At 53.4% G+C, this 81,593-nt stretch carries 68 protein-coding genes, 3 tRNA genes and 1 pseudogene; 49 read left to right on the top strand and 23 right to left on the bottom strand.

Features of this window, described 5'->3' with window-relative positions; genetic code table 11:
• Nucleotides 1–72: 72 nt before the first annotated feature.
• From OGV65_RS12075 to OGV65_RS12045, 7 genes and pseudogenes are all read left to right on the top strand, one after another.
• The gene (locus tag OGV65_RS12075) at nt 73–1,053 is read left to right on the top strand and encodes an IS5-like element ISKpn26 family transposase (RefSeq protein ID WP_000019445.1); all 981 of its coding nucleotides are present in this window, start codon (nt 73–75) and stop codon (nt 1,051–1,053) included.
• Nucleotides 1,054–1,200: 147 nt separating this feature from the next.
• Nucleotides 1,201–3,495: pseudogene (pgaA, locus tag OGV65_RS12070) on the top strand (poly-beta-1,6 N-acetyl-D-glucosamine export porin PgaA); the annotation flags it as partial.
• A 9-nt stretch (nt 3,496–3,504) separates the two neighbouring features.
• Nucleotides 3,505–5,526 (top strand): poly-beta-1,6-N-acetyl-D-glucosamine N-deacetylase PgaB, encoded by a 2,022-nt coding sequence (gene pgaB, locus OGV65_RS12065; RefSeq protein WP_103766705.1) that lies wholly within the window; start codon nt 3,505–3,507, stop codon nt 5,524–5,526.
• On the top strand, nt 5,523–6,857 hold the full coding sequence (pgaC, locus tag OGV65_RS12060; RefSeq protein WP_016154305.1) for a poly-beta-1,6-N-acetyl-D-glucosamine synthase: 1,335 nt from the start codon (nt 5,523–5,525) through the stop codon (nt 6,855–6,857). The genes pgaB and pgaC overlap by 4 nt, the downstream gene beginning before the upstream one ends.
• Nucleotides 6,854–7,360 carry a poly-beta-1,6-N-acetyl-D-glucosamine biosynthesis protein PgaD gene (pgaD, locus tag OGV65_RS12055; RefSeq protein ID WP_286454995.1) on the top strand — a complete coding sequence of 169 codons (507 nt, stop codon included), beginning with the start codon at nt 6,854–6,856 and terminating at the stop codon, nt 7,358–7,360. The genes pgaC and pgaD overlap by 4 nt, the downstream gene beginning before the upstream one ends.
• Before the next feature lie 82 nt (nt 7,361–7,442).
• Nucleotides 7,443–7,673, top strand: coding sequence for a 4Fe-4S mono-cluster protein YjdI (gene yjdI / locus OGV65_RS12050; RefSeq protein WP_103766810.1), 231 nt, complete (start codon nt 7,443–7,445; stop codon nt 7,671–7,673).
• An 11-nt stretch (nt 7,674–7,684) separates the two neighbouring features.
• Entirely contained in the window at nt 7,685–7,957 is a 273-nt protein-coding gene (locus OGV65_RS12045) for a GNAT family N-acetyltransferase (protein WP_103766706.1), read from the top strand.
• A 42-nt stretch (nt 7,958–7,999) separates the two neighbouring features.
• Here the strand turns inward: OGV65_RS12045 and OGV65_RS12040 are convergent, their stop codons facing one another.
• Nucleotides 8,000–8,929: a LysR substrate-binding domain-containing protein gene (locus OGV65_RS12040; protein WP_046276120.1), complete on the bottom strand. Its 930-nt coding sequence runs from the start codon at nt 8,927–8,929 to the stop codon at nt 8,000–8,002.
• A gap of 391 nt (nt 8,930–9,320) precedes the next feature.
• On the opposite strand from OGV65_RS12040, the gene OGV65_RS12035 reads away from it, so the two are divergent.
• From OGV65_RS12035 to OGV65_RS12005, 7 genes are all read left to right on the top strand, one after another.
• On the top strand, nt 9,321–9,926 hold the full coding sequence (locus OGV65_RS12035; protein ID WP_016157395.1) for an ankyrin repeat domain-containing protein: 606 nt from the start codon (nt 9,321–9,323) through the stop codon (nt 9,924–9,926).
• A gap of 15 nt (nt 9,927–9,941) precedes the next feature.
• Nucleotides 9,942–10,841, top strand: a complete 900-nt coding sequence (locus tag OGV65_RS12030) for an oxamate carbamoyltransferase subunit AllH family protein (RefSeq protein ID WP_080762976.1) — start codon at nt 9,942–9,944, stop codon at nt 10,839–10,841.
• Nucleotides 10,819–12,366: an acyl-CoA synthetase FdrA gene (gene fdrA, locus OGV65_RS12025; protein WP_181220813.1), complete on the top strand. Its 1,548-nt coding sequence runs from the start codon at nt 10,819–10,821 to the stop codon at nt 12,364–12,366. Before OGV65_RS12030 ends, fdrA begins: the two co-directional genes overlap by 23 nt.
• Nucleotides 12,366–13,784, top strand: coding sequence for a YlbE family protein (locus OGV65_RS12020; protein WP_016154297.1), 1,419 nt, complete (start codon nt 12,366–12,368; stop codon nt 13,782–13,784). Before fdrA ends, OGV65_RS12020 begins: the two co-directional genes overlap by 1 nt.
• Nucleotides 13,785–13,901: 117 nt before the next feature.
• A complete protein-coding gene (locus OGV65_RS12015; RefSeq protein WP_286454993.1) occupies nt 13,902–15,452 on the top strand; it encodes a permease family protein in 1,551 nt (516 codons plus the stop codon).
• A 26-nt stretch (nt 15,453–15,478) separates the two neighbouring features.
• A complete protein-coding gene (locus OGV65_RS12010) occupies nt 15,479–16,429 on the top strand; it encodes a carbamate kinase family protein (RefSeq protein WP_047499340.1) in 951 nt (316 codons plus the stop codon).
• A gap of 12 nt (nt 16,430–16,441) precedes the next feature.
• Nucleotides 16,442–17,824, top strand: coding sequence for an amidohydrolase family protein (locus OGV65_RS12005; RefSeq protein WP_286454992.1), 1,383 nt, complete (start codon nt 16,442–16,444; stop codon nt 17,822–17,824).
• 45 nt (nt 17,825–17,869) lie between these two features.
• Here the strand turns inward: OGV65_RS12005 and OGV65_RS12000 are convergent, their stop codons facing one another.
• Nucleotides 17,870–18,745: a nickel/cobalt efflux protein RcnA gene (locus OGV65_RS12000; protein ID WP_141875606.1), complete on the bottom strand. Its 876-nt coding sequence runs from the start codon at nt 18,743–18,745 to the stop codon at nt 17,870–17,872.
• Nucleotides 18,746–18,865: 120 nt separating this feature from the next.
• On the opposite strand from OGV65_RS12000, the gene rcnR reads away from it, so the two are divergent.
• On the top strand, nt 18,866–19,138 hold the full coding sequence (gene rcnR / locus OGV65_RS11995) for a Ni(II)/Co(II)-binding transcriptional repressor RcnR (RefSeq protein ID WP_016154292.1): 273 nt from the start codon (nt 18,866–18,868) through the stop codon (nt 19,136–19,138).
• A 53-nt stretch (nt 19,139–19,191) separates the two neighbouring features.
• Here rcnR and OGV65_RS11990 read toward each other — a convergent pair whose 3' ends face one another.
• Together OGV65_RS11990 and OGV65_RS11985 are read right to left on the bottom strand one after the other, a co-directional pair.
• On the bottom strand, nt 19,192–20,421 hold the full coding sequence (locus tag OGV65_RS11990) for an amino acid permease (RefSeq protein WP_029139645.1): 1,230 nt from the start codon (nt 20,419–20,421) through the stop codon (nt 19,192–19,194).
• Between the two features lie 142 nt (nt 20,422–20,563).
• Nucleotides 20,564–21,019: a multidrug/biocide efflux PACE transporter gene (locus OGV65_RS11985; RefSeq protein WP_016154290.1), complete on the bottom strand. Its 456-nt coding sequence runs from the start codon at nt 21,017–21,019 to the stop codon at nt 20,564–20,566.
• A gap of 101 nt (nt 21,020–21,120) precedes the next feature.
• Between OGV65_RS11985 and OGV65_RS11980 the strand changes: the two genes are divergently transcribed.
• The 4 genes from OGV65_RS11980 (at nt 21,121) to kduD (ending at nt 25,426) form a co-directional block, all read left to right on the top strand.
• Entirely contained in the window at nt 21,121–22,005 is an 885-nt protein-coding gene (locus tag OGV65_RS11980) for a LysR family transcriptional regulator (RefSeq protein WP_016154289.1), read from the top strand.
• 102 nt (nt 22,006–22,107) lie between these two features.
• Nucleotides 22,108–23,286 carry an acetyl-CoA C-acetyltransferase gene (locus OGV65_RS11975; protein ID WP_016154288.1) on the top strand — a complete coding sequence of 393 codons (1,179 nt, stop codon included), beginning with the start codon at nt 22,108–22,110 and terminating at the stop codon, nt 23,284–23,286.
• Between the two features lie 484 nt (nt 23,287–23,770).
• The gene (kduI, locus tag OGV65_RS11970; protein ID WP_052138002.1) at nt 23,771–24,607 is read left to right on the top strand and encodes a 5-dehydro-4-deoxy-D-glucuronate isomerase; all 837 of its coding nucleotides are present in this window, start codon (nt 23,771–23,773) and stop codon (nt 24,605–24,607) included.
• Nucleotides 24,608–24,664: 57 nt separating this feature from the next.
• Nucleotides 24,665–25,426: a 2-dehydro-3-deoxy-D-gluconate 5-dehydrogenase KduD gene (gene kduD / locus OGV65_RS11965; RefSeq protein ID WP_046276126.1), complete on the top strand. Its 762-nt coding sequence runs from the start codon at nt 24,665–24,667 to the stop codon at nt 25,424–25,426.
• Nucleotides 25,427–25,570: 144 nt separating this feature from the next.
• Here the strand turns inward: kduD and OGV65_RS11960 are convergent, their stop codons facing one another.
• Nucleotides 25,571–25,897, bottom strand: coding sequence for a cupin domain-containing protein (locus OGV65_RS11960; RefSeq protein WP_065554331.1), 327 nt, complete (start codon nt 25,895–25,897; stop codon nt 25,571–25,573).
• A 137-nt stretch (nt 25,898–26,034) separates the two neighbouring features.
• Between OGV65_RS11960 and OGV65_RS11955 the strand changes: the two genes are divergently transcribed.
• On the top strand, nt 26,035–26,742 hold the full coding sequence (locus tag OGV65_RS11955; RefSeq protein WP_103766708.1) for an aspartate/glutamate racemase: 708 nt from the start codon (nt 26,035–26,037) through the stop codon (nt 26,740–26,742).
• Here OGV65_RS11955 and OGV65_RS11950 read toward each other — a convergent pair.
• Nucleotides 26,714–27,649: a LysR family transcriptional regulator gene (locus tag OGV65_RS11950; RefSeq protein WP_286454991.1), complete on the bottom strand. Its 936-nt coding sequence runs from the start codon at nt 27,647–27,649 to the stop codon at nt 26,714–26,716. The genes OGV65_RS11955 and OGV65_RS11950 overlap by 29 nt on opposite strands.
• A 118-nt stretch (nt 27,650–27,767) precedes the next feature.
• Here OGV65_RS11950 and lysA point away from each other — a divergent pair, with 118 nt between their 5' ends.
• Complete coding sequence (gene lysA / locus OGV65_RS11945; protein WP_016154282.1) at nt 27,768–29,024, top strand: diaminopimelate decarboxylase; 1,257 nt, start codon at nt 27,768–27,770, stop codon at nt 29,022–29,024.
• A gap of 51 nt (nt 29,025–29,075) precedes the next feature.
• Here the strand turns inward: lysA and OGV65_RS11940 are convergent, their stop codons facing one another.
• Both OGV65_RS11940 and galR read right to left on the bottom strand, forming a co-directional pair.
• Nucleotides 29,076–30,086, bottom strand: coding sequence for a LacI family DNA-binding transcriptional regulator (locus tag OGV65_RS11940; protein WP_008785715.1), 1,011 nt, complete (start codon nt 30,084–30,086; stop codon nt 29,076–29,078).
• A 13-nt stretch (nt 30,087–30,099) separates the two neighbouring features.
• The gene (gene galR / locus OGV65_RS11935; protein ID WP_016157382.1) at nt 30,100–31,128 is read right to left on the bottom strand and encodes an HTH-type transcriptional regulator GalR; all 1,029 of its coding nucleotides are present in this window, start codon (nt 31,126–31,128) and stop codon (nt 30,100–30,102) included.
• A 598-nt stretch (nt 31,129–31,726) separates the two neighbouring features.
• On the opposite strand from galR, the gene aas reads away from it, so the two are divergent.
• A complete protein-coding gene (gene aas / locus OGV65_RS11930; RefSeq protein WP_016154280.1) occupies nt 31,727–33,886 on the top strand; it encodes a bifunctional acyl-ACP--phospholipid O-acyltransferase/long-chain-fatty-acid--ACP ligase in 2,160 nt (719 codons plus the stop codon).
• Complete coding sequence (lplT, locus tag OGV65_RS11925) at nt 33,879–35,084, top strand: lysophospholipid transporter LplT (protein WP_016154279.1); 1,206 nt, start codon at nt 33,879–33,881, stop codon at nt 35,082–35,084. The genes aas and lplT overlap by 8 nt, the downstream gene beginning before the upstream one ends.
• 100 nt (nt 35,085–35,184) lie before the next feature.
• On the opposite strand, the gene OGV65_RS11920 is transcribed toward lplT, so the two are convergent.
• From OGV65_RS11920 to mutH, 4 genes are all read right to left on the bottom strand, one after another.
• Complete coding sequence (locus OGV65_RS11920) at nt 35,185–36,225, bottom strand: NADP(H)-dependent aldo-keto reductase (protein ID WP_016154278.1); 1,041 nt, start codon at nt 36,223–36,225, stop codon at nt 35,185–35,187.
• Between the two features lie 106 nt (nt 36,226–36,331).
• A complete protein-coding gene (gene ygdR, locus OGV65_RS11915) occupies nt 36,332–36,550 on the bottom strand; it encodes a lipoprotein YgdR (protein WP_000758660.1) in 219 nt (72 codons plus the stop codon).
• Nucleotides 36,551–36,694: 144 nt separating this feature from the next.
• Complete coding sequence (locus OGV65_RS11910) at nt 36,695–37,408, bottom strand: TerC family protein (RefSeq protein ID WP_286454990.1); 714 nt, start codon at nt 37,406–37,408, stop codon at nt 36,695–36,697.
• Nucleotides 37,409–37,483: 75 nt separating this feature from the next.
• Entirely contained in the window at nt 37,484–38,179 is a 696-nt protein-coding gene (mutH, locus tag OGV65_RS11905) for a DNA mismatch repair endonuclease MutH (RefSeq protein ID WP_286454989.1), read from the bottom strand.
• 684 nt (nt 38,180–38,863) lie between these two features.
• On the opposite strand from mutH, the gene rppH reads away from it, so the two are divergent.
• The 12 genes from rppH (at nt 38,864) to recD (ending at nt 57,218) form a co-directional block, all read left to right on the top strand.
• A complete protein-coding gene (gene rppH / locus OGV65_RS11900) occupies nt 38,864–39,394 on the top strand; it encodes an RNA pyrophosphohydrolase (protein ID WP_003825602.1) in 531 nt (176 codons plus the stop codon).
• 12 nt (nt 39,395–39,406) lie between these two features.
• Nucleotides 39,407–41,653 (top strand): phosphoenolpyruvate--protein phosphotransferase, encoded by a 2,247-nt coding sequence (gene ptsP, locus OGV65_RS11895; protein WP_016157379.1) that lies wholly within the window; start codon nt 39,407–39,409, stop codon nt 41,651–41,653.
• A gap of 164 nt (nt 41,654–41,817) precedes the next feature.
• Nucleotides 41,818–42,693 (top strand): prolipoprotein diacylglyceryl transferase, encoded by an 876-nt coding sequence (gene lgt / locus OGV65_RS11890; RefSeq protein WP_003825606.1) that lies wholly within the window; start codon nt 41,818–41,820, stop codon nt 42,691–42,693.
• Between the two features lie 6 nt (nt 42,694–42,699).
• Nucleotides 42,700–43,494 (top strand): thymidylate synthase, encoded by a 795-nt coding sequence (gene thyA, locus OGV65_RS11885; RefSeq protein WP_003033990.1) that lies wholly within the window; start codon nt 42,700–42,702, stop codon nt 43,492–43,494.
• A gap of 183 nt (nt 43,495–43,677) precedes the next feature.
• Nucleotides 43,678–44,148 (top strand): prepilin peptidase-dependent protein, encoded by a 471-nt coding sequence (locus OGV65_RS11880; RefSeq protein ID WP_016157377.1) that lies wholly within the window; start codon nt 43,678–43,680, stop codon nt 44,146–44,148.
• A complete protein-coding gene (locus tag OGV65_RS11875; RefSeq protein ID WP_216403672.1) occupies nt 44,139–44,702 on the top strand; it encodes a prepilin peptidase-dependent protein in 564 nt (187 codons plus the stop codon). The genes OGV65_RS11880 and OGV65_RS11875 overlap by 10 nt, the downstream gene beginning before the upstream one ends.
• A complete protein-coding gene (locus OGV65_RS11870; RefSeq protein ID WP_216403673.1) occupies nt 44,699–45,106 on the top strand; it encodes a DUF2509 family protein in 408 nt (135 codons plus the stop codon). Before OGV65_RS11875 ends, OGV65_RS11870 begins: the two co-directional genes overlap by 4 nt.
• Nucleotides 45,091–45,414: a prepilin-type N-terminal cleavage/methylation domain-containing protein gene (locus OGV65_RS11865; RefSeq protein WP_047359086.1), complete on the top strand. Its 324-nt coding sequence runs from the start codon at nt 45,091–45,093 to the stop codon at nt 45,412–45,414. Before OGV65_RS11870 ends, OGV65_RS11865 begins: the two co-directional genes overlap by 16 nt.
• Nucleotides 45,415–45,426: 12 nt before the next feature.
• Nucleotides 45,427–48,795: an exodeoxyribonuclease V subunit gamma gene (recC, locus tag OGV65_RS11860; protein ID WP_286454988.1), complete on the top strand. Its 3,369-nt coding sequence runs from the start codon at nt 45,427–45,429 to the stop codon at nt 48,793–48,795.
• Between the two features lie 179 nt (nt 48,796–48,974).
• Nucleotides 48,975–51,863, top strand: a complete 2,889-nt coding sequence (ptrA, locus tag OGV65_RS11855; RefSeq protein WP_047499367.1) for a pitrilysin — start codon at nt 48,975–48,977, stop codon at nt 51,861–51,863.
• Complete coding sequence (recB, locus tag OGV65_RS11850) at nt 51,856–55,401, top strand: exodeoxyribonuclease V subunit beta (protein WP_286454987.1); 3,546 nt, start codon at nt 51,856–51,858, stop codon at nt 55,399–55,401. Before ptrA ends, recB begins: the two co-directional genes overlap by 8 nt.
• On the top strand, nt 55,398–57,218 hold the full coding sequence (gene recD, locus OGV65_RS11845; protein ID WP_286454986.1) for an exodeoxyribonuclease V subunit alpha: 1,821 nt from the start codon (nt 55,398–55,400) through the stop codon (nt 57,216–57,218). Before recB ends, recD begins: the two co-directional genes overlap by 4 nt.
• A gap of 46 nt (nt 57,219–57,264) precedes the next feature.
• Here the strand turns inward: recD and argA are convergent, their stop codons facing one another.
• The gene (gene argA / locus OGV65_RS11840) at nt 57,265–58,596 is read right to left on the bottom strand and encodes an amino-acid N-acetyltransferase (RefSeq protein ID WP_286454985.1); all 1,332 of its coding nucleotides are present in this window, start codon (nt 58,594–58,596) and stop codon (nt 57,265–57,267) included.
• Between the two features lie 235 nt (nt 58,597–58,831).
• On the opposite strand from argA, the gene amiC reads away from it, so the two are divergent.
• The gene (gene amiC / locus OGV65_RS11835) at nt 58,832–60,085 is read left to right on the top strand and encodes an N-acetylmuramoyl-L-alanine amidase AmiC (protein ID WP_016154266.1); all 1,254 of its coding nucleotides are present in this window, start codon (nt 58,832–58,834) and stop codon (nt 60,083–60,085) included.
• A 74-nt stretch (nt 60,086–60,159) separates the two neighbouring features.
• Here amiC and OGV65_RS11830 read toward each other — a convergent pair.
• The 3 genes from OGV65_RS11830 to OGV65_RS11820 all read right to left on the bottom strand — a co-directional run bounded on the left by OGV65_RS11830 (nt 60,160) and on the right by OGV65_RS11820 (nt 60,458).
• Nucleotides 60,160–60,236, bottom strand: a tRNA-Met gene (locus tag OGV65_RS11830).
• Nucleotides 60,237–60,270: 34 nt separating this feature from the next.
• Nucleotides 60,271–60,347: transfer RNA gene (locus tag OGV65_RS11825), tRNA-Met, on the bottom strand.
• Nucleotides 60,348–60,381: 34 nt separating this feature from the next.
• Nucleotides 60,382–60,458: transfer RNA gene (locus OGV65_RS11820), tRNA-Met, on the bottom strand.
• Between the two features lie 205 nt (nt 60,459–60,663).
• On the opposite strand from OGV65_RS11820, the gene mltA reads away from it, so the two are divergent.
• Both mltA and tcdA read left to right on the top strand, forming a co-directional pair.
• The gene (gene mltA / locus OGV65_RS11815) at nt 60,664–61,761 is read left to right on the top strand and encodes a murein transglycosylase A (protein ID WP_019077597.1); all 1,098 of its coding nucleotides are present in this window, start codon (nt 60,664–60,666) and stop codon (nt 61,759–61,761) included.
• Between the two features lie 39 nt (nt 61,762–61,800).
• Nucleotides 61,801–62,607, top strand: a complete 807-nt coding sequence (tcdA, locus tag OGV65_RS11810) for a tRNA cyclic N6-threonylcarbamoyladenosine(37) synthase TcdA (RefSeq protein ID WP_103766717.1) — start codon at nt 61,801–61,803, stop codon at nt 62,605–62,607.
• Nucleotides 62,608–62,654: 47 nt separating this feature from the next.
• On the opposite strand, the gene csdE is transcribed toward tcdA, so the two are convergent.
• Together csdE and csdA are read right to left on the bottom strand one after the other, a co-directional pair.
• Nucleotides 62,655–63,098: a cysteine desulfurase sulfur acceptor subunit CsdE gene (gene csdE, locus OGV65_RS11805; RefSeq protein WP_016154263.1), complete on the bottom strand. Its 444-nt coding sequence runs from the start codon at nt 63,096–63,098 to the stop codon at nt 62,655–62,657.
• On the bottom strand, nt 63,098–64,303 hold the full coding sequence (gene csdA / locus OGV65_RS11800) for a cysteine desulfurase CsdA (protein ID WP_153690054.1): 1,206 nt from the start codon (nt 64,301–64,303) through the stop codon (nt 63,098–63,100). The genes csdE and csdA overlap by 1 nt, the downstream gene beginning before the upstream one ends.
• Nucleotides 64,304–64,495: 192 nt before the next feature.
• Here csdA and OGV65_RS11795 point away from each other — a divergent pair, with 192 nt between their 5' ends.
• The 4 genes from OGV65_RS11795 (at nt 64,496) to rlmM (ending at nt 67,511) form a co-directional block, all read left to right on the top strand.
• Nucleotides 64,496–64,723 carry a YgdI/YgdR family lipoprotein gene (locus tag OGV65_RS11795; protein ID WP_016154261.1) on the top strand — a complete coding sequence of 76 codons (228 nt, stop codon included), beginning with the start codon at nt 64,496–64,498 and terminating at the stop codon, nt 64,721–64,723.
• Nucleotides 64,724–65,086: 363 nt separating this feature from the next.
• Nucleotides 65,087–66,004: a glycine cleavage system transcriptional regulator GcvA gene (gene gcvA / locus OGV65_RS11790; protein WP_016154260.1), complete on the top strand. Its 918-nt coding sequence runs from the start codon at nt 65,087–65,089 to the stop codon at nt 66,002–66,004.
• Between the two features lie 18 nt (nt 66,005–66,022).
• Nucleotides 66,023–66,418, top strand: coding sequence for a DUF423 domain-containing protein (locus OGV65_RS11785; RefSeq protein WP_003034037.1), 396 nt, complete (start codon nt 66,023–66,025; stop codon nt 66,416–66,418).
• Complete coding sequence (gene rlmM, locus OGV65_RS11780) at nt 66,411–67,511, top strand: 23S rRNA (cytidine(2498)-2'-O)-methyltransferase RlmM (RefSeq protein ID WP_003034040.1); 1,101 nt, start codon at nt 66,411–66,413, stop codon at nt 67,509–67,511. The genes OGV65_RS11785 and rlmM overlap by 8 nt, the downstream gene beginning before the upstream one ends.
• A 35-nt stretch (nt 67,512–67,546) precedes the next feature.
• Here the strand turns inward: rlmM and fucR are convergent, their stop codons facing one another.
• From fucR to fucI, 4 genes are all read right to left on the bottom strand, one after another.
• Nucleotides 67,547–68,275, bottom strand: coding sequence for an L-fucose operon activator (gene fucR / locus OGV65_RS11775; RefSeq protein ID WP_200102760.1), 729 nt, complete (start codon nt 68,273–68,275; stop codon nt 67,547–67,549).
• Between the two features lie 57 nt (nt 68,276–68,332).
• Complete coding sequence (gene fucU / locus OGV65_RS11770; RefSeq protein ID WP_286454983.1) at nt 68,333–68,755, bottom strand: L-fucose mutarotase; 423 nt, start codon at nt 68,753–68,755, stop codon at nt 68,333–68,335.
• A 1-nt stretch (nt 68,756) separates the two neighbouring features.
• Nucleotides 68,757–70,175 (bottom strand): L-fuculokinase, encoded by a 1,419-nt coding sequence (gene fucK, locus OGV65_RS11765; RefSeq protein WP_286454982.1) that lies wholly within the window; start codon nt 70,173–70,175, stop codon nt 68,757–68,759.
• Between the two features lie 99 nt (nt 70,176–70,274).
• Nucleotides 70,275–72,050 carry an L-fucose isomerase gene (fucI, locus tag OGV65_RS11760; protein ID WP_047357907.1) on the bottom strand — a complete coding sequence of 592 codons (1,776 nt, stop codon included), beginning with the start codon at nt 72,048–72,050 and terminating at the stop codon, nt 70,275–70,277.
• A gap of 463 nt (nt 72,051–72,513) precedes the next feature.
• On the opposite strand from fucI, the gene OGV65_RS11755 reads away from it, so the two are divergent.
• The 7 genes from OGV65_RS11755 to fucO all read left to right on the top strand — a co-directional run bounded on the left by OGV65_RS11755 (nt 72,514) and on the right by fucO (nt 80,688).
• Complete coding sequence (locus tag OGV65_RS11755) at nt 72,514–74,013, top strand: sugar ABC transporter ATP-binding protein (protein ID WP_286454981.1); 1,500 nt, start codon at nt 72,514–72,516, stop codon at nt 74,011–74,013.
• A 3-nt stretch (nt 74,014–74,016) separates the two neighbouring features.
• Nucleotides 74,017–75,000 carry an ABC transporter permease gene (locus OGV65_RS11750; protein WP_003034055.1) on the top strand — a complete coding sequence of 328 codons (984 nt, stop codon included), beginning with the start codon at nt 74,017–74,019 and terminating at the stop codon, nt 74,998–75,000.
• Nucleotides 75,001–75,073: 73 nt separating this feature from the next.
• Entirely contained in the window at nt 75,074–76,024 is a 951-nt protein-coding gene (locus OGV65_RS11745) for an ABC transporter substrate-binding protein (RefSeq protein WP_016157361.1), read from the top strand.
• A 53-nt stretch (nt 76,025–76,077) separates the two neighbouring features.
• A complete protein-coding gene (locus OGV65_RS11740) occupies nt 76,078–77,658 on the top strand; it encodes an FGGY-family carbohydrate kinase (protein WP_286454980.1) in 1,581 nt (526 codons plus the stop codon).
• 66 nt (nt 77,659–77,724) lie between these two features.
• Nucleotides 77,725–78,723: a LacI family DNA-binding transcriptional regulator gene (locus OGV65_RS11735; RefSeq protein WP_016154251.1), complete on the top strand. Its 999-nt coding sequence runs from the start codon at nt 77,725–77,727 to the stop codon at nt 78,721–78,723.
• Nucleotides 78,724–78,864: 141 nt separating this feature from the next.
• Nucleotides 78,865–79,512 (top strand): L-fuculose-phosphate aldolase, encoded by a 648-nt coding sequence (fucA, locus tag OGV65_RS11730; protein WP_003034062.1) that lies wholly within the window; start codon nt 78,865–78,867, stop codon nt 79,510–79,512.
• A 27-nt stretch (nt 79,513–79,539) separates the two neighbouring features.
• A complete protein-coding gene (gene fucO / locus OGV65_RS11725; RefSeq protein WP_016154250.1) occupies nt 79,540–80,688 on the top strand; it encodes a lactaldehyde reductase in 1,149 nt (382 codons plus the stop codon).
• A 91-nt stretch (nt 80,689–80,779) separates the two neighbouring features.
• On the opposite strand, the gene xni is transcribed toward fucO, so the two are convergent.
• Nucleotides 80,780–81,535 (bottom strand): flap endonuclease Xni, encoded by a 756-nt coding sequence (gene xni, locus OGV65_RS11720; protein WP_016154249.1) that lies wholly within the window; start codon nt 81,533–81,535, stop codon nt 80,780–80,782.
• Nucleotides 81,536–81,593 lie beyond the last annotated feature (58 nt).

The following is an 81,593-nucleotide window of genomic DNA, read 5'->3' as shown; positions in this document are numbered from 1 at the left end:
CTAGGGAAGGTGCGAACAAGTTCCTGATATGAGATCATCATATTCATCCGGAGCGCATCCCAGAGGGACATCATGAGCCATCAACTCACCTTCGCCGATAGTGAATTCAGCACTAAGCGCCGTCAGACCCGAAAAGAGATTTTCCTCTCCCGCATGGAGCAGATTCTGCCATGGCAGAATATGACCGCTGTCATCGAGCCGTTTTATCCCAAGGCGGGCAATGGCCGACGGCCCTATCCGCTGGAGACCATGCTGCGTATTCACTGCATGCAGCATTGGTACAACCTGAGCGACGGTGCCATGGAAGATGCCCTGTACGAAATCGCCTCCATGCGCCTGTTTGCCCGATTATCCCTGGATAGCGCCCTGCCGGATCGCACCACCATCATGAATTTCCGCCACCTGCTCGAGCAGCATCAACTGGCACGTCAATTGTTCAAGACCATCAATCGCTGGCTGGCCGAAGCAGGCGTCATGATGACCCAAGGCACTTTGGTGGATGCCACCATCATTGAGGCCCCCAGCTCTACCAAGAACAAAGAGCAGCAACGCGATCCGGAGATGCATCAGACCAAGAAAGGCAATCAGTGGCACTTTGGCATGAAGGCCCACATTGGTGTCGATGCCAAGAGTGGCCTGACCCACAGCCTAGTCACCACCGCGGCCAACGAGCATGACCTCAATCAGCTGGGTAATCTGCTTCATGGAGAGGAGCAATTTGTCTCAGCCGATGCCGGCTACCAAGGAGCGCCACAGCGCGAGGAGCTGGCCGAGGTGGATGTGGACTGGCTGATCGCCGAGCGTCCCGGCAAGGTAAAAACCTTGAAGCAGCATCCGCGCAAGAACAAAACGGCCATCAACATCGAATACATGAAAGCCAGCATCCGTGCCAGGGTGGAGCACCCGTTTCGCATCATCAAGCGGCAGTTCGGCTTCGTGAAAGCCAGATACAAAGGGCTGCTGAAAAACGATAACCAACTGGCGATGTTATTCACCCTGGCCAACCTGTTTCGGGTGGACCAAATGATACGTCAGTGGGAGAGATCTCAGTAAAAACCGGAAATAACGCCAGAAATGGTGGAAAAAATAGCCTAAATAGGCTGATTCGATGTGTTTGCGGGAAAAAAATCGGCCCAGATCCGCGAAATTTTAATCAGCGAGTCAGCTTGGGAAGAAATGACCTGCTTATTCGCACCTTCCCTAGAGGATCAGGGAAAGCAAAGCGCGCTAACGCCAAATCAGGTTGCCGACTGGCTGCAAGTTTCCAGTTGGGTTGATAACAACGATAAAGCCACTATTGAAATCTGGCAGCGCTATCGTGGGCAGATGGATGTGCCTGCGCGCGGCAAAGTTGCCGCTGCACGTGCGTACCGTAACCAGAAAAACTGGAATGATTCATTGGCGGTATGGGAAAGCGTTTTACAGGAAGAGCCTGACAACGTTGACGTACGCACCGGCTGGATAATGACGTTGGCAGATGCTCGCTACAATCAGCAAGCCCTTACTGAAGCGAATAAATGGGCACAGGCACATCCGGGGGCTGACTCCGATGCGCTACTTGCCTACGTATATCATTCTCAGGGAAAAAACTGGGACGCGCTGTTGGTTGCCAGCCAGGCGGATGACGTTGATCCTGGCAACAAAAATGCAAAATCCACGCTGCTGTCTGCTCTGTCAGCAAACCGTGTTTCCGGGCCCGCCTTAAATATGGCGGAGGTAGTGCCTACGGCAGATCCTGTGAAGCGCCGCCTTGAGCTTGATGCGACCGCCGAAATGGTACGTTCCTCCTATACGTCTGCACGTAATGAAGAAGAGCGGTTTATCGTGGCGGATAAAGCGCTGGCCCGTTATGACCAGTTGCTGGCTGCCTGGAAGGATGAGCCATCCGCGCAGAATGATGTCCGTCGGGCGAGAATTGACCGCATGGGCGCTTTGCTGGTTCGTAAGCGAACGTCTGAAGTGATTAAGGAATACGAATCGCTTTCTGCGAGCGGCGAAGTGCCAAACTACGCGAAACGCTGGGTAGCATCGGCATGGTTAAGCGAACGCCAGCCAGAAAAAACCGAAGCGATGCTGATGAGCATCTACTACCCGAATGGACCGATTCCCGTTACGCCGCTTGGTCCTGAGGATCAACAGGATCTGTTCTACGCGCATATCGATAATGAAAACTTTGATGCCGCTAAAAAACAGGCCGAAAACTTAATCAAAGAGAGTCCGTACCTGCGACGCATCTATGGTTCGCCAACGCCGCAGCCTAACGATAACTGGCTGCTCGGACAGTCGATGCTGACGCAATATTATATTGCTGCCAATGAACTACCTGAGGCTGAAAAGCTCGCAGAGCATCTGGCGCGAACAGGTTCAGGTAACCAGGGGCTGCGCATATCTTATGCCTCCGTTCTTGAGGCGCGTGCCTTGCCGCATGCGGCGGAGAAAGAGCTGAAGCTGGCGGAAGTGATTGAGCCAAGCAACCTGGAACTGGAACGTCAGCAGGCTTATGTTGCGTTGGATCTCCAGGAATGGAGGCAGGCCGATGAACTGACGGATGATGTCATCGCTCGTAGCCCGGATGATGAAGCGACGCTGCGCCTCGCGCGTATTCGTGATGTCCACAAAATGTCGGAAGTGCGCATTAGCGGCACACAAGGGATCTCGTCCGATAGCCCGGTCAGCGGTAAGAATGACTTCAATATCAATACTGCCATTTACAGTCCGCCAATTAACGACAACTGGCGCTTGTTTACTGGATTCAACTTTGCTACCGGTGAATTTGAGGAAGGTAAAGGCATCAGCCGCGATCTGGCTGCGGGGGCGGAATGGACTTCCCGCGACTACTGGGCAGAAATGGAAGTCTCTGGCCGAAATTATGGCGATGGTCAGAAAATTGGCGGTCGTCTTTCCGGCTGGCATGACTTCAATGACAACTGGCGCGTAGGCGGTTCGGCCGAGCGCTTGTCGCGTAATACGCCACTGCGCGCGCTGCGTAGCGGCGTGTATGCCAACGGCGGCGATATGTTTGTTCGCTGGTATCAAAACGAACGACGTGAATATCAACTGTCGTTTGCCGCATCACATTTCTCAGATGGTAACGATCGCATCGAATACGGACTCAGCGGAAAAGAGCGCATGTGGACAACGCCGCGCTTCACCCTGGACTTTACCCCGGGCATCGGCGGGAGCACCAACACCAAAGAGAATGTGCCGTATTACAACCCGAAGAGTGATTTTTCCGTGGTACCGGGTCTGAGCGCGGAGCAGGTTCTTTACCGCCATTATGACACCGTGTGGACGCAGCAAGGTCTGGCTGGTGTAGGTGGCTATTGGCAGCAAGGCCAGGACGCTGGTGCCATCGTTCAGGTGGGATACGGACAACGGCTCAAATGGAACAACGTCGTAGATGGCGGGGTGATGCTGATTTGGGATAAACGCCCCTACGACGGTAAACGTGAGCGGAATATCTCCCTCGCTTTCGATTTAAATGTCAGGTTTTAAGGATTGTTCATGCTGAAAAGATGCCTGTGGCTTAGCGCATTAATCGCTGGCTGGTTGATGATTACCGCGTGCAGTAGCGCGCACAATACAACGCCTCGCTACGTTCCTCCCGCAGAGAGAACGCCGCTGACGGCGGATCATCCGTGGCCGAAAAATAGCTTCCTGGTGCTCGGCTACCACGATGTCGAGGATGGTGCCGCCGACCAACGCTATCTTTCTGTGCGCACCAGCGCGTTGAGCGACCAAATGGCCTGGCTGCGTGATAATGGTTATAACCCGATCAGCGTGCAGCAAATCCTGGACGCCCATGACGGTAAAATCGTGTTGCCGGAAAAAGCGGTATTACTCACCTTTGATGACGGATATAGCAGTTTTTATACCCGCGTCTGGCCGCTGCTGAAAGCCTATAACTGGCCTGCGCTCTGGGCGCCGGTAGGGAGTTGGGTTGATGCTCCCGCCAACAAAAAAGTCGATTTTGGCGGCTTAATGACGGCGCGAGATAAATTCGCCACCTGGAAAATGGTCGAAGAGATGGGTAAATCACCGTTGGTGGAAGTCGGTGCACACACCTGGAATTCGCATTTCGGTGCACAAGCCAACCCGCAGGGAAGTAAAGAACCGGCAGTGGCGAACCGCCTGTATGATAAGAAAACCGGCACTTACGAAACGGATGAACAGTACACGCGCCGTATAAACGCGGATATCTCTCTCATCACCAACAAGATCAAATCGGTGACCGGGAAATCACCGCGCGCGTGGGTCTGGCCTTACGGGGCAGCCAATGGCACAACGTTAAACCTGGCTAAAGAGCATGGCTATAAGATGGCCTTCACGCTCAACGAAGGGTTGGCGAATGCCGAGTTTCTTGATGACATCCCGCGCGTGCTAATCTCTGATAACCCCTCTCTTAAGCGCTTTGCCAGCCAGGTCGCTCAGGTACGTGAACCGCAGACGATGCGCGTGATGCATGTCGATCTGGATTACGTGTATGACAAGGACCCGGCTCAGCAGAAGCGAAACATCGACAAGCTTATCCAGCGCGTTTATGACATGCGTATTTCTCATGTCTTCCTGCAGGCCTACGCCGATCCGCAGGGCGACGGAAATATTCGCGAGCTCTATTTCCCTAACCGCTGGCTGCCGATGCGTGCCGACCTCTTTAACTATATCTCCTGGCAGTTACAAACGCGGGCAGGGGTGACGGTGTATGCCTGGATGCCGGTTCTGGCTTTCGATCTCGACGCTTCCATCCCACGCGTAACCGCCTGGGATCCGAAAACGGGACGTACAGCGATCAACCGCGAGAACTATGTCCGTCTGTCTCCCTGGAGCAGCGAAGCGCGTCAGCGCATCACTGAAATCTATGAAGACCTGGCCAAACACGCCAGCTTCAAAGGGATTTTGTTCCATGACGATGCTTTCCTGACGGACTTTGAAGACGCGTCACCGGAGGCGTTGGCTGCCTACCGCGCCGCAGGGCTTCCCGGAAGCATTGAGCAAATCCGTAGCAATCCACAGGCGTTCGAGCGCTGGACGCGACTGAAAAGTAAGGTGCTGATCGACTTCACCAAACAACTGACCCAGGCGGTGCGTAATATTCGCGGTCCGCAGGTGCAAACGGCGCGCAATATTTACGCGATGCCGGTACTGGAGCCGGAGAGTGAAGCCTGGTTTGCGCAGAACCTGAATGATTTCCTCAATACCTATGACTGGACGGCACCAATGGCGATGCCTTTCATGGAGCAGATCCCGGCTAATGATGCCAACGCCTGGCTCGACAGATTAGTGAATGCCGTTGCACAAACGCCCGGCGCGCTGGACAAAACCGTGTTTGAACTACAGGCACGAGACTGGCGTAAATCCGGGGACGAGGCTGAAATCAGCGGAAAACAAATAGCCGAATGGATGCGCCAGCTGAAATTAAGCGGTGCAGGTAACTACGGCTATTACCCGGATGATTTCATCAGCGACAAACCTGAGATGTCAGAGATTCGCTCGACGTTCTCCTCATACTGGTACCCGCAAAAATGACCGATCGCATAATTGCTTTCCTGATACTTTGCCTGATGTTCAGCCTGCCGTTTGGCGTGGCGGTCATCTTTACAGGTGAAGTGATGTTGAACTTCGTCTTCTTCTGGCCTTTGTTTATGTCTGCTTTGTGGATAAGCGGCGGGGTCTATTTCTGGTTCTACCGTGAGCGTCACTGGAAATGGGGAGATGACACACCGCCACCGACGCTGGAGGGGAATCCGCTGGTTTCCATTCTGATCCCCTGTTTTAACGAAGGGATTAATGCGCGCGAAACCATTGAGGCCGCGCTGGCGCAGCGATATAAAAATATTGAAGTGATTGCCATCAACGATGGTTCAACGGATGACACCCACGACGTGCTGGAACAACTGGCGGTGGAATACCCCAGTCTGCGGGTGATTCATCTGGCTGAAAACCAGGGCAAAGCGCTGGCGCTCAAGACCGGGGCAGCAGCGGCGCGCAGTGATTACCTGGTGTGTATTGATGGCGATGCGTTACTGGACCGTGATGCCGTTGCCTATATTGTGGCGCCGCTGATCCAGTTCCCGCGCGTCGGTGCGGTGACCGGGAACCCACGTATTCGAACCCGCTCCACCTTAATCGGTCGGGTGCAGGTCGGGGAGTTTTCTTCCATTATCGGCTTGATTAAGCGCACTCAGCGAGTTTATGGGCAGATCTTTACCGTTTCCGGCGTGGTTGCTGCGTTTCGTCGTCGCGCGCTGGCCGAGGTCGGTTACTGGAGCCCGGACATGATCACCGAAGACATCGATATCAGTTGGAAGCTGCAATTGCGCCACTGGTCGATATTCTTTGAGCCGCGCGCACTGTGCTGGATCCTGATGCCTGAAACGTTAAGAGGGTTATGGAAACAACGACTGCGCTGGGCGCAAGGCGGTGCGGAGGTGTTTATCGTGAACATGCGCCGCCTGTGGTCATGGGAATATCGCCGTATGTGGCCGCTGTTTTTTGAGTTCTGTTTTTCTACCACCTGGGCGTTTGCCTATGCGATCAGTATCGTGCTGTTCCTGTTAGGGCTGATGATCCCGATGCCGGACTCGCTGTATGTACAACATCTGTTCCCGCCGGCCTTTACTGGGCTAATCCTCGGCGTGGTGTGCTTGCTGCAGTTTGCGGTGAGTCTGATGATTGAGCGGCGCTATGAAAAAGGCATTGGCGCGTCGTTGTTCTGGATTATCTGGTTCCCGGTGGTGTACTGGATGTTAAGCCTGTTCACCACGCTGGTCGCTTTCCCGAAAGTAATGCTTAAACGCAAACGCGGCAGGGCGCGTTGGGTGAGTCCCGATCGTGGAATTGGGAGGATCGAATCATGAGTCAGCCGCTGATCTTTACGGAGCAGCGTTTGCTGCCGCGCATCATTGACGTGTTGTTAACGCTTTTTGCCTGGGTTGGCTTTTTATATTTGATCTATAAAGGGCTGATCACCGCTCTGGCGCACTCACCTTATATAGGCGTGCGACCCTTTTTCACCACGCTGGATACGGTCACGTTTTACATCCTTGTCGCGCTGGTCAACGGACTGGTGCTGATTGGTTGGGCGAAGTACAACCAGTTTCGTTTTCGGGTGGAACGTCGCAGTCGCAGACCCGGACTGGAAGATCATGAGCTGGCGGAAAGTTTGCGTATTACCCGGGAACTGGTGACAGAGCTGAACAAAGCACGGGTGCTGACGGTTCACCATCATGAAAGTGGTGAAATCAATCATATCGATGTGGACAGGGATATCGCCGATAACCGTCTACCGCCGCCGACGCCTGCGATGCTGGAGTATTTGCCGCCAGAGCCGCAGCCATCGTTGCAGAAAAGGCCTGAGTGATATTTCTACTTTCAGCTGCTTCCTTCAGCCTCGCACAGGTCTATGATTAGACCCAGACAATAAAAAAATGCGAGGCAATGTCGTGGATAAGGAACTACTGGATGCCGGTTACCGGGCCTATACCGGCGAGAAGATTGACGTCTACTTCAATACGGCGATATGTCAACATTCGGGCAACTGCGTGCGGGGAAGCGCAGCGCTTTTTGACCTGAAGCGTAAACCGTGGATCATTCCGGATGAAGTGGAAGTCGCGACGGTCATTAAAGTGATTGATACCTGTCCGAGCGGTGCGCTGAAATATCGCCAGAAATGAGTGAGGGGACCATGGAAATTCTTGCAGGCCACAACAAATATTATGTTAACGATGCCGAAGGCAATCAGGTTGCCGAGATTGTCTTCGTGCCGACGGGTGAGCATCTGAGCATCATTGAACATACCGATGTCGACCCCAGCCTGAAAGGCCAGGGGGTCGGTAAACTGCTGGTGGCGAAGGTGGTGGAGAAAATGCGCGCCGAAAACCGCAAAGTTATTCCGCTGTGCCCGTTTGCCAAACATGAGTTTGATAAAACCCGCGAGTACGACGATATTCGCGCCTGATAATCTTACGTGCGCCGGAAGGCATGACCGCCGTCCGGCGCATCACTCCCGATGCAGCAAATCCTGATAAATTCCCGTCAACACCCCTTGTGGGCCAAACTCTTTTTTAATCCATTGGGTTACACGACCGGTGGCCGAATGCTGGGTCGCCAGCAGCATCCGTGAATCCTGACGCGGGTTGTGGATCTGCCGCGTGACCAGCAACGACTTTTCCATCGCCTCGCGCACCATATAGTCCGGCAGAAAACCGATGCCCTCACCCAGGATCTGGCACTGGCATTTGGTATTAAAATCAGGAACCAGAATCGACTCCTGTCCGTGTAACAGCCAGCCGACCTTCTTGTTGATGGTGTGGGCGGTGTCTTCCACCATGATGTTCGGGTACAGGCGCAACTGGCTCTCAGAAATCGGTTCAGGCATAAAAGCCAGCGGATGATCCGGGGCAATCGCAAACGACCAACGGATCGCGCCGATCTCGGTGTAATCAATCCCCCCGCCGTCCAGTAACGTATCCGGCGCGCCGATAGCGATGTTGGCGAGGTTGTTAATGATCGAATCCCAGACGCCGTTATACACCTCAGTGGTGACGGTTATCTGGCAGGTTGGAAACTGTTTCTTGAGTACCTGCAGCAGTCGTGCCGTATGTTGAGGGGTATACAACAGTTGATTAATACAGATGCGTACCCGGGCTTCAATGCCCTGAGCAATGGTATCAATACTGCGCTTGATGGCGTGGAAATCGTTGAGCAGGTCGGTCGCCTTGCGAAACAGATAGCGTCCGGACTCGGTCAGCTCAATGCTGCGGGTACTGCGGGTAAACAGCACCACGTCGAGCCCCACCTCCATGCGCTTAATGGTGTAACTAATTGCTGATGTGGTTAAGCCAAGTTCCTCAGCCGCCTTGCTGAAGCTGCTGTAGCGGGCTGCCATCGTAAATGCCAGCAGGTTTTCCTCGGTAAAAATTGAATTCATCTTCCTCCCCTCCGGCGACAAACGCGCATCTGCGACGCGATGATTGTTGAATGTATTTGTAATCCTTATGCAGAGCAATCAGTTTTGAACAGAATTTAACACTAGTTTTACAATTGATTTGAAGGCAATCACACTTCTGTATATTAATTGCAGGCCGCTATCCGTGTAGCATCACGCCTGATTTTCCTGACAACTGATTAATGGCTAAAAGCGGCTCTGTCATAAGGAAAAGATTGCACTACAGCACGTTTTGTTCTCATTGTTAAATTTGATTCAATAATCAACACGCTTACGATGAATGAAATTTAAGCGGATATTATTCTCTGCACTCTGTTGCTATTCTCAACTTATCGGATATTTAAAAAGTCTAAAAAACTGCAGGAGAGCGATTATGTCAGAGAAAGAACTCATTACTGAATTTCTGCTGGCGGCAGAGCAGGGTGATGCCGATGGGTTAAAATCCTGCCTGGCAAAAAATGTGGATATTAATGCCACTAACCGCCAGGGGCGCACTGCCATAATTATTGCCAGCCTGAATAAACATTATGACTGTGTTTCTTTATTGATTGCTGCCGGTGCCGATATTAATAAACAGGATCAAACCTGTTTTAATCCATTCCTGATTAGCTGTCTGACTAACGATTTAACGCTGCTGCGTACCGTATTACCGGCCAATCCCGATCTTAATTGCCTGAGCCGTTTTGGCGGCGTCGGTATTACGCCAGCCAGCGAAAAAGGTCATGTAGAGATCGTGCGCGAACTGCTGCTGCGTACCGATATCAATGTTAATCATACCAACTTTGTCGGCTGGACGCCGTTACTGGAAGCCATCGTGCTTAATGACGGCGGCGCGAAACAGCAGGAAATCGTCAAGCTGCTGCTCGACCATGGCGCAAACCCGCACATGACGGATAAATACGGTAAAACCCCGCTGGAGCTGGCGCGGGAGAAAGGATACCACGAAATTGCCGAGCTGCTGATTGCGGCCGGAGCCTGACAGAGGAGCGCCACTATCGCCACGCCATCACGGCGATGCGTACGGGCGCTAACCGCAGACGGCGCGTTTCTCGCTTTCCGGGGAACAGGACGGGTTGAACAGGTTTTTTCCCGCGCGGTAAACCTGTTGATACCTGAACAGCAGCGGTTGCTGACGTTACTGAGTGAAGGTTGTGATAACGCGCCTAACAGCTGTCGGCTGGCGCTGACGCATTGTGAAGAACTGTTTCACCCCGGTGAGAGAGTCAGTTTTACCGAATCGGGGATAGCCGTTGGCAACGATAAATGGATAGAAACTTCCGGTTGTCTGCCGTGGCGCATACCACGGTGGAGGCTTGATGCAATAAGCCTTGCTGCAATCCGCTGGCTGCGCTGGGAAGAGGTTATCCGCCAACAGCTAAGAAGCGCTGACACATTATTTCTGTACCAGGGGGATAACCCGTTTTATCTGGAAATCACCCGCCAATTACTTAATCGCCGGCAAACATTACTGGCGGCGTTGCATACAGGAGAAAATATCTCTACAGCGGTCAGCCATTTAATTGGTCTGGGGATTGGTCTGACGCCCTCATCTGATGACTATTTAGTGGGTTTAAGCACTATTTTATTTATTCCTGGACATCCGCTGGGGAAATATCGTGATGATTTTTTAGCAGCCTTACAACGTGCCGGAAATAATACCACGCTACTCAGCAAAATAACGCTAGAGGAAGCCTTTCATCAACGTTATCGGGAAAGCGTCGGACGGCTGCTGAACCATATTATTACAGAGCAACAACCCGTTTCTACGCAATATATTACTGACATTAAAAATATCGGCTCAAGTTCTGGCTGCGACATGCTGTATGGCATGGCGGATGCCTGCGCCCTGAGCCACAGGTCCGGAGGGAATTATGTCGATCAGGATAGTTGTTAAAAAGAACACGTATTTTGATTCTGTCTCACTGATGTCTATCTCCACACGCGCAAATAAGCTCGATGGCGTTGAGCAGGCGTTCGTGGCTATGGCGACAGAAATGAATAAGGGCGTACTGAAGAATCTCGGTCTGCTCACGCCTGAACTTGAAGAGGCGAAAAGTGGCGACCTGATGATTGTCATTAAAGGTGCCAGCGAGGCGGCGAACGATCAGACGCTGGTGGCGATTGAAGACTTGTTTACGCATAAAGAGCAGGGGGGGCAGCATGAAGCGCGCTATGCCACGCTCGCCAGTGCGAAGAAGCATGTTCCTGACAGCAACCTGGCGGTGATCTCGGTCAATGGTCTGTTTGCCGCGCGTGAAGCGCGTCAGGCGCTGCAAAATAACCTCAACGTGATGCTGTTCTCTGACAACGTCTCTCTTGAAGACGAACTGGCGCTCAAGCAGTTGGCGCATGAAAAAGGGCTGCTGATGATGGGGCCCGATTGCGGAACCGCCATTATTAACGGCGCGGCGCTGTGTTTTGGCAATGCGGTGCGTCGCGGCAACATCGGAATTGTTGGTGCCTCCGGTACCGGTAGCCAGGAGCTGAGCGTACGCATTCACGAGTTTGGTGGCGGGATTTCCCAACTGATTGGCACCGGTGGACGCGATCTGAGCGAAAAGATTGGCGGCCTGATGATGCTTGACGCGATTGGTATGCTGGAGGTCGATCCGCAAACCGAGATCATCGCGCTTATCTCCAAACCTCCTGCGCCAACAGTGGCGCGCAAGGTGCTGGAACGTGCGCGCGCCTGCCATAAGCCCGTCGTGGTGTGTTTCCTCGGACGTGAAGCCGCGCCTGCGGATGAAAACGGTCTGCTGTTTGCACGCGGCACTAAAGAGGCGGCGCTGAAAGCGGTACTGCTGACTGGCGTGAAAAAAGAGAGCCTCGATCTGCATCCGCTCAACTGGCCGCTGATTGAAGAGGTCCGCGCCCGCCTGACCCCGCAGCAAAAGTACATTCGCGGCTTATTCTGCGGCGGCACGCTGTGCGATGAGGCGATGTTTGCTGCCATGGAAAAACATGCGGAGGTTTACAGCAACATTCATCCGGATCCGGCTTTTCGCCTGACAGATCTCAACCGCAGCGTGGGACATACCTTCCTTGATTTCGGAGATGACGATTTTACCAACGGTAAACCGCATCCGATGATCGATCCAACCAACCGCATTAGTCGTCTGTTGCAGGAAGCACGCGATCCTGAAGTCGGCGTGATCGTTATGGACTTCGTTCTTGGATATGGATCACATGAAGATCCGGTTGGCGTGATGATCGAGGCGATCGTCGAAGCCAAAGCGATCGCCGCCGCAGAGGGGCGTCCGCTTGAGATCCTCGGCTACGTGCTGGGAACCGATCTCGATACGCCGTCGCTGGAAAAACAGTGCCAGATGCTGACCGATGCAGGCGTGATCTGGGCGAGCAGTAGCACCAATACCGGATTGCTGGCGCGTGAATTTATCTGTAAAGGGGAGGAAGCCTGATGAGCCAGACACTGTTTAACCAGCCGCTGAACGTGATTAACGTCGGCATCGCGATGTTCAGCGATGACCTCAAAAAGCAGAATGTTCCCGTGACCCAGCTCGACTGGACGCCGCCGGGCCAGGGCAATATGCAGGTCGTGGCCGCACTGGACGAAATTGCCGATTCGCCGCTGGCTGACAAAATCGCTGCCGCTAACCAGCAGGCGCTGGAACGCATTATCCAGTCGCATCCGGTGCTGATTGGCTATGACCAGGCGATCAACGTCGTGCCGGGCATGACCCGCAACACCATCCTGCACGCCGGACCGCCAATCTGCTGGGAAAAAATGTGCGGCGCAATGAAGGGCGCGGTCACCGGGGCTTTGGTGTTTGAAGGGCTGGCGAAAGATCTGGATGAAGCCGCCGACCTGGCCGCCTCGGGTGAAATCATCTTCTCACCGTGCCACGAGCATGACTGTGTCGGTTCGATGGCGGGTGTGACGTCGGCGTCGATGTTTATGCACATCGTCGAGAACAAAACCTACGGCAACCGCGCATACACCAATATGAGCGAGCAGATGGCGAAGATCCTGCGCATGGGCGCGAACGATCAGAGCGTTATCGATCGCCTGAACTGGATGCGCGATGTGATGGGACCGATGCTGCGCGACGCCATGAAGCTGGCGGGCGAAATCGATCTGCGCCTGATGCTGGCGCAGGCGCTGCACATGGGCGATGAGTGTCATAACCGCAATAACGCCGGGACGGCGCTACTGATACAGGCACTGACGCCGTGGATTATTCAGACCGGCTATCCGGTTGAGCAGCAGCGTGAGGTATTCGAGTTCGTCCTCAGCAGCGATTACTTCTCCGGACCGACCTGGATGGCGATGTGTAAAGCCGCAATGGACGCCGCACACGGGATCGAATACAGCACCGTAGTCACGACGATGGCGCGTAACGGCGTTGAATTCGGTCTGCGCATCAGCGGCTTACCGGGTCAGTGGTTTACCGGTCCGGCGCAGCAGGTGATTGGCCCGATGTTTGCGGGCTATAAGCCCGAAGATTCCGGACGTGATATCGGTGATAGCGCAATTACCGAAACCTACGGCATCGGCGGTTTTGCCATGGCCACGGCACCGGCCATCGTGGCGCTGGTGGGCGGTACGGTTGAAGAGGCGGTCGATTTCTCTCGCCAGATGCGCGAAATCACTCTCGGCGAAAACCCCAACGTTACCATTCCGTTACTTGGTTTTATGGGCGTACCGACAGCTATCGACATTACGCGCGTGGGTAGCACCGGCATTCTGCCGGTGATTAACACCGCAATTGCGCACAAAGATGCGGGGATCGGCATGATCGGCGCCGGAATAGTCCATCCGCCGTTCGCCTGTTTTGAAAAGGCGATCCTCAACTGGCGCGACCGCTACTGCCAATAACAACAATCGGGGCTAACGCTGTTAGCCCCACAGTAGCGAAGCAAAAAACGTTGCTTACCTGCAGGGCTGGGCGATCCCCGGGATCGCAAACGATGCTTAACCTGTTAAGGATATTCCATGAACAGCATAAAACTAGAATGGAAACGTGGTGACTGGGCTGCTTACTTTGGGCTGATGACCAACAACCTGACTAACCTGCTGACAATGATGGGGCTGCTCATTTTTGTCGTCGGGATCCCTACCGAAATTGTCTATGGTCGCATTGCGCCTGCCTTTGGTCTGGCGGTGCTGGTGGCCAGCGTCTGCTACGCCTGGTTTGGCCTGCAGATGGCAAAGCACACCGGGCGTAAAGACGTGACGGCGCTGCCGTCCGGGCCGAGCGCACCGTCAATTTTTACCGTGACCTTCCTGGTGCTAATGCCGGTATATCAGCAAACCAAAGATGCCAACTTTGCTATCCAGATAGCCCTGGTGTGGTGCTTTGTAGAAGCGTTGATCCTGGTCGGCGGCTCCTTCCTGGGCGAGACCATCCGCAAGATGATCCCGCGTACGGTATTACTTTCTTGTCTGTCCGGTCTGGGACTGTTGCTGCTGGCGATGAACCCGATGCTGCAGGCATTTGAAGCGCCGACCGTCTCTTTCATCGTCCTGTTGTTAATCTTCATTAACTGGTTCGGTAAGAAGCCGATTTTTGCCCGCATCCCCACCGGTTTGCTGCTGCTGATTGCCGGTACAGCGTTGGCGTGGATCTCCGGTTTGCAAAGCCCGGAAGCCATAAAATCTTCTATGTCTTCCTTTGGCTTCAACCCGCCGGAAATCCATGTCGACAGCTTCCTGCAGGGTTTGCCGCACGCGCTGCCGTACCTGGCTTCTGCGGTTCCTCTGGGTCTGGCGAACTACATTTTTGACCTTGAGAATATTGAAAGTGCGCATGCGGCGGGTGATGAGTACAACACCCGTAAGGTCATGATGGCGAACGGTTTTGCCTCCATGCTCGGCTGCATGCTGGGCAACCCATTCCCGGTGACCGTATATGTTGGGCATGCGGGCTGGAAAGCGATGGGGGCCAGCATCGGTTATACCCTCGCTTCAGGCATCACCATGTTCCTGGTACCGCTGTTTGGGCTGGGGGCGTTTATGCTCGCGATTATTCCGATGACTGCGATAGTGCCGATTCTGGTGTTTATCGGCGTGGTGACCGCCAACCAGGTGGTGCGAGAGACGCCCAAAGTCGAGGTTCCCGTTATCTTTATCTGCTTGTTCCCGTGGATCGCTAACTGGGCGTTGACCATCGTCAACAGCGTGATGGGCGCCGCCGGAACATCCGCGGGGAAACTGGGCAGCGACCTGCTGCACAGCAAAGGTGTCTATTACGATGGGCTGGTGCATCTGGGAAGCGGTGCGCCGCTGGCCAGTATGCTGTGGGGCTGCGTCGCTATCTTCGCCATTATGAATAAGCCGCTGCGTGGGGCGATTGCCGCAGCTTTTGGCGCGCTGTTATCGCTGTTTGGTGTGATTCACTCTCCGGCGGTTGGCTTTGCAGAAGGCAGTTCGATGATGTTTGTTGTGTCCTACCTGATGATGAGCGGCATGTTTGTCCTCAAGCATGTTCTTGATAGCCGTGAAGCGGTGACTGCGCCTGAGCAGGAACCGACGAAAACGACCTGAATCGCCTGTAAGCGGAAGATAACACTATGAAAGAACTTGTGGTCGTTGCCATTGGCGGCAACAGCATTATCAAAGATAACGCCAGCCAGTCGATTGAGCACCAGGCTGAAGCGGTGAAAGCGGTGGCGGACACGGTGCTGGAGATGTTGGCATCGGACTACAACATTGTGCTGACGCACGGAAACGGGCCGCAGGTGGGGCTGGATCTACGGCGTGCGGAAATCGCGCATGAGCGTGAAGGGTTGCCGCTCACCCCGCTGGCAAACTGCGTCGCCGATACGCAGGGCGGGATCGGCTATCTGATCCAACAGGCGCTGAACAACCGCCTGGCGCGGCGCGGTGAGCAGAAGGCGGTTACGGTGGTCACGCAGGTGGAGGTCGACAAAAACGATCCGGGCTTCGCTAACCCGACCAAGCCTATCGGCGCGTTCTTTAGCGAAGCGCAGCGCGATGAACTGCAGCGGGTCAATCCGGGCTGGCGCTTTGTTGAAGATTCGGGACGCGGCTACCGCCGGGTCGTCGCCTCTCCGGAACCGAAGCGTATTGTCGAGGCTGAGGCGATCAAAACGCTGACCCAGCAAGGTTTTGTGGTGATTGGCGCGGGGGGCGGCGGGATCCCGGTGGTGCGTAGCGATCAGGGGGATTATCAGAGCGTGGATGCGGTGATTGATAAAGATCTCTCCACGGCTCTGTTGGCGCAGGAGATCCGCGCTGACATTCTGGTGATCACCACCGGCGTCGAGCAGGTCTGTATTCATTTTGGCAAACCCAACCAGCAGGCGCTGGATACGGTGGATGTCGCAACGATGACCCGTTACATGCAGGAGGGACATTTCCCGCCGGGGAGCATGTTACCCAAAATCGTTGCCAGTCTGGCGTTCCTGGCGCGTGGCGGTAAGCGAGTGATCATCACCACGCCGGAATGCCTGCCGGCCGCACTGCGCGGCGAAACGGGCACCCATATTGTCCATTCCTGAGAGGAAATGTGAATGAAGGAAAGTAACAGCCGCCGTGAATTTTTAAGTCAGAGCGGAAAAATGGTGACCGCTGCCGCGCTGTTTGGCGCAGTGGCTCCGGTCGCGTATGCTGCTAATCCTGTCGGGAACACCTGCGGGGCGAAGAGCACAATGACGATTAACGATAAGCACTATTACCTGGATAACGTCCTGCTGGAAGCGGGGTTTGATTACGAAAACTCGGTGGTGGTGCATACCCGTACCGCGCTGCAAACCGTTGAAATTCAAGACGGGAAAATTGTTGCCCTGCGTGAGAATAAGCAGCATCCGGATGCGACGCTGCCGCACTACGATGCGGGTGGAAAGCTGATGCTGCCCGCCATGCGCGACATGCACATCCATCTGGATAAAACCTTTTACGGCGGTCCCTGGCGTTCGCTGAATCGCCCGGCTGGCACCTCCATTCAGGATATGATCCGCCTTGAGCAAAAGCTGCTGCCTGAACTCCAGCCTTACACGCAGGAGCGCGCGGAAAAGCTCATCGATCTGCTGCAATCAAAGGGCACCTCGATCGCCCGCAGCCATTGCAATATCGAACCGGTTTCCGGGCTGAAAAACCTGGAAAATCTGCAGGCGGTGCTGGCGCGTCGCCAGCCGGGTTTTGCCTGTGAAATCGTGGCGTTTCCGCAGCATGGCCTGCTGTTATCGAAGTCTGAACCGTTGATGCGTGAAGCAATGCAGGCAGGGGCGCATTACGTCGGCGGTCTGGACCCAACCAGCGTGGACGGGGCGATGGAAAAATCCCTCGACACCATGTTCCAGATTGCGCTGGATTACGATAAAGGCGTGGATATCCATCTGCATGAAACCAGCCCGGCGGGCGTTGCGGCAGTGAATTACATGGTGGAAACGGTGGAGAAAACGCCGCAGTTGAAGGGAAAACTGACCATCAGTCACGCATTTGCGCTGGCAACGCTGAACGAACAGCAGGTGGATGCGCTGGCGAGCCGGATGGTGGCGCAGCAGATTACCATTGCCTCGACGGTGCCGATCGGTACCTTGCATATGCCGCTTAAGCAGCTGCGTGACAAAGGCGTGGAAGTGATTACCGGGACCGACAGTGTGATTGACCATTGGTCGCCGTACGGGCTTGGAGACATGCTGGAGAAGGCGAACCTGTACGCGCAGCTGTATATTCGTCCCAATGAACTCAACCTGTCGCGGGCGCTGTTCCTCGCCACCGGCGATGTGCTGCCGCTTAACGATAAAGGTGAGCGCGTCTGGCCGAAGGCGCAGGATGAAGCCAGCTTTGTACTGGTGGATGCCTCCTGCTCAGCGGAAGCGGTCGCGCGAATCTCCCCACGCACCGCGACCTTCCATAAAGGCCAACTGGTGTGGGGGAACGTCGCAAGCTAGCCTGGTTTGATGCGCAGCGGCAATCGCTGCTGCGCTCTCTGCTCGTTAACCGACGATCCCCATATAGCCGTGAATCCCCATATATAAGCCGACCATCGCGATGAGCGCGCTGGAAAAATAGGGCGCTTTGCGTGCCAGTGTGTTAAATCCGCTCCAGCGTTTGGCCGCCTGCTGCACGCTGATTGCCGCTCCCACTCCCACCGTTACCAGCGTTAGCGCCAGCCCGAGGCTGAAGCACAGCACCATGGTGGCACCCAGCGTGAAGGCTTTGAGCTGGATGCAAATCAGCAGTACCGTAATGGCAGCAGGGCAGGGGATCAACCCGCCGGTCAGACCAAACAATAATATTTGGCCGTTGGTGACCTCTTTGCCTGCAAAGCGGCGCTGAATATCGGTAGCATGTGCCCGCTCGTGGGCGTCCTGATACGCTTTTGAATCTTCGCTCAGCCCTGCTAACGCAGCATGGTTATGATCGTGGTCGTGGTCATGTTCGTGATGATGGTGGTGAGCTTCACCGTGGTTATGATGGTGGTGATGGTCATCATGATCGTGGTCATGATGCGTCTGGGTCAGCCAGTTCTGTTCTCCCTGCCAGGTTCGCCAGAACATCCAGAATGCGGTCCCGAGAATAATAATCGCCGAGACAAACTGCAGCCAGGGCTCAACGGCCTGGGCAGTAAAAGCTTTGCTGATATACATCCCACCGAGCGCAATCAGCCATACCACTGCGGTATGCGACAACGTTGCCGCCAGCCCCAGCATCACCGCCTGTTTGATGGTCCCCTTAATGGCAATAATAAAGGCCGCCATCATCGTCTTGGAATGCCCCGGTTCCAGACCGTGTAACACTCCTAATAGAATCGCGCTGGGAATGAAAAACCAGGCGTTGCCTTGCTGAAGAAGCGTAGAAAACTCACCCATGAGAATGATTCTTAGTTGTTTAATTTTGCCAGATTCTACTCCCCCCCAGTATTAAATACTACCCCCCAGTAGAATGACGATGGTATTGTCGCTCCAGCCAGACGTTGAAAAGGTATTGCTATGTCACACACGATCCGCGACAAACAAAAGCTGAAAGCCCGAGCCAGTAAGATTCAGGGGCAAGTAGCGGCGTTGAAAACCATGCTGGATGAACCGCATGAATGCGCGGCGGTATTGCAGCAAATAGCGGCGATCCGCGGTGCGGTAAACGGGTTAATGCGCGAGGTGATTAAAGGTCATCTGACCGAGCACATTGTGCATCAGGGCGATGAAATTAAGCGCGAAGAAGATTTGGATGTGGTTTTGAAGGTACTCGATTCGTACATCAAATAAGTCAGTTTAACGGCTCATCCACATACTGATGAATGAGCCGTTAAAAACACGTTCTAGCCAAAAAACATCACAGATACGCACAGCAGACCGACAATCAGGGTGATCAGATTTCCCACTGAACGGTACGGCTTTAGCGCCGGGATCAGATAGGTAGATAATGTCGGCATGATAAACAGAATCATGGCAATCAGCGGCCCGCTAATCGCGTAAATCATTGAAATTGCATTAGGGTTAATGCAGCAAATGATAAACGTAATGGTCGAAACCAGCATAATGGACAGGGCGCGGTTAAAGGCCCGGCTTTTCTTCACTCCCACCTGATGCAACGATGTTTTTACCACCTCGGTTGCCCCTTCAATCACGCCAAAGTAGGTGCCGAGGAACGATTTTGACATCGCCACGACGGCGACAATGATCCCAGAAATTGACAGCCATGCTGGTGCGTTTGGCATCATCGATAGCGCTGACAGAATGGTCACCCCTTCATTCTTCGCGTCCTCGATATAGTTTGTCGGAATCGAAAGCAAACAGCTGAAGACGAAAAACAGCACGCTCAGGCAGATGATGACGTAGGCTACCTTCATGATTTTTTTGCATTTACCCATGGCCTGCTCGCCGTATTTCTCACGTCGGTCGATGGCGAACGTCGAGATAATTGGCGTATGGCTAAAAGCGAAAACCATCACGGGAATAGATATCCAAACCTGATGAAGCGTGTGCTGATCGAAAGACATCTGGCCGGTGAGTAGCGTTGGCTGCCAGCTTCCGGTCAGGTAGAGCGAAAGGAACAAAAAGTACGCGATGAGCGGGAACACCAGAAAGCCCATTACCCGAATGGTTGCTTGTCGGCCCATCAGAAAAATCAGGTTCAGCACCAGCACCACGCCAAGACTGACCAGCATGCGAACACGCAGATCGATGGCGATATGTTTTGCCAGTTGTTCAGTGAGTGAATTGGTTATCGCCACGGCGTAGATCAGTACCACCACAAAGAAGGCAATAAAATAGAGGGTCGTGATCAGGCTGCCTATCTTTTTGCCGTAGTAGTGCGTAACTGCACCAGTGATCCCTTCACCTGCCGAGGTTTTTGAGGACAGGATAAACTGGCACAGCGCCTTGTGCGGCCAGTAGGTTAAAGGCCAGGCGACGAGTGCGGTGATAAACAGTACCACTGCGCCTGCAGAACCCAGCTGTATGGGGAGGAAGAGGGTTCCTGCGCCGACGGCAGTCCCATATAGTGCGAAGCTCCAGAGAGTCTCTTCTTTTGACCAAAATTTCGACATTATTTGAACGTATCAACTATAAAATAAACAAAAAGAAGCGCAATTTACCACAAATGGCAGGGGCTGGGGGAGGTGTCAACAAGCGGGCGAGTGAATGGATCAAAAGCCGGAACCGAGAAGATTCCGGCTATTGTTTGAATTATCAGGCAGTAACGCGCTGCTGGCGACGCTTCATAACGCGCTCGCGTAAAGTGTCATAAGCCCAGTTATAGAACATGGTGTATGGCAGGAAGAACAGGAAGAAACCTATTTCCAGTGTGAATGCCTGGAGCAGGCTGACGTTCAGCACATACGCCACGATGCTCACCCCGATGACAATAAAACCGCTCTCGAAGCCTAAGGCGTGGAATGCCCGCACTTTAGCCGTACGTTTTACCAGGTGCGACGGCCACAGTCGGTCAAACAGGGCGTTATAAATGATATTCCAGATCATCGCCGTGGTGGCGAGAAGGATGGTCAGTCCGCCCATTTCCAGCACCGAGCGCTGCATCAACCATGCGGTGGTTGGTGCGAGGATCGCGGTGGCAATGCCTTCAAAGCAGACGGCATGAAAAATTCGCTCCAGTAACGAGCGGCGTTGGACTGTATCGTGTTGCATAATCTAAAACCTTCTTTGATGCCCGGATAACGGAATGGTGGCAATTTTATCGTTTTATGTGATATCTAAAAGATAGTATCCATCGATAAAGTAGATAGTTCATGCGTTACTCCCCTGAAGCGTTAACGGCATTTGTGGAGACCGTTTCCTGCGGCTCATTTTCTGCTGCGGCCCGGCGGCTGCGTAAAAGTCAGTCCACCATCAGCACGGCCATTGCGCATCTGGAAGCCGATCTCGGTTTTGCGCTGTTTGACCGCTCATCACGTCAGCCGACGCTAACTGAAGAAGGTAAGCGGGTGCTGGGCTATGTGCAGGCAATTTTGACGGCCAGCGAACGTCTTGATGAGGCAGCGATTTCGCTGTCGGGTGAAACGGAAGCGCGTCTGACCTTCGTTTTGTCTGACACGCTGCATCCGGATGTGCTGGAAGAATTGATGGTGCAGTTTGACCACAAGTTTCCCCATACCGAGTTTGAATGTCTGATTGGCGAAGATGAAGACGTGATCGATCTGCTGCAAAAAGGACGTGCTCAGGTTGGGTTGATCGAAGCGCGGGAGGATTACCCGACCGACATGGGCGTCACGCGTCTGCCGATGCAAACCTGGATGGGATTATACGTTGCGGCATCGCATCCACTGGCGACTCAAGAAAAACTGCAGTGGGAACAGCTACATACTTGGCGAGAGCTGCGGCTGAATACCTATCTGGAGAGCGGCACCAACGTGGCGCGCGGCCCCGTCTGGTCGGCGCCTAACTATTTGTTGCTGCTGAGTATGGCGGTGCAGGGATTCGGCTGGTGCGCGCTCCCTTGTGCGCTGGTGGAGGAGTTTGCGGCAGAAAAACCGCTGGTTCAATTGATGCTGCCCGGCTGGCCAAAGGCTATCTCTATCGATCTGCTGTGGAATAAGAAATCACCGCCTGGCGTGGCGGGAAGTTGGCTGCGCGACCATTTACAGCAGAGTGGCGTTCAGATGACCAATAAATGATACGAATTTCCTTTGTGATAAAAATCACCGTTTTTAAACAACCTTGATAACTCTTTTTAACAATCATCTACTATTGCGGTGTTATTTTGCGCTGAGGTGGTGATGAAAGAGGTTGTGATAGTCGGGGCGTTACGGACACCGATCGGCTGCTTCCAGGGGACGCTGGCGCGCCACTCTGCCGTTGAATTAGGTAGCATGGTAGTCAGGGCGTTACTGGATCGCACGGGCGTGGACGTTCACGCTGTGGATGAAGTGATCCTCGGACAGGTGCTTACCGCTGGTGCCGGGCAAAACCCGGCGCGTCAGTCCGCCATCAATGGTGGGCTACCCAATACCGTCTCCGCCATCACCATTAACGATGTCTGCGGCTCGGGTCTGAAAGCGCTGCATCTGGCGACCCAGGCTATCCAGTGCGGCGAAGCCGACATTGTGATTGCGGGCGGACAAGAGAATATGAGCCGTGCGCCGCATGTCCTTACTGATAGCCGTACCGGCGCACAGTTGGGCAACAGTCAACTGGTCGACAGCCTGGTGCATGACGGCCTGTGGGACGCTTTCAACGATTACCATATGGGCGTGACTGCGGAAAATCTGGCGCGGGAATATGGCATCAGCCGTGAACTGCAGGATGCCTACGCACTGCATTCGCAGCACAAGGCGCGGATGGCAATTGACGCCGGGCGCTTTAAAGATGAAATCGTGCCGGTGGTAACGCAGCGTAATGGGCAATCGTTCGTGGTGGATACCGACGAACAGCCGCGCACCGATGCCAGCGCAGAAGGGCTGGCGCGTCTGGATCCGACCTTTGACAGGCTCGGTTCAGTAACCGCGGGCAACGCGTCATCCATCAATGATGGCGCCGCTGCGGTGATGATGATGAGCGAGGCCAAGGCCCAGGAGCTGAATTTGCCGGTGCTGGCCCGCATTCGTGCCTTTGCCAGCGTCGGGGTCGATCCCGCGCTCATGGGAATTGCGCCGGTGTACGCGACGCGCCGTTGCCTTGAGCGTGTGGGCTGGCAACTGGCTGATGTTGATCTTATCGAGGCCAACGAAGCCTTTGCCGCACAGGCATTGTCCGTTGGAAAAATGCTGGAGTGGGATGAACGGCGAGTGAATGTGAACGGCGGAGCCATTGCGCTTGGTCATCCGATTGGCGCATCTGGCTGCCGTATTCTGGTTTCACTGGTGCATGAAATGGTGAAGCGTCGGGCGCACAAGGGCCTGGCAACGTTATGTATCGGCGGTGGTCAGGGCGTGGCGCTCGCTATCGAGCGAGATTAACCCCCCGAAGTTTTCTCTGCTTAAACGCCTTTCCCGCTGTATATCCCCTGCATCTATAAAAAAGCCCTCCAACAGGAGGGCAAGGCCAGTTACAGAAACATACACTCTAAACTCCGCCAACGTATCAAAACGGTGTTTCATTTCATGTGATTAACAGCGCACTTTGCTATAAAAGGTGTGTGAACGGCGTGTGAGGCTGGCTGTATTTTCAATGTCTTATCCCTACCCCTCATGAACTACTCTTGTTTATTTTTATCTATCTAATTGTTTTAAATAATTTTATTTAAATCATTCCCGCGATTTATATGCGCTAGCGTGATCGCAATTACACTTTTGATAATAAGATGCAGAAAAAGTGAAACGTTGTTTTATTTGTAATTGAAAACCCATTCCGGGAGGGATATCATGAGCGCATAAGATAAAACGGAACAGCGTTTTGCTATTCGTTTAAGCATTCACGGTCAATTTATCACTGGAGGTAAATGTGGACGTAAGACAAAGCATCCATAGTGCGCATGCGAAAACCTTGGATACTCAGGAGCTGCGTAATGAGTTTTTGGTCGAAGAAGTGTTTGTCCCAGATGAATACACCATGGTCTACAGCCACATTGACCGCATCATTGTTGGCGGCATTATGCCAGTGGCCAAAACCGTCTCTGTGGGTGGCGAAGTCGGCAAACAGCTGGGCGTAACCTACTTCCTCGAGCGTCGTGAGCTGGGTGTGATTAACATCGGTGGCCCGGGCACGATTACCGTTGACGGCCAGTGCTATGAAATTGGTCATCGTGACGCGCTGTACGTCGGGAAAGGGGCCAAAGAAGTGGTATTCGCCAGCATCGATACGGCGAAACCAGCGAAGTTTTACTATAACTGCGCGCCGGCCCACACGACTTATCCAACCAAAAAAGTCACGCCAGCAGACGTTGCGCCAGTAACGCTGGGCGATGACCTCACCAGTAACCGTCGTACCATCAACAAATATTTTGTGCCGGATGTGCTGGAAACCTGCCAGTTGAGCATGGGTCTGACCGAACTGGCGCCGGGTAACCTGTGGAACACCATGCCGTGTCATACCCATGAACGTCGTATGGAAGTCTATTTCTATTTCAATATGGAAGAAGATACCTGCGTCTTCCACATGATGGGGCAGCCTCAGGAAACGCGTCATATTGTGATGCACAACGAGCAGGCGGTGATTTCGCCGAGCTGGTCAATTCACTCCGGCGTTGGCACAAAAGCTTATACGTTCATTTGGGGCATGGTCGGCGAAAACCAGGTCTTTGATGATATGGACCATGTAGCGGTCAAAGATCTGCGCTAGTTGCGGGCGATAGCCGTGCCTGCTGCGGCGGGCATTATAAAAAATTAAGGATTTACAATGATTTTGAATGCATTCTCTCTTGAAGGTAAGGTCGCCGTTGTGACCGGTTGTGACACTGGCCTGGGTCAGGGTATGGCGTTGGGTTTGGCTGAAGCGGGCTGCGATATCGTGGGGATCAACATCGTTGAACCGACGGAAACTATCGAACGCGTGACCGCGCTGGGGCGCCGTTTTTTAAGTCTGACCGCCGACCTGCGTCAAATTGACGGCATTCCGGCGCTGCTGGAGCGCGCAGTGGCAGAATTCGGTCATATCGATATTCTGGTCAACAACGCAGGTCTTATCCGTCGTGACGATGCGATCGACTTCAGCGAAAAAGACTGGGACGACGTGATGAACCTGAACATTAAGAGCGTGTTCTTTATGTCTCAGGCCGCGGCGAAGCACTTTATCGCTCAGGGTAACGGCGGCAAAATTATCAACATCGCCTCTATGCTTTCTTTCCAGGGCGGGATCCGCGTGCCGTCTTACACCGCGTCTAAAAGCGGCGTAATGGGCATCACCCGCCTGATGGCGAACGAGTGGGCCAAACATAACATTAACGTCAACGCAATTGCGCCGGGTTACATGGCGACGAACAACACTCAACAGCTGCGCGCTGATGAGCAGCGTAGCGCAGAAATTCTCGATCGTATCCCGGCGGGTCGTTGGGGTCTGCCGAGTGACCTGATGGGGCCGATTGTGTTCCTGGCATCCAGCGCATCTGACTATATCAACGGCTATACCGTTGCGGTAGACGGCGGCTGGCTGGCGCGTTAATCTGCTTTCCAGAACTGACAAACCCTGCCCTTTGGCAGGGTTTGTCGGTTAAACATAAGGTGAATGTAGCAATACACAGGAGGCGACATATTCATTCCCTCTGGAACAACATTATGCCGCCAGGCAGATTACGAACAGATAAAATTACGCAGGCAGAAAATCTTCGCGCATGGGCGTAAAGGTATCCAGTAGCGTTCCCGGTTTTAAACAGACGCAGCCATGCATAATGTTGGGCTGTTTATATAGGGTATCGCCTGCCCTAACGACATGCATTTCTTCGCCGATGGTAAATTCAAACTCCCCAGACAAAACGTAAGTCAGCTGCTCATGCGGATGATTGTGCATCGGACCAATCGCGCCTTGCTCGAAGTTCACCTCAACTGCCATCATTTTACCGTCGTGAGCAAGAATGCGTCGGGTAACGCCATTGCCCAGATCTTCAAGGGTGGTCTCTTTATGAAAAATAAACATTCGGCCTTCCTGTAATTAAAACAATGTTTCATTAAACCTATATCAGAAAATTAAAAAAAGAAATGCACGCCAACAGATGTGGAAAGTTGATCACATCTTTGGTTCACTGGAGAGATAACAACAAATCAGGGGAAATGATGAAAACGATCGGTCTGTTAGGCGGTATGAGCTGGGAATCCACCATTCCTTATTATCGACTCATTAATGAAGGGGTAAAACAGCGTCTGGGTGGCCTGCATTCGGCACAGATTCTGTTGCACAGCGTAGATTTTCACGAGATTGAAGCCTGTCAGTCTGGCGGTGACTGGCAGCGGGCTGGGGAGATCCTCGCGCAGGCCGCCGCAGGGCTTCAGCAAGCCGGAGCGGAGGGGATTGTGTTGTGTACCAACACCATGCACAAAGTTGCTGAGGCGATTGAAACCGCCTGTGACGTGCCGTTCCTGCATATTGCCGATGCGACGGGTCGGGCCATACAAAAACAGCAGATGAGCAACGTGGCGCTACTGGGTACGCGCTACACCATGGAGCAGGATTTTTACCGCGGACGTCTACAGACTGAATTTGGTATTAGCACGCTTATTCCTGAGGCTGATGACCGTCAGAAAATAAACCAGATTATTTTCGACGAGCTGTGCCTCGGTGAGTTCAGCAACGCCTCCCGCGACTACTACCTGAGCGTAATTGATCAGTTGGCTAAACAGGGCGCTCAAGGGGTTATCTTTGGCTGTACCGAGATTGGTTTGCTGGTTCCAGCCGAGCTAAGTCCATTACCGGTTTTCGACACCGCGGCAATCCATGCGCAAGATGCGGTGGCGTTTATGCTTTCGTCTGTGGAGACAAAATAGCCTCCAGCGGATCGATAAGCCTCGGGAGATGGGCTTGCAGATGCGCTGTAAAAGCATCGACCAGCGCCGAGGCAGGGCGATGAAGTGGGTGGATCAGGCTGACCGTAAAGGGTACCGAAATGCTGAAGCGGCGGATAACCACTCCGCTGCTGGCATAATCCAGCGCGGTCAGTGGGTTTACCACCGAGATCCCCACGCCCGCCCGCACCATTGCACAAATTGAAGCGGCGCTGTGGGTTTCAATCACCATGCGGCGCTTCACCTGATGTTCGTTAAACATGGTGTCCAGTAGCTGACGGTAACTGTCGGTCCGCGACAGGCTGATATAGTTCTCTCCCTGAAAATCCTGCGGCGTTAATACCGCTTTCTCGGTCAGCGGATGCCCCTGCGGCAGTACACACACTTCATCCAGCGCCAGCAATTCGGTGCGTTTCGTTCCGGCTGGCGTATGCAGCGTTTCCGTTAACCCCAGATCGTGGCGCTGCGCCGACAGCCACTCTTCCAACAGTGGTGACTCCTGCGGCACGATCTGAATGTTGACCTGCGGATAGCGCGCGAGAAATGGCTGTAGCAGCGGCGGTAAAAAGGACTGCGAAAATACCGGCAGGCAAACAATCGACAATTCACCTTGACGAAATTCGCGCAGGCTTTCGGCGGCGCTCACAATTCTGTCCAGGCCGTACCACGAACGTTGTACCTCTTCAAACAGACGTAAGCCTTGCACGGTTGGATGCAGTCGGCCACGCGTGCGTTCAAACAGCGTTAATCCCAGGACTTTTTCGAATCGGGCCAGTTCCCGGCTGACGGTGGGCTGCGAGGTATGTAGCATGCGCGCGGCTTCCGTCAGATTGCCTGCGGTCATGATGGCGTGAAAAATTTCAATGTGACGCAGGTTAACCGCGGGCATAAGCAATCCTCAAATGAGCTAATCCATATCATTTTTGCATAGACTCAAGATAAAACGATATTTTTTATTCTTTTTGAGCTGTGGCGTAATCATAAAAAAGCCAATACCGGAGCACGCCATGCCACGCCCACTCAACAACACAGACACTGACCTGACCGCCGACAACCTGTTGCGCCTGCCTGCCGAATTCGGCTGCCCGGTGTGGGTCTATGATGCGCAGATTATTCGCGCGCAGATTGCCAAACTGAGTCAGTTTGACGTGGTGCGTTTTGCCCAGAAGGCATGTTCGAATATTCATATTTTGCGCCTGATGCGCGAGCAGGGCGTGAAGGTCGATTCCGTCTCGCTTGGCGAAATTGAACGCGCGCTGGCGGCAGGTTTTGTACCGGGCAAAGATGAGATTGTCTTTACCGCCGATATGATTGATGAAGCGACGCTCGCCCGGGTGCATGAATTGAGCATTCCGGTAAATGCCGGGTCGGTCGATATGCTGGAACAACTGGGCCAGCTCTCGCCGGGCCATCGCGTGTGGCTCCGCGTAAACCCTGGCTTTGGGCATGGACACAGTCAGAAAACCAATACCGGGGGTGAGAACAGCAAGCACGGCATCTGGTACAGCGATCTTCCGGCGGCGCTGGAGGTAATTCAGCGCTATAAGCTGAAGCTGGTAGGTATTCATATGCATATCGGCTCTGGCGTGGACTACGCGCATCTGGAGCAGGTGTGCGGCGCGATGGTGCGTCAGGTAGTGGAATTTGGTCAGGATCTGGAAGCGATCTCCGCAGGCGGCGGTTTATCAATCCCGTATCGCGAAGGTGAAGAGGCGATCGACACCGATCACTATTTTGGATTGTGGAACGCTGCGCGCGATAGTATTGCGCGTCATCTGGGTCATGCCGTCAAACTGGAGATCGAACCAGGGCGTTTCCTGGTCGCGGAAGCCGGTGTGTTAGTGGCGCAGGTGCGCAGCGTAAAAGAGATGGGCAGCCGTCACTTTGTGCTGATCGATGCGGGCTTCAACGATCTGATGCGCCCGGCCATGTACGGTAGCTATCACCATATCTCCGCGCTGGCGGGAGATGGTCGTTCTCTGCAACAAACTCCTCAACGAGAGACCGTGGTGGCCGGACCGCTGTGCGAATCAGGCGACGTGTTTACCCAGCAGGAAGGCGGAAATGTGGAAACCCGTCTGTTGCCTGCGGTGGTGCCGGGTGATTATCTGGTTTTGCATGATACCGGGGCGTACGGAGCGTCAATGTCGTCAAACTACAATAGCCGCCCGCTGCTGCCGGAGGTCTTGTTTGATAACGGCGTGGCGCGACTGATTCGTCGTCGCCAGACCATTGATGAGCTGTTAGCGCTGGAATTAATCTGAGTAAAGCTGGCCGGATAAGGTGCTTGCGTCGCCATCCGGCTCTTTTTCATATTACTTAAAGTACGGTCCGAGCGTTACTGAGTCACGTAATACCAGTTTGCCGGTAAACGGAGGGATCGGCTCCACGCTCTCACCGTTGGCCAGACGTATAGCCTGGTCGATTGCCGTGGTTATCATGGTATCAATCGGCAGATAAACGGTAGATAACCCCGGTTCCAGCCATTTGGCGCTGGGCGCATCATCAAAACCAAACAGCGAGACGTCCGTCGGGATCCTCAGTCCGGCCTGATGTAACGCTTTTGATGCACCTAATGCCATGTCATCGTTACAGGCGAACAGGGCGCTGAATTTCACCCCTTCCTCCAGCAGTTCTCGACAGGCTTCATAGCCTCGCGTCATCGTGGAGTCGCCGTATTTAACCTTATCAGGATCCCAGGGAATACCGTTTTTTTCCAGAGCCTTACGATACCCCATCAGGCGGGATTTACCGGTAGGCGTATGGCCTGGCACGGTGATGCAAGCAATATCGCTGTGCCCCTGCGAGATCAGATAATTGACCGCCTGATACGCCGCGTCTTCCTGCTCAAAGAAAATCGCGCGATCGCGGGCCTGACTGACATCACGGTTGATGACCAGCAAGGGCATCGCAATGCTGTTCATGAGCGACATAATCGCCTTTTCACTCATATAGCGGGTATAAAGAATAATGGCGTCGCACTGCCTGTCGGCCAGCATTTGCACGGCTTCCTGCTCACGCTCCGGCGTGTCGTGACCATCGGTGACGATCAACTGCTTGCCGTGAGACTCCGTCTGGCGCGAGGCCTGTTGCAGCAGGCGGCCAAAGTAGAATCCATCAAATGTGGAAACCACCAGGCCAATGCTGTTGCTGGTGCGATTCGCTAAAGAGCGCGCTAAAAAGTTGGGTCGATAATCGAGTGCCTGCATGGCCTTGAACACTTTCTGGCGCGTGCTCTCTTTTACCTGACCCGTTCCATTTAGTACGCGCGAAACGGTCGCTTTTGAGACGCCTGCGTGTCGTGAAACGTCCAACATCGTAGTCATGACGCAATCCTGGTTAATCGTTTGACGATGAGTTCCCCGGCTCTGTTAGCGCCGAAACGGAATGGCGACGCACCAGAGTTGGGTTAAAGACGTGGGTAATTTCAGGTGCGGGTCGCTTCTCCGCCAGCGCGAGCGCCAGTTCAGCGGCCTGGGTTGCCATCGTTACGATGGGATAGCGTACCGTGGTCAGACGTGGGCGCACATAGCGGGAAATCAGCACATCATCAAAGCCAATCAGCGAGATTTCTCCCGGCACATCAATGCCGTTATCATTCAATACGCCCATGGCGCCAGCCGCCATTGAGTCGTTGTAGCAGGCTACCGCAGTGAAGTTTTTGCCACGACCAAGTAACTCGGTCATGGCCTGTTCACCGCCGCTTTCATCCGGTTCGCCGAACGTCACCAGTCGATCGCTTACCGGTATATTGCTCTCCGCCAGCGCGTCGTAATAGCCTTGCAGACGATCTTCCGCATCAGAAATACTGTGATTGGAACACAGGTAGCCAATGCGCGTATGGCCCTGTTGAATAAGGTGTCGGGTAGCGAGCCACGCGCCGAAACGGTCATCGAGGGCAACGCAGCGTTGTTCGAATCCCGGCAGAATTCGGTTAATCAATACCATGCCGGGGATTTGCTTCATTAATGAAGCCAAATCCGCATCCGGGATGATTTTGGCATGGACAACAAGGGCCGCGCAGCGGTGGCGAATGAGCTGTTCAATCGCCTGACGTTCCTTCTGTTCATTATGGTAGCCGTTGCCAATCAGCAAAAAATTCCCGGTGTTATAGGCCACCTGCTCGACAGCTTTAACCATTGCCCCAAAGAATGGATCGGACACATCACCAACGACCAGTCCGATGGTTTCAGTGGATTGTTGCGCCAGTGCACGCGCATTCGCATTGGGGTGGTAGCTGAGTGATTCCATTGCACTCGTTACGGCCAGACGCGATGCTTCGCTGGCTTTGGGGGAATCATTGATCACTCGAGAAACGGTGGCGACTGATACACCAGCTAGTCGGGCTACATCCTTTATGGTCGCCATGATAGTACCTGTTGTGGGTAAACGCTTACATTCCGTCAGTGTTACGGAAAATGGCTGGCTGTTCAAGCAGATTGCCCGTCAGGACCTCGCAAATGTGAGCGCGCGCGAGCGAAGTAAGACAGAAAATAGAAAATGCTAATTTTTGCTTACACTTTGCGATGTGCTGTTGCGATTGTTCGCTGGTGGGAGAACTGAGCGGATTGCTAAAGTTGGGATCCCAGAGGTATTGATAGGTGAAATCAACTTTCGGGTTGATCACTAGAATTACACCAGCCTGCGCAGATGCGCAGGTTTTTTTTTGCCTTCAGCCTATCTGTAACAGTAACCGATAATTTACACAACTCGTTGCATTTGGGTTCATTCCTTTGCGTTTTCGTACTGGCGTATCTGGCTGCTGACGACCACAATCAAGATCCCAGAGGTATTGATTGGTGAGATTATTCGGTACGCACTTCGTACCTGTCTCTTGCACCGACCTGCGCGGATGCGCAGGTTTTTTTTCGGACTGTATTTACCTGTTTACCTGTCGCGCCCATTCCCCAACTCGTATACTCTCCCACCATTAATGTTTCTATAATTAATGGCACAGGGAGTTGAGATGCTATTTGGCTTTTTTCGTAATCTGTTTCGCGTGCTTTTCCGCGTTCGCGTCACGGGCAATGTCAGCGCGCTACAGGGAGAACGCGTTCTAATCACTCCCAACCATGTCTCATTTATAGACGGCATCCTGCTGGCGCTATTTTTACCGATTCGTCCCGTCTTCGCCGTTTACACCTCGATCAGCCAGCAATGGTATATGCGCTGGCTAACCCCGCTGATTGACTTTGTGCCGTTAGACCCAACCAAACCGATGTCGATTAAGCATCTGGTCCGTCTGGTCGAGCAGGGCCGTCCGGTGGTGATTTTTCCCGAAGGACGCATTTCGACCACCGGTTCGTTGATGAAAATATATGACGGTGCCGGGTTTGTCGCCGCGAAGTCGGGAGCGACGGTCGTTCCTGTCCGCATTGAGGGGGCAGAGCTTTCCCACTTCAGCCGCCTGAAAGGTCTGGTTAAACAGCGATTCTTCCCGCGTATCCAACTGCACATTTTACCGCCGACCCAAATGCCAATGCCGGAAGCCCCGCGAGCGCGCGATCGCCGCAAAATCGCCGGTGAAATGCTACATCAAATTATGATGGAAGCTCGCATGGCGGTACGCCCGCGTGAAACGCTATACGAGTCGCTGCTGGCGGCAAAATACCGTTTTGGCGCGGGCAAAAACTGCATTGAAGATGTTAACTTTACGCCGGACAGCTACCGCAAACTGCTGACTAAGACGCTCTTTGTGGCCCGTATTCTGGAAAAATACAGCGCCGAAGGTGAAAAAATCGGCCTGATGCTGCCAAATGCGGGGATCAGCGCGGCGGTCATTTTTGGAGCCATTGCGCGTCGACGCATTCCGGCCATGATGAACTACACGGCGGGCGTGAAAGGGTTAACCAGCGCCATTACTGCGTCTGAAATCAAAACGATCTTCACTTCCCGACAGTTTCTCGATAAAGGCAAACTCTGGCATCTACCGGAACAGCTCACCCAGGTACGCTGGGTTTATCTGGAAGATTTAAAAGCCGATGTGACGTTGAGCGATAAGCTGTGGATTTTCTCACATCTGCTGGCACCGCATCTGGCGCAGGTGAAACAGCAGCCGGAAGAGGCTGCGGTGATCCTCTTTACGTCTGGTTCGGAAGGCCATCCGAAAGGCGTGGTCCACAGCCACAAGAGTATTCTGGCGAACGTTGAGCAGATTAAAACGATTGCCGATTTCACCGCCGATGACCGCTTTATGTCGGCACTGCCGCTGTTCCACTCCTTTGGCCTGACGGTGGGATTATTCACGCCGCTACTGACCGGTGCGGAAGTGTTTCTTTATCCCAGCCCGCTTCATTACCGTATTGTGCCGGAGCTGGTATACGACCGGAACTGCACCGTGTTGTTTGGTACTTCAACGTTCCTCGGTAACTATGCGCGTTTCGCGCATCCGTACGATTTCCACCGCCTGCGCTATGTGGTGGCTGGCGCGGAAAAACTGCAAGACAGCACAAAGCAGCTATGGCAGGAGAAATTTGGTCTGCGCGTCCTTGAAGGCTATGGCGTGACGGAATGTGCGCCGGTTGTGTCGATCAATGTACCGATGGCGGCAAAATCAGGAACGGTAGGGCGCATTTTGCCTGGCATGGATGCCCGACTGCTGGCTGTTCCGGGTATTGAGGACGGTGGGCGTTTACAACTGAAAGGCCCGAATATTATGAGCGGCTATTTGCGCGTCGAAAAACCTGGCGTGCTGGAAGTGCCGACGGCAGAAAATGCGCAGGGTGAGATTGAGCGCGGCTGGTATGACACCGGAGACATCGTCCGCTTTGATGAAAACGGCTTTGTACAGATCCAGGGGCGCGCCAAGCGTTTTGCTAAAATTGCCGGAGAGATGGTCTCGCTGGAAATGGTTGAGCAACTGGCATTGGCGGTATCTGCAGACAAAATGCACGCCACGGCGATCAAGAGCGATGCCAGCAAAGGTGAGGCGCTGGTGCTGTTCACTACCGACAGCGAACTCACGCGTGAAAAACTACAGCAGTATGCGCGAGCGCATGGCGTGCCTGAACTTGCCGTACCGCGTGATATTCGCCACCTGAAGCAACTCCCATTACTCGGCAGCGGTAAGCCGGATTTTGTTACGCTGAAAAGCTGGGTCGATGAGCCGGAAAAACAACATGATTGAGTCAGCGCACACTAACACTTCAATCTGGTCCAAAGGGATGATGTCCGTCATCGCCGCGCAGTTTCTGTCGGCGTTTGGCGATAACGCACTGCTGTTCGCTACGCTGGCGCTGCTGAAGGAACAATTTTATCCGGACTGGAGCCAGCCAATCCTGCAAATGGTGTTTGTGGGCGCTTACATCCTGTTTGCACCATTTGTTGGACAGGTGGCGGATAGCTTTGCCAAAGGCAGAGTGATGATGTTCGCGAACGCCCTGAAACTGCTGGGCGCGGCGAGTATTTGCTTCGGCATTAATCCGTTTCTCGGTTATACGCTGGTGGGGATTGGCGCGGCCGCGTATTCACCGGCCAAGTATGGCATTCTCGGTGAACTGACCACCGGTGACAAACTGGTGAAAGCCAACGGTCTGATGGAAGCCTCCACCATCGCCGCGATTTTGCTCGGTTCTGTCGCTGGTGGCGTTCTGGCCGACTGGCATGTGATTGCTGCGCTTTCTGCCTGTGCGCTGGCCTATGCTGGCGCCGTGGTGGCTAACCTGTACATCCCGAAACTGGCCGCGGCTCGTCCTGGCCAATCCTGGCATCTGGGGAAAATGACGCGCAGTTTCTTCTGCGCCGCTTCTTCGCTGTGGCGCAACGGTGAAACACGTTTTTCGTTGGTCGGAACCAGCCTTTTTTGGGGCGCGGGCGTCACGCTGCGTTTTCTGCTGGTGCTGTGGGTTCCGGTGGCGCTCGGCATCACCGATAACGCTACGCCGACCTACCTCAATGCTATGGTAGCGATTGGGATTGTCGTAGGCGCGGGGGCGGCAGCGAAGCTGGTGACGCTGGAAACCGTGTCGCGCTGTATGCCAGCGGGGATCCTGATTGGCGTCGTGGTGCTGATTTTCTCACTTCAGCATGCGCTGCTTCCGGCTTACGCGTTGCTGATGCTTATCGGCGTGTCAGGTGGCTTCTTTGTGGTACCGCTGAATGCGTTGCTGCAGGAGCGGGGCAAGAAAAGCGTCGGTGCGGGTAATGCGATCGCGGTGCAAAACCTGGGCGAAAACAGCGCGATGCTGCTGATGCTTGGGATTTACTCACTGGCAGTGCTGGTGGGGATCCCGGCGGTAGCGATTGGTATTGGATTCGGTGCGCTGTTTGCGCTGGCGATTGCGGCGCTGTGGATTTGGCAGCGCCGCCAGCCTGGTACGAGATGAATGAACAATGAATGTGCCGGATGGCAGCGTCGCCTTATCTGGCCTACAGAGAGCAGCAATTTGTAGGTCTGATAAGCGTAGCGCCATCAGGCACTAACCGTCACGGTGCAGGATAGGTATACACCTGATGCACCGCTTCAATCTCTGCCAGTACTTCTTCGCTCAACTCCAGATGCAGGCTTTCAACGTTGGTTTTTAGCTGCTCCATCGTCGTGGCTCCCAGCAGGGTGCTGGCGACAAACGGCTGACGACGCACGAATGCCAGCGCCATTTGCGCAGGATCCAGATTATGGCGTTTCGCGATATCCACATAGGCCGCAACGGCTTTTTGCGTTTGCTCGCCGCTGTAACGCGTGAAACGGCTAAACAGCGTATTGCGCGCACCGGCAGGCTTCGCGCCGTTCAGGTATTTACCGGTTAATGTACCGAAGCCAAGGCAAGAGTAGGCCAGCAGTTCAACGCCTTCATACTGGCTCACTTCCGCCAGTCCAACCTCAAAGCTGCGATTCAGCAGGCTGTAGGGGTTCTGGATGGTGGCGATGCGCGGCAGATCGTGTTTGTCCGCCAGGTGCAGGTAGCGCATCACGCCAAACGCAGTTTCATTGGACACGCCGATGTAGCGAATTTTCCCCGCGCGCTGAAACTCTGCCAGCGCGTCCAGCGTATCCAGCAGCGAAACGACCGGCGCAGAGTCCGTCCAGCTGTAGCCTAACTTACCAAAGCAGTTGGTCGGGCGCTGCGGCCAGTGAACCTGATACAGATCCAGGTAATCGGTTTGCAGTCTTTTCAGGCTGTCGTGCAGCGCTTCACGGATATTTTTACGGTCCAGCGCCTGATTCGGTCGAATACCGCTGTCGTTGTTACGTGAAGGTCCACTGACCTTAGAAGCAACGATTAGCTTTTCACGGCTGCCGTGTTTGGCGAGCCAGTTACCTACGTAGGTTTCGGTGAGACCCTGGGTTTCAGGACGCGGCGGTACCGGATACATCTCGGCAACGTCGATCAAATTTATGCCTTGTTCTACGGCATAATCGAGCTGTGCATGTGCGTCGGCTTCGCTGTTTTGTTCACCAAACGTCATTGTGCCCAGCCCCAGTGTACTGACTTCAAGCGAGCTGTGGGGTATACGGTGATATTGCATAGCCGTTTCCTTTTTATAATCACGACATAAGGATTATAAAAATGGCTGAGGGAAGAGAAAAAGGGAAGTAAAATTGTTAAGGCCAGCGCGCTGCTGACCTCAACCATCAGCGTTCAATGATTTGAGACACATCATCGCGATTAATCTGCATCGCATTGCCTTGCTGGTCGTGATAGCTCACCAGACCGGTATCATCGTCAATTTCTGGTTTTCCATCGGTCAGGATCATTCGACCATCTTTTGTCGCCATAACATAATCACTGCTGCATCCGGAAACGGCAAAAGCCAGTCCTACGGCGGAAATCAAAACTGCCCATTTTTTCATCTGCTTATCCTCACATGGCCTGCATCTGACAATAGTTTAGTAATAACGCGAAGTTGTGCATGGCGAAAGCAGTAAAATCTTAAACTGTGAGAAGAGGTAGGTGTGGCGCGCATTCGCTCCCCGTGCGGGGAGCGATGGATTTCATCAGAGCGGATTTTTTTTATTACGCCACAGGTTCAGGGTCTCTACCGCAATAGAGAAGAACATGGCGAAATAGATATATCCTTTCGGAATGTGGACGTCGAAACTTTCCAGAATTAGCGTGAAACCGACCAGAATCAGGAACGAGAGTGCCAGCATTTTTACCGAAGGATGGCGATCGACAAAATCGCCAATCGGGCGTGCAGCAAACATCATCACACCCACGGCAATCACCACTGCAGCCATCATGATAAACAGATGATCGGACAAGCCTACCGCAGTAATCACGGAATCCAGGCTGAAGATAATGTCTAACAACATGATCTGCACAATCGCGCCCAGAAAAGAGGAAACGCGGGTTTTCAGCCCCTCTTCCTCACCTTCAATGGATTCGTGGATCTCCTTACTGGCTTTCCAGATCAGGAACAATCCCCCGAGTAGAAGGATCAGGTCGCGCGCTGATATTGCCTCGCCAAACACTTCGAATAGCGGGTTTGTCAGACGCGTTACCCAGGCGATAGAGGCCAGCAGTGCCAGACGCATGATCATCGCCGCCGCAAGCCCAATACGTCGGGCATGATTGCGTTGCGCTGTCGGGAGTTTGGCTACAACCAGAGAGAGGAAAATAATATTGTCGATCCCAAGAACGATCTCCAGCAGCGTCAGCGTACCGAGCGCAAGCCAGGCGTTAGGATCGGTTATCCATGCAAATAACATCGAACAAAGTCCTGCCAAAAAAAAGAAGCGGTAATTATAGGCCCGTAACGCGGCGGGTGAAAGACCGGACGGTGCCTATTGCGCCTGGAACAAGAAATGTCGCTCAAGCAATGCGCGCGTGAAGTTCTTTTTCAAGTAAAAACCGCGTGGTAGGGTCAGGATGGGTTCGCCATGGGCGCCAATTGCCTCGGTAAGCGCTCGGGCGTTGGCGGCTTTAGGACGCAGCTGTAGCACTTCCCCATGGCGGGCAGTGATGCGTTCGACGTGGCCTAACACTATCATGTCCATCAACTCTTCCCAGTCCAGACGCAATTGCCGGTCTTCTTCTTCATTCGGGCTCCACAGCAGGGGAGAACCGACGCGGCGCTCAGCCAGCGGGATGCTGCGTTCGCCTTCTACCGGGATCCACAGAACGCGTTTAAGTTTGTGCCGCACATGGCTGGTTTCCCAGGTAACACCGGTATTGCCGGTTAACGGTGCCACGCACACAAAGGTGGTTTCCAGCGGTCTGCCAAGGCTATCCACTGGGATTGTTTTCAGCTCCACGCCCAGCGCCGCAAAATCCTGCTCCGGTTTGCTGCCCGCACTGGCGCCGAGCCAGATTTCCAGTAGCACGCCAATCCAGCCTTTATCGCGCTTGAGATCCTTGGGGGCGACGAGTCCCGCCATTGTCGCCAACTCTCCCAGCGCGTAGCCCGAAAGCAGCCGTGCCTGGCTCAACAACTGGGCTTCAGATTCAGGGGGAGAAAGCAACGGATGGAGTTCTGACATCGGGTTAACCCTTAGGTGAAAAAATGAGCAAAGATTTTATACCGTGTGGACAGAGTTTATCTTTTTCCACATGCTTTATTCAATTCTATGATTTATATTGATTTTTAGATTCACATACGCAAAGTTGCGCAACAGCGAAGCGGGTTTTCCAATTCTGGTCACTGACAATGAACAGGATCTTACACCATGTTATCCACAGAAAGATGGGATAACTGTGAAAAACCCCCACTACTGTTTCAATTTACAGCCTTGACGTGCGATGAAAATCGAATTTTCACACAAATTGTGCCTAACTTATTGGCATAATCTGTGGATAAAACCAACGCTGGTCGATCTTTCATCAGCCTGAAGATCGTGTGCGTGATACACGTCACATTTCTATGGGTTTATTTGCGCTGAACGGTTTTAACTTTATGAATATAGAAGATTATTTTTGATATGTGACGAATGTCTTATTCGGACTGTTCTGGGTTTTCCCATAGTAATTCCGTACTTCTTCACAACTATATCCACAGAAAAGGTGAATAAAATCGCCTTGCTTGCCCTTCTTCTGTTTATAACTCCGCCTTTAGCTGTGAGTTATTCAATTGTTATTAGAGTATCGCGCCCTTAACAGAGTGGTTTACCGCCTCTCTGGAGTGTGAAACAATCGTTTGTATATAAGGTTTATATTGAGGTAGTCCGGTGATTGATGACGATGGCTACCGCCCGAATGTAGGGATAGTAATTTGTAACCGCCAGGGGCAGGTCATGTGGGCCCGGCGATTTGGTCAGCACTCCTGGCAATTCCCGCAAGGTGGGATAAATGCAGGAGAGACAGCAGAGCAGGCGATGTACCGGGAACTCTTTGAAGAAGTGGGTCTCAGTCGTAAAGATGTACGGATCCTTGCTTCTACTCGTAACTGGTTGCGTTACAAGTTACCGAAACGTTTGGTGCGTTGGGACACGAAGCCGGTTTGTATCGGCCAGAAACAAAAATGGTTTCTTCTGCAATTGGTCAGCAGCGATGCTGAAATCAATATGCAAACCAGCAGTACACCTGAGTTCGACGGCTGGCGCTGGGTGAGTTACTGGTATCCGGTTCGACAGGTGGTGTCATTTAAACGCGATGTCTATCGCAGGGTGATGAAAGAATTCGCAAGTGTTGTCATGGCGCTTCAGGAGAGCACTCCTAAGCCGCAAAGCGCACCTGCGTACAGACGTAAAAGAGGTTAAGCTACGCAAATTATGCTCACCCGCCTGCGCGAAATAGTCGAAAAGGTGGCCAGTGCTCCGCGTCTGAATGAAGCGCTGAATATTCTGGTTACCGACATCTGTCTTGCGATGGATACAGAGGTCTGTTCGGTTTATTTGGCCGATCACGATCGACGTTGTTATTACCTCATGGCGACCCGGGGACTGAAGAAACCGCGTGGTCGTACTGTCGCACTCGCGTTTGATGAAGGTATCGTTGGCCTGGTTGGCAGGCTGGCGGAACCTATCAACCTCGCCGATGCGCAAAAACATCCCAGCTTTAAATACATCCCTTCGGTAAAAGAAGAGCGTTTTCGTGCGTTCTTAGGCGTACCGATTATTCAGCGCCGTCAGCTGTTAGGTGTGCTGGTGGTCCAGCAGCGCGAATTGCGCCAGTACGATGAAAGTGAAGAGTCTTTCCTCGTCACGCTCGCCACGCAAATGGCGGCTATTCTTTCGCAGTCGCAGCTAAACGCGCTGTTCGGCCAATACCGGCAAACGCGCATCCGCGCATTGCCCGCCGCGCCTGGCGTGGCAATAGCCGAAGGCTGGCAGGATGCGACGCTGCCGCTGATGGAGCAGGTCTATCAGGCTTCAACGCTGGATCCGGTGCTTGAGCGCGAGCGGCTCACCGGTGCGCTGGAAGAGGCGGCGAATGAATTCCGCCGCTACAGCAAACGCTTTACCGCCGGGGCGCAGAAAGAAACGGCGGCGATTTTTGATCTCTATTCACACTTGCTTTCCGATACTCGTCTGCGCCGTGAGCTGTTTGCGGAAGTGGATAACGGTTCGGTGGCCGAGTGGGCCGTTAAAACGATCATTGAAAAGTTTGCCGAACAGTTTGCCGCGCTGAGTGATAACTACCTCAAAGAGCGGGCCGGAGATTTACGCGCGCTGGGCCAGCGTCTGCTGTTCCATCTTGACGACTCGATCCAGGGGCCGAATACCTGGCCGGAACGCTTTGTGCTGGTGGCGGATGAGCTTTCCGCCACCACGCTGGCGGAACTTCCTCAGGACCGCTTAGTCGGTGTGGTTGTCCGGGACGGCGCGGCCAACTCTCATGCGGCTATTATGGTTCGTGCGCTGGGTATCCCTACCGTCATGGGGGCCGATATCCAGCCATCGGTGTTACACCGCCGTACGCTGGTAGTAGACGGTTATCGCGGTGAACTGCTGGTCGATCCAGAACCGGTATTGATCCAGGAATACCAGCGTCTTATCAGTGAAGAAATTGAGCTGAGCCGCCTGGCGGAAGACGACGTCAACCAGCCAGCACAGTTGAAAAGCGGCGAGCGTGTGAAGGTGATGCTCAATGCGGGCCTCAGCCCGGAGCATGAAGAGAAGCTGGGGAGCCGGATCGATGGCATAGGCCTGTATCGCACCGAAATCCCGTTCATGCTGCAAAGCGGTTTTCCTTCGGAAGAAGAACAGGTTGCGCAGTATCAGGGCATGCTGCAAATGTTTAACGACAAGCCGGTGACTCTGCGTACGCTGGATGTCGGCGCCGATAAACAACTGCCCTACATGCCGATCAGTGAAGAGAACCCGTGCCTTGGCTGGCGTGGGATCCGCATAACGCTCGATCAGCCGGAGATCTTTTTGATCCAGGTTCGGGCCATGCTGCGTGCCAACGCGGCAACCGGCAACCTGAGCATTTTGCTGCCGATGGTCACCAGCATTGATGAAGTGGACGAAGCGCGACGTTTGATTGAACGCGCCGGACGCGAAGTGGAAGAGATGATCGGCTACGCGATCCCAAAACCGCGCATTGGCATCATGCTGGAAGTTCCGTCGATGGTGTTTATGCTGCCGCATCTGATAAACCGGATAGACTTTATCTCGGTCGGAACCAACGATCTCACCCAGTACATTTTGGCTGTCGATCGTAACAATACGCGGGTGGCCAGCATTTATGACAGCCTGCATCCGGGTATGTTACGTGTGCTGGCGATGATTGCGCAGGAAGCCGAAAGAAGCGGTATCGATTTGCGATTGTGCGGTGAAATGGCGGGCGACCCGATGTGCGTGGCCATTCTGATCGGCCTGGGTTTTCGCCATTTGTCGATGAACGGTCGTTCCGTGGCTCGCGTTAAATATCTGCTGCGCCATATCGATTTTGATGAGGCGCAAACTCTGGCGCAACGCAGTCTGGAAGCGCAGATGGCGACAGAAGTACGCCATCAGGTGGCGGCTTTTATGGAACGCCGTGGCATGGGGGGACTGATTCGCGGGGGATTGTGAATCGAGGGCTGGTAACAGTAGGTATACATATCTTTTAACTGTAATCGGCATCCGCTGCGATCCCCATGTGCTATCATTCGCACCTTTGGAGCGCCTGCATTATGCAGGCGCGCTTATCAATTGCTGTCTGACTTCAGCGAAATAACAAGAACTTGTGGTGACAGATGACCAGTAGCTATCTGCATTTTCCGGATTTCGATCCGGTCATTTTCTCAATCGGACCCGTCGCGCTTCACTGGTACGGCTTAATGTATTTGGTGGGGTTTATTTTTGCGATGTGGCTGGCGACGCGCCGTGCTAATCGTCCGGGCAGTGGCTGGACCAAAAATGAAGTAGAAAATCTACTGTATGCGGGCTTCCTCGGGGTTTTCCTTGGAGGGCGTATTGGTTACGTACTGTTCTATAACTTCCCGTTATTCCTCGATAACCCGCTGTATCTGTTCCGCGTTTGGGACGGCGGGATGTCCTTCCACGGTGGGCTGATTGGTGTGATCCTGGTGATGATTATCTTCGCCAAACGCACCAAGCGTTCGTTCTTCCAGGTTTCTGATTTCATTGCCCCGCTGATTCCGTTTGGTCTGGGCGCAGGGCGTCTGGGCAACTTTATCAACGGTGAGCTGTGGGGACGCGTTGATCCGAACTTCAAGTACGCCATGCTGTTCCCGGGCTCCCGTACCGAAGACATTTTACTGCTGCAAACTAACCCGCAATGGCAGTCTATTTTTGATACCTACGGCTCGCTGCCGCGCCATGCCTCACAGCTTTATGAGATGGCGCTGGAAGGCGTTGTGCTGTTTATCATTCTTAATCTGTACATTCGTAAACCGCGCCCGATGGGCTCGGTATCCGGTCTGTTCCTGATTGGTTATGGCGCGTTTCGTATTATCGTTGAATTCTTCCGCCAGCCGGATGCGCAGTTTACCGGCACCTGGGTACAGTACATCAGCATGGGACAGATCCTCTCAATCCCGATGATTGTCGCAGGCATTATTATGATGGTTTGGGCGTACCGCCGCAGCCCACAGCAACACGTTTCCTGAGGAACCATGAAACAGTATTTAGAACTGATGCAAAAAGTGCTGGATGAAGGCACACAGAAAAACGACCGTACCGGAACCGGAACGCTTTCCATTTTTGGTCATCAGATGCGTTTTAATCTGCAGGAAGGGTTCCCGCTGGTTACGACTAAACGCTGTCATTTACGCTCGATCATTCATGAACTGCTGTGGTTTTTGCAGGGCGACACCAACGTTGCCTACCTGCATGAAAACAACGTCTCAATCTGGGACGAATGGGCGGATGAAAACGGTAATCTGGGCCCGGTTTATGGCAAACAGTGGCGTGCGTGGCCTACGCCAGACGGTCGTCATATTGACCAGATCACCACGGTGTTAAACCAGCTCAAAAATGACCCGGACTCTCGCCGAATTATCGTTTCTGCATGGAACGTCGGTGAGCTGGATAAAATGGCGCTGGCGCCGTGCCACGCGTTCTTCCAGTTTTACGTGGCGGATGGCAAGCTCTCCTGCCAGCTGTATCAGCGTTCGTGCGATGTGTTCCTCGGTTTGCCGTTTAACATTGCCAGCTACGCCTTGCTGGTACACATGATGGCGCAGCAGTGCGATCTGGAAGTGGGTGATTTTGTCTGGACCGGTGGCGACACGCACCTGTACAGCAATCATATGGATCAAACGCATCTGCAGCTTAGCCGCGAACCGCGCGCGCTGCCGAAGCTGGTCATCAAACGTAAGCCTGAATCTATCTTTGACTATCGCTTCGAAGATTTCGAAATTGAAGGCTACGATCCGCATCCTGGTATTAAAGCGCCAGTGGCTATCTAACCGGCTTCATGCTGTCACAACCGACGCCCGTGTGCGTCGGTTTTTTTTGTCTCAAATCGCGTTCTTCGGCGTGGGTTCCTGAAATATTGCAACGACCTGCAACGCGACAAATATTCCTCGTAGCTCGCCGTAGAAACCGAATTTCCCGCTCGTTATTCATTTTCCTCACGCCATACTGGCGACATGAAAAAACAACACGGCTACACGCTTCTCGAAACCCTGATTGCGATGCTGATCGTCGCGGCGCTTGGCGCCTCGGGGCTGTATGGTTGGCAGCGCTGGCAGCAGCAACAGCGGCTATGGCAAACCGCCATTCAGGTGCGAGATTACCTGCTGCAACTACGTGAAGATGCTAACTGGCGTAACCGCGATCACGTCATCAGCGTGATTCGGGATGGCACATCCTGGTGTTTTGTCAGCTCTGCTGCTGTGCAAACCACGTGTCTACCCGTTTCGCCCTTGGTTTTTACACCGCCCTGGGACGATGTCGAAATGGCAGAGATAACGCCTTCACTGGCCTTTTTTGGTCTGCGCAATACGGCATGGGCTGGACATATTCGCCTGAAAAATACGACAGGGGAATGGCGCGTGGTGGTGTCTGGCTGGGGGCGAATCAGGCTTTGCGAGAAAGATGAGGCCAGGTTATGTCAGTAAATGAACGGGGCTTTTCACTCCTGGAGGTGCTGATTGCTATGGCGATTAGCAGCGTTTTATTGCTTAGCTCAGCGCGATTTTTACCCGCGCTGCAGCGAGAGATCCTGCGCAACACGCGCCAGTTAGCGCTTGAAGATGAAATATGGCAGCGGGTATACACCGTGGCGAAGCATCTTCAGCGGGCAGGGTATTGCCGCGGAAACTGTGTCGGAGAAGGGCTGGAGATATCGGCTAAGGGCGACTGTGTCATTGCGCGCTGGGATGCCAATAGCAACGGCATTTGGGAGAGCAGTCCCGCGAAAGAGGCCGATACGATTGGATTTCGTTTACAGGACAAGGTACTGGAGACCCTGCGGGGAGTAACGGACTGCAATGGAAAAGGGTGGGAGAAAATGACCGATCCAGCCACGATACAGATTGAGACATTTCAGGTCGAACGTCTGAATATCAGCGGATATTCCCCGCTCCTTACGTTGCGTTTGCGCGGAGTGAACAATGTCGAGCCACAAAAGGTTATTGAAGCAGTCTACAGCGTGACAGGATTCAACTTGTGAACCGTGAGCGGGGCGTTTCATCTTTAGCGATGGTCCTGTTACTGCTGGTGCTCGGTAGCCTTCTGCTGCAAGGCGTTAGCAGGCAGGAGTCCCGTTTTGCTTCGCGAGTGGTCACGCAAAGTCAGGCTCTGCAGCGCCAGGCGGTGGTGCAATCTGCGATGGAATGGGGGCGTATGCAGCCCTGGCGCTTACAACTCGCCGCACAGTGTCGGCGTTATACCACGCAGGATGCCGCGGTTTGCCTGCGACTGCTTACTAATAATTTCGTGCTGCTTATAGTCCATTATGAAGGGGTATCGTTATGGCGGCAGGGGGCGATTATTGATGACAGTATCGAATATTCGGTGCATGGCTGGAGCGATTTTTGTCCGCTAAAGGAGCAGGCGCTATGTCAGATCCCCTGAACAGACAGCGTGGCTTTAGCCTGCCGGAAGTGATGCTGGCAATGGTGCTGATGATCATGATTGTGACCGCGCTGTCAGGATACCAGCGGGCGCTGATGAACAGCTTTATCATCAGAAACCAGTATCAGCAACTCTGGCGTCACGCCTGGCAGCAAACCCAGCTGTATCAGTTTTCATCGCCTTTGAACTGGCAGGTTAACCGAATGCAGACAACGAGCGCGGGATGTGTCAGCATCAACGTTAAAATTTCTTCACCCTTGGGCAGGCAGGGTCAGATGACGCGTCTGCATTGCCCGAATCGTCAGTAGTCAGGAGTCGCTATGTTAAGGGTCTACCACTCCAATCGTCTGGATGTGCTGGAAGCGTTAATGGAATTTATCGTTGAGCGCGAGCGGCTGGACGACCCCTTTGAACCTGAGATGATCCTGGTTCAAAGTACCGGTATGGCGCAGTGGCTACAAATGACCCTTGCACAGAAGTTTAGTATTGCCGCCAACATCGATTTTCCGCTGCCCGCGAGTTTTATCTGGGATATGTTTGTGCGCGTGCTGCCGGATATCCCGAAAGAGAGCGCGTTTAGCAAACAGAGCATGAGCTGGAAGTTGATGACGCTGTTGCCGCAATTGTTGGATGGCGATGACTTCGCATTGCTGCGCCACTATCTGACGGACGACACCGATAAACGTAAGCTGTTTCAGCTTTCCTCGCGCGCGGCTGACCTCTTCGACCAGTATTTAGTCTATCGCCCTGAGTGGTTGACCCAGTGGGAAGCCGGGCGACTGGTTGAGGGACTCGGCGAATCTCAGGCCTGGCAGGCGCCGTTGTGGAAAGCGCTGGTGGAACACACCGAGGAATTGGGCCAGCCGCGCTGGCATCGCGCCAATTTATACCAACGATTTATTCAGACTCTGGAAAGTGCGTCCGAGTGCCCGCAGGGACTGCCTTCTCGCGTCTTTATTTGCGGCATTTCAGCGCTGCCGCCGGTTTATTTGCAGGCATTGCAGGCGCTGGGCAAGCACATTGATATTCATCTGCTGTTTACCAACCCTTGCCGCTACTACTGGGGAGATATAAAAGATCCCGCCTGGCTGGCGAAGCTGATGGCGCGTCAGCGTCGGCACAGCTTTGAAGAACGCCATCTGCCGCTGTTTCGCGATAGTCAGAAAGCCGAAGGATTGTTTAACAGCGATGGTGAACAGGATGTGGGCAACCCGATGCTGGCCTCGTGGGGCAAACTGGGGCGCGATTACATTTATCTGCTTTCAGAACTGGAAAATAGTCAGGAGCTGGATGCGTTTGTCGATATTACGCCTGACAATCTTTTGCATAATATTCAATCGGATATTCTTGAACTTGAAAGCCATGCCGTGGCGGGTGTTACGCTGGAAGAGTATTCGCGTAGCGACAATAAACGACGGCTTGAGCTGAACGACACCAGCGTGACTTTCCATGTTTGTCATAGCCCACAGCGCGAGGTAGAAATTCTTCATGACCGCCTGCTGGCAATGCTGGAAGCGGATCCCACGCTGACGCCGCGCGATATTATTGTGATGGTGGCGGATATCGACAGCTACAGCCCATTTATTCAGTCGGTCTTTGGCAGCGCACCAACTGAGCGTTACTTACCTTATGCGATTTCCGACCGTCGGGCGCGCCAGTCTCATCCCGTCTTACAGGCCTTTATTAGCCTGCTGTCGCTGCCGGATAGCCGTTTTGTCTCAGAGGATGTGCTGGCATTACTGGATGTGCCCGTGCTGGCGGCGCGTTTCAATATCGATGAAGAAGGGCTGCGCTATCTTCGGTTATGGGTCAATGAATCCGGGATTCGCTGGGGAATTGACGACGATAACGTGCGTGAACTGGAACTTCCGCCTACAGGTCAGCATACCTGGCAATTTGGTTTAACGCGCATGCTGCTCGGCTACGCGATGGAAAGCGCGCAGGGCGAGTGGCAATCGGTATTGCCATACGATGAGTCCAACGGTTTGATTGCCGAGTTGGTAGGGCATCTGGCCTCGTTGCTGATGCAGCTCAATCTCTGGCGTAGAGGGTTAGCGCAGGAACGGCCGCTGGAAGAGTGGCTGCCCGTTTGTCGGGACATGCTTAATGATTTCTTCCTGCCGGATGCAGATACCGAAGCGGCGATGACGCTGATTGAACAGCAGTGGCAGGCCATTATCACTGAAGGTCTGGGGGCTGAGTATGGTGATGCCATACCGCTCTCTCTATTGCGTGATGAGCTGGCCCAGCGTCTTGACCAGGAGCGCATTAGCCAGCGCTTCCTGGCGGGGCCAGTTAACATTTGTACGCTGATGCCGATGCGCTCTATTCCTTTCAAGGTGGTGTGCCTGCTGGGTATGAACGATGGCGTTTATCCGCGTCAGCTTGCACCGTTGGGCTTTGATTTGATGAGTCAAAAACCGATGAGGGGCGATCGCAGCCGTCGCGATGATGACCGCTACCTGTTTCTTGAAGCATTGATTTCAGCACAGCAAACGCTCTACATCAGCTACATTGGCCGCTCCATTCAGGACAACAGCGAGCGCTTCCCGTCGGTACTGGTGCAGGAACTGATGGACTACATCGGGCAAAGCCACTATCTGCCGGGCGATGAATCGTTGACCTGCGATCAAAGCGAGGCCCGGGTAAAAGCACACATTACTCGTTTGCATACCCGTATGCCCTTTGATGCACAAAACTATCTGCCGGGCGAACAGCAAAGCTATGCCCGGGAATGGCTGCCTGCGGCGAGCCTGTCAGGAAAAGCGCACACGGATTTTGTCCAGACGCTTCCCTTTGAGATGCCTGAAACGCTGACGCTGGAAACGCTGCAGCGATTTTGGGCTCATCCGGTAAGGGCTTTTTTCCAGATGCGGCTGAGGGTCAACTTCCGCTCTGAAGAAAGTGAGATCCCGGAAACGGAACCGTTCACTCTTGAAGGATTAACCCGCTATCAGCTTAATCAGCAATTGCTTAACACGCTGGTTGAAGAGAAGGATGCTGAACAACTGTTTCGCCGTTTTCGTGCGGCGGGCACGCTTCCCTATGGGCCATTTGGCGAAATTCTGTGGGATACGCAGCGTCAGGAGATGCAGTCGCTGGCTGAACGCATTATCGCCTGTCGTCAGCCCTTTCAGAGTATGGAAATCGATCTTAACTGTAACGGCGTGCAAATCACCGGTTGGCTGCCACAGGTGCAAGAGGACGGTTTGTTGCGCTGGCGCCCATCTTTAATAAGCATTGCGCAGGGGGTGCAACTTTGGCTGGAACATCTTGTCTATTGTGCCAGTGGCGGTACGGGAGAGAGCCGGTTGTTCCTGCGTAAAGACGGGGAATGGCGTTTTCCGCCACTGGATGCAGAGCAGGCGCTGCTGTACCTGTCGCAGCTCATTGACGGGTATCGGGAAGGCATGTCGTCACCATTGCTGGTATTGCCCGAAAGCGGCGGCGCCTGGATAAAAACCTGTTATGACGCCGTAAATGATGCCATGTTAGATGACGATGCAACGTTGCAAAAAGCGCGCAGTAAGTTTCTGCAGGCCTATGAAGGCAACATGATGGTACGGGGTGAAGGTGATGATATCTGGTATCAGCGTCTTTGGCGTCAGCTGGATGCGGCTACGCTGGAGACCATTGTTTTACAGTCTCAGCGCTACCTGTTACCGATTTTTCGCTTTAATCAGTCATGATGATTGTATAAAAATTGCGCAGTTCGATGGCTTCCACTATGATGCGCATTCTGTCACGGACTGATTCTTACAAAGAGAGGATGCTGGCTCGTTCAGCACATAGTCTTGCCCTGTTCAGACCACGTATTTATGCGTGCTTTGCTGTGAACAGGTGAATACGTTAATGATGAGGTTTGTGAATGCCCCGCAGCACCTGGTTCAGCGCATTACTGTTGTTCGTCGCCCTTTGGGTTCCCGTAAGTCAGGCAGATACCGGTTGGCAGCCTTTAGCTGAAACCATCCGTAAAAGCGATAAAGACACCCGCCAGTATCAGGCCGTGCGCCTTGATAACGGCATGGTCGTGTTGCTGGTATCCGATCCTCAGGCCGTGAAATCCCTTTCTGCACTGGTGGTTCCCGTGGGCTCGCTGGAAGATCCGGACGAGCATCAGGGGCTGGCGCATTATCTCGAACACATGTGTCTGATGGGCTCGAAAAAATACCCACAGCCGGACAGTCTGGCTGAATTCCTGAAAATGCACGGCGGCAGCCACAATGCCAGCACCGCGCCTTACCGTACGGCCTTCTATCTTGAAGTCGAAAACGACGCGTTGGTGGGGGCGGTGGATCGCCTGGCGGACGCTATTGCCGATCCGTTGCTGGATAAAAAATATGCCGATCGTGAGCGTAACGCGGTTAACTCCGAGCTGACGCTGGCGCGTACCCGAGACGGGATGCGTATGGCGCAGGTGAGTGCTGAGACCATCAACCCGGCGCACCCTGGCTCGCGTTTCTCCGGCGGAAATCTCGAGACATTAAGCGATAAACCGGGAAACCCGGTGGTGCAGGCATTACAAAAATTTCATGAAAAGTACTACTCCGCGAACCTGATGAAGGCGGTGATTTATAGCAATAAGCCGCTGCCAGAGCTGGCGCGGATAGCTGCTGACACCTTTGGACGCGTACCGAACAGAAATATCGTAAAGCCTGAAATTACCGTACCGGTAGTCACCGACGCGCAAAAGGGCGTCATCATCCACTATGTTCCGGCAATGCCGCGTAAAGTACTGCGCGTCGAGTTTCGTATCGATAACAACAGCGCGCAGTTCCGCAGTAAAACCGATGAGCTGGTGACCTATCTGATTGGTAATCGTAGCCCTGGCACGTTGTCTGACTGGCTGCAAAAGCAGGGACTGGTTGAAGGTATTCGTGCGGATTCCGATCCGGTGGTCAATGGGAACAGCGGCGTGTTAGCCATTTCCGCGACGTTAACCGACAAAGGGCTGGCGAATCGCGATGAAGTTGTTGCGGCAATTTTCAGTTATCTCAATCTGTTACGCGATAAAGGCGTCGATAAACGCTATTTTGACGAACTGGCGCACGTACTGGATCTCGATTTCCGTTATCCCTCCATCACCCGTGATATGGACTACGTGGAATGGCTGGCTGATACCATGATCCGCGTTCCTGTCGAACATACGCTGGATGCGGTGAATATTGCCGACCAGTACGATGTGAAAGCCGTTGAGCAACGCCTGGCAATGATGACGCCACAGAATGCGCGTATCTGGTATATCAGTGCGAAAGAACCGCATAATAAAACCGCTTATTTTGTCGATGCGCCTTACCAGGTGGATAAAATCAGCGACAAAACCTTTGCCGACTGGCAGCAAAAAGCGCAGGGCATTGCGCTGTCGTTACCGGAGTTGAACCCCTACATTCCGGATGATTTCACGCTGATTAAAACGGATAAAAAATACGCGCACCCGGAACTGATCGTTGATGAGCCGGATCTACGCGTGGTGTATGCGCCGAGCCAGTATTTTGCCAGTGAGCCGAAGGCTGACGTCAGCGTGATCCTGCGTAACCCGAAGGCCATGGACAGCGCTCGCAACCAGGTATTATTCGCACTTAACGATTACCTGGCGGGGATTGCGCTCGATCAGTTAAGCAACCAGGCGTCGGTAGGTGGAATTGGTTTCTCTACCAACGCTAACAATGGGTTGATGCTTAACGCCAACGGCTACACCCAACGTCTGCCGCAGCTTTTTCAGGCTCTGCTGAGCGGCTATTTCAGCTACACCTCAACGGATGAACAGCTGGAACAGGCGAAATCCTGGTATGCCCAGATGATGGATTCTGCAGAGAAGGGTAAAGCCTACGATCAGGCAATTATGCCAGTGCAAATGCTTTCTCAGGTGCCGTACTTCTCACGCGATGAGCGCCGTAAGCTACTGCCTTCCATCACCCTGAAAGAGGTGATGACGTACCGCGACGCCTTAAAAACCGGTGCGCGGCCTGAATTCCTGGTAATTGGTAATATGAGCGCCGCTCAGGCGACGACCATGGCGCGGGATATCCAACAACAGCTTGGCGCTAACGGGTCACAGTGGTGTCGCAATAAAGATGTGGTTGTGGACAAGAAGCAGTCCGTCATCTTTGAAAAAGCAGGCAGTAGCACGGACTCCGCGCTGGCGGCGGTATTTGTGCCAACCGGATACGATGAATACGCCAGTTCAGCCTACAGCGCCATGTTAGGGCAGATTGTTCAGCCGTGGTTCTACAATCAACTGCGTACTGAAGAGCAGTTAGGCTACGCTGTATTTGCTTTCCCGATGAGTATCGGCCGTCAGTGGGGAATGGGGTTCCTGCTGCAAAGCAATGATAAGCAGCCGTCTTATCTTTGGGAGCGTTATAAAGCGTTTTTCCCGACGGCGGAAGCGAAGCTGCGGGCGATGAAACCTGAAGAGTTTGCGCAAATTCAGCAGGCGATTATTGCGCAAATGCTGCAGGCGCCGCAAACGCTGGGGGAAGAAGCCTCACAGTTAAGCAAAGATTTTGATCGCGGCAATATGCGCTTCGATTCACGTGATAAAATAGTGGCTCAGATTAAACTGCTGACGCCGCAAAAACTTGCCGACTTCTTCCATCAGGCGGTGGTTGAGCCGCAAGGCATGGCGATACTGTCACAGGTTTCCGGCAGTCAGAACGGGAAAGCAGAATACGTGCACCCGGAAGGCTGGAAAGTGTGGCAGACCGTCAGCGCGTTGCAGCAAACCTTACCCCTGATGAGTGATAAGAATGAATGATGCCGCTGAGTCCCTTGATCCACTGCGCTTGCCCCTGACGGGCGAGCGCCTGATTGAAGCCTCTGCGGGCACCGGTAAAACCTTTACCATCGCCGCCCTGTATTTACGTTTACTGCTTGGACTGGGCGGCTCTGCCGCCTTTCCTCGTCCTCTGACCGTTGAAGAACTGCTCGTGGTCACCTTCACCGAGGCAGCCACCGAAGAGTTGCGCGGTCGAATTCGTAGCAACATTCATGAACTGCGAATTGCCTGCCTGCGTGAAAAGACCGACAACCCGCTATATGCCCGTTTGTTAGATGAAATCGCCGATAAAAAACAGGCCGCTCACTGGCTGCTATTGGCTGAAAGACAGATGGATGAAGCGGCGGTGTTTACCATCCACGGCTTTTGTCAGCGTATGCTCAGTCTCAACGCCTTTGAATCAGGCATGCTGTTCGAACAGCAACTGATAGAAGATGAATCGCTGCTGCGCTATCAGGCCTGTGCGGACTTCTGGCGTCGACACTGCTATCCGCTACCCCGCGACATTGCGCAGGTGATTTTTGAAACGTGGAAAGGACCGCAGGCTCTGCTGAGAGACATCGATCGCTATCTGCAGGGGGAAGCGCCGGTCATCAAGGCTCCGCCGTCTGATGACGAAACGCTGGCTTCCCGGCACGAACAAATTCTCACGCGCATTAACCAGATCAAGCAGCAATGGCGTGATTCCGTTGATGAGCTGGATGGCCTGCTGGAAGCCTCCGGGATCGACCGGCGTAAATTTAACCGTGGTAACCAGGGTAAGTGGATCGAAAAGATCAGCGCATGGGCGCAAGAAGAAACCCAAAGTTATCAGCTTCCTGACGCACTGGAGAAATTCTCACAGCGTTTTCTGGAAGAGCGCACTAAAGCGGGCGGAATAACCCCTCAGCACCCGCTGTTTGTCGCTATTGATGAACTGCTTAGCGAACCGTTAACTCTCCGAGATCTGGTGATCACCCGCGCACTGGCGGAGATCCGTTCAGCGGTTGCCGAGGAGAAACGACGCCGCGGTGAGCTAGGCTTTGACGATATGCTCAGCCGTCTGGATGCGGCGTTGCGCAGTGAAAGCGGCGATGCGCTGGCGACGGCTATCCGTACCCGTTTTCCGGTCGCGATGATCGATGAATTTCAGGATACCGATCCGCAGCAGTACCGTATTTTTCGCCGGATCTGGCAGCATCAGCCGGATACCGCACTGCTGCTGATTGGCGACCCAAAACAGGCGATTTACGCGTTTCGCGGCGCGGATATCTTCACCTATATGAAGGCGCGCAGCGAGGTCAGCGCACACTATACGCTCGATACCAACTGGCGTTCGGCCCCCGGCATGGTCAATAGCGTAAATACGCTTTTCAGCCAGATGGATGACGCCTTTATGTTCCGCGAAATCCCCTTTAGCCCGGTAAAATTTGCAGAAAAAAACCAGTCGTTTCGGTTTGTTTTACATGGTGAGACACAGCCAGCCATGAGCATGTGGCTGATGGAAGTGGAAAGCTGCGGCGTAGGCGATTATCAGAACTACATGGCCCAGGTGTGCGCCACGCAAATTCGCGACTGGCTTAAGGCCGGGCAGTCTGGCGCTGCGCAACTGGTCAGTGGTAAAACATCCAGTCCGGTACGCGCGTCGGATATCAGCGTACTGGTTCGTAGCCGCCAGGAGGCGGCACTGGTCCGTGATGCGCTGACGCAGCTGGCAATTCCCTCCGTCTACCTTTCCAACCGTGACAGCGTATTTGAAACGCTGGAAGCGCGGGAGTTGCTGTGGGTGCTGCAGGCGGTGATGACGCCGGAACGTGAGAACACGCTGCGTAGCGCGCTGGCGACCTCAATGATGGGTCTGAATGCGCAGGATCTTGAAGCGTTAAATAACGACGAAAATGCCTGGGATGCGGTGGTCGAAGAGTTTGATGGCTATCGTCAGATCTGGCATAAACGCGGCGTGATGCCGATGCTGCGCGCGCTGATGACAACCCGCCAGATTGCGGAAAACCTGCTGGCGACGGCGGGGGGCGAACGCCGCCTGACCGATATTTTACATATCAGCGAACTGTTGCAGGAAGCAGGCTCGCAGCTGGAAAGCGAGCATGCGCTGGTGCGCTGGCTGTCCCAGCATATTCTTGAACCCGACAGCAACGCGTCCAGCCAGCAGCTCAGGCTGGAAAGCGACAAGCATCTGGTCAAAATCGTCACTATCCATAAATCTAAAGGGCTGGAGTATCCGCTGGTCTGGCTGCCGTTTATCACGAATTTCCGCGTCCAGGATCAGGCTTTCTACCATGATCGCAGCTCTTTTGAAGCCGTGCTGGATCTCAGCGATGCCGAGGAGAGCGTTGAGCTGGCTGAAGCGGAGCGTCTGGCGGAAGACCTGCGTTTGCTCTATGTCGCGCTAACCCGTTCGGTATGGCACTGCAGCCTTGGCGTTGCGCCGTTGGTGCGACGTCGGGGCGATAAAAAAGGGGATACCGATGTGCATCACAGCGCCCTTGGTCGCCTGTTGCAAAAAGGTGAGCCGATGGATGCCGCGGGTCTGCGTAGTGCGATTGAAGCGTTGTGCAGTGATGATATTGCCTGCCAGACGCCTGCGCAGCCTGACGGTGAACGCTGGCAAGTTGCGCAGGCTGTTAGCTGCGAACTGAGTGCGAAAATACTGCAGCGTACGCCCGGCGATAGCTGGCGCGTGACCAGTTATTCCGGTCTGCAACAGCGTGGGCATGGAATCGCGCAGGATCTGATCCCGCGACTGGATATTGATGCCGCAGGCGTTGGTGAGGTTATTGAAGAGTCAGGGCTTACACCGCATCAGTTCCCGCGCGGCGCTTCGCCAGGTACATTCTTGCATAGCCTGTTTGAAGATCTCGACTTTACTCAACCGGTAGATCCGAGTTGGATCGAGGAAAAACTGGCGTTGGGCGGTTATGACGCGCACTGGACGCCGGTTTTGACCGAATGGCTGGACGCCATTTTGCAGGCGCCTCTCAACGAGACGGGCGTGAGTTTGAGCCATCTTTCCGCGCGTGAAAAACAGGTGGAGATGGAGTTTTACCTGCCGATTTCGCAGCCGCTGATGGCCAGCCAACTTGATGCGTTAATTCGCCAATACGATCCGCTCTCCGCGGGGTGCCCTGCGTTGGAATTTATGCAGGTACGCGGCATGCTGAAAGGATTTATTGACCTGGTTTTCCGCCACCAGGGGCGTTATTACCTTCTCGATTACAAATCGAACTGGCTGGGGGAAGACAGCTCAGCGTATACGCAGCAGGCGATGGCCTCTGCCATGCAGGCGCATCGCTACGACCTGCAGTATCAACTTTATACCCTGGCGCTGCATCGCTACTTGCGCCATCGCATTGCTGATTACGATTATGAATGCCATTTTGGCGGCGTTATCTATCTCTTCTTGCGTGGCATTGACAGTGAAAATCCGCAACAGGGAATTTACGCGACCCGACCTGACGGGGAGTTAATCGCCTTGATGGACGAGATGTTTGTCGGTGCGCCACTGGAGGAGATGTCATGACAATCCAGAAACGATTAATGGAAGCTGTGGAGCAAAAACAGCTCCGGCCTCTGGATGCCCAGTTTGCGCTGGTGGTTGCCGGAAATGACAACCCTGCCGTTGCGCTGGCGGCGGCGTTGCTCAGTCGTGAAGCAGGAGAAGGGCACGTCTGCTTACCACTTTCACGGTTATCCCTGAGCGAGGATGCCCATCCCCTTTTAAGCGCCTGGCTCGCTGAAGTGGGGGAGCCAGAAGACTGGACGGAATGTCTGCTGGCCTCCGGGGCGGTAAGCCGTGGTGAGCAACCCACGCCGCTGGTGCTGCACGGCGATCGCTTGTATCTGAACCGGATGTGGCATAACGAACGGGCGGTGGCTCGCTTTTTCAGTGAAGTTAACCACGCCATTGAGGTGGATGAACAACGGCTGACCCACACGCTGGCGGCGTTGTTTCCACCAGCGGAAGGTGTTAACTGGCAAAAAGTGGCCGCTGCGGTGGCGTTGACCCGTCGTATATCGGTGATCTCCGGCGGGCCGGGGACCGGAAAAACGACAACAGTTGCGAGGCTTCTGGCGGCGTTGATTCAGATGGCGGAGGGAGAACGCTGCCGTATTCGCCTGGCGGCTCCTACTGGAAAGGCGGCAGCGCGCCTGACTGCCTCGCTGGGCGCAGCGCTACGAGAACTGCCGTTAACCGAAGAGCAAAAGAAACGCATTCCCGATGACGCCAGTACGTTGCATCGATTATTAGGCGCTCAGCCAGGCAGTCAGCGCCTGCGCCATCATGCGCGAAACCCGCTGCATCTGGATGTGCTGGTGGTGGATGAAGCCTCGATGATTGATTTGCCGATGATGTCGCGCCTTATCGATGCGCTGCCGCCGCACGGGCGGGTGATTTTTCTTGGCGATCGTGACCAGCTCGCTTCCGTCGAAGCGGGGGCGGTGCTGGGGGATATCTGTGCTTTCGTCGGTGACGGGTTTACCCCGGAACGCGCCCGCCAGCTCAGTCGTCTGACCGGAAGCGCTATTCCGGCAGGTCTGGGAACTCAGGCCGCCGCTTTGCGCGACAGTTTGTGTCTGCTGCAAAAGAGTTACCGTTTCGGTAGCGATTCCGGAATCGGTCAGTTGGCTGCTGCGATTAATCGTGGTGACAAAGCCGCGCTCAAAACGGTCTTCCAGCAGGGGTTTAGCGACATTGAAAAACGCACGCTACATAGCAGCGAAGATTACGCCGCGATGTTGGATGAGGCGCTGGCGGGTTATGGGCACTATCTGGATTTACTGCGCGAGGGCGCTGAGCCGGATGCCGTCATTCAGGCCTTCAATGAGTATCAGCTGTTGTGTGCCCTGCGTGAAGGTCCGTTTGGCGTGGGTGGTTTGAATGAACGCCTTGAGCAGGTGATGGCGCAAAAACGTAAAATTCATCGTTCAACGCATAGCCGCTGGTATGAGGGAAGACCGGTGATGATCGCGCGCAATGACAGTTCGCTGGGATTATTTAACGGTGATATCGGCATTGCCCTCGATCGTGGACAGGGCCTGAGGGTGTGGTTTGCGCTGCCGGACGGTTCTATCAAATCAGTCCAGCCCAGTCGCTTACCTGAACATGAAACCACCTGGGCAATGACCGTGCACAAATCACAGGGATCTGAGTTTGACCATGCGGCATTGATTTTACCCAGTCAGCATTCACCCGTGGTTACCCGCGAGCTGGTCTATACCGCTGTCACCCGCGCGCGCCGGCGTCTGTCACTGTATGCCGATGAGCGGATATTAAGTAACGCCATTGCCACCCGCACCGAACGTCGCAGCGGATTGTCGGCGTTGTTTAATCAATAAAATTCGTTGCCGGATAAGGCATTCATACCCCATCCGGCAACGACCACTACCCCAAATCCGCCATCAGCACCTTTGACCGCCGCTGATAGTTGTACATCTCTTTCTTGCTTTCCGGCAGCAGGTCGATATCCACCGGCGTGAAACCACGTTCCTGGAACCAGTGAATGCTGCGCGTGGTCAGCACGAACAGCTTGCTCAGTCCCATTTGCCGGGCCTGTGTGGCGATCCGCTCCAGCAATACTTCCCCGCGCGATGAGCTACGGTAGTCCGGATGCACCGCCACGCACGCCATTTCGCCAATTCTCTCCTCCGGGAACGGGTACAGAGCGGCGCAGGCGATGGTTAGGTTATCGCGCTGAATAATCGTGAATTTGTCGATCTCCATTTCCAGTTGTTCGCGGGAGCGACGTACCAGAATGCCTTGCTGCTCCAGCGGGCGGATCAGCTCCAGAATCCCGCCGATATCGTTAATGGTAGCGCGGCGGATCTGCTCGGCGCTTTCCATTACGATCTGCGTACCGATCCCGTCACGGGAGAACAGTTCCTGCAGCAATGCGCCATCTTCCTGATAGCTGATCAGATGGCAGCGCCGTACCCCACTGCGACAGGCTTTCACTGCCCCACGCAGGAAGCGCACTGTGCCGGAGCTGTAATCGCCTTTCTCTTCCTGCAACTCAACGCGCGCCTGGGCTTCGTTAGGAAACAGCTCGGAAATAATATCGCCATCATCGTTGGTGACGCCCTGAGAGGAGCAAAAGCCGATCATTTTCTCTGCCTTCAGTTTGATAGCCAACTGTGTGGCGACCTCTTCTGAAGTCAGGTTAAAGCTCTCACCGGTGACGGAAACGGCGACCGGACCCATCAGCACAATCGCGCCACTGTCTAACTGACGGTGAATGGCATCTTCATCAATACGACGAATACGTCCGCTATGGCAGTAATCCACGCCGTCATCAACGCCCAGCGGCTGGGAGATAATAAAATTACCGCTGACCACATTGATGTGCGCCCCCTGCAATGGCGTATTATTCAGGCTCATTGACAGGCGGGCGGTAATATCAAGCTGAAGTAACCCCGCCGCCTGCTTGACCAGCTCCAGGGTTTTAGCGTCGGTAACGCGCGTATTCTTGTGGTACACCGGTTCATGATGATGCGCCGCAAGATTGGCATCAATCTGCGGCCGTGCGCCATAGACCACGACAAGGCGGATGCCGAGACTATGAAGAAGGCCAATGTCATTGACGATACTGGAAAAGTTTTCATGCTCGATGGCTTCGCCGCCCAGCATAATGACAAACGTCTTTCCCCGATGGGTATTGATATAGGGAACAGAATGGCGGAATCCCTGTACCAGTTCGGTTCTACGCTCCTTCACCACGGCACACCCTCATTGCATGATTATTCGTAATTTGTGTATTTTTATTCTGTTTTGGCGCTGTGCGCAAGCGTAATTTTTACCCATGCCGAAGATTTTTCTCAGTAATGCCGTGAATATAAAAAGAATGTTTACCCTTTTATAGATGACAGATTATGCGTCATTCGCTAAAGTTTCCGGTCAATTCAGACGTTTTACGTATTACCTCAATAAAGATTTCTTTTTGCTCGGGAGAAGCATGTCGGGATCCAATTCAGCAATCAGTCGCCGCCGTTTACTGAAAGGTGCGGGTGCTATGTGGCTTTTGAGCGTCAGCCAGGTTGGTCTGGCTGCCATGAGTCAGGTCGTTGCCGTACGTGTCTGGCCAGCGTCCAGCTACACCCGCGTCACGGTAGAATCAAACCGTCTGCTGAAATACAAACAGTTTGCCCTGAGTAATCCTGAGCGTGTGGTTGTGGATATTGAAGGCGTTAATTTGAACTCGGTGCTCAAGGGCATGGGTGCGCAGATCCGTCCTGACGATCCGTATATTAAATCGGCGCGCGTCGGGCAGTTTGACCCACAGACCGTGCGGATGGTGTTCGAGCTGAAACAGAATGTGAAGCCGCAACTTTTTGCGCTGGCTCCGGTGGCGGGCTTTAAAGAACGTCTGGTGATGGATCTCTATCCTGCGAATGCCCAGGATGTTCAGGATCCGCTGCTGGCGTTGCTGGAAGAATACAACAAGGGCGATCTGGACAAACAGGTGCCGCCTGCGCAAAGTGGCCCGCAGCCGGGTAAAGCGGGGCGCGATCGTCCCATTGTCATTATGCTCGACCCAGGGCATGGCGGAGAGGACTCCGGTGCGGTGGGGAAATACAAGACGCGTGAAAAAGATGTGGTGCTGCAGATTGCCCGACGTCTGCGAGCCCTCATAGAGAAAGAGGGCAACATGAAGGTCTTTATGACGCGAAATGAAGATATCTTCATTCCGCTTAAAGTCCGCGTGGCGAAAGCGCAGAAGCAGCGTGCAGACCTGTTTGTCTCTATTCACGCCGATGCATTTACCAGTCGACAGCCCAGAGGTTCGTCGGTATTTGCGCTCTCGACTAAAGGGGCGACCAGCACCGCCGCGAAATATCTGGCGCAAACTCAGAACGCCTCGGATTTGATTGGCGGCGTCAGCAAGAGCGGCGATCGCTACGTCGACCATACCATGTTCGACATGGTGCAATCGCTGACCATCGCCGACAGCCTGAAGTTTGGTAAAGCGGTATTGAATAAGCTCGGTAAAGTTAACAATCTGCATAAGAACCAGGTTGAACAAGCCGGGTTTGCGGTACTTAAAGCGCCGGATATTCCGTCTATTCTGGTGGAAACCGCATTTATCAGTAACGTTGAGGAAGAGCGCAAGCTCAAAACTGCGACCTTCCAGCAGGAAGTTGCCGAGTCGATTCTGGCGGGGATCAAAGCCTACTTTGCCGATGGTGCGACGCTGGCGAGAAGGGGATAACAAAAAAGCGCTGAAAAGCGCTTTTTTTATGGACCGCAGATACAAAAAAACACCCTTTAGGGTGTTTATAATGTTGGTTGCGGGGGCCGGATTTGAACCGACGACCTTCGGGTTATGAGCCCGACGAGCTACCAGGCTGCTCCACCCCGCGTCACCGTACTGCTTTATATTTTATCAAATTTGATTGGTTGCGGGGGCCGGATTTGAACCGACGACCTTCGGGTTATGAGCCCGACGAGCTACCAGGCTGCTCCACCCCGCGTCACCGTACTGCTTTTATTTCATCAAATTTTAATTGGTTGCGGGGGCCAGATTTGAACTGACGACCTTCGGGTTATGAGCCCGACGAGCTACCAAGCTGCTCCACCCCGCGTCCGTGGATGCGCACTATACTCTGCTCGCATTTTCATGCAACCCTTTTTTCACCTTGATCACGTTTTTAAGGTGAAAATGAACAAAAACAACGCATTCTGGATTGTTTTTTGCTCAAAATTTGCGTTCGGGTATGTATACGCATTTCATTAGGTTCGGGGGTTTGTTATCTTCGTCTCGCATTCAGGCAACATAAGACGAGAACAATGAAAGGACGTTGGGCAAAATATCTTCTGGCGGGAGCAGTCGTCGCGATGCTCGCCGCGTGTTCCTCAAAACCCACCGATCGTGGGCAGCAGTATAAAGACGGGAAATTTACCCAGCCTTTCTCACTGGTGAACCAGCCTGATGCGGTTGGCGCACCAATCAATGCCGGTGATTTCGCCGAGCAGGTTAATCAAATTCGCAGCGCTTCGCCACGTTTGTACGGCAACCAGAGCAACGTTTACAACGCTATCCAGCAGTGGTTACGTGCGGGTGGTGATACGCGCAGTATGCGCCAGTTTGGTATTGATGCCTGGCAAATGGAAGGGGCGGACAACTACGGTAACGTCCAGTTTACCGGTTACTACACGCCGGTTATTCAGGCGCGCCATACGCGCCAGGGCGAGTTTCAGTATCCTATCTATCGCATGCCGCCAAAACGTGGGCGCTTACCAAGCCGTGCCGAGATTTACGCGGGTGCGCTGAGCGACAACTACATTCTGGCATACAGCAACTCCCTGATGGATAACTTCATTATGGATGTGCAGGGCAGTGGTTACATCGATTTTGGCGATGGCAGTCCGCTTAACTTCTTTAGCTATTCCGGGAAAAACGGCCACGCCTATCGCAGCATCGGTAAGGTGCTTATCGATCGTGGCGAAGTGAAAAAAGAAGATATGTCGATGCAGGCTATTCGCCATTGGGGTGAAACGCACAGCGAAGCCGAAGTGCGTGAGCTGTTGGAGCAGAACCCATCGTTTGTCTTCTTTAAACCGCAATCTTTTGCACCGGTCAAAGGGGCCAGCGCGGTACCGTTGATTGGCCGCGCATCTGTGGCTTCTGACCGCAGTATCATTCCGGCGGGCACAACATTGCTGGCGGAAGTCCCGTTACTGGACAATAACGGCAAGTTTACCGGCCAGTACGAACTGCGCCTGATGGTGGCGTTAGATGTGGGTGGCGCTATTAAAGGGCAACACTTCGATATCTATCAGGGCATTGGTGCTGACGCCGGACACCGTGCGGGGTGGTATAATCACTACGGTCGCGTCTGGGTACTGAAAACAGCGCCGGGTACGGGTAACGTGTTCAGCGGTTAATAGCCGGATGGCGCTCGATATTAATGAATTTGAGGTGTTATGTCTGTGGTTATCAGTGATGCCTGGCGCCAGCGTTTTGGCGGTACGGCGCGTCTGTATGGCGAAAATGCGCTGCAGTTGTTTGCCCAATCGCACGTTTGCGTGGTCGGGATTGGCGGGGTAGGGTCGTGGGCGGCGGAAGCGCTGGCGCGTACCGGTATTGGCGCCATCACGCTCATCGATATGGATGATGTGTGCGTCACCAATACTAACCGCCAGATCCATGCTCTGCGCGATAACGTCGGCCTGGCAAAAGCTGAAGTGATGGCTGAACGTATCCGCCAGATTAACCCGGAGTGCCGGGTGAACGTGGTCGATGATTTTGTCACGCCGGATAATGTTGCTGAGTATATGAGTGCGGGTTATTCGTATGTCATCGATGCGATTGATAGCGTGCGCCCAAAAGCGGCACTGATCGCCTGGTGTCGGCGTAACAAAATTCCGCTGGTGACCACCGGTGGTGCGGGAGGGCAGATCGACCCGACGCAGATACAGGTCGTTGATTTGGCAAAAACTATCCAGGATCCGCTGGCAGCCAAGCTACGCGAGCGACTGAAAAGCGATTTTGGCGTGGTGAAAAACAGCAAAGGCAAGTTGGGCGTGGACTGTGTGTTCTCGACCGAAGCGCTGGTTTACCCGCAGGCAGATGGCTCGGTATGTGCGATGAAAGCGACGGCGGAAGGGCCGAAGCGAATGGATTGCGCATCCGGTTTTGGCGCGGCCACTATGGTGACCGCCACCTTTGGCTTTGTTGCAGTCTCACACGCGCTGAAGAAGATGATGGCGAAAGCGTCGCGCCAGAGTTGAGTGTGTTGTGCCGGATAAGGCGCGTTCGCGTCGCCATCCGGCAACCATCAAACCTGTCGGGCAGCCTCAAGAATCGCCTCGTTCAGAGCATGCAGCCCCTGGGTACGCGAGGCGCTGAGCTGCGCGCGTAAACCTAGCTCGTCAAATAATGCCATTGGCGAATGCGCCAGTAACTCGGCTGCAGTTTTACCTTCGACCGCCGTGAGTAATACCGCCAGCAGCCCGCGAACAATGCGACCTTCGCTGTCGCCGAAGAAATGCAAAGTACCATTCTCATGAAGGGTATGCCCCAGCCAAACGCGGTTTTCGCAGCCCGCGATCTCTTTGGCCTGTGCCTTTAGCGAATCAGGAAGCGCTGGCAACTGCTTACCCAGCAGAATCAGCTGGCGATATTTATCTTCCCACTGGGTGAGCGGGGTAAAGGTATTGCGTAACGTCTCTTCCGTTACGGTTGTGCCAAACGGGTGTCCGGCGAACAGAGGGCTTGTCATTAATCCACCAATATTTCCAGCGCGCGGTCAACGGCTGCGACCAACGCATCTACATCACTTTGCGTATTATAAGGTGCAAATGAGGCGCGTAGCGTCCCGGACACGCCCAGTTCTGCCAGCAGCGGTTGCGCACAGTGTTGTCCTGCACGCAGTGCAATGCCATATTCGGCCAGCAACGTCACCATGTCGCTGTGATGAACGCCTGCGAAATCAAAGGCTAACAGACTGGAGTCCTGGCAGCGGAAGGAGCGAAAGCCGGGGCGTTTCGCCAGCGCATCTTCTGCCAACGTCGCCAGACCCCGGCTCCAGTTTTCGGCCTGCACCACGTCAACGTCCGCCAGCCATTCGAGCGCCGCGCTTAGCCCGATAACGCCAGCAACGTTAGGCGTACCGGCCTCCAGCTTCCATGGAGCAGCCTGGGTGGTGAAACCGTCAAAACTGACTTCGCTAATCATTTTACCGCCACCGAGCCAGGGAGACATGGCATCCAGCAGTTCCGGTTTACCGTACAGCACGCCAATGCCGGTGGGGCCATACAGCTTGTGGCCCGAGAACGCATAGAAATCAATGTCTAATTGCTGTACGTCGGCGGGGAAATGGACAATCCCCTGGGCACCATCCACCATCACCACCATTCCAGCCGCATGGGCGAGCGTAATGGCGCGGGCCAGATCCGGGCAACCGCCGGTAACGTTCGACATCTGCCCAAGCGCCAGAATGCGGCTGCGTGGAGTGATGAGTTGCGTGAGGCATTCAACGTCTGGCAATAAATGGGCGTTAAGCGGCAGCCTGACGACCTTCGCCCCCGTTTGCTCCGCCACCATCAGCCAGGGCACGAGGTTGGCATGATGCTCTGCTGCGCTAACGATAATCTCATCACCCGGTTGTAAGCGCGGTCGCGCATAGCTTTGGGCAACCATGTTGATCGCTTCCGTCGTACCGCGGGTCCAGACGATTGTTTTGTCATCCGGCGCATTAATCAGGCTTGCGACTTTTTCCCGCGCGGCTTCATAGCGTGCGGTCAGGCGCTGTGCTTCGGCAAACTGGCTGCGGTGGACGTTCCCGGCGCTCAGGCTATAAAACTGATGGGTGGCCTCAATCACTGCCTGCGGCTTCAGTGCTGTAGCAGCGCTGTCGAGATAGACGCCAGCATCGTTGAGTGCGGGAAATTGCGCGCGAAACTGCGCGGGGTTAAAAGCGTTCATGGTATTCCTCAGTTCAGTAAACCGATCGTGGCGCAAAAAGGGCGCTGATACAAGGGGGGGGCTAACCATCGGAATACTCTGGATATCCTGGCAAAGTCCACGCAGTGTCTTATGCTATATACCGTTAGGCGAGCAATTTAGCCTGTTACGGAGTGTGTTTTTAATAGCATAAATCGCTTTAAGGAGAAAAAGATGAAAAAGACTGCCGCAATTATCTCTGCTTGTATGCTGACTTTTGCCCTGAGCGCCTGTTCTGGTTCGAATTACGTGATGCACACCAATGATGGTCGATCAATCGTATCTGATGGTAAGCCACAGACCGACAATGAAACGGGGATGATTTCGTATAAAGACGCTAACGGCAACAAACAGCAGATTAACCGTACCGATGTGAAAGAGATGGTAGAACTGGATAACTAACCGGTCGTCCATCGACAAAGAGTCGGACAAAAAAAAGCACCGCAATTTGGCGGTGCTACATTAATCACTATGGACAGACAGGGTAAATGTACAGGAAGTGAAAAAGGGTAGCTTTGCTACCATGGTCTGAATCGCAGACCAATTGCAAACACAACAACACAACATCACAACCGTAAGCCAAAAGCCCACCAGAACACGCATTCCGATAAAACTTTTCGTTCCGGCTTCAGGAAGTGCCGCCACTATAGGTATTTGCTGGTAGAACCTCAACGGACAATTTATAATGGCTCAGATAAAAAAAACTAATAGGTTACAACCTGTTGGTTAATTGTTAAATTCATTTAACATCAAAGCCTAAAAGTCATGTCAAAACGATTACCACCCCTAAATGCGTTGCGTGTTTTTGATGCTGCAGCGCGTCATTTGAGCTTTACGCGCGCAGCAGAAGAGCTTTTTGTGACGCAGGCCGCAGTAAGTCATCAAATCAAGTCACTTGAGGATTTCCTGGGGCTGAAGCTGTTTCGTCGACGCAATCGATCTTTGCTGTTAACGGAAGAAGGCCAAAGCTACTTTCTCGACATCAAAGAGATTTTTTCGCAATTAACCGACGCGACGCGTAAACTTCAGGCACGCAGTGCAAAAGGTGCGCTCACTGTGAGTTTATTGCCCAGTTTTGCAATCCAATGGATGGTTCCCAGACTCTCTAGCTTTAACTCAGCTTATCCGGGAATCGATGTCAGGATCCAGGCTGTGGACCGTCAGGAAGACAAACTGGCTGACGATGTTGATGTGGCGATTTTCTACGGACGTGGCAACTGGCCGGGTCTGCGCGTTGAAAAGTTGTACGCAGAATATCTATTGCCGGTCTGCTCGCCGCTATTACTCACCGGTGATAAACCGCTAAAGACGCCCGAAGATCTGGCGAAACACACATTATTGCACGATGCGTCACGCCGTGACTGGCAAGCCTATACGCGCCAGCTTGGCCTGAATCATATCAACGTACAGCAGGGACCCATCTTCAGCCATAGCGCCATGGTGCTCCAGGCTGCTATCCATGGACAGGGAATTGCGTTGGCTAATAACGTCATGGCGCAATCCGAAATAGAAGCCGGACGTCTGGTCTGTCCGTTTAATGATGTTCTGGTCAGCAAAAACGCATTTTATCTGGTTTGTCATGACAGTCAGGCAGAACTGGGTAAAATAGCCGCCTTCCGTCAGTGGATTCTGGCGAAAGCGGCCACGGAACAAGAAAAATTCCGCTTTCGTTATGAACAATAATTTACGTAGGGTATTCACATGACCAGCCGTTTTATGCTGATTTTTGCCGCCGTAAGTGGCTTTATCTTTGTGGCGTTGGGCGCCTTTGGGGCACATGTTCTGAGTAAAACCCTCGGTGTCGTTGAGATGGGGTGGATCCAGACTGGCCTCGAGTATCAGGCGTTCCATACGCTGGCTATATTTGGCCTGGCCGTCGCCATGCAGCGGCGCATTAGCATTTGGTTTTACTGGAGTAGCGTGTTTTTGGCATTAGGAACGGTGCTGTTTAGCGGCAGCCTGTATTGCCTCGCGCTCTCGCATTTACGCCTGTGGGCGTTTGTTACCCCCGTCGGTGGTTTCAGCTTCCTTGTGGGCTGGGCGCTGATGTTAGTGGGCGCTATTCGATTGAAACGTAAGGGCGTTAGCCATGAATAAGGTTGTATTGTTGTGTCGCCCAGGTTTTGAAAAAGAGTGCGCCGCAGAAATTACGGATAAAGCAGGACGCCGGGAAATCTTCGGTTTTGCCCGCGTGAAAGACAATGCGGGTTACGTCATCTTCGAATGCTATCAGCAGGACGATGCCGAAAAGTTAGTGAAAGAGTTGCCGTTTAGCTCGCTGATTTTTGCCCGTCAAATGTTTGTGGTGGGCGAACTGCTGCAATATTTACCGCCGGAAGACCGCATTACGCCGATTGTCGGCATGTTGCAGGGCGTGGTAGAGAAAGGCGGCGATCTGCGCGTTGAAGTTGCTGATACCAATGAAAGCAAAGAGTTGGTTAAATTTTGCCGTAAATTTACCGTACCACTGCGCGCGGCGCTGCGGGAAGCGGGCGTGCTGGCAAAATATGAAACGCCAAAACGTCCGGTGGTTCATGTGTTCTTTATCGCACCAGGCTGTTGCTATACCGGCTATTCCTGGCCTGACAATAACTCCCCGTTCTACATGGGCATTCCGCGTCTGAAGTTCCCGGCCGATGCGCCGAGCCGTTCAACACTGAAGCTGGAAGAAGCGCTGCACGTGTTTATTCCTGCCGATGAGTGGGATGAACGTCTGGCTAACGGAATGTATGCGGTGGATTTAGGGGCATGCCCGGGCGGTTGGACCTATCAACTAGTTAAACGCAACATGTGGGTTTACTCCGTGGATAATGGTCCGATGGCGCAAAGCCTGATGGATACCGGACAAGTTACCTGGCTGCGCGAAGACGGATTTAAGTACCGGCCAAATCGCAATAACATTTCGTGGATGGTTTGCGACATGGTGGAAAAGCCCGCGAAGGTTGCCGCCCTGATGGCGCAATGGCTGGTCAACGGCTGGTGTCGAGAGACTATTTTCAACCTCAAGCTGCCGATGAAAAAACGCTACGAAGAGGTGTCGCAAAACCTGGCTTATATTCAGGCACAGCTTGACGAGCATGGCGTAAATGCCCAGATTCAGGCGCGTCAGCTGTATCATGACCGTGAAGAAGTCACCGTGCACGTCCGTCGCCTGTGGGCTGCTGTTGGTGGTCGTCGCGACGAGCGATAAGGTAAAATTGCAGGCCGGATGAAGGCGTAAATGTCTCATCCGGCCTGTATTGTTTCAATTAGCGGCGTATCTGAAATAATATGCGTCACATCATCCAGATGCCCAATCCGGGCCTCCCCCGAACGATTAAATTTACTTTTATCGATCAGCAATAATGACTGCGCTGCGCGCTTAAGCAGAATGGACTTGAAGTCGGCATTGGTCGCGTTAGAGTCCCAGAGTGCGCCGTCGCTGTCGATCCCTGCGCAGGAAAAAATAAACAGATCGATCTCGAGTGGTTTGAGCTGCGAGATGAGCGAGGGGTTAACATAGCAACCGTATTTACGCTCAAGGCGACCGCCGGAGCTGATGAGCTGAAGGTGTTCGCGTTTAGCCAATTCCTGGCAAATGGGCTGGCTGTTGGTAAAGACGTGAATGTTGATGTCCGGTAACTGTCGCGCCAGGTACCAGCACGTTGAGCTGGCGTCCAGGGCTATCACCATACCTTCTTCGATCCATGCCAGCGCTTCGCGGGCAATATTCGCTTTGTGGGCATAGTGGCTTTTGAGTCGCATATGAAACGGGTCGCCGCTGTCCTGATTTTCCCGATGAATCACTTTGGCCCGCCCGTGATTGCGCAGCACTTTTCCCTGGGCTTGTAACTCGCTGAGATCGCGGCGGATGGTCTCTTTGCTGACCTTAAGTTGCAAAGCAAGGGTTTCGGTTGTCAGATTTTTGTGGTTGGTAAGCAGATCTACGATCGCCTGCTGGCGCGCCGCTTTCATGTCCTGATCCTCATCTTATGATGAATGCCCGTAGCTGACGGGCATTCAGACCAGCGATTACGGGGTTACTCCTTTTTTTAATAGAATATTCCCGTACTTTGCCCGCTCTCCTGTGATAACGATCGCAAACGCCTGTTGCGCGCGTTCATAGAAGGCATAGCGGTCAATATGCGTGATGTCCGGGCAGGGGGTTTGCAGTGAAAGCGCCTGACGATAGCGGGCCTCGACGTCAGGATCGAGGGCATCGCCTTCAACAGCCGCCATCATCACCAGCGGTGGGGCATAGCTGTCCAGTTCAAAGAGCGGAATAATTGCCTGTAGCAGGTCGCTGACCAGCAGACCGTCGGCGCGGATAACCTGCGGTCCCATGCTGTGGGCCGGGAAGTGGGCATCGGAAAATATAATCTCATCGCCGTGGCCCATCTCAGCCAGCACCTTCAGCAGGTCGGGCGAAATTAAGGGAGATATTGTTTTGAGCATGTTACTCAACTCCTGTTAGTTCGGATTCGGTTTGCGGATAGAAGTAACGGTACTGGTAGCATACCTGCCCGCGTGCCTGTTCCGGTGAGGCAAATCCCCCAATGCCCGACCACGCAAACATTGCGGCACCTGCCACGGTGGTTTCGGCGTCATCCAGCACTTTGACAGGTATCCCGAGAACATTCGCTTTGATCTGATTCCACAACGCGTTACGGCTTCCCCCACCAACCAATAGCAGTTCTGTGGCCTGGAAATGACCGATTTTTTCCAGCGTATGGAGGTTTCGCTGCAGCTGTTCTGTCAGTCCTTCCAGCGCGGCGCGATAAAAGTGCCCACGGGTGGTATTGAGCGTAACCCCTTGCCAGCCCGCATTCTGACAGGCCAGCAGGTCGCAGTGCATCTTCACGCCTTCGGCGCCTGCCGGGATGGCCCTGGCTTCGTCAATCAACGTCTGCCAGGGGGTGTCGGCAGTCCACAACAGCTTACGCACCCACTCAAGTACACCGGAAGCCAGCCACTGCATGCCGGGGTTATTCAGTCCAGCCTGGCTATCCAGCTCACAAGTGGAACCCGCATATTGGCTGAGCTGGGAGGTATCCACCTGCGCACTGCGCACCATCAGAATTTCCCATGTGCCGGAAGAGAGCACCGGTTCATCTGGCTGGGCTCCAGCGCCAAATAGCGCAAACTGCGTGTCGTGTCCGGCAGAGATGACCGGAATTCCCGCCGTAAGCCCGAGCAGGCTGGCAGCCTCTGGTTGCAAAGCCCCAATCTGTTCGCCTGCTTCAACCAGACGCGGGAACAGACGGCGCGGTATACCCGTAGCCTGTAAAATGTCATGACTAAAATCGCGCTGCCGGATGTCCAGCAACTGGCTGGTGCCCGCCATGGTGATATCTGTAGTGAACTCGCCGGTTAAACGGTGGTTGATAAGCGACGAGATAAACAACCAGGCGTGCGCCTGCTCCAGAAATTGCGGATGGTTTTCTTTCAGCCACACCAGTTTATACAGCGTGTTGAAGCTAAATGCGCCGACGCCGGAAATTTCCTGCAATTGCTGCGGTGATATGTAGCGGTGAATATTCTCCATCACCGCTGCGGTGCGTGGGCATTTCCAGCTAATCACCGGATACAGCTGCTTGCCGTTCTTATCAACCAGCGCGCCGTCAACGCCAAAAGTGGTGACGGCGATCCCGCGGACATGGCAGGCGGCCAGTTGCGTGCAGAGGCGCTGACAGCAGTCGGCGAAGCGTTGCAGAATGGACTCCAGCGACCATTGATGCCAGGTACTGTTTTCTGTTGCGATGTCACTGGCGTTCGGGGTTGCTGCGCGGGCGACAATCTTTCCCTGTCGGTCAACGGCGATAGCCCGCACGTTGGTCGCGCCACAGTCGAGAACCAGGATAACGTCTTGTTTCATATTCGCTCCCCAAACGTAGCCGGATGGCGCAGCGCTTACCCGGCCTACAAAATTCACTGCGCAGGCCCGGTAAGCTTGCGCCACCGGGCCAGAGTCGCATTAACGCTTATACAGCGGGCCGTAGTTCTGGCAGGCGCGATAATCCTGGCCTTCCATATCCATACCATGGGCTGCCCAGGCTGAAGGGCGGTAAATTTTTTCGTCTTCCACGTTGTGCATACAAACCGGGATACGCAGCATGGCGGCGAGCGTAATAAAGTCCGCGCCCACGTGACCTATCGTCAGTACGCCGTGGTTTGCGCCCCAGTTAGCCATGACGGAATAGACATCGCTGAACGGGCCTTTACCGGTTAAGCGCGGGGCAAACCAGGTGGTTGGCCAGGTGGAGTTGGTGCGCGCATCAAGCTGGTCGTGCATCTCTTTCGGCAATTCCACGCTCCAGCCTTCCGCGATTTGCAGCACCGGGCCCAGGCCTTTGATGATGTTGATGCGGGTCATGGTGAACGGCACGCCGCCCTCGGTCAGGAAGCGAGAAGAATAGCCGCCGCCGCGGAAGTATTCGTGAATAGCCGGACACCATTCGGTAGCCGCCAGGCAATCATCCGCCTCTTTCTGTGAGATTTCCCAGTGCGGCTTCATGGTCGGTTTCCCTTCGCCGTCGCGCTGTTTGCAGGAGCCATCCAGTGCTGCCGAGCCGGAGTTAATCAGGTGAATAATACCGTGCTCAGCAAGGCCGGTTAGCGGTTTACCCGTGACGCGTTCAACCGCCTCTGGCGACCAGTAGGTTCGCACATCGGCAAAGACCTGCGCTGTGCCGGTGAGTTGATGACCAAACAGCATCGCCACGCCGTTCAGGCTGTCGTTTTCGGTGGCGACAACGAACGGTTCGCGAATGCCGTTCCAGTCAAAGGAGCTGTTGAGCAGTGCTTCGGCGGTATCGCCATTCGGGTATTGATCGGTCCAGTGACGCTGGCCCTGGAAGCCTGCGGCAATCGCGTTATACCCCAGCGACTCTTCAACCCGACCTTTGTCTGCCAGTTTCTGGTTACCCTGCATCATGTCGCGAATGCACATGGCCATCAGCAGGCTCTCTTTCAGCACCGCACGGCTCTGCTCTGCGTTACGCTTATATTGCTGTGCGTTCTGATCTTCACCGTAGCGGAAGTTTTTATCCGCCCACGCCAGCGCCATTTCCAGCTCAGCTTCGTCATAGATTTTTTGGTCGATGCGACGACGCAGTTCGGTCATATCAACGGGTTGAACCTTCATTCCCAGCCAGGATTCAAAGAAGTTATGATCGACAATCGAGCCGGCAATGCCCATTGAAACACCGCCTACGGACAGGTAGCTTTTGCCTTTCATACTGGCAACCGCCAGGCCCGCGCGGGCAAAGCGCAGCAATTTTTCTTCAACATCGGCAGGAATCGTGGTGTCACCGGCATCCTGTACGTCATGGCCGTAAATAGAGAAGGCGGGAAGTCCTTTTTGATTATGCGCAGCCAATGCTGCGGCCAGATAAACTGCGCCGGGACGTTCTGTTCCGTTAAAGCCCCAGATAGCTTTCGGGCGCATCGGATCCATGTCGATGGTTTCGCTACCGTAGCACCAGCATGGGGTAACAGTAATCGTCACGCCTACGTTCAGGCTGCTGAATTTTTCTTCACAGGCGGCAGATTCAGCCATCCCGGCAATGCAAGTGTCGGCAATCACACATTCAATTTGTGCGCCACAGGCGTGACGAAGTTTCTCTGTGATCAGCGCAGCAGTGGCTTTAGCCATATTCATGGTTTGCTCTTCGAGCGATTCACGAACACCCATACGGCGCCCATCAATCACCGGACGAATTCCAATTTTCGGTAAGCTATTTTTGTTCATTCGAGGTTCCTCATCTCACTTTATGCCGTGCTGCAAAAGCGGATGTTGAACACCACTGTCGCAGTTGGCTGAATAACCCATTTTTGCTAACTCGAGTTAGCTTAGGTATTAGAGAGTTTTTTGCACAACTTTTTTGTTGTGGAACTGTGAGAGGCTTCACGAGAAGTGGTTAAAATTCGATCTGTGTCAAATAAACCAGGACGGGTATTTTCAATAAATCCTTTTTAAATTAATTATTTATAATAAATTGTCTGTTCAGCGTCACAGTTTTAAACCAAATGATTTGGCTATTTTGAGTAGCTAAAATAGCTTTAAAAGGCACTTCGCTAACTCGAGTTAGCATAATTGATAAAACGCATATGAACTTATAGGTAGTATTCGCATTAACGGTGACGATGGCTTCCTGGCAACGTTTTGCGCCTGATTCACTGATTGCAGTTTCTGTATATTGAGGAAAGCAGCAATGTCTGAAACATTTTTACAGATGAGTCATATTACGAAACGTTTTCCCGGCGTATTAGCGTTGAGTAATGTGGATTTTGCTTTACGCAAAGGAGAGGTTCATGCGCTGCTGGGTGAGAATGGCGCAGGAAAGTCTACGTTGATGAAGATTTTATCCGGTGTTTATCAGCCTGATGAAGGGGATATTATTTTTGAGGGACAACCTGTTACTTTTGCGAATCCGTTGAGTGCACAAAACGCAGGTATCACCATCATTCACCAGGAGTTTAACCTTTTCCCTGAACTCACGGTGGAAGAAAATATATTTATTGGCAGGGAGTTTTGCAAAAATAATCGCTGGCGTCTGGATGATAAACAACAGCGACAGGCAGCTATCGATATTTTGCAAAAATTAAACCTGAATATCTCTCCAGAAACGCTGGTGGCCGATCTGACCGTCGCGCAACAACAAATGGTTGAGATTGCTAAAGCGATATCGGTGAATGCCAAGATTCTTATTATGGATGAACCGACGGCAGCGCTGACTGAAACGGAAATTGACAGCTTATTTCAGGTAACTCGTTTGCTGAAAGAACAGGGAACGGGCATTGTTTATATCTCGCACAGATTAGAGGAACTGGCGCTGATCGCCGATCGCGCGACGGTGATGCGGGATGGTCAGTTTATTGCCACTGTGGATTATGATGCGGTTAAAATTAGCGATCTGATTGCCATGATGGTTGGGCGCGATCTTGGCAATATCTATCCTCGCCGCGAACCTTTGGCTCAACGCAAGCCGGTGTTGGAAGTAAGCGGTCTGACGCGCAATGGCGTATTGAACAATATTGATTTCACTCTGTATCAGGGCGAAATTTTGGGCTTCGCCGGTCTGATGGGGGCAGGACGTACTGAGCTGGCGCGGGCGATTTTTGGTGCGGATCCCATTGATGGCGGAACCCTCAAGCTGAACGGTAGCGTGACGGTAATTAAAGATATTCCTGATGCTATCAAACAGGGTATCAGCTATTTAACCGAGGACAGGAAAAAAGAGGGGCTGGCATTAGGACTGTCCGTTGAGCGCAATATTATGTTGGGCAATTATCCTGAGTATTCCGATCGTTATGGCAACGTGGACAGCAAACGTTGTCAGAAAACCAGCGAAGAACAGGTGAAAGCCCTACGCATTAAAACACCACATTTAGAACAGGCTGCTCTGAATTTAAGTGGTGGTAATCAGCAGAAAATTATTATTGCCAGATGGGTGTGTAAAGACACCGATATTCTCATCTTTGATGAACCCACTCGCGGTATTGATGTGGGTGCCAAACTTGAGATTTATGAATTAATGAATCGACTGGTGGCAAAAGGGAAGTCAATTATCATGATCTCCTCTGAATTACCGGAAGTGCTGGGTATGTGCGATCGCATTTTAGTGATGCGTAATGGACGTATTACCGGGGAGTTAGCTTCTGATGACGCCACACAAGAAAAAATCATGCAATATGCGACGTTAGAGGACTAATTTATGACTATCTCTGTAACCTCTTCAGACAGCAATAATAAGAAAATAAAAATTAACAAAGAACTTTTAATGCGCCTTGCGCCGCTTTTGAGTCTGATTATTTTAGTAATATTTTTTAGCTTTGGTTCGCCATTTTTCTTTAACACTGAAAACATCATGACAATCGCTCTGCAAACTTCAGTGATTGGCATTATGGCGATTGGCGTTACCTTCGTCATTATCACGTCAGGAATCGACCTTTCTCTTGGCTCGGTGGTGGCCTTTTCTGGTGTTGCGGTGGGCATCAGCGCCACGCTGGGATTGCCTCTGCCCGTATGTATTCTGGCCGGGGTGCTGGCCGGTGGATTATGCGGCTATATCAATGGTCTGCTGGTCACCAAAATGACTATCCCACCTTTTATCGCCACGCTGGGCCTGATGATGTCCGTCAGAGGCATCAATATGGTGATGACAGATGGTCGTGCGATTTATTTCGCTGATTACCCCACCTTCAAAATGCTGGCCCAGGGACGTTTGTTCGATGTGTTGCCTTATCCCGTTTTTTACCTGGTGGTGGTGGCGCTAATCGCCGCCTACATCCTGAAGAAAACGGTGATTGGTCGCTATGTTTACGCTGTGGGTAGCAATGAGGTGGCCGCACATCTTTCCGGTATTAAAGTTCAACGCGTCAAAATTTTCGTCTACGCCTTTTGTGGTCTGCTGACCGGGATCGCCGGCGTTATTCTGGCCTCACGTCTGAACTCTGGTCAGCCAACGGTTGGCGTGGGTTATGAACTGGAAGCCATCGCGGCGGTTGTTATTGGCGGTACGAGCCTGATGGGAGGAATTGGCACCATCGGCGGGACTATCATCGGCGCATTCATTATGAGCGTGTTGAAAAACGGTCTGAACCTGATGGGGGTTTCCCAGTTCTGGCAAATGGTGGCCATGGGCGTGGTGGTCATTGCTGCGGTTTATCTCGATACATTACGCAAAAAAATTCGTTGATTTACGCTCCCGGAAGTCACGGGGCATCATAACCCTGACGTTTAGGGTGACTCACTCAGAACGGAGTAAAACAATGAGAACCAGGAATTTTGTCTATGCGTTATCCCTGCTGGCCTGTATGACATCCAGCGTATTGGCTAAAGATATGAACCTTCCGGTGGTCAGTAAAGGTTTCCAGCATGAATTCTGGCAAACCGTAAAAATGGGGACGGAAGCGGCAGCAAAAGAGTCGGGTGATAAAACCAGCTATGTTGGCCCGGCGGATGAAACTCAGATTGCCGAGCAGATTCAGCTAGTTGAAAACGCGATGGCGCAAAAACCCAATGGGCTATTGCTGGCAGCGTTAGATGCCAATGCGCTGGCGCCATTAGTTGAGACCGCAAATTCACGCGGCATTAAAGTTGTGACGTTTGACTCCGGCGTGAATTCCGATATTCCAGTGAGCTTTGTCGCCACGAATAACCGTAAAGCCGGTGCTGAAGCGGCGGATGCACTGGCTGCGGAAGTGGGTAGCAAAGGTAAAGTGGGCATTATTGCGCACGTAGCGGGGACCTCCTCAGCGATTGAGCGTTCGGAAGGGTTTATTGCCCGCATGAAGGAGAAATACCCGGAAATCCAGGTGCTACCGGTCCAGTACAGCGATGGCGATCCGCAAAAAGCGATGGATAAAACCATCGATATGATCCAGGCCAACCCTGATATTGCAGGGATTTATGGCACCAATGAAGGCTCAACGCTGGGCGTAGCAAACGCCATTGATAGTCAAAACCTGAAAGGCAAAGTGAAAGTGATTGGTTTTGATAGCACCGAGGCAATCATTGCTTTCCTGAAGTCTGGGGTCATTCAGGGCTTTGTCGTGCAGGACGCTTATCAGATTGGCTACCAGGGTATCAAGACACTAAATGCAGCGGTATCGGGTCAGTCTGTACCGAAAGAAATTGATATTCCGGTTAAATTCGTTAATGCGAAGAACATTGACACCCCGGAAATTGACAAGCTGTTACACCCATTTGGTAAAAAATAACACCGTTGGGGCGAAGTGCTCGCCCCATCATTCGCCAGCGTCAGGGAGTTACTATGGGCAGTGGATATTTCCTCGGTGTGGATGTCGGTTCCGCCAGCGTCAGGGCTGGTGTCTTTGATGCCAGTGGCAAACGGCTGGCTTTTGCGACACACGCCATCTCGCAGTTTCGACCCGGTCCTGAGCGGGTTGAGCAGTCATCTGCAGAAATCTGGCAGCAGGTTTGCCATGCAGTGAAGGAGGCGGTGTCGTCATCCGAGGTTCGCATTGAGGAGATTCGCGCATTGGGATTTGATGCCACCTGTTCATTGGTGGCACTGGATGAACAGGGGCGGGGTCTGGCAGTTTCGCCAGGCGAACCATCAGACCATAACATCATCATGTGGATGGATCATCGTGCGGCGCAGGAGACGCAACGTATAAACGCCACGCAGGATCCGGCTCTGCGCTACGTTGGCGGTGAAGTCAGCGTCGAAATGGAGCTTCCTAAAGTACTGTGGTTGAAAAACCATTTTCCAGCCACCTGGCAGAGTGCGTATCGCTTCTACGATCTGGCGGACTTTCTGGTCTCTAAAGCTACCGCCTGTGATGTTGCTGGTCTGTGCACGCTGACGTGTAAATGGAACTATCTGGCACATGAACAACGCTTTAGCCACTCCCTGCTTGACGCTGTTGAGCTAACGGATTTGTTGGGCAAAATCCCGTCGCGGATCCTGCCGCCAGGCGCTGCCGTTGGAACGCTTAGCACCGATGCGGCCCAGGCGCTGGGGCTGACGACTGCAGTGGTCGTCGCCAGCGGAATGATTGATGCCCATGCGGGCGGAGTAGCGCTTGCTGGTGTTGAGCCTGAGGGGACGTTGGCGTTGATCAGCGGAACGTCAAATTGCCATATGCTGTGCAGCGAGCAGGAAATTCATACACCTGGTGTATGGGGGCCGTACTGGTCAGCCATGCTGCCAGGCTACTGGCTGACAGAAGGGGGGCAAAGTGCCGCTGGGGCGTTAGTCGACTGGACGCTTCAGGAGTCAGGAGCCAGCGCGGCGCTATTTCACAAGGCTGAGGCGCGGGGTTGCCATCCCATCGTTTTAGTTAATGAATGGGTTGCCGAACTTGAGGCGCAGGAGTCAGAGCCTGGTCGTTATTTGCATGTGCTGGCCGATCACCACGGCAATCGTTCACCGCGCGCGCGACCCGATGCCCGGGGGAGTGTTTGCGGTTTGACTCTTGAGCGAGGCGAGATGCAGGTTGCTCGTCTGTACCTGGCGACATTACAGGCGATCGCCTGCGGTACGCGGCATATTATGGAAGTGATGCGCGAAAACGGTCACACCATTTCCCGACTGACGCTGTGCGGCGGCGCAACGCATAATCCACTGTGGTTGCGAGAATATGCCGATGCCACCGGATGCGATATTCATCTGATGCAGGAAGAGGATGCGGTGACGTTAGGGGCGGCCATCACCGGCGCGGTTGCCTGCGGCGCGTGGGAAAATATTCCATCTGCATGCCAGGCGATGGTTCGATCAGGCGAGGTGATTAAGGCTAACCCGGCACGGCGGAACTTCTATGACCGCAAATATCAGGCTTATCTGATGATGTGGGATCAGCAGCAGGCGATTAACCAACTTATGCAGTAAGACAAAAGTTTAAAATACTTTTATGATTGTAGATTGACGTTTTTGGATGTGAACTGGGGCATATAAATGGCTAAAACAGTAGAACAGATAGCCAGCGATCTGAATTTATCGGTTACGACCGTACGACTGGTGCTGAACGGGAAAGCAGAGCAATATCGAATCAGTGTCAAAACCCAAACGCGTATTAATGAATATGTCGAGCGCTATGGTTACGTCATTAACCATTCAGCACGCAGCCTGAAATTGAATAAAACGGATACGTTGGGATTGATTGTGCCCAATATTTCTAACGTGTTTTTTGCCACACTCGCAGAAAAACTTGAGCAACGCTGTCGTCGTTCCGGTTATCAGCTAACGATTAGCTGTACCTATGACGATGTTGATTACGAAAATAAACTGACCAAAGCGTTAATAGCTCGCAATGTCGATGGCCTTTTTATTGTTCCCTCAACATTAGAGAATCAGCAGCACCATTTACGTCAGGTCAGAAAACCGATGGTGTTACTTGACCGTGATTTTAAGTATACCGATAACGCTCTGGTAGAAAGCCATAACATTTTGGGCGGCGAAAAATTGACGCAAAGTTTGTTTGACGCTGGAAAGTCGCCGATCTGGTTTTTGGTGGGAGATACCGGATTACCCAGCATCGGCGACCGTTTGCAAGGTTATCTTAATGCATTGAACAATAATGGTATTTTGCATAGCGATTGGGTGCGCGAAGGTCCGGACAACACGCCCGAGGGGGGTTATCGACTGATGGATGAGTTGATCGGCGAACAGGGTTGTCCACAGGCATTTATCGCCTCATCATTACCCGTACTGGAGGGGGCCATTAATGCTATTCGTAATCGTTTTGGCACAATTCCACCTGAAATTAACATTGGGACATTCGATGAACACCCAATGCTGGGATTCCTCGCCAATAATGTCTGGTCAATGCAGCAGGATGAAAATGTTTGGGCGGAAAAAGCGTTCGATATGATGATGAGTGCTATTGATGACCAGCCAATTAAAGAAACTGTAAAAGTTGAGATGAAACTTATTAAGCGCGTAAGACAACCTTAATACGCCGCTATAAATAAATCGGCCTACTGAACCTGAATATATACGTTCAGTGGCTGCCTGTATCTGAAACCTGACCCGTCTTACTCTGCGGCTGCATTTTTCGCAATAAAGACGAGGGGAAACTGTACCCGGAGAATCATTATGGAAAGAATGCGTTTGTCGCGAGAAATCATTGAAACCTGCCTTGAAATGACCAGCCTTGGATTGAATCAGGGGACGGCGGGAAATGTGAGTGCGCGTTATGAAAATGGGATGCTGATCACGCCCAGCGGTATTCCTTACGAAAGACTTACTGAAAATATGATCGTGTATGTAGATAACGATGGGAAATATGATAAAGGACAATTACCCTCCAGTGAATGGCGTTTTCACCTGGCGGCATACCAGACGCGTCCGGATGCCAATGCGGTTGTCCATAACCATGCCGTACATTGCACGGCCGTTTCTATTCTTAATCGCCCTATCCCGGCAATTCACTACATGATTGCGGCGGCAGGGGGGAACTCTATTCCGTGTGCGCCTTATGCGACGTTTGGTACACGAGAGCTGTCAGAGCATGTGAGCGTCGCCCTGAAAAACCGTAAGGCAACGCTTTTACAGCACCATGGGTTGATTGCTTGTGAAGCGAATTTGGAAAAAGCACTGTGGTTGGCGCATGAAGTGGAAGTTCTGGCCCGCCTTTATCTGAGCACGCTGGCGATTGTTGACCCGGTGCCGGTGCTGGATGACGAGGAGATCGCCATTGTGCTGGAGAAATTCAAATCTTACGGATTACGCATTGAAGAGTAATTTCGCATAGCGAAAAGGAGAAATACGATGGCGAACAGAATGATTCTGAACGAAACGGCATGGTTTGGCCGGGGAGCTGTTGGTGCATTAACCGATGAAGTCATCCGTCGTGGTTATCGCAAGGCGTTGATTGTGACTGATAAAAATCTGGTGCAGTGCGGCGTTGTCGATAAGGTGACTTCCCGAATGGATGCTGCTGGTCTGGCATGGGAAATCTATTCAGGCGTTATTCCTAACCCAACCATTGCGGTGGTGCAGGAAGGGTTGGGTGTCTTTCAGCAAAGCGGCGCAGACTATCTGATCGCCATCGGCGGAGGCTCCCCTCAGGATACCTGTAAAGCGATTGGCATTATCAATAATAACCCTGAGTTTGCGGATGTACGCAGCCTTGAAGGGTTATCGCCAACGCGCAACCCGAGCGTGCCGGTTATGGCTATCCCCACCACCGCGGGAACGGCAGCGGAAGTGACCATTAACTACGTGATCACTGACGAAGAAAATCGGCGTAAGTTTGTTTGTGTCGACCCCCATGACATCCCACAGGTAGCGTTCATTGATGCTGACATGATGGACGGTATGCCAGCGGCGCTAAAAGCCGCCACCGGAGTGGATGCCCTGACCCATGCTATTGAGGGGTACATTACGCGGGCTGCGTGGGCGCTTACCGATGCGCTGCACATTAAAGCTATTGAAATGATAGCCGGGGCATTACGTGGTTCCGTTGCGGGCGATACCCAGGCCGGGGAAGCGATGGCGCTGGGCCAGTACGTGGCCGGGATGGGCTTTTCCAACGTTGGTCTGGGATTAGTGCATGGAATGGCACACCCGTTAGGTGCGTTTTATAACACGCCGCACGGCGTAGCAAATGCCATTTTGCTGCCGCACGTGATGCGCTATAACGCCGAATTCACCGGGGAAAAATTCCGCGATATCGCCCGGGTGATGGGAGTTAAGGTTGAAGGACTGACGCTGGCTGAGGCACGTAAAGCGGCAGTGGATGCCGTCTTCGCCCTTAACCGCGATGTAGGGATCCCACTGCATTTACGCGATGTTGGCGTACGTAAAGAGGATATTCCTGCGCTGGCGCAGGCGGCATTGGACGATGTTTGTACCGGGGGAAATCCGCGTGAAGCGAACCTTGGAGATATCGTTGAGCTGTACCACACCGCCTGGTAATTTTTCAGCGTGACGGCGTGAAAGCCTTATCCGGCCTACCGGGGTGTTCGACGTGTAGGCCAGATAAGCACAGCGCCATTCGGCAACAGACCTATCGCACCAACCGTAATTGCTGCAGGTTTCCGTCGATATGTAAGTCCGTTTGCAGCCGTGCGATATCGCGACACAGAAACGCCATCTCCTGGTGCATCTCTAGTTTCTTGCGCCACTTGTCCGGTACTTCATCAAGATGCGCGTAAATGCCTTCCAGATGTTGAAACTGTACGAGCAGCTGCGTGGCGCTTTTGGGACCAATACCTGCAACCCCCGGTACTTTCGAACTGCTGATCCCGGCCAGTCCCCAGTAATCAGGCAACTGCTGCGGCAGCACGCCAAACTCTTTCTCAATAAACGGTGCATCCAGCCAGCGCTTCTGGAAGTAGTCACGAATACGCAGCGTCGGGGAGAGCAACTGACAATAGCCTTTATCGGTTGAGACGATGGTAGCCTGATGTCCCGCCTGGCTCACTTTAACCGCCAGGGTTGCGGCTAAATCATCGGCTTCATTCCCGCTGGAGACCCAACAGCAGACGCCGCGCTGTTCAAAAGCGGCGCGTAAGGCGGGCATTTCCTGGTGCAATTCATCAGGCATCGGGGGGCGACCTGCTTTGTAGTCAGGCAACCGTTGGTGACGCCAGCCGCTGTTGCGCGCTTCATCATCGAATACCGCCACGGCGTGCGTAGGCTGACTGTGCACAATCAACTGATCGAGCGCGTGCTGGCACGTCTCTACGCAGGGTGAGCCCTGTACGGCGTGAATGCGGCGGATAAGGTTCAGTGCATCGACAATGAGCAGGTGGACGGCCACGGTGTTCTCCCTAACAAATAAGTTTGTAGGGTAACATTCACGGAGAGGGGAGGCGAGT

Source organism: Citrobacter sp. Cb004, from assembly GCF_030337065.1.
Classification (GTDB): domain Bacteria; phylum Pseudomonadota; class Gammaproteobacteria; order Enterobacterales; family Enterobacteriaceae; genus Citrobacter; species Citrobacter braakii.
The sequence above is the reverse complement of the archived record's forward strand: the minus strand, read 5'-3'. Positions and strand labels throughout refer to the sequence as shown.

Bases quoted from the DNA above. Each gene is read 5' to 3' on its own strand.
- OGV65_RS12075 (WP_000019445.1), top strand. From the start codon at position 73: ATGAGCCATCAACTCACCTTCGCCGATAGTGAATTCAGCACTAAGCGC.
- pgaB (WP_103766705.1), top strand. From the start codon at position 3,505: ATGCTGAAAAGATGCCTGTGGCTTAGCGCATTAATCGCTGGCTGGTTG.
- pgaC (WP_016154305.1), top strand. From the start codon at position 5,523: ATGACCGATCGCATAATTGCTTTCCTGATACTTTGCCTGATGTTCAGC.
- pgaD (WP_286454995.1), top strand. From the start codon at position 6,854: ATGAGTCAGCCGCTGATCTTTACGGAGCAGCGTTTGCTGCCGCGCATC.
- OGV65_RS12045 (WP_103766706.1), top strand. From the start codon at position 7,685: ATGGAAATTCTTGCAGGCCACAACAAATATTATGTTAACGATGCCGAA.
- OGV65_RS12040 (WP_046276120.1), bottom strand. From the start codon at position 8,929: ATGAATTCAATTTTTACCGAGGAAAACCTGCTGGCATTTACGATGGCA.
- OGV65_RS12035 (WP_016157395.1), top strand. From the start codon at position 9,321: ATGTCAGAGAAAGAACTCATTACTGAATTTCTGCTGGCGGCAGAGCAG.
- fdrA (WP_181220813.1), top strand. From the start codon at position 10,819: ATGTCGATCAGGATAGTTGTTAAAAAGAACACGTATTTTGATTCTGTC.
- OGV65_RS12020 (WP_016154297.1), top strand. From the start codon at position 12,366: ATGAGCCAGACACTGTTTAACCAGCCGCTGAACGTGATTAACGTCGGC.
- OGV65_RS12015 (WP_286454993.1), top strand. From the start codon at position 13,902: ATGAACAGCATAAAACTAGAATGGAAACGTGGTGACTGGGCTGCTTAC.
- OGV65_RS12010 (WP_047499340.1), top strand. From the start codon at position 15,479: ATGAAAGAACTTGTGGTCGTTGCCATTGGCGGCAACAGCATTATCAAA.
- OGV65_RS12005 (WP_286454992.1), top strand. From the start codon at position 16,442: ATGAAGGAAAGTAACAGCCGCCGTGAATTTTTAAGTCAGAGCGGAAAA.
- OGV65_RS12000 (WP_141875606.1), bottom strand. From the start codon at position 18,745: ATGGGTGAGTTTTCTACGCTTCTTCAGCAAGGCAACGCCTGGTTTTTC.
- rcnR (WP_016154292.1), top strand. From the start codon at position 18,866: ATGTCACACACGATCCGCGACAAACAAAAGCTGAAAGCCCGAGCCAGT.
- OGV65_RS11990 (WP_029139645.1), bottom strand. From the start codon at position 20,421: ATGTCGAAATTTTGGTCAAAAGAAGAGACTCTCTGGAGCTTCGCACTA.
- OGV65_RS11985 (WP_016154290.1), bottom strand. From the start codon at position 21,019: ATGCAACACGATACAGTCCAACGCCGCTCGTTACTGGAGCGAATTTTT.
- OGV65_RS11980 (WP_016154289.1), top strand. From the start codon at position 21,121: ATGCGTTACTCCCCTGAAGCGTTAACGGCATTTGTGGAGACCGTTTCC.
- OGV65_RS11975 (WP_016154288.1), top strand. From the start codon at position 22,108: ATGAAAGAGGTTGTGATAGTCGGGGCGTTACGGACACCGATCGGCTGC.
- kduD (WP_046276126.1), top strand. From the start codon at position 24,665: ATGATTTTGAATGCATTCTCTCTTGAAGGTAAGGTCGCCGTTGTGACC.
- OGV65_RS11960 (WP_065554331.1), bottom strand. From the start codon at position 25,897: ATGTTTATTTTTCATAAAGAGACCACCCTTGAAGATCTGGGCAATGGC.
- OGV65_RS11955 (WP_103766708.1), top strand. From the start codon at position 26,035: ATGAAAACGATCGGTCTGTTAGGCGGTATGAGCTGGGAATCCACCATT.
- OGV65_RS11950 (WP_286454991.1), bottom strand. From the start codon at position 27,649: ATGCCCGCGGTTAACCTGCGTCACATTGAAATTTTTCACGCCATCATG.
- lysA (WP_016154282.1), top strand. From the start codon at position 27,768: ATGCCACGCCCACTCAACAACACAGACACTGACCTGACCGCCGACAAC.
- OGV65_RS11940 (WP_008785715.1), bottom strand. From the start codon at position 30,086: ATGACTACGATGTTGGACGTTTCACGACACGCAGGCGTCTCAAAAGCG.
- galR (WP_016157382.1), bottom strand. From the start codon at position 31,128: ATGGCGACCATAAAGGATGTAGCCCGACTAGCTGGTGTATCAGTCGCC.
- aas (WP_016154280.1), top strand. From the start codon at position 31,727: ATGCTATTTGGCTTTTTTCGTAATCTGTTTCGCGTGCTTTTCCGCGTT.
- lplT (WP_016154279.1), top strand. From the start codon at position 33,879: ATGATTGAGTCAGCGCACACTAACACTTCAATCTGGTCCAAAGGGATG.
- OGV65_RS11920 (WP_016154278.1), bottom strand. From the start codon at position 36,225: ATGCAATATCACCGTATACCCCACAGCTCGCTTGAAGTCAGTACACTG.
- ygdR (WP_000758660.1), bottom strand. From the start codon at position 36,550: ATGAAAAAATGGGCAGTTTTGATTTCCGCCGTAGGACTGGCTTTTGCC.
- OGV65_RS11910 (WP_286454990.1), bottom strand. From the start codon at position 37,408: ATGTTATTTGCATGGATAACCGATCCTAACGCCTGGCTTGCGCTCGGT.
- mutH (WP_286454989.1), bottom strand. From the start codon at position 38,179: ATGTCAGAACTCCATCCGTTGCTTTCTCCCCCTGAATCTGAAGCCCAG.
- ptsP (WP_016157379.1), top strand. From the start codon at position 39,407: ATGCTCACCCGCCTGCGCGAAATAGTCGAAAAGGTGGCCAGTGCTCCG.
- lgt (WP_003825606.1), top strand. From the start codon at position 41,818: ATGACCAGTAGCTATCTGCATTTTCCGGATTTCGATCCGGTCATTTTC.
- thyA (WP_003033990.1), top strand. From the start codon at position 42,700: ATGAAACAGTATTTAGAACTGATGCAAAAAGTGCTGGATGAAGGCACA.
- OGV65_RS11880 (WP_016157377.1), top strand. From the start codon at position 43,678: ATGAAAAAACAACACGGCTACACGCTTCTCGAAACCCTGATTGCGATG.
- OGV65_RS11875 (WP_216403672.1), top strand. From the start codon at position 44,139: ATGTCAGTAAATGAACGGGGCTTTTCACTCCTGGAGGTGCTGATTGCT.
- OGV65_RS11865 (WP_047359086.1), top strand. From the start codon at position 45,091: ATGTCAGATCCCCTGAACAGACAGCGTGGCTTTAGCCTGCCGGAAGTG.
- recC (WP_286454988.1), top strand. From the start codon at position 45,427: ATGTTAAGGGTCTACCACTCCAATCGTCTGGATGTGCTGGAAGCGTTA.
- ptrA (WP_047499367.1), top strand. From the start codon at position 48,975: ATGCCCCGCAGCACCTGGTTCAGCGCATTACTGTTGTTCGTCGCCCTT.
- recB (WP_286454987.1), top strand. From the start codon at position 51,856: ATGAATGATGCCGCTGAGTCCCTTGATCCACTGCGCTTGCCCCTGACG.
- recD (WP_286454986.1), top strand. From the start codon at position 55,398: ATGACAATCCAGAAACGATTAATGGAAGCTGTGGAGCAAAAACAGCTC.
- amiC (WP_016154266.1), top strand. From the start codon at position 58,832: ATGTCGGGATCCAATTCAGCAATCAGTCGCCGCCGTTTACTGAAAGGT.
- mltA (WP_019077597.1), top strand. From the start codon at position 60,664: ATGAAAGGACGTTGGGCAAAATATCTTCTGGCGGGAGCAGTCGTCGCG.
- tcdA (WP_103766717.1), top strand. From the start codon at position 61,801: ATGTCTGTGGTTATCAGTGATGCCTGGCGCCAGCGTTTTGGCGGTACG.
- csdE (WP_016154263.1), bottom strand. From the start codon at position 63,098: ATGACAAGCCCTCTGTTCGCCGGACACCCGTTTGGCACAACCGTAACG.
- csdA (WP_153690054.1), bottom strand. From the start codon at position 64,303: ATGAACGCTTTTAACCCCGCGCAGTTTCGCGCGCAATTTCCCGCACTC.
- OGV65_RS11795 (WP_016154261.1), top strand. From the start codon at position 64,496: ATGAAAAAGACTGCCGCAATTATCTCTGCTTGTATGCTGACTTTTGCC.
- gcvA (WP_016154260.1), top strand. From the start codon at position 65,087: ATGTCAAAACGATTACCACCCCTAAATGCGTTGCGTGTTTTTGATGCT.
- OGV65_RS11785 (WP_003034037.1), top strand. From the start codon at position 66,023: ATGACCAGCCGTTTTATGCTGATTTTTGCCGCCGTAAGTGGCTTTATC.
- rlmM (WP_003034040.1), top strand. From the start codon at position 66,411: ATGAATAAGGTTGTATTGTTGTGTCGCCCAGGTTTTGAAAAAGAGTGC.
- fucR (WP_200102760.1), bottom strand. From the start codon at position 68,275: ATGAAAGCGGCGCGCCAGCAGGCGATCGTAGATCTGCTTACCAACCAC.
- fucU (WP_286454983.1), bottom strand. From the start codon at position 68,755: ATGCTCAAAACAATATCTCCCTTAATTTCGCCCGACCTGCTGAAGGTG.
- fucK (WP_286454982.1), bottom strand. From the start codon at position 70,175: ATGAAACAAGACGTTATCCTGGTTCTCGACTGTGGCGCGACCAACGTG.
- fucI (WP_047357907.1), bottom strand. From the start codon at position 72,050: ATGAACAAAAATAGCTTACCGAAAATTGGAATTCGTCCGGTGATTGAT.
- OGV65_RS11755 (WP_286454981.1), top strand. From the start codon at position 72,514: ATGTCTGAAACATTTTTACAGATGAGTCATATTACGAAACGTTTTCCC.
- OGV65_RS11750 (WP_003034055.1), top strand. From the start codon at position 74,017: ATGACTATCTCTGTAACCTCTTCAGACAGCAATAATAAGAAAATAAAA.
- OGV65_RS11745 (WP_016157361.1), top strand. From the start codon at position 75,074: ATGAGAACCAGGAATTTTGTCTATGCGTTATCCCTGCTGGCCTGTATG.
- OGV65_RS11740 (WP_286454980.1), top strand. From the start codon at position 76,078: ATGGGCAGTGGATATTTCCTCGGTGTGGATGTCGGTTCCGCCAGCGTC.
- OGV65_RS11735 (WP_016154251.1), top strand. From the start codon at position 77,725: ATGGCTAAAACAGTAGAACAGATAGCCAGCGATCTGAATTTATCGGTT.
- fucA (WP_003034062.1), top strand. From the start codon at position 78,865: ATGGAAAGAATGCGTTTGTCGCGAGAAATCATTGAAACCTGCCTTGAA.
- fucO (WP_016154250.1), top strand. From the start codon at position 79,540: ATGGCGAACAGAATGATTCTGAACGAAACGGCATGGTTTGGCCGGGGA.